The 115,343-nt window shown below is 72.0% G+C and carries 83 protein-coding genes, 1 tRNA gene and 3 pseudogenes (2 of these 87 cut by a window edge); 29 read left to right on the top strand and 58 right to left on the bottom strand.

Annotated elements, in window-relative coordinates:
- From pgi to CP984_RS31210, 14 genes are all read right to left on the bottom strand, one after another.
- Window positions 1-1,563 carry the 5' portion of a glucose-6-phosphate isomerase gene (gene pgi / locus CP984_RS31275; RefSeq protein ID WP_003986539.1) on the bottom strand. 87 nt of this gene lie to the left of the window's left edge, so the window shows 1,563 of its 1,650 coding nt (coding positions 1-1,563); it begins with the start codon at window positions 1,561-1,563; its stop codon lies off the left edge, out of view.
- Between the two features lie 234 nt (window positions 1,564-1,797).
- Window positions 1,798-2,133 (bottom strand): RNA polymerase-binding protein RbpA, encoded by a 336-nt coding sequence (locus CP984_RS31270; protein ID WP_003986538.1) that lies wholly within the window; start codon window positions 2,131-2,133, stop codon window positions 1,798-1,800.
- 158 nt (window positions 2,134-2,291) lie between these two features.
- Window positions 2,292-2,528 carry a preprotein translocase subunit SecG gene (secG, locus tag CP984_RS31265; RefSeq protein WP_003986537.1) on the bottom strand — a complete coding sequence of 79 codons (237 nt, stop codon included), beginning with the start codon at window positions 2,526-2,528 and terminating at the stop codon, window positions 2,292-2,294.
- Between the two features lie 133 nt (window positions 2,529-2,661).
- Window positions 2,662-3,438, bottom strand: a complete 777-nt coding sequence (tpiA, locus tag CP984_RS31260) for a triose-phosphate isomerase (protein ID WP_003986536.1) — start codon at window positions 3,436-3,438, stop codon at window positions 2,662-2,664.
- A gap of 6 nt (window positions 3,439-3,444) precedes the next feature.
- Complete coding sequence (locus CP984_RS31255; RefSeq protein ID WP_003986535.1) at window positions 3,445-4,656, bottom strand: phosphoglycerate kinase; 1,212 nt, start codon at window positions 4,654-4,656, stop codon at window positions 3,445-3,447.
- A gap of 114 nt (window positions 4,657-4,770) precedes the next feature.
- Window positions 4,771-5,775, bottom strand: a complete 1,005-nt coding sequence (gene gap / locus CP984_RS31250) for a type I glyceraldehyde-3-phosphate dehydrogenase (protein WP_003986534.1) — start codon at window positions 5,773-5,775, stop codon at window positions 4,771-4,773.
- Window positions 5,776-5,946: 171 nt separating this feature from the next.
- Window positions 5,947-8,904 carry a M14 family metallopeptidase gene (locus tag CP984_RS31245; RefSeq protein ID WP_003986533.1) on the bottom strand — a complete coding sequence of 986 codons (2,958 nt, stop codon included), beginning with the start codon at window positions 8,902-8,904 and terminating at the stop codon, window positions 5,947-5,949.
- Between the two features lie 119 nt (window positions 8,905-9,023).
- The gene (locus CP984_RS31240) at window positions 9,024-9,920 is read right to left on the bottom strand and encodes a GNAT family N-acetyltransferase (RefSeq protein WP_030180609.1); all 897 of its coding nucleotides are present in this window, start codon (window positions 9,918-9,920) and stop codon (window positions 9,024-9,026) included.
- A gap of 620 nt (window positions 9,921-10,540) precedes the next feature.
- Window positions 10,541-11,530: a DNA-binding protein WhiA gene (gene whiA, locus CP984_RS31235; protein WP_003987139.1), complete on the bottom strand. Its 990-nt coding sequence runs from the start codon at window positions 11,528-11,530 to the stop codon at window positions 10,541-10,543.
- Window positions 11,521-12,585: a gluconeogenesis factor YvcK family protein gene (locus tag CP984_RS31230; RefSeq protein WP_003987140.1), complete on the bottom strand. Its 1,065-nt coding sequence runs from the start codon at window positions 12,583-12,585 to the stop codon at window positions 11,521-11,523. The genes whiA and CP984_RS31230 overlap by 10 nt, the downstream gene beginning before the upstream one ends.
- Window positions 12,582-13,472: an RNase adapter RapZ gene (gene rapZ / locus CP984_RS31225; protein WP_050498867.1), complete on the bottom strand. Its 891-nt coding sequence runs from the start codon at window positions 13,470-13,472 to the stop codon at window positions 12,582-12,584. The genes CP984_RS31230 and rapZ overlap by 4 nt, the downstream gene beginning before the upstream one ends.
- Before the next feature lie 101 nt (window positions 13,473-13,573).
- Window positions 13,574-15,634, bottom strand: coding sequence for an excinuclease ABC subunit UvrC (gene uvrC / locus CP984_RS31220; RefSeq protein ID WP_030180616.1), 2,061 nt, complete (start codon window positions 15,632-15,634; stop codon window positions 13,574-13,576).
- Window positions 15,635-15,808: 174 nt separating this feature from the next.
- Window positions 15,809-16,690, bottom strand: coding sequence for a hypothetical protein (locus tag CP984_RS31215; protein WP_030180617.1), 882 nt, complete (start codon window positions 16,688-16,690; stop codon window positions 15,809-15,811).
- Window position 16,691: 1 nt separating this feature from the next.
- Window positions 16,692-17,324: a papain-like cysteine protease family protein gene (locus CP984_RS31210; RefSeq protein ID WP_003984952.1), complete on the bottom strand. Its 633-nt coding sequence runs from the start codon at window positions 17,322-17,324 to the stop codon at window positions 16,692-16,694.
- A gap of 358 nt (window positions 17,325-17,682) precedes the next feature.
- Between CP984_RS31210 and CP984_RS31205 the strand changes: the two genes are divergently transcribed.
- On the top strand, window positions 17,683-18,603 hold the full coding sequence (locus CP984_RS31205) for a hypothetical protein (protein ID WP_003984951.1): 921 nt from the start codon (window positions 17,683-17,685) through the stop codon (window positions 18,601-18,603).
- Between the two features lie 145 nt (window positions 18,604-18,748).
- Here the strand turns inward: CP984_RS31205 and CP984_RS31200 are convergent.
- From CP984_RS31200 to CP984_RS31170, 6 genes and pseudogenes are all read right to left on the bottom strand, one after another.
- Window positions 18,749-19,039, bottom strand: a pseudogene (locus CP984_RS31200) (MTH1187 family thiamine-binding protein); the annotation flags it as partial.
- A gap of 61 nt (window positions 19,040-19,100) precedes the next feature.
- On the bottom strand, window positions 19,101-20,258 hold the full coding sequence (locus CP984_RS31195) for an MAB_1171c family putative transporter (RefSeq protein ID WP_003984949.1): 1,158 nt from the start codon (window positions 20,256-20,258) through the stop codon (window positions 19,101-19,103).
- Window positions 20,243-20,776, bottom strand: a complete 534-nt coding sequence (locus tag CP984_RS41570; RefSeq protein WP_003984948.1) for a hypothetical protein — start codon at window positions 20,774-20,776, stop codon at window positions 20,243-20,245. Before CP984_RS41570 ends, CP984_RS31195 begins: the two co-directional genes overlap by 16 nt.
- A 250-nt stretch (window positions 20,777-21,026) precedes the next feature.
- Window positions 21,027-21,437, bottom strand: a complete 411-nt coding sequence (locus CP984_RS31180; RefSeq protein WP_030180622.1) for a Rieske (2Fe-2S) protein — start codon at window positions 21,435-21,437, stop codon at window positions 21,027-21,029.
- A 35-nt stretch (window positions 21,438-21,472) separates the two neighbouring features.
- A complete protein-coding gene (locus CP984_RS31175) occupies window positions 21,473-22,921 on the bottom strand; it encodes a sugar porter family MFS transporter (protein WP_003984945.1) in 1,449 nt (482 codons plus the stop codon).
- 6 nt (window positions 22,922-22,927) lie between these two features.
- Window positions 22,928-23,944 (bottom strand): L-threonine dehydrogenase, encoded by a 1,017-nt coding sequence (locus CP984_RS31170; protein WP_003984944.1) that lies wholly within the window; start codon window positions 23,942-23,944, stop codon window positions 22,928-22,930.
- A gap of 175 nt (window positions 23,945-24,119) precedes the next feature.
- On the opposite strand from CP984_RS31170, the gene CP984_RS31165 reads away from it, so the two are divergent.
- Both CP984_RS31165 and CP984_RS31160 read left to right on the top strand, forming a co-directional pair.
- Entirely contained in the window at window positions 24,120-25,127 is a 1,008-nt protein-coding gene (locus tag CP984_RS31165) for a LacI family DNA-binding transcriptional regulator (RefSeq protein WP_030180624.1), read from the top strand.
- Between the two features lie 36 nt (window positions 25,128-25,163).
- Entirely contained in the window at window positions 25,164-26,111 is a 948-nt protein-coding gene (locus tag CP984_RS31160; RefSeq protein ID WP_003984940.1) for a carbohydrate kinase family protein, read from the top strand.
- A gap of 587 nt (window positions 26,112-26,698) precedes the next feature.
- Here the strand turns inward: CP984_RS31160 and uvrA are convergent.
- Together uvrA and CP984_RS31150 are read right to left on the bottom strand one after the other, a co-directional pair.
- Window positions 26,699-29,767 carry an excinuclease ABC subunit UvrA gene (gene uvrA / locus CP984_RS31155; protein WP_003984939.1) on the bottom strand — a complete coding sequence of 1,023 codons (3,069 nt, stop codon included), beginning with the start codon at window positions 29,765-29,767 and terminating at the stop codon, window positions 26,699-26,701.
- Between the two features lie 473 nt (window positions 29,768-30,240).
- Window positions 30,241-30,912 (bottom strand): TetR/AcrR family transcriptional regulator, encoded by a 672-nt coding sequence (locus CP984_RS31150; RefSeq protein ID WP_003984938.1) that lies wholly within the window; start codon window positions 30,910-30,912, stop codon window positions 30,241-30,243.
- Window positions 30,913-30,960: 48 nt separating this feature from the next.
- Between CP984_RS31150 and CP984_RS31145 the strand changes: the two genes are divergently transcribed.
- The 3 genes from CP984_RS31145 to CP984_RS31135 all read left to right on the top strand — a co-directional run bounded on the left by CP984_RS31145 (window position 30,961) and on the right by CP984_RS31135 (window position 34,290).
- Window positions 30,961-32,721, top strand: a complete 1,761-nt coding sequence (locus tag CP984_RS31145) for an FAD-dependent oxidoreductase (RefSeq protein WP_003984937.1) — start codon at window positions 30,961-30,963, stop codon at window positions 32,719-32,721.
- Between the two features lie 132 nt (window positions 32,722-32,853).
- On the top strand, window positions 32,854-33,624 hold the full coding sequence (locus CP984_RS31140) for a maleylpyruvate isomerase family mycothiol-dependent enzyme (RefSeq protein ID WP_003984936.1): 771 nt from the start codon (window positions 32,854-32,856) through the stop codon (window positions 33,622-33,624).
- Between the two features lie 9 nt (window positions 33,625-33,633).
- Entirely contained in the window at window positions 33,634-34,290 is a 657-nt protein-coding gene (locus tag CP984_RS31135) for an MBL fold metallo-hydrolase (RefSeq protein WP_003984935.1), read from the top strand.
- Between the two features lie 47 nt (window positions 34,291-34,337).
- Here the strand turns inward: CP984_RS31135 and CP984_RS31130 are convergent, their stop codons facing one another.
- The 5 genes from CP984_RS31130 to uvrB form a co-directional block, all read right to left on the bottom strand.
- Entirely contained in the window at window positions 34,338-34,802 is a 465-nt protein-coding gene (locus CP984_RS31130; RefSeq protein ID WP_003984934.1) for a lamin tail domain-containing protein, read from the bottom strand.
- Window positions 34,803-35,074: 272 nt separating this feature from the next.
- Entirely contained in the window at window positions 35,075-36,079 is a 1,005-nt protein-coding gene (locus tag CP984_RS31125) for a TerC family protein (RefSeq protein ID WP_003984933.1), read from the bottom strand.
- Between the two features lie 348 nt (window positions 36,080-36,427).
- Window positions 36,428-38,467, bottom strand: coding sequence for a TerD family protein (locus CP984_RS31120; protein WP_031024663.1), 2,040 nt, complete (start codon window positions 38,465-38,467; stop codon window positions 36,428-36,430).
- Between the two features lie 56 nt (window positions 38,468-38,523).
- A complete protein-coding gene (locus CP984_RS31115) occupies window positions 38,524-39,102 on the bottom strand; it encodes a TerD family protein (RefSeq protein WP_003984931.1) in 579 nt (192 codons plus the stop codon).
- A 582-nt stretch (window positions 39,103-39,684) separates the two neighbouring features.
- Window positions 39,685-41,817, bottom strand: a complete 2,133-nt coding sequence (gene uvrB / locus CP984_RS31110) for an excinuclease ABC subunit UvrB (protein WP_003983903.1) — start codon at window positions 41,815-41,817, stop codon at window positions 39,685-39,687.
- Window positions 41,818-42,424: 607 nt separating this feature from the next.
- On the opposite strand from uvrB, the gene CP984_RS31105 reads away from it, so the two are divergent.
- The 3 genes from CP984_RS31105 to CP984_RS31095 all read left to right on the top strand — a co-directional run bounded on the left by CP984_RS31105 (window position 42,425) and on the right by CP984_RS31095 (window position 44,726).
- Window positions 42,425-43,306, top strand: coding sequence for a glycerophosphodiester phosphodiesterase family protein (locus tag CP984_RS31105; protein WP_003983904.1), 882 nt, complete (start codon window positions 42,425-42,427; stop codon window positions 43,304-43,306).
- Window positions 43,307-43,407: 101 nt separating this feature from the next.
- Complete coding sequence (locus CP984_RS31100) at window positions 43,408-44,088, top strand: methylated-DNA--[protein]-cysteine S-methyltransferase (protein ID WP_003983905.1); 681 nt, start codon at window positions 43,408-43,410, stop codon at window positions 44,086-44,088.
- A gap of 95 nt (window positions 44,089-44,183) precedes the next feature.
- Window positions 44,184-44,726, top strand: coding sequence for a DUF1697 domain-containing protein (locus tag CP984_RS31095; protein WP_003983906.1), 543 nt, complete (start codon window positions 44,184-44,186; stop codon window positions 44,724-44,726).
- Window positions 44,727-44,747: 21 nt separating this feature from the next.
- On the opposite strand, the gene CP984_RS31090 is transcribed toward CP984_RS31095, so the two are convergent.
- Window positions 44,748-45,344, bottom strand: a complete 597-nt coding sequence (locus CP984_RS31090; RefSeq protein WP_030184118.1) for a DUF1349 domain-containing protein — start codon at window positions 45,342-45,344, stop codon at window positions 44,748-44,750.
- Between the two features lie 290 nt (window positions 45,345-45,634).
- Window positions 45,635-46,273 (bottom strand): nucleoside/nucleotide kinase family protein, encoded by a 639-nt coding sequence (locus tag CP984_RS31085; RefSeq protein WP_003983908.1) that lies wholly within the window; start codon window positions 46,271-46,273, stop codon window positions 45,635-45,637.
- 82 nt (window positions 46,274-46,355) lie between these two features.
- On the opposite strand from CP984_RS31085, the gene CP984_RS31080 reads away from it, so the two are divergent.
- A complete protein-coding gene (locus CP984_RS31080; protein WP_226048719.1) occupies window positions 46,356-48,230 on the top strand; it encodes a hypothetical protein in 1,875 nt (624 codons plus the stop codon).
- Between the two features lie 91 nt (window positions 48,231-48,321).
- Here the strand turns inward: CP984_RS31080 and CP984_RS31075 are convergent, their stop codons facing one another.
- From CP984_RS31075 to CP984_RS31055, 5 genes are all read right to left on the bottom strand, one after another.
- Window positions 48,322-50,727 (bottom strand): tetratricopeptide repeat protein, encoded by a 2,406-nt coding sequence (locus CP984_RS31075; protein WP_003983910.1) that lies wholly within the window; start codon window positions 50,725-50,727, stop codon window positions 48,322-48,324.
- Complete coding sequence (locus CP984_RS31070; RefSeq protein WP_003983911.1) at window positions 50,720-51,178, bottom strand: hypothetical protein; 459 nt, start codon at window positions 51,176-51,178, stop codon at window positions 50,720-50,722. Before CP984_RS31070 ends, CP984_RS31075 begins: the two co-directional genes overlap by 8 nt.
- A gap of 279 nt (window positions 51,179-51,457) precedes the next feature.
- Complete coding sequence (locus tag CP984_RS31065; protein ID WP_043979655.1) at window positions 51,458-53,311, bottom strand: helicase-associated domain-containing protein; 1,854 nt, start codon at window positions 53,309-53,311, stop codon at window positions 51,458-51,460.
- Window positions 53,312-53,327: 16 nt separating this feature from the next.
- On the bottom strand, window positions 53,328-54,956 hold the full coding sequence (locus tag CP984_RS31060; protein ID WP_003983913.1) for an SWIM zinc finger family protein: 1,629 nt from the start codon (window positions 54,954-54,956) through the stop codon (window positions 53,328-53,330).
- Complete coding sequence (locus CP984_RS31055) at window positions 54,953-57,991, bottom strand: DEAD/DEAH box helicase (protein ID WP_078575422.1); 3,039 nt, start codon at window positions 57,989-57,991, stop codon at window positions 54,953-54,955. Before CP984_RS31055 ends, CP984_RS31060 begins: the two co-directional genes overlap by 4 nt.
- 405 nt (window positions 57,992-58,396) lie before the next feature.
- On the opposite strand from CP984_RS31055, the pseudogene CP984_RS31050 reads away from it, so the two are divergent.
- A pseudogene (locus CP984_RS31050) lies at window positions 58,397-59,712 on the top strand (UvrD-helicase domain-containing protein).
- Window positions 59,713-60,117: 405 nt separating this feature from the next.
- Window positions 60,118-60,504 carry a DUF6343 family protein gene (locus CP984_RS42285; protein ID WP_079027986.1) on the top strand — a complete coding sequence of 129 codons (387 nt, stop codon included), beginning with the start codon at window positions 60,118-60,120 and terminating at the stop codon, window positions 60,502-60,504.
- Window positions 60,505-60,892: 388 nt separating this feature from the next.
- Here CP984_RS42285 and CP984_RS31040 read toward each other — a convergent pair whose 3' ends face one another.
- The 5 genes from CP984_RS31040 to CP984_RS42280 form a co-directional block, all read right to left on the bottom strand.
- Window positions 60,893-61,276 (bottom strand): tetratricopeptide repeat protein, encoded by a 384-nt coding sequence (locus tag CP984_RS31040; protein WP_003983916.1) that lies wholly within the window; start codon window positions 61,274-61,276, stop codon window positions 60,893-60,895.
- A 250-nt stretch (window positions 61,277-61,526) separates the two neighbouring features.
- A complete protein-coding gene (locus CP984_RS31035; protein WP_043979668.1) occupies window positions 61,527-61,940 on the bottom strand; it encodes a cupin domain-containing protein in 414 nt (137 codons plus the stop codon).
- Window positions 61,941-62,069: 129 nt separating this feature from the next.
- A complete protein-coding gene (coaE, locus tag CP984_RS31030) occupies window positions 62,070-62,669 on the bottom strand; it encodes a dephospho-CoA kinase (protein WP_003983918.1) in 600 nt (199 codons plus the stop codon).
- Between the two features lie 112 nt (window positions 62,670-62,781).
- Entirely contained in the window at window positions 62,782-63,729 is a 948-nt protein-coding gene (locus tag CP984_RS31025; protein ID WP_003983919.1) for a proteasome assembly chaperone family protein, read from the bottom strand.
- A gap of 489 nt (window positions 63,730-64,218) precedes the next feature.
- Window positions 64,219-64,395, bottom strand: a complete 177-nt coding sequence (locus tag CP984_RS42280) for an NAD(P)-binding protein (protein ID WP_371280576.1) — start codon at window positions 64,393-64,395, stop codon at window positions 64,219-64,221.
- Between the two features lie 119 nt (window positions 64,396-64,514).
- On the opposite strand from CP984_RS42280, the gene CP984_RS31015 reads away from it, so the two are divergent.
- A complete protein-coding gene (locus CP984_RS31015; protein WP_003983921.1) occupies window positions 64,515-65,507 on the top strand; it encodes a right-handed parallel beta-helix repeat-containing protein in 993 nt (330 codons plus the stop codon).
- 148 nt (window positions 65,508-65,655) lie between these two features.
- Here CP984_RS31015 and rpsA read toward each other — a convergent pair whose 3' ends face one another.
- Entirely contained in the window at window positions 65,656-67,167 is a 1,512-nt protein-coding gene (gene rpsA / locus CP984_RS31010) for a 30S ribosomal protein S1 (RefSeq protein WP_003983922.1), read from the bottom strand.
- Between the two features lie 373 nt (window positions 67,168-67,540).
- On the opposite strand from rpsA, the gene CP984_RS31005 reads away from it, so the two are divergent.
- On the top strand, window positions 67,541-68,383 hold the full coding sequence (locus tag CP984_RS31005; protein WP_003983923.1) for a class I SAM-dependent methyltransferase: 843 nt from the start codon (window positions 67,541-67,543) through the stop codon (window positions 68,381-68,383).
- Window positions 68,384-68,565: 182 nt separating this feature from the next.
- Window positions 68,566-71,133 carry an ATP-dependent helicase HrpB gene (gene hrpB / locus CP984_RS31000; protein WP_030184126.1) on the top strand — a complete coding sequence of 856 codons (2,568 nt, stop codon included), beginning with the start codon at window positions 68,566-68,568 and terminating at the stop codon, window positions 71,131-71,133.
- On the opposite strand, the gene CP984_RS30995 is transcribed toward hrpB, so the two are convergent.
- The 3 genes from CP984_RS30995 to CP984_RS30985 form a co-directional block, all read right to left on the bottom strand.
- On the bottom strand, window positions 71,120-72,112 hold the full coding sequence (locus CP984_RS30995) for a DUF3068 domain-containing protein (RefSeq protein ID WP_003983884.1): 993 nt from the start codon (window positions 72,110-72,112) through the stop codon (window positions 71,120-71,122). The genes hrpB and CP984_RS30995 overlap by 14 nt on opposite strands.
- A gap of 18 nt (window positions 72,113-72,130) precedes the next feature.
- Window positions 72,131-72,265, bottom strand: a complete 135-nt coding sequence (locus CP984_RS30990; RefSeq protein ID WP_003983885.1) for an SPW_0924 family protein — start codon at window positions 72,263-72,265, stop codon at window positions 72,131-72,133.
- 250 nt (window positions 72,266-72,515) lie between these two features.
- Window positions 72,516-74,324 carry a lytic transglycosylase domain-containing protein gene (locus CP984_RS30985; protein ID WP_030184130.1) on the bottom strand — a complete coding sequence of 603 codons (1,809 nt, stop codon included), beginning with the start codon at window positions 74,322-74,324 and terminating at the stop codon, window positions 72,516-72,518.
- 155 nt (window positions 74,325-74,479) lie between these two features.
- On the opposite strand from CP984_RS30985, the gene CP984_RS30980 reads away from it, so the two are divergent.
- Window positions 74,480-75,340, top strand: coding sequence for a DUF4184 family protein (locus tag CP984_RS30980; protein ID WP_003983887.1), 861 nt, complete (start codon window positions 74,480-74,482; stop codon window positions 75,338-75,340).
- A gap of 96 nt (window positions 75,341-75,436) precedes the next feature.
- Here the strand turns inward: CP984_RS30980 and polA are convergent, their stop codons facing one another.
- A complete protein-coding gene (gene polA / locus CP984_RS30975) occupies window positions 75,437-78,097 on the bottom strand; it encodes a DNA polymerase I (protein ID WP_237526684.1) in 2,661 nt (886 codons plus the stop codon).
- Window positions 78,098-78,391: 294 nt separating this feature from the next.
- Between polA and CP984_RS30970 the strand changes: the two genes are divergently transcribed.
- From CP984_RS30970 to CP984_RS30940, 7 genes are all read left to right on the top strand, one after another.
- Entirely contained in the window at window positions 78,392-80,680 is a 2,289-nt protein-coding gene (locus tag CP984_RS30970; RefSeq protein WP_003983889.1) for an FdhF/YdeP family oxidoreductase, read from the top strand.
- A 156-nt stretch (window positions 80,681-80,836) separates the two neighbouring features.
- A complete protein-coding gene (locus CP984_RS30965) occupies window positions 80,837-81,310 on the top strand; it encodes a PaaI family thioesterase (protein WP_030184132.1) in 474 nt (157 codons plus the stop codon).
- A 519-nt stretch (window positions 81,311-81,829) separates the two neighbouring features.
- Window positions 81,830-83,062: a branched-chain amino acid ABC transporter substrate-binding protein gene (locus tag CP984_RS30960; RefSeq protein ID WP_030184134.1), complete on the top strand. Its 1,233-nt coding sequence runs from the start codon at window positions 81,830-81,832 to the stop codon at window positions 83,060-83,062.
- A 200-nt stretch (window positions 83,063-83,262) separates the two neighbouring features.
- Window positions 83,263-84,192, top strand: coding sequence for a branched-chain amino acid ABC transporter permease (locus tag CP984_RS30955; RefSeq protein WP_003983892.1), 930 nt, complete (start codon window positions 83,263-83,265; stop codon window positions 84,190-84,192).
- A 5-nt stretch (window positions 84,193-84,197) separates the two neighbouring features.
- A complete protein-coding gene (locus CP984_RS30950; RefSeq protein ID WP_003983893.1) occupies window positions 84,198-86,024 on the top strand; it encodes a branched-chain amino acid ABC transporter permease in 1,827 nt (608 codons plus the stop codon).
- A 7-nt stretch (window positions 86,025-86,031) separates the two neighbouring features.
- On the top strand, window positions 86,032-86,955 hold the full coding sequence (locus CP984_RS30945; protein WP_003983894.1) for an ABC transporter ATP-binding protein: 924 nt from the start codon (window positions 86,032-86,034) through the stop codon (window positions 86,953-86,955).
- Entirely contained in the window at window positions 86,952-87,674 is a 723-nt protein-coding gene (locus CP984_RS30940) for an ABC transporter ATP-binding protein (protein WP_003983895.1), read from the top strand. Before CP984_RS30945 ends, CP984_RS30940 begins: the two co-directional genes overlap by 4 nt.
- Window positions 87,675-87,748: 74 nt before the next feature.
- On the opposite strand, the gene CP984_RS30935 is transcribed toward CP984_RS30940, so the two are convergent.
- Window positions 87,749-88,414, bottom strand: a complete 666-nt coding sequence (locus CP984_RS30935) for an ANTAR domain-containing response regulator (RefSeq protein WP_003983896.1) — start codon at window positions 88,412-88,414, stop codon at window positions 87,749-87,751.
- Between the two features lie 89 nt (window positions 88,415-88,503).
- Between CP984_RS30935 and CP984_RS30930 the strand changes: the two genes are divergently transcribed.
- The 3 genes and pseudogenes from CP984_RS30930 to CP984_RS43115 all read left to right on the top strand — a co-directional run.
- Window positions 88,504-88,587: transfer RNA gene (locus CP984_RS30930), tRNA-Leu, on the top strand.
- Between the two features lie 87 nt (window positions 88,588-88,674).
- Window positions 88,675-89,463 carry a helix-turn-helix domain-containing protein gene (locus tag CP984_RS30925; RefSeq protein WP_030184136.1) on the top strand — a complete coding sequence of 263 codons (789 nt, stop codon included), beginning with the start codon at window positions 88,675-88,677 and terminating at the stop codon, window positions 89,461-89,463.
- A 74-nt stretch (window positions 89,464-89,537) separates the two neighbouring features.
- Window positions 89,538-89,746 (top strand): annotated as a pseudogene (locus tag CP984_RS43115) (hypothetical protein); the annotation flags it as partial.
- 22 nt (window positions 89,747-89,768) lie between these two features.
- Here CP984_RS43115 and pyk read toward each other — a convergent pair.
- Window positions 89,769-91,205: a pyruvate kinase gene (pyk, locus tag CP984_RS30915; protein WP_003983897.1), complete on the bottom strand. Its 1,437-nt coding sequence runs from the start codon at window positions 91,203-91,205 to the stop codon at window positions 89,769-89,771.
- A 177-nt stretch (window positions 91,206-91,382) separates the two neighbouring features.
- On the bottom strand, window positions 91,383-92,105 hold the full coding sequence (locus CP984_RS30910; RefSeq protein ID WP_003983898.1) for an SIMPL domain-containing protein: 723 nt from the start codon (window positions 92,103-92,105) through the stop codon (window positions 91,383-91,385).
- 193 nt (window positions 92,106-92,298) lie between these two features.
- On the opposite strand from CP984_RS30910, the gene CP984_RS30905 reads away from it, so the two are divergent.
- Window positions 92,299-94,101, top strand: a complete 1,803-nt coding sequence (locus CP984_RS30905; protein WP_003983899.1) for a bifunctional metallophosphatase/5'-nucleotidase — start codon at window positions 92,299-92,301, stop codon at window positions 94,099-94,101.
- An 81-nt stretch (window positions 94,102-94,182) separates the two neighbouring features.
- Here CP984_RS30905 and CP984_RS30900 read toward each other — a convergent pair whose 3' ends face one another.
- From CP984_RS30900 to CP984_RS30885, 4 genes are all read right to left on the bottom strand, one after another.
- On the bottom strand, window positions 94,183-95,691 hold the full coding sequence (locus CP984_RS30900) for a lysine N(6)-hydroxylase/L-ornithine N(5)-oxygenase family protein (RefSeq protein WP_003983900.1): 1,509 nt from the start codon (window positions 95,689-95,691) through the stop codon (window positions 94,183-94,185).
- Entirely contained in the window at window positions 95,688-97,229 is a 1,542-nt protein-coding gene (locus CP984_RS30895; RefSeq protein ID WP_003983901.1) for a pyridoxal phosphate-dependent decarboxylase family protein, read from the bottom strand. Before CP984_RS30895 ends, CP984_RS30900 begins: the two co-directional genes overlap by 4 nt.
- A 369-nt stretch (window positions 97,230-97,598) precedes the next feature.
- Window positions 97,599-100,160 (bottom strand): aminopeptidase N, encoded by a 2,562-nt coding sequence (gene pepN, locus CP984_RS30890; RefSeq protein WP_003983902.1) that lies wholly within the window; start codon window positions 100,158-100,160, stop codon window positions 97,599-97,601.
- 109 nt (window positions 100,161-100,269) lie between these two features.
- Window positions 100,270-101,145, bottom strand: coding sequence for a helix-turn-helix domain-containing protein (locus tag CP984_RS30885; protein ID WP_030184376.1), 876 nt, complete (start codon window positions 101,143-101,145; stop codon window positions 100,270-100,272).
- 205 nt (window positions 101,146-101,350) lie between these two features.
- On the opposite strand from CP984_RS30885, the gene CP984_RS30880 reads away from it, so the two are divergent.
- The gene (locus tag CP984_RS30880) at window positions 101,351-103,132 is read left to right on the top strand and encodes a glycoside hydrolase family 35 protein (RefSeq protein WP_003986570.1); all 1,782 of its coding nucleotides are present in this window, start codon (window positions 101,351-101,353) and stop codon (window positions 103,130-103,132) included.
- Window positions 103,133-103,135: 3 nt separating this feature from the next.
- On the opposite strand, the gene CP984_RS30875 is transcribed toward CP984_RS30880, so the two are convergent.
- The 4 genes from CP984_RS30875 to CP984_RS30860 form a co-directional block, all read right to left on the bottom strand.
- Window positions 103,136-106,264, bottom strand: coding sequence for an endo-alpha-N-acetylgalactosaminidase family protein (locus tag CP984_RS30875; RefSeq protein ID WP_371280643.1), 3,129 nt, complete (start codon window positions 106,262-106,264; stop codon window positions 103,136-103,138).
- A 252-nt stretch (window positions 106,265-106,516) separates the two neighbouring features.
- Window positions 106,517-107,659 carry a sensor histidine kinase gene (locus tag CP984_RS30870; RefSeq protein ID WP_003986572.1) on the bottom strand — a complete coding sequence of 381 codons (1,143 nt, stop codon included), beginning with the start codon at window positions 107,657-107,659 and terminating at the stop codon, window positions 106,517-106,519.
- 5 nt (window positions 107,660-107,664) lie between these two features.
- Window positions 107,665-108,339 carry a response regulator gene (locus CP984_RS30865; protein WP_003986573.1) on the bottom strand — a complete coding sequence of 225 codons (675 nt, stop codon included), beginning with the start codon at window positions 108,337-108,339 and terminating at the stop codon, window positions 107,665-107,667.
- A 547-nt stretch (window positions 108,340-108,886) separates the two neighbouring features.
- The gene (locus CP984_RS30860; protein ID WP_003986574.1) at window positions 108,887-109,696 is read right to left on the bottom strand and encodes a S1 family peptidase; all 810 of its coding nucleotides are present in this window, start codon (window positions 109,694-109,696) and stop codon (window positions 108,887-108,889) included.
- Between the two features lie 269 nt (window positions 109,697-109,965).
- Between CP984_RS30860 and CP984_RS30855 the strand changes: the two genes are divergently transcribed.
- On the top strand, window positions 109,966-110,889 hold the full coding sequence (locus CP984_RS30855) for a hypothetical protein (RefSeq protein ID WP_030184380.1): 924 nt from the start codon (window positions 109,966-109,968) through the stop codon (window positions 110,887-110,889).
- 30 nt (window positions 110,890-110,919) lie between these two features.
- Here the strand turns inward: CP984_RS30855 and CP984_RS30850 are convergent, their stop codons facing one another.
- The 3 genes in view from CP984_RS30850 to CP984_RS30840 are tightly spaced (at most 36 nt apart) and all read right to left on the bottom strand, a layout consistent with a single transcriptional unit that may run on beyond the window.
- Complete coding sequence (locus CP984_RS30850) at window positions 110,920-111,894, bottom strand: hypothetical protein (RefSeq protein ID WP_003985485.1); 975 nt, start codon at window positions 111,892-111,894, stop codon at window positions 110,920-110,922.
- 36 nt (window positions 111,895-111,930) lie between these two features.
- Window positions 111,931-114,717: a right-handed parallel beta-helix repeat-containing protein gene (locus CP984_RS30845; protein ID WP_003985484.1), complete on the bottom strand. Its 2,787-nt coding sequence runs from the start codon at window positions 114,715-114,717 to the stop codon at window positions 111,931-111,933.
- Window positions 114,714-115,343 carry the end of a putative T7SS-secreted protein gene (locus tag CP984_RS30840; protein WP_003985483.1) on the bottom strand. Its footprint extends 8,190 nt past the window's final position, so only the last 630 of its 8,820 coding nucleotides appear in the window; its start codon lies off the right edge, out of view — the gene reads right to left on this strand; it ends in the stop codon at window positions 114,714-114,716. The genes CP984_RS30845 and CP984_RS30840 overlap by 4 nt, the downstream gene beginning before the upstream one ends.

Raw genomic sequence — 115,343 nt, 5'->3', positions numbered from 1 at the left:
GGGCTCGACTCGCTTCGCCAGGACCTTGCCGAGTTCGACGCCCCACTGGTCGAAGGAGTCGATGTTCCAGACGGCGCCCTGGACGAAGACCTTGTGCTCGTAGAGGGCGATCAGCTGGCCCAGTACGGAGGGGGTGAGTTCCTTGGCCAGGATGGTGGTGGTGGGGCGGTTGCCCTGGAAGGTCTTGTGCGGGACCAGTTCCTCGGGGACGCCCTCGGCCCGTACCTCGTCGGGGGTCTTGCCGAAGGCCAGCGCCTGGCCCTGGGCGAAGAGGTTGGCCATCAGCAGGTCGTGCTGGGCGACCAGGCCGGGGTGGAGGTCCTCGACCGGGTTGGCGAAGCCGATGAGGTCGGCCGGGATGAGCTTGGTGCCCTGGTGGAGGAGCTGGTAGTACGCGTGCTGGCCGTTGGTGCCGGGCGTGCCCCAGACGACGGGGCCGGTCTGCCAGTGGACCGGGTTGCCGTCGCGGGTGACGGACTTGCCGTTGGACTCCATGTCCAGCTGCTGGAGGTACGCCGTGAACTTGGACAGGTAATGGCTGTACGGGAGCACCGCGTGCGACTGCGCGTCCCAGAAGTTGCCGTACCAGATGCCGAGCAGGCCGAGCAGGAGCGGGACGTTCTCCTCGGCGGGCGCGCAGCGGAAGTGCTCGTCGACGAGGTGGAAGCCGGCCAGCATCTCGCGGAACGCCTCGGGGCCGATCGCCAGCATGAGGGACAGGCCGATCGCGGAGTCGAAGGAGTAGCGGCCGCCGACCCAGTCCCAGAACTCGAACATGTTGTCGGTGTCGATGCCGAAGTCCGCGACCTTCTCGGCGTTGGTCGACAGGGCGACGAAGTGCTTGGCCACCGCTTCCTCGCCGGCCCGCAGGCCGGTCAGCAGCCAGTTGCGGGCGGAGGTGGCGTTGGTGATCGTCTCGATGGTGGTGAAGGTCTTCGAGGCGACGATGAAGAGCGTTTCCGCGGGGTCGAGGTCGCGGACGGCCTCGTGCAGGTCGGCGCCGTCCACGTTGGAGACGAAGCGGAACTGCATGTCGCGGTGGGTGTAGGCGCGCAGCGCCTCGTACGCCATCGCCGGGCCCAGGTCGGAGCCGCCGATGCCGATGTTGACGACCGTCTTGATCCGCTTGCCGGTGTGGCCCTTCCACTCACCCGAGCGCACCCGGTCGGTGAAGACCTGCATCTTGCGCAGGACGGCGTGTACGGCGGGGACGACGTTCTCGCCGTCGACCTCGATCGAGGCGGACTCGGGGACGCGCAGCGCGGTGTGCAGCACGGCCCGGTTCTCGGTGACGTTGATCTTCTCGCCGCGGAACATCGCGTCCCGCAGCTCGGCCACGCCACGGGCCGCGGCCAGCTCGCGCAGCAGGCGCAGCGTCTCGTCGGTGACCAGGTGCTTGGAGTAGTCCAGGTGCAGGTCGCCGACCTGGAGGGTGTAGCGTCCGGCGCGGTCCGGGTCCTGGTCGAACAGGTCGCGCAGCCGCACCTCCCCCAGCTGCTCCCGGTGCTTGCCCAGCGCGGTCCACTCGGCCGTCTGGTCGAGCCTGCGGCCTTCTGCGTTCATCTCGGACATCAGCCTTCTTCTTCTCGTACCGGCCCCGCCGTCTCCCAACCTAATTGATCAGGATGCGGGATGAGGTGTCCCCCCGCTGTCGGCTGCCCCGGATAACCGTTTCGGCACCTCGGAGCGGTACGCGACCGGCCCCTGCCCCACCCGGCCGCGGGCCGGAGACGCGAACGGCCCGGCCGGAGGGGTGGTGGTTCCCTCCGGCCGGGCCGGCCGTCGTGTGCTGGTCCGTCAGATCTCCCCGCGGAGCTTGGCGAGCGCCTCCGCGAGGATCGCCTCGCCGTCGGCGTCGCTGCGGCGCTCGCGGACGTACGCGAGGTGCGTCTTGTACGGTTCGGTGCGCGGCGGGTCCGGCGGGTTGTCCCGGTCCTTGCCTGCCGGGAAGCCGCAGCGCGGGCAGTCCCAGGTGTCCGGAATCTGCGCGTCACCGGCGAAGCTGGGCTGAGTCTCGTGCCCGTTCGAGCACCAGAAGGAGATGCGGATGCGCGGCGCGGACTCGCCCCGCTCCGCCTCCCCCATCGGCCCCGCCCCGACCCGACTCCCTCGGATCGCGTTGCCACTTGCCACGGTTGTAACTCCCTGCGTAATGGTGCTGCGAAGCATCGAACAGCAGTCGCGCTGCGGAGCGCCCCAGTCTACGTAAGGCCCAACGCGCGTCCAGTGACAGGAGTTACACCCCCACCGAGGACGCCGCCCTCATGATAGGCCGCGTCCCCGACACCGTGTCAGCTGTCCAGCTTCATCAGGACGCCCAGCACGACGATGCACGCGAACCAGAGCAGGGCGATGACGATGGTGATGCGGTCCAGGTTCCGCTCCGCGACGGAGGAGCCGCCGACCGAGGACTGCATGCCGCCGCCGAACATGTCGGACAGGCCGCCGCCCTTCCCCTTGTGCATGAGCACCAGCATCATCAGCAGCAGGCTGAAGACGATGAGGGCTACCGAGAACCCGATGACCACGGCTTGACCAACTCTCTAGGACTGGCGGACGGGACGTACCCAAGAAGATCGAATGGTACGGGGCCGGGGGGCGCACATGACGCCGGACCCGGCCCCGACAGGGTACGACGGGCCGGGCCCGTCGTCATAGCTGCTACTGGTCGCGGAAGCGGACGATCTTGACGAACTCGTCCACGTCGAGCGCGGCACCGCCGACCAGGGCGCCGTCCACGTCCGGCTGCGCCATGATCGCGGCGACATTGCCGGACTTGACCGAGCCGCCGTACTGGATGCGGACCTTGTCGGCCAGCTCCTGGCTGTACAGCTCCGCGAGGCGGCCGCGGATCGCCCCGCAGACCTCCTGCGCGTCCTCGGGCGTGGCGACCTCGCCGGTGCCGATGGCCCACACGGGCTCGTAGGCGATGACGATGGTCTCGGCCTGCTCGGCCGGGACGTCCTCGAGGCCGCCGTCGACCTGGGCGAGGGTGTGCGCGACCTGGTTGCCGGCCTTGCGGACGTCCAGGCCCTCGCCGACGCACAGGATCGGGGTGAGGCCGTTCGCGAAGGCCGCCTTGACCTTGGCGTTGCAGATCTCTTCGTTCTCGCCGTGGTACTGGCGGCGCTCGCTGTGGCCGACGGCCACGTAGCTGCACTTGAGCTTGGCGAGCATGCCGCCGGAGATCTCGCCGGTGTACGCGCCGGACTCGTGCGCCGAGATGTCCTGGGCGCCGTACTTGATCTTGAGCTTGTCGCCGTCGACCAGCGTCTGCACCGAGCGCAGGTCGGTGAAGGGGGCCAGGACCGCGACCTCGGTGGCCTCGTAGTCCTTGTCGGCGAGTGCGAAGGCGAGCTTCTGGACGTGCGCGATGGCCTCGAGGTGGTTGAGGTTCATCTTCCAGTTGCCCGCCATCAGCGGGGTACGGTCAGTCACGGTTCTTCAGTCCTCCAGAGCGGCGAGGCCGGGGAGCGTCTTGCCTTCGAGGTATTCGAGGCTGGCGCCGCCGCCGGTCGAAATGTGGCCGAAAGCATTCTCGTCGAAGCCGAGCGAGCGCACGGCGGCGGCCGAGTCGCCACCGCCGACGACGGTGAAGCCGTCGCAGTTCAGCAGGGCCCGCGCGATGGCGGTGGTGCCGCCCGCGTAGTCGGGGTGCTCGGCGACGCCCACGGGACCGTTCCAGAAGACGGTCTCCGCGTCGGCGATCTTCGAGGCGAACAGCTCGCGGGTCTTCGGGCCGATGTCCAGGCCCTCCTTGTCGGAGGGGATCTGGTCGGCGTCGACCGTGACGAAGTCGGCCGGGGCCTTCGTCTTCAGGTCGGGGAAGTCCGCCGAGGCCAGGATGTCGACCGGCAGGACCAGCTCGACGCCGTTCTTCTCGGCGCGCTCCATGTACTCGGTGACGGCCGGGATCTGGTCCTCCTGGAGGAGGGAGATGCCGACCTCGTAGCCCTTGGCCTTGAGGAAGGTGTACGCCATGCCGCCGCCGATCAGCAGCCGGTCGGCCTTGCCGAGCAGCTCGTCGATGACGGCGAGCTTGTCGGAGACCTTGGCGCCGCCGAGCACGACCACGTACGGGCGCTTGACGTCCTCGGTGAGCTTCTTCAGGACGGTGACCTCGGTGGCGATCAGATCGCCGGCGGCGTGCGGCAGGCGGGCCGGCAGGTCGTAGACGGAGGCGTGCTTGCGGTGCACGGCGCCGAAGCCGTCGCCGACGTACACGTCCGCCAGCTCCGCGAGCTGGTCCGCGAAGGCGCCGCGCTCGGCGTCGTCCTTGCTGGTCTCGCCCGGGTTGAAGCGCAGGTTCTCCAGAACTGCGACCTCGCCCTCGCCCAGCCCGGCGACCACCGAGCGGGCGGACTCGCCGACGGTGTCGGTGGCGAAGGCGACCTCGCGGCCGACCAGTTCACCGAGCCGCTCGGCGGCGGGGCGCAACGAGAAGGCCGGGTCCGGGGCGCCCTTGGGGCGGCCCAGGTGGGAGGCGACGATCACCTTGGCGCCGAGCTGGGCCAGCTTGGCGATCGTCGGCTGGACGGCGCGGATGCGGCCGTCGTCGGTGATGGTGGTGCCGTCCAGCGGCACGTTCAGGTCGGCGCGGACGAAGACCCGCTTGCCGGACAGCCCTTCCTGGGCGAGATCGTCGATCGTCTTCATGCGAAGTGACTCCGTTGCGTAGGTCGGTCATGGGACGGGGCCCGTACGGCGCTTCGGTGCGCCCTACGAGCCCCTTCCGCACAGCTACGTGCCCTGGCCTGGATCAGGCGGATGTCAGAGCTGGCCGCCGACGAAGACGGTCAGGTCCACCAGCCGGTTGGAGTAGCCCCACTCATTGTCGTACCAGCCGATGATCTTGACGCTCTTGCCCTGCGCCATCGTCAGGGAGGAGTCGAACGTGCAGGACGCCGGCCAGTTGACGATGTCCGAGGAGACGATCTGGTCCTCGGTGTACTCCAGGATGCCCTTGAGCTGGCCCTCGGCCGCCTTCTGGAAGGCGGCGTTGATCTCGTCCTTGGTGACCTCGCGCTCCAGCTCGACGACCAGGTCGGTCACGGAGCCGGTGGGGACCGGGACGCGCATGGCGATGCCGTCCAGCTTGCCCTCCAGCTGCGGGAGGACCAGCGCGGTGGCCTTGGCGGCACCGGTCGTGGTCGGGATGATGTTCTCCGCGGCGGCGCGGGCGCGGCGCAGGTCCTTGTGCGGGAAGTCCAGGATGCGCTGGTCGTTGGTGTACGCGTGGACGGTCGTCATCAGGCCCTTGACGATGCCGAAGTTCTCGTCGAGAACCTTGGCCATCGGCGCCACGCAGTTGGTGGTGCAGGAGGCGTTGGAGATGACGTGGTGGTTGGCCGCGTCGTACTTGTCCTGGTTGACGCCCATCACGACCGTGATGTCCTCGTCCTTGGCGGGCGCGGAGATCAGGACCTTCTTGGCGCCGGCCTGGATGTGCTTCTCGGCGTCGGCCTTCTTGGTGAAGATGCCGGTCGACTCGATGACGATGTCGGCGCCCAGCTCGCCCCAGGGCAGGTTGGCGGGGTCGCGCTCGGCCATCGTCTTGAAGGTCTGGTCGCCGACCGTGATGGTGTCGTCGGTGTGGCTGACGTCCTGCTTCAGACGACCCAGGATGGTGTCGTACTTCAGCAGGTGAACCAGGGTGGCGTTGTCGGTCAGGTCGTTGACACCGACGATCTCGATGTCCGCACCCTGCTCCAGGAGCGCGCGGAAGTAGTTGCGACCAATGCGGCCGAATCCGTTGATGCCTACGCGGATCGTCACGAACCGATCTCCTCGTTGGTGCGCCGGTTCACCACCGGCGAGCTGTATGGGATGTCCCCGACCGCCTCCGACCCTACCCCCAATACGAGACGTACGTGACATTGACAGGGGCGGTCCGGGCCCACTCTGGGGCCACGGACCGCCCTGTTCGCCGAGAGAGTACGAGAGCGATCAGTCGTCCAGCGCGTCGAGCGCCGCACCGGTCAGTTCGGCCCGTTGCGCGGCGGTCTGTACGTGTTCCAGGCCGAAGCCCAGCAGGACGGTGTTCCGCGTGGTGATCGCGCCGGCCGTACGGAACAGCTCCTTGGAGCGGGTCCAGTCGCCCGAGGAGGCCGGGCTGCCGGCGGGCGGCCCGGGCACGGTCCAGGGCGCGAGGGAGGTCTCGAAGCCCTCCAGGGGCTCGCCGCCGGCGCCGGTGGTGACCTTGGTGTTGTCCACGAAGACGCCGCGGCCGCCGGTGCCGGGGTCGGTGACGTAGGAGATCGCCAGCTCGACGAGCTGCCCGGCGTAGGCGGACAGGTCCACGGACACCGGCCGCCAGCCGTTCGAGCTGCCGGTGAAGCGGTTCCACGCACCGGTCGTGCCGGTGTTGCCGCACCGGGTGCCGGTCCGGGTCAGATAGTGCTGGAGGAAGGGGTGGGTGGTCAGGTAGTAGCCCTGGCCGCAGTCGGCGGGTACGTCGGTGCCGGTGCCGCCGTTCGCGTCACGCAGGGTGGTCCAGTCGTCCTTGCCGACGGTGTGCGCCTCGATGACGGCGTTGTCGTAGCCCTCCTCGGTGTCGTGGCTGAGCATGAACTGGAAGGCGGGCCGGGCACTCGCGGCCACACCTGTCAGGTCCACGGTCCGGGCCAGCCGCATCCAGGAGTTGTCGCGGTGCTGTGCGGCGGCGAACCAGTCGCCCTCGTACGGCTGGAACGGCGACCGTACGCCCGGGTAGGTACCGGCCGCGGCGCTCGCGAACTGCGGGAACGTCGCGGGCGGCAGCTCGTCGGAGATGACCGAGTGGGTGCCGGCGGCGTCCAGCGGGTTGCCGGGCGCGTCGCCCAGCTTGACCTCCGTGCCGGCCAGCTTGCCGTCGCCCTTGAAGGAGGGCGGCGACTTCAGGGAGATCCGGCTGCCGGCGCCCAGGTAGTACTGGGCGAAGTCGTCGCTGACCGCCCGGCCGACCACGGCGCTGCCGCCGGCCTGCTCACCGGCGGTGAGCAGCTTGCCGCCCTCGTTGAGGTAGTCGCGTACGGCCAGCTGGGTGGCGCCGCCGGGCCGTCCCGCGCCGGTGTACCAGACCACCTTCTCGAAGTGGCTCAGGACGCCGAGCGCGTCCGGGGTGCCCTGCCGGGCGACGTCCCAGACGGCCGCGCGGTGGCCGTTGGCGGCCAGGGCCTTGGTGTACGCGGCGATGTGCCGCGCAGGGGCGGTGCCGCCCTCCTCGGCGATGACCAGGGTGTCGGCGCGGGGCCGCTCGGCGACGGTGTAGGTGAAGGGTTCGCTTCGGGTGGCCTTGCCGTCGCGGGTACGGCCGGTGAACCACACCTCGACCTTGTCGCCGGGGTCGGCCCCTTCGACGGCGGCCCGGTACTGGTCGAAGTGCAGATTGTCCTCGCCGCCGTAGGTCTCGCCGCCCTTCCAGGCTTCGAGTTCCTCGGTGTGCCGGGACCCGCCGTTGACGCGGTAGTTGAGCTCCTTGTCACGTACGGACTTGCGCGCGGTGACCGCGACCTGCTGCTCCTCCCCACGCGCGTACGAGGTGGTGAAGGCGTGCGGCGTGAAGTCGGGCGCCTTCAGGCCCACCGACGAGACGGGCCGGTCCGGGCGCCGGGCGCTCTCGGCGACGGAGAGCGCGAAGGGGATGTTCTTCTCGAACTCCGCCTGGATCAGCTTCTCGGAGTCGGGGAAGGTGAAGACCGACTGGCAGTCGGCGGCGTTCCATTCGTCATTGGGGTCGGCGTTCGACGCGGTCTGGCAGGTGGACATCTCCGGGGTGAACATGGGGATGCCGTTGACGTTGGACGCGTGGCCGTCGGCTTCGCCGTTGGTGGTGTACAGCTCCGAGGAGACCTGCGGGCGGTAGCCGGGGATCGCGGACTTCTCCGGGGTGCCGGCCAGGGCCCGGTACAGGATGTCGTCGGGGGTGGGCGTGGCGACCTGCCAGCCGACGCCGTAGAGGATCAGCTCGGCGGCGGAATGGTAGTTGATGGCGTAACGGAAACCGATGCGCTTCTCGAAGGCGTCCAGCGCCTTGGTCTCCGGCTCGGAGGCGGCGGACGGGCCGCGGTAGGTCTCGCTGGACGGGTTGGGGGACGAACCCTCGTTGTCGTAGCCCCACTTGTAGGCGAAGTTGCGGTTGAGGTCGACGCCGTCGCCCGGCGTGATCTTGCCGTCGCCGTTATTGTCCCGCAGGTTCTTGCGCCACATGCGGTTCTGCGGGCTCTCGAAGGTGAAGTCGTAGCCGTCGGGGTTGGCGGAGAGCACGAACCACAGCTCGGTGGTGTCGAGGATCTTCGTCAGCCGCGGGTCCTTGCCGTACCCGGCCAGGTAGTACTGCATCAGCCGGCGGGTCATCTCGGGAGTGATCCACTCCCGGGCGTGCTGGTTGGACAGGTACAGCACCGCGGGCTTGGCGCCGTCCTCGGTGGTGTCGGCGTTCTTGGTGAGCTTCAGGGCCATGATGTCGTGGCCCCGGACGGTCTTGCCGATGCTGACGACCTTCGCCAGCTTCCGGTTGAACCGGGCGGTGTCGATCATCTCCTTCATCAGGCCGTTGACGCCCATGTAGGGCCGGAAGACCCGGTCTCCCTGGGCCTTGAGCTTGCGCTGCGTCTCCGGGGAAACGATTTTGCGGGTCAGCTGGACCCCTTGTTTGCGCAACCCCGCCGCCTGCGCGGCCGACAGCTGCACCTCGACCTGCCCCTTACCGGCCTTCGGCACCTGCGCGCCCAGCTCGTGGCCGTCCACACCGGCCTTCAGCAGCAGCGGCACCTGCGCCGCGCTGACCTGGCCGCTCCACGTCCCGATGGCGCCCCGGTCCCCTCCCCCGCCGTCCCGCGCCTGCGCCTGCGCGGCCGGCACCGCCGCCATCCCGCCCAGCAGCAGCGCCGCTGCCGCCAGTAAGGATCTCGTCTTGCGTCTCATGAGCCCCCCTCACCGTCGTCCATCTCGTGAATGAGCGCTCGCCAGACTGGTCACGCTGCATGATCATGTCAATACAGGCCGTGGCCAAAAGCGGTGGCCGTACGGGGTGCCCGTACGGCCTACAGGAAGTGCCCGGCCGCCAGGTACGGGGCCGGGACAGGCATCCCGCGAACGGCGATGTACCCCTCCTGGCTGATGGCGAGCCCGGCGGCGAGACCGACGTCGATCGCCCATTCGTTGGGGACGGTGATGCAGTTGACGAGGGTGTCCCCGTACGACGCGGCCAGCGCTTCCCACAGCAGCCGCTGCGCGGTGTCCACCCGCTCGGCGGCCAGCAGCACGGCGTTCCCCCGGTCATCGACGTACACGTACCCCGGCCGGGACCGGTCGCGGGTGACGACCAGCCGGTGGGCGGCGAGCAGACAGCCGTGGTCGGGGCCGTGCCCGGCGCCCCGCAGGTCGCGGTCCAGCCGGTCCATCCACGCGAAGTCGTCCGGGCCGCCGTCCCGGAGCCCGTCCACCGCGGGCAGGGCGGACCGGTCGACGGTCCCCACCATCTGCATCTGCGGGTGCAGCGAGAAGCCGGCGAGCCGGTAGCGGCGGGTGGCGCCGGGGTGGACGCTGGAGGAGAAGATGCCCGGGCGTCCGTCGGCGTGCGCGAGGACGGCGTCCAGCAGGCGCCTGCCGATGCCGCGGCCCTGGTGGCCGGGCAGAACGCCGTAGGTGGCGAGGTACCAGAGGGCGTCGCGGTTCTGGGAGACGGCGAAGCCCACCACCTGGTCCGCGCCCGTCCCCGTACCGGCGTCCACCGCGACCCAGCAGCCGCCCGGGTCGACGTCCAGGTAGTAGCGCATCCGGTCGATCCAGCGCCGGGCGGCAGCGGCGGGCCGCAGCTCGGGCTCCGGATCGCGGGCCCTGCGGGCAAGCCGATCCGCGTCGAGAAACGTCAGCGCCGAGGCGCGCTCCGCCGACGCGAGATCGTCCGCCCCCATCGGTCTGATCCGCAATGCGTCCATTTGCCGGAGGCTAGGGGGCGGCCGGGGTGGGCCGCACATGGTTTTCCGGCCCCGGGATGGTCCCCTCGGGGCGTCCGGTACTGGGCGCGGGCCCGGCCCCTCCAGACTCCGTCCTCCGGTCCCGAACCCTCCCGTACGCGTTCGGCTGCCACGTACGTGGGTGGGGGGGGACGTCTGCCCCCACCGGCCGTTCGTCGCCGTACGGCGGGAGGGGCTGGGCCGTAGGACGAAGTCTGGAGGACCGGCCCCGTACCCAAGCGCGGGACGGCGGCACCGGATACGGGCAGCGAGTCGGCCACGGCGGCTGACCCGCCACCTGCCGTCGAAACTCCCCGCTACGGCGGTGGCGCGGGCCCGGCCCCTCCAGACTCCGTCCTACGGTGCCGAACCCTCCCGTACGCGCCAGACTGCCACGTACGTGGGCGGGAGGACGCCTGCCCCCACCGGCCGATCGTCGCCGTACGGCGGGAGGGGCTGGGCCGTAGGACGGAGTCTGGAGGACCGGCCCCGTGCACCGGCAAAGGCCGGCGTAACCCGGTACGGGGAGCAAGTCGGCCACGGCGACCGGCTCACCACCGGGCGCCGAAACCCCGCCGGACACGCGCCGCTACCGCGGCACCTCAGCCGACCATCCCGTCCGCCATCTCCTCCGACAGATTCGACTCCGTGCCGGGGATGCCCAGGTCCTGGGCGCGCTTGTCGGCCATGGCCAGGAGGCGGCGGATGCGGCCGGCGACCGCGTCCTTCGTCAGGGGCGGGTCGGCGAGGGCGCCCAGTTCTTCGAGGGACGCCTGCTTGTGGTCCATGCGCAGGCGGCCGGCCGCGGCCAGGTGCTCGGGGACCTCCTCGCCGAGGATCTCCAGGGCGCGCTGGACCCGGGCACCCGCCGCGACAGCGGCTCGGGCCGAGCGGCGCAGGTTGGCGTCGTCGAAGTTGGCGAGGCGGTTGGCCGTGGCGCGGACCTCGCGGCGCATCCGCCGCTCCTCCCAGGCCAGTACGGACTCATGGGCCCCCAGGCGCGTCAACAGCGCGCCAATCGCATCACCGTCCCGGACGACGACGCGGTCCACGCCGCGCACCTCGCGGGCCTTGGCGCCGATGCCGAGCCGGCGGGCCGCGCCGACCAGCGCGAGGGCCGCCTCGGGCCCCGGGCAGGTGACCTCCAGGGAGGAGGAGCGGCCGGGCTCGGTGAGCGAGCCGTGCGCGAGGAAGGCTCCGCGCCACGCGGCCTCGGCGTCGCAGGTGGCCCCGGAGACGACCTGCGGGGGGAGGCCGCGAATGGGCCGGCCGCGGCCGTCGACCAGGCCGGTCTGGCGGGCGAGCTGGTCGCCGCCGGCGACGACCCGTACGACGTAGCGGCTGCCGCGCCGCAGGCCGCCGGGGGCCATGACCACCAAGTCGGAGGAGTGGCCGAAGATCTCCAGGATGTCCTTGCGCAGCCGCCGGGCGGCGATGCCCGTGTCCAGCTCCGCCTCGATCACGATGCGCCCGCTGACCAGGTGCAGACCGCCCGCGAACCGCAGGATCGACGAGACCTCCGACTTCCGGCAGCAGGTCCGGGTGACGGGGAGCCGGGAGATTTCATCCTTCACCGCTGCCGTCATCGCCATGGGCCGATCCTTCCATGCATCCGAAAAATACGGTCGTACGCGGCGGCCAGCAGCTCCGGGTCGTGCCGGGCGGCTCCCTTGTGGGTCTCCGCCGTGCCGCAGGGGCTGCCGGGCGCGGCGACCGCCGCCAGCTCGACCTCGCTGCCGACGAGCTGCTTGGCAGCGACGGTCAGGCTTTCGGTGTCGGGCACGGCGGCCCGGTCGGCCAGCACCACGTCGAAGGCGAGTTTAGGGGCGTGTCGGGCCAAAACCTCCAAATGACGCTGCGGGGAAAAGCCATCGGTTTCGCCGGGCTGGGGTGCCAGGTTCAGCGAGAGGACCTTGCGGGCCTTGGTCTCCTCCAGTGCCTCGCGCAGCTCGGGCACGAGCAGGTGCGGGATGACGGAGGAGAACCAGGAGCCGGGGCCGAGCACGACCCAGTCCGCGTCGCGGACCGCCTCGACGGCCTCGGGCACCGCGGGCGGGTCCTCGGGGACGACGTGCACGGACTGCACCTCGCCTCGGGTGAGCGCGACCGTGGCCTGGCCGCGGACGGTGGAGATGTCGTCCGGGCGGGCCTCGTCGTGGCCCTTGACCAGGGCCTGGAGCTCCAGGGGTACGGCGGACATGGGCAGCACCCGGCCGTGCGCGCCGAGCAGCTTGCCGACCAGGTCCAGGGCCTGGACGTGGTCGCCGAGCTGTTCCCACAGGGCGACGATGAGGAGGTTGCCGACGGCGTGGTCGTGCAGCTCGCCCTCGCTGGTGAAGCGGTGCTGGATCACCCGGGACCAGGTCTGGCCCCAGTCGTCGTCCCCGCACAGCGCGGCCAGCGCCTTGCGCAGGTCGCCGGGCGGCAGGACGCCCAGCTCGTCGCGCAGCCGCCCGCTGGAGCCGCCGTCGTCGGCGACCGTGACGACGGCGGTCAGGTCGCCGGTGATACGGCGCAGCGCGGCCAGCGAGGCGGACAGGCCCATGCCGCCGCCGAGCGCCACGACCTTGGGCGTGGCGCCCCTGCCGGAGCGGCTGCCCGGGACCAGCTTGCGGACCCGGCGCAGCCGCAGGGGACGGGCGGTCATTCGCGCCCCATGTCCCGGTGGACGACGACGGTCTCGACGCCTTCGGAGACCAGGCGGTGGGCGAGCTTCTCGGACATGGCGACGCTGCGGTGCTTGCCGCCCGTACAGCCGACGGCGATGGTGACGTACCGCTTGCCCTCGCGGCGGTAGCCCTCGGCGACGATGCGCAGCAGCTCCGCGTAGCCGTCGAGGAACTCCTTGGCGCCGGGCTGGCCGAAGACGTAGCCGGAGACCTCGTCGTTCAGGCCGGTGTAGGGGCGCAGCTCCGGGACCCAGTGCGGGTTGGGGATGAAGCGGCAGTCGATGACCATGTCGGCGTCGACGGGCAGGCCGTACTTGAAGCCGAAGGACATGACCGTGGCGCGCAGCTCGGGGACCTCTTCGCCGGCGAACTGGGCGTCCATCTTGGCGCGCAGTTCGTGGACGTTCAGGCTGGAGGTGTCGATGACCAGGTCGGCGTCGCCGCGCAGCTCGCGCAGCAGGTCGCGTTCGGCGGCGATGCCGTCCACGATGCGGCCGTCGCCCTGGAGGGGGTGCGGGCGGCGCACCGACTCGAAGCGGCGCACCAGGGCCTCGTCGGAGGACTCCAGGAAGACGATGCGGCGCTTGACGTTCTGTGCGTCGAGGGTGGCGAGGGATTCCTTGAGGTTGTCGAAGAAGCGCCGGCCGCGGACGTCCACGACGACGGCGATGCGGGCGACGTTGCCCTGCGAGCGGGCGCCCAGCTCGACCATCGGCGGGATCAGCTCGGGCGGGATGTTGTCCACGACGAACCAGCCGAGGTCCTCCAGACACTTGGCTGCCGTGCTGCGGCCGGCTCCCGACATGCCCGAGATGATCACCAGTTCGGGGATGGCGGCGCTCTCGCCCTGGCCGGCCTCGCGCATCGTGCCCGTACTCACCTGTGCACCGTCTTCCTCGGTCTCGCGGGGGCGCGGTGTGTCGCGCGCGTCCCGCTGGTCGTGCCTGTACTGCTCTGTGCTGCCGCTCATCGTTCCAGCCCCCGTTCCGATGACAACGCGGCCGGTGCGGCCCCGTCATCCTCAATGATCTCTCCTGTGGCGGTGTTCACGGCCGGGGCGGCCGGGGTCGCTCCGGCCAGTGCCGCCGCGATGGTCTCGGCCGTCTTGCGGCCGATGCCCGGCACCTCGCAGATGTCCTCGACCCGGGCGGCGCGCAGCCGCTTGACCGAGCCGAAGTGCTTAAGGAGGGCCTGGCGGCGACTCTCGCCGAGCCCGGGGACGCTGTCCAGGGGCCCGGACCTGAGGCGCTTGCCGCGCTTGTTGCGCTGGTAGGCAATGGCAAAGCGGTGGGCTTCGTCACGTACGCGCTGGAGCAGGTAGAGGCCCTCGCTGCTGCGGGGCAGTACGACGGGGTCGTCCTCGTCGGGCAGCCAGACCTCTTCGAGGCGCTTGGCCAGGCCGCATACGGCGACGTCGTCGATGCCCAGCTCGGACAGGGCCCGCCGGGCGGCGGCGACCTGCGGCCGGCCGCCGTCCACGACGACCAGCTGGGGCGGGTAGGCGAAGCGCTTGGGGCGGCCCTCCTCGTCGGTGGGGCCGGTGGCCACGGGCTCGCCGACGGGGCCGGACAGGCTCTCTCCGGCGTCCTCCCCCGCGGGCGTCTCCTCCTCCCACTCCCCCGTCTGCTGCTTCTCCTGGAGGTAGCGGCGGAAGCGGCGTCCGATGACCTCGTGCATGGCGCGGACGTCGTCCTGGCCTTCGAAGGTCTTGATCTGGAAGCGGCGGTACTCGCTCTTGCGGGCGAGGCCGTCCTCGAAGACGACCATGGAGGCCACCACGTCGTCGCCCTGGAGGTGGGAGATGTCGAAGCACTCGATGCGCAGCGGCACCGAGTCCAGGCCGAGGGCCTGGGCGATCTCCTCCAGGGCGCGGGAGCGGGTGGTCAGGTCGGAGGCGCGCTTGGTCTTGTGCAGGACCAGGGCCTGCTGGGCGTTGCGCTGGACCGTGGCCATCAGGTCCTTCTTGTCGCCGCGCTGCGGGACGCGCAGGGAAACGTTCGAGCCGCGGCGCTCCGTGAGCCACTGCTGGATCGGCTCGACCGGGTCGGGCAGCGCCGGGACCAGCACTTCCTTCGGCACGGCGTCGCCGCTCTCCTCGCCGTACAGCTGCTGGAGGGCGTGCTCGACGAGGGCCGCGGTGTCCACGTTCTCGACCTTGTCGGTGACCCAGCCGCGCTGGCCGCGCACCCGGCCGCCGCGGACGTGGAAGATCTGCACGGCCGCTTCCAGCTCGTCCTCGGCGAGTGCGATCAGGTCGGCGTCGGTGGCGTCGGCGAGCACCACGGCGCTCTTCTCCATGGCGCGCCGCAGCGCGTCTATGTCGTCGCGCAGCCGGGCGGCGCGCTCGTACTCCATCTCCTCGGCGGCCTCCTGCATGGACTTCTCCAGGCGGCGGATGTACGCGCCGGTACGGCCTGCCATGAAGTCGCAGAACTCCTCGGCCAGTTCGCGGTGCTCCTCGGCGGAGACCCGGCCGACGCAGGGGGCCGAGCACTTGCCGATGTAGCCGAGGAGGCAGGGGCGGCCGATCTGGGCGGAGCGCTTGAAGACCCCGGCGGAGCAGGTCCGCACGGGGAAGACGCGCAGCAGCAGGTCGACGGTCTCGCGGATGGCCCACGCCTGGCCGTACGGGCCGAAGTAGCGCACGCCCTTCTTCTTGGCGCCGCGCATGACCCGGACCCTCGGATACTCCTCGTTGAGGGTGACGGCCAGGTACGGATAGCTCTTGTCGTCGCGGTACTTGACGTTGAACCGCGGGTCGAACTCCTTGATCCAGGTGTATTCGAGCTGGAGGGCCTCGACCTCGGTGTTCACGACCGTCCACTCGACGGAGGCCGCGGTGGTGACCATGGTGCGCGTGCGGGGGTGGAGGTTGGCCAGGTCCTGGAAGTAGCTGGACAGGCGCTGGCGCAGGCTCTTGGCCTTGCCGACGTAGATCACGCGGCGGTACTCGTCACGGAATCTGTAGACCCCGGGCGAGTCGGGGATCTGTCCCGGCTTGGGTCGGTAACTGCTGGGGTCTGCCATGCCGCCCACCCTACTTGGGGGCGGTGACAGCGGGCGGCGGCGGGCGCGTGCGCCGGTGGTGCGGCGGGGGCGTCCGCGCCCCTGGCGCGGGGCGCGGACGCGGGCACCGGTCCGGGCGGGCGGGCCCGTCCGGACCGGTGCGGGCCCGGGGGCGGGCGGTCCCCGGGCCGGGCCTCAGCGGCTGTGGCGCCTGCGCAGCGCCGCCGCCCCGGAGAGGCCGAGGGCGAGCAGCGCGGCGGCGCCCGCCACGGCCGAGGCCGCGGTCACCGGGCCGCTGCTGTCGTCCGCGGCGGCGCCGGCCGCGACGGGCTGCGGACGGGCCGCGGCGGCCGCGCTTCCCGTGCCCTCCTGCGGGCCGTAGCCGCCCGCCTCGCCGCGCCGGTCGTACGCGGAGCCGGGCAGCTTGTCGCCGTACGCCTTGGCGACCCGCTTCTGGTACGCGGCGACGGTGGTGCCGCCCGCGCCGATGGCCTTGCGCGCCTCGGCGTCCAGTGGCCGGATGCGGTCGCCGCGCTGCTCGTACCAGGCGTTGATCTGCGGCTCCTGGAAGACGGTGCCGCCGTCCGCCGCCGCGCTGTAGCGGGCCTCGTCGTCGCCGGTCGCGATGTTGACGACCTTCCACGCGCCTCGGCTGCGGGCGGTCCACACGGACGCCTTCTGCCCGTCGGCGGAGACCGCGGTGCTGGCCAGGAACTCCAGCCGGGAGACCGGGGCCCCGGCCTTGCCGCGCACGAAGTCGGGCGAGAGCACGTACACCGGTACCGTCCGCCCCTCGATGCGCGGCTGCGCCTTCGCCGCGGCGACCGCGCCGTCGCGGGCGAAGAAGCGGGAGAGCGTCGTGAGGGTGCCCGGCGCGGTGGCCGCCGCGCGGGCCTCGGTGACGGCCGATATCGCGGGTGCGGGCGGCGGCGCGGGGGTGGCGGCCAGCGCGCTCTGCGGCGCGAGGCCGAGGAGGGCGGCGGCGAGCGTGCCGGTGGCGGCGGCCCGTACGGCGGTGCGGCGGGCCGGGGTGCCGGGACCGGTGGCGGATGCGGCCGGAGCGCTGCGCTCGGTCATGTCAGGCTCCGATCCGGTAGAGCGAATGGGTCCAGGAGAATTCGCTGCCGTTGACGTAGTAGTTGTAGTCGCCCCAGTTGTAGCGGTTGTTGGAGCCCCACGGGTCGCCCCAGTAGACCCAGTTGTTCGCGGTGTCGAAACCGTAGATCACGTGCATGTGCCCGCCGCCCGAGGACCACTGGATGCGGGTCTCGACGGGGCGGCCCGCGTTGATCTCGTTCTGTACGGTGCCGTAGTTCAGGTAGCCCGAGACGTAGGAGCCGCGGTTGATGCCGGCCCAGTCGAGCGCGTTCTGCACGTTGCCGAGTGTGGCCTGATTGTTGGGGCAGGTGGTGCCCTGCTGCCGTCGGAAGGCGGCGTTGCAGAACTGGTTCTGGCTGTAGCGCCTGCCGTAGAAGGTGGCGATGGTGTTGCCGGAGGCGGCCCAGCACCAGTTGGTCTTCTCCTGGGCCTGCATGGTGATGTTGAGCCGGTTGGCGGCCGCGACGGCGTGGGGGGCCGTGGCTGCCGTGCCGGTGGGGGCGGGCGCGGCGGTGGCCGGTGCGGCGGGTATGGCGGTCAGCGCGGCGGCCGACAGTGCCGCTGCCGACAGCCATCTGCGGCGTGTGCCGCGGCGGTGGGGTGCCGAGGTCATGGCGTTCCTCCCGAACGAGGGGGTTGTTACGGAGGAGCGCATCCGGATGCTGGTCAGGAGCATCGGGTGTTGTCCGGAGCAGGTCAACACGCTTCAATGCGGGGTGACATGGGGGTGTGGACGTCCGGTCCCGGGTGTGAACGGCCCGCGCCCGGCGTACTGCAGCGGACAGGCAGGGCCCGCGCACGGTGTGAAGTCCGGTTGTGAACGTTCACCGCGCGCGCCGAAGGGTTGGGCGATGACACAGCACACGACACAACAGGCATCACACACACCTCGTGAGCTTCACGAAGTACACCGGAAGGCCACACTTCAGACGCACCGGGCACATCCGGAACCCGTCCCGGTATCACCGCAATTGACCGAGCTGACGCAGATTCTCCAGACCGGCCCGTTCCACCTGGCGCTGCGGGCCGCCCTGGCCGCCCGCGGGCTGGCCCTGCACCGCGTCCAGCACAAGCTGGCGCAGCGCGGGATCAAGGTCGGAGTGACCAGCCTGAGTTACTGGCAGCAGGGGGCGCGGCGCCCCCAGCGCCCCGAGTCGCTGCGCGCCGTACGGGCCCTGGAAGAGGTCCTGGAGCTGCCCGCGCAGTCCCTGCACCGGCTGCTGGTCCCCGAGGGCGGCCAGCGGCCCGAGACCAAGGAGCGCCCCGCCGCACGCTCCTACCGCACGCTCTTCGACCCCTCGGACGTGCTGCACCAGCTCCTGGCCGAGCTGGAGGCTCCCACGGATGGGGGACTGCACACGGTCGGCCACCACGAATGGGTGCACATCGGGGCCGGACGCGAGATGAGCGGCCGCCGCTCCCTCCAGGTGGTGCGCGCCCACCGGGACGGCGTGGACCGCTACGTCGCCATACACCAGGGCGACGCGGGCTGCGACACGTCCCGGGTGGTCGTCACGGCCGGGGAGAACTGCCGCCTGGGGCGGGTCCGCCGGCACGCCGCGACCGCGATGGTGGTCGCCGAGCTGCTCTTCGACGTCCGGCTGCGCACCGGCGACACCCATGTCTTCGGCTACACCTTCGAGGACGGCAGCGGCGGCCAGAGCGCGGAGTACGTACGCGGCTTCCGCTTCGCCGGCGGCCAGTACGTCCTCCAGGTGTGCTTCGACGAGGCGGCCCTGCCGGTGCGCTGCCGCCGCTTCACCCGTACGAAGGCGGGCGCGCCGCGCTCGGGGCAGCAGGAGCTGACGCTGAGCGGGCAGCACCGGGCCGTGCACCTGGTGGAGCAGGGGGTACGGCCCGGGATCGTGGGGATCGGCTGGGACTGGGGGTGAGGCGGGCGACTGCCGTGCGGGGCCGCTACGGGGTGGGCTCCGCGCCGGCGGCCGGCCCGCCCGGAGCGCCGGTGGCCGGCACGCCCGAAGCGTCGGCGTCCGCGGCGGCCGCGCTGCCGTCCAGCGCGTCGGCGGCGGCCGCGTTCTGCGCCACGCGCTGCTCCAGCATGGCGATCTTCCCGTCGAGCGGGCGGTCCATCCCCGGCCACACATCGGCCCTGATGCTGACCTGGACGCGCGGTACCCGCGCCGCGACCGCCTCGGTCGCGCGCTTGACGACGTCCATGACCTCGTCCCAGTCCCCCTCGATCATCGTGTACATGGAGTCCGAGCGGTTCGGCAGCCCGGACTCCCGGATGATCTTGATGGCGTCGGCGACGTACGCCGCGCCGTTCTCCTCCACGCCCATGGGCGTCAGGGCGAAGGCAATGAGCACGGTCTTCCTCTCGTCGTACGAAGATGGCGGCCCGTCGGCGGCGGGCCGCGGCGCGGCTCCGTCACCCGGTGTCGACGTGTACCGCCCGGTAGGCGCGTACCACGGGAGACCGGTAGGCATCCGCGATCCGCAGCAGATGCCGGACCTCCGCGCCGAGATCGCCCGCGCCGGGGCCCGCGAGGTTGACCGTCTGGGCCCGCGGCTCCTCCCCGGTGCGCCGGGCGTGCAGCGCGGCCGCCAGCCAGCAGGCGGTGACATGCGCGTCGGCCAGGTGGCCGGGGACGGCCTGGCCGTCCACGTGCCGGCGGACCGCTTCGAGGGTGGCCGGGGAGACGTAGTCGCGCAGCACGATCATCGCGTCGCGGATCTCGATGACGCGGCGGTACAGGCGCAGCTGGAGCGGCAGCACCGCGTCGAGCAGCCGGCTGCCCGGCCCGAGGACCACGTCCGGCGTCACCGCCGTCAGCTCCCGCCACAGCACGGCCAGCCCCCGGTAGGCCGTACGGTCCCGCCACAGCCACCGGACGCCGGCCACCACGGGCAGCGCCACGCCCGCCGCGATGAACAGCGCCTCCACGCCGGTGACCGGCGAGAACAGCGGGCCGAAGACCGGCGAACGGGTGAACAGGTAGCAGAGCTTGAGCACCCACAGCAGGGACGCCAGCAGGATGCCGGTGCCGAACAGGCGCAGCCCGTACCGCAGCAGCCGGGGCGCGCCGGTGCGGCCCTGGGCCCAGCAGACGATGCCGCAGGTGGTGTCGGCGGTCAGGTGGAAGGCGAAGAAGACGTACCAGTAGGCGTCCGGCACGCTCGGGATGTCCGGCGAGGGGGTGATCTGGTTGCGCGGATGCGGCGGCCCGGTCACGTCCAGGACGACGAGCGCCGCCATCACCGCGAGGGCGGCGCCGAACACCAGGACCGTACGGCGCCGGCGTCCCGCCGCCTGGAAGATGAACCACAGCACGGCGGCGGCGTCGACGATGCTGAACAGGTGGGTGCTCAGATCGACCCAGTGCGCGCCGGGCACCAGCCGTGCCAGGACGGCGGTGACCGGCTCCAGGTGCATCGACATGGCCAGCGCGATCATCACGATGGCCAGCCACAGGGGCCGCTGCGCCCGGTCCGTCAGGCCGCGCGGGGCACGGGCGAGCACCACGGCCCACAGCGCGACGATCCCGGCGTTCTCCAGCCAGGCCAGGTCGGTCAGCCAGGTGAACACGGCGCTCCCGGGTGCCGGGCGTCGCGCAGGCCCATGCCGGAGGCCAGGCCGCCGAGCGTGCCGGACAGCAGCGTCGGCGCGGGCACCCGCCCCGCGCCCTCCAGGATCAGGCTGGCGATCATCTCCGCCTCCTGCTCCTGCCGGTCGGAGTAGCGGGTGCGGCCCAGCGCCTGCCGGATGGAGTGCGGATCCTCGATGTCGATGTATCTGAAGAGCCGCTGGTCCTCGACGGCCGTGCGGTGGTCGCACACCAGGTGGCCGATCTCGTGGAGGATGATGTGCTCCTGGTGGAGCGGGCTGGTCCGGCCGTCGTAGAAGACGTAGTCGCCTTCCTCGGTCGCCAGCCACATGCCGGTCGGCATGCCCAGCCCGGTCGGGGTGGGCAGGGTCATCAGCCGCAGCGGGCGGTCCCGGTCGGCGGCGAGCCGGGCGCACAGTTCCTGCGCGGAGAACGGCTCGGGCAGCGGTATCCCGTCGATCACGCGCCGGCAGCGGCGGCGCAGTCGCCTCCAGTGCATCGCGGGTGATACTCCATGACTTGTGGGGACAGGAGGGCACATGACCCGGTAACGGCGCTCGGTCATGCCGCCCCCACGGGGCCTCGGCCCGAAGATCCCGGCACGACGAGCCCCCCTCGCGCGTCATCGGCGCACCACGTCGTGCGATCGTAGATCTTCTTCCGGCCCCTTGTCAGGCCCCTGCCACCGAGCAGTCCGTTTCCGGCCAACTGCGCAGCGTCACCGGCCGGGGCCGCCCCACGGCCCCTTCTCAGCCGGCGATCAGCTTGCCGCCCTCCGCCTTGACCGGCACCTCCGGCAGCGGCTTGCCGGCGGGCCCCTGGATGACCTTGCCGGTCGTCACGTCGAAGCGGCTGCCGTGGCAGGGGCAGTTGCCCTGATTGCGCTCGATCTTGTCCAGCACGCACCCCGCGTGGGTGCACTTGGCGCTGAAGCACTTGAACTGGCCTTTTTCGGGCTGCGAGACCAGCAGCCGGCTCTCGCGGTAGAGCTTGGCGCCGCCGACCGGCACCTCGGTGGCGGCGCCCAGCGTGACGGGCTCGGCGGGCGTCGCGGACGCGCCGTCCGAGCCGCCGCCGGAGCAGGCGGCGACGCCGAAGCCCGCAGCGCCGACGAGCGCGGCCCCTCGCAGCACGGTCCGGCGGGCGGGGGGCTGGCTCATCTCGTACTCCCGGATGCTCGGCCGGCGACCCTGCGTCACCGTGCGGCGTCGGCTCCCGACGATACCGGTACCGATCCGTCCTCTTCGGACTGCCCCGGCCGGCCCTCCCCACTGTCCGGAAGATGCCCCTCCCGGCCCTTGAGCAGGTCCCGTTCGATCTCCTCCAGGCTGCGGCCCTTGGTCTCCGGCAGCAGCTTCCGTACGAAGACGAAGGCGGCGAACGTCGTCACGGCGAAGAACAGGAAGTTCACGCCCGCTCCCCAGGCGCGCAGCAGCGACGGGAAGACCAGCGAGACCACCATGTTGAACAGCCAGTTGAACATCACGCACAGGCTCACCGCGGCGGCCCGGATGCGCATCGGGAACAGCTCCGGCAGCATCACCCACTGCACCGGGCCCCAGGAGACCGCGAAGGACGCGATGTACAGGGCGATGCCGAAGAGGGTGAGGGCGGACAGGGCTGCCCCGTATCCGAGGCCGGACAGGTTGGTGACGGCCAGTACGAGCATCGCCGCACACATGCCGAGCGCGCCGTACAGGAGCAGCGGTTTGCGGCCCTTGCGGTCGATCAGGCGCATGGCGGGCAGCGTCATCAGCATGTTGAGCAGCCCTATGCCGACGTTGGCGAGGATCGCGCCGTCGGAGCCGAAGCCGATGTCGGTGAGCAGCGTCGGCGCGTAGTAGATGATCGTGTTGATGCCGACGAAGTTCTGGAAGAAGACCAGCAGCATCCCGACCAGCAGGACCGGCCGCAGCCGGGGCGAGGCGAGATCCTTGAGGGTCAGCGACCGGCTCTCGGCCCGCTCGATGCGCTCGGTCTCCTCGATCTCGGCCAGTTCCGTGTCGGCCGTGCCGCCCGCGCCGCGCAGCCGCGTCAGTACCTGCCGCGCCTCGTCGTTGCGGCCCTTGCCGACCAGCCAGCGGGGGCTTTCGGGCTGGGTGACGATGCCGAGCGCGAGGATCGCGGCGGGCACCACGCCCAGGCCGATCATCCAGCGCCACGCCTCGGCCCCGGCGAGCAGGTAGTCGGTGACGTACGCGAGGAAGATGCCGACCGTGACCAGCAGCTGCATCAGTGAGGTCAGGCCGCCGCGCAGGTGCTTGGGCGCCAGCTCCGTCAGATACAGCGGTACGACGACGGAGGCGATGCCCACGCCGATGCCGAGCACGAAGCGGAAGGCGATCAGCGTCCAGGGGGTGGCGGACAGCGCGGCGCCGAGGGTGCCGGCGATGAAGACGGCGGAGGCGGCGAGGATCAGCCGGCGCCGGCCCCAGGAGTCGGACAGCCGCCCGGACAGGCCCGCGCCGAGCATCGCGCCGACCAGCAGGCCGGAGACGACCATGCCTTCCAGGAGCGGGGTCAGCGCGATGTCGTTCTTGATGAAGAGCATGGCGCCGGAGATGACGCCGGTGTCATAGCCCCACAGGATGCCGCCGAGGGCACCGAAGACCCAGATCAGGGCGTTCTTGATGCGTGCGGGCACGGCGCGTCACCCCTTCCGCGCGTTCTGCGGGCCCTGCGGCGCGATGTGGATCTTGCGGCCGGTCCCGGCCCGGAAGCGGGCCACCGCCTCGTCGAAGTCCTCCAGCCCGTACACGTCGCTGACCAGCGGATCGAGGTCGAGCCCGGCCTCCAGTACGTCGATGGCGGGCTGGAAGCTGTTGTGCACGGCCATCGAGCCGATGATGTCGATCTCGTGGTGGTAGACGAGATACGGCGAGAACTTCGCGGAGCGGGCCGGGTCGGTGACGCCGAACTGGAGGAACGTGCCGCCCTTGCGGACCCGGCCGAGGCCGTCCTCGATGGCCGGGACCGCGCCGGTCGCGTCGATGACCACCTCGAAGCCGGGCTTGCGGCCCAGATGGTCGGCGTTGGTGACGGCCGCGTCGAGGCCGAAGCTCTCGGCGAAGGCCAGCCGCTCCTTGTTGAGGTCCACGACGGACACGGAGGCGGCGCCCGCGGTACGCACCAGGGCGGCCATCATCAGGCCCATCGTTCCGGCGCCGTAGATCAGGTAGTGCTCGCCGGGGCGCCGGGGCAGCCGGTTCAGGCCGTGCACCGCGCAGGACAGCGGCTCGATCAGGCCCGCCGCGGCCTCGGAGAACGACTCCGGTACGAGGTGGCAGCAGCGCGCGGGCACCGCGACCAGTTCGGCGAAACCACCCGCCTGGGTGACGCCGATCGCCTGGTAGTCCTCGCAGAGGTTGGCGCGGCCGATGCGGCAGTAGTGGCAGGCGCCGCACGGCATGTTCGGGTTGACGGCAACGCGGTCGCCGACGGCCGGGCTGGTGACGCCCTCGCCCACGGCCACCACTTCGCCGGTCAGCTCGTGGCCGGGGATCAGCGGGTAGGGCACGGCGGGCAGTTCGCCGCCGAGGATGTGCATGTCGGTCCCGCACAGCCCGCAGGAGGAGACGCGCACGACGACTTCCGCGGGTTCCGGCCGGGGATCGGGGACTTCGGTCAGGGCGGTACGGCCCGGCTCGGTGACCACGACAGCGCGCATGGCGCCTCCTCACGTCTTCGTGCGGTGTTGCGGGTGTTGCGGGATGGGGTGGCGTGAACGTAACCCGGTGGTAAACGTTTGCGCAAGCGTTTACGTCTAGGCTGTGATGGACTACGTACCGGCAGCGGACCGCCTGCCGGCGAAACAGGGCGACGGACTCGGGGAGACGGACCGGATGACGACGATGGTCGATGTGGCGCGGCGGGCGGGGGTCTCCGTGGCCACGGTCTCGCATGTGCTCAACGAGACCCGGCCGGTACGCCCCGACACCCGCGCCGCCGTCCTCGCGGCCATCGACGAGCTGGGCTACACCCACAACACGCTGGCCCGTTCGCTGGTCACCGCGCGCACCCGCTCCATAGGGCTCGCGGTCTCCGCGATCAGCAACCCGTACTTCACCGAGATCCTCCAGGGCGTCGAGGCCGGCGCCCTGGAAGCGGGCTACAGCCTGCTGATCGCCGATCCGCACGACGACCCCGCGCACGAGCAGAAGGTCGTGCGGCTGCTGCACGAGCGCCGGGTGGACGGCATGATCGTCGCGCCGTCCGCCGAGCCCGCCGGCATGGCCGGCTACCTCACCCGGCGCAAGGTTCCGGCCGTCTTCCTCGACCGGCTCGTCGGCGACGCCCACGACCAGGTCTGCGCGGAGAACACCGCCCCCGTACGGCAGCTCGTCGAGCACCTCGCCGACCTCGGCCACACCCGGATCGGGCTGGTCGCCGGGCTGCCCGGCCTGAGCACCACCACCGAGCGCGTCCAGGGCTACCGCGAGGGCCTGCGCGCCCGCGGTCTGCCCTTCGCCCCCGAACTGCTGGCGGGCGGCAACTCCGAGGCGGAGGGCGCCCAGGACGCCACCCGGCACCTGCTCGCCGCCCCCGAACCGCCCACCGCGATCATCACCGCCAACAACGCGATGACGATCGGCACCCTGCGCGCGCTGCGCGACCTCGGCCTCGACGTGCCCCGCGACATCGCCCTGGCCTGCTTCGACGACTTCTCGTGGGCGGACCTGTTCGCCCCGCGTCTGACGGCGATCTCCCAGCCCAGCAAGGAGATCGGGGCCGCAGCGGTCCGGCTGCTCCTGGAACGGCTGGAGGAACCGGACCGCCCACCGCGCACCCTCCGGCTCCCCTGCACCTACGTGCACCGCGAATCCTGCGGCTGCACCGGCGCCGGGCGCTGATCCGCCCCTCCCCACCCCAGAAAGGCCAGGACTGTCGTGATCGTCGTCGCCGGCGAGGCCCTGATCGACCTCGTGCCCAGCTCCCAACCGCCGTCCGGGGACGGGCCGTTGCCCGCGTTGCTGCCGCGCCGGGGCGGCGGCCCGTACAACACCGCGCTCGCCCTCGGACGGCTCGGCTCGCCCGCCGCGTTCTGCTCGCGGGTGTCGACCGACACCTTCGGGGAGGAGCTGCTGCGCGGGCTGCGCGCCGACGGCGTGGACATCTCGCTCGTCCAGCGCGGCACCGAGCCGACCACCCTGGCGGTCGCGGACATCAGTCCGGACGGCTCGGCGGGTTACGGCTTCTACGCCGACGGCACCGCCGACCGGCTGTTCACCCTGCCGGCCGAACTGCCCGCCGCGACGCGGGCGGTGTCGTTCGGCACCTGCTCGCTGGTGCTGGAGCCGGGCGCGAGCGCGTACGAGTCGCTGATGCGCCGCTCGGCGGAGCAGGGGATCTTCACCGCGCTGGACCCCAACATCCGCGCCGGGCTGATCGCGGACGCGGACGCCTACCGGGCCCGCTTCCGCTCCTGGCTGCCGCACGTCACGCTGCTGAAGCTCTCGGAGGAGGACGCGGAGTGGCTGGCCGGGCCCCAGGGCGTCGCGGCCGCGGTCAAGGACTGGCTGGCGGCCGGTCCGGCGGCGGTGGTGCTCACGCGCGGCGGCGACGGGCTGTCCGTGCTGACGCCGGGCGGTACGGAGATCACGGTGCCCGGCGAGCGGATCGAGGTCGCGGACACGATCGGCGCGGGCGACACGGTCAACGCGGCGCTGCTGCACCGCCTCGACGCGCACGGCGCCCTGTCCCCCGGCGCGCTCGCCGCCCTCTCCCCCGACGCCTGGCGCGACATCCTCGGCTTCGCGGCCCGCGCGGCCGCAGTGACCTGCTCCCGCCCCGGCGCACAGCCGCCGTACGCGACGGAGCTGGTGGGGCCGGAGTGACGGGGCGGCGGGTTCGGCGGCGGTGAGGGGGGTAGGGGCGGTTCCGGTCGCCGGGGGTAAGGGGTGGCGGGCTGCGCGGCCGTCACGGTGGTACGGGGCGGTTCCGGCCACCCGGGGCCTACGCGGCGGCGGGCTGCCCGGCCGTTGACGGTGATACGGGCGGTCCCGGGCGCCGGGCAGCGCAGCCGTAACGGTGGTACGGGCAGCCCCAGGTCGCCGGGGCCACGCGGCGGCGGGCAGCACAGCCGTAACAGTGGTACGGGGCGGTCCCGGCCGCCCGGGACCTACGCGGCTGCGGGATGCGCAGCCGTAACGGTGGTACGGGCAGCCCCAGGTCGCCGGGGCCACGCGGCGGCGGGCAGCTCAGCCGTAACGCTGGTACGAGCGGCCCCGGCCGCCCGGCCTACGCGGCGGCGGACTGCACAGCCGTTGACGGTGATACGGGCGGTCCCTCCCGCCGAGCCTACGGCGGCGGACGGACTGCCCACCCCATGGCGACCGGGCCTGACCGCCCGCCCCACGACGACGGGCCGCCGCCCCTCCCCTCACGGGTGGGACAGCGGCCCGTCGGCCGTCCGGCGGCGGTGTCAGACCCGGCGGGCCCGTGTCGCCTTCTTGGCGGCCGTTTTGGTGGCCGTCTTCTTGGCGGCCGGGGGCTTGGCGGTCGTCTTCTTCGCCGTCGTCTTCGAAGCGGCCGTCTTGGTGCCGGTCTTCGCCGAGACGGTCTTCTTCGCCGGCGCCTTCGTCGCGGCGACGGTCTTCTTCGCCGCGCGCTTCTTCGGCCCGCCGGCCAGGGTCGGCTCCGCGTCGCTGACCCGGTCGCCCAGGATGTCGCGCAGGAACTTGCCGGTGTGGCTGGCCGGGACGGCCGCGACCTGCTCCGGGGTGCCCTCGGCGACGACCAGGCCGCCGCCGTTGCCGCCCTCGGGGCCCATGTCCACGATCCAGTCCGCGGTCTTGATCACGTCGAGGTTGTGCTCGATGACGATGACCGAGTTGCCCTTGTCGACCAGTCCGGACAGCACCTTGATCAGCTTGCTGATGTCGTCGAAGTGCAGACCGGTGGTCGGCTCGTCCAGGACGTAGACCGTGCGGCCGGTGGAGCGCTTCTGCAGCTCGGAGGCGAGCTTGACGCGCTGCGCCTCACCGCCGGAGAGGGTCGGCGCGGACTGTCCGAGCCGGACGTACCCCAGCCCGACCTCGGTGAGCGTCTTCAGGTGCCGGGCGATGCTCGGGACGGCCTCGAAGAAGCTCAGCGCCTCCTCGATCGGCATGTCCAGGACCTCGGCGATGGACTTGCCCTTGTAGTGGACCTCCAGGGTCTCCCGGTTGTAGCGCGCGCCGTGGCAGACCTCGCACGGCACGTACACGTCCGGCAGGAAGTTCATCTCGATCTTGATCGTGCCGTCGCCCGCGCAGTTCTCGCAGCGGCCGCCCTTGACGTTGAAGGAGAAGCGCCCCGGCATGTAGCCGCGGACCTTGGCCTCCATCGTCTCCGCGAACAGCTTGCGGATGTTGTCGAAGACACCGGTGTACGTCGCGGGGTTGGAGCGCGGCGTACGGCCGATGGGCGACTGGTCGACGTGCACGACCTTGTCCACCTGGTCGTCGCCGGAGACCCGCACATGGCGGCCGGGCACCGACTTGGCGCCGTTCAGCTCGCGGGCCAGGTGGGTGTACAGGATGTCGTTGACCAGCGTGGACTTGCCGGAGCCGGAGACGCCGGTGACCGCGGTGAGCACGCCGAGCGGGAAGGAGACGGTGATGTCGCGGAGGTTGTTCTCCTTCGCGCCGTGCACCGTCAGCTGCCGCTTCGGGTCGGCGGGCCGCCGCACCTCGGGCGTCACGATGGCCTTGCGGCCGGACAGGTACTGCCCGGTGACCGAGTCCTTGTTGGCCAGCAGCTCCTTCATGGGGCCGCTGTGCACGACCTTGCCGCCGTGCTCGCCGGCGCCCGGGCCGATGTCCACGACCCAGTCGGCGACCTTGATCGTGTCCTCGTCGTGCTCCACGACGATCAGCGTGTTGCCCATGTCGCGCAGCCGCACCAGCGTCTCGATGAGGCGGTGGTTGTCGCGCTGGTGGAGGCCGATGGACGGCTCGTCCAGGACGTAGAGCACGCCGACCAGGCCGGAGCCGATCTGGGTGGCGAGCCGGATGCGCTGGGCCTCGCCGCCTGAGAGGGTGCCCGCGGCGCGGTTCAGCGAGAGGTAGTCCAGGCCGACGTCGACCAGGAACTTCAGCCGCTCGTTGACCTCCTTGAGGACCCGCTCGGCGATCTTCTTCTCACGGGCGTCGAGCTTCATCTCGCGCAGGAAGTCGGCGCAGTCGCTGATCGACATGGCCGAGACCTCGGCGATCGAGCGGCCCTTGACCGTGACCGCGAGGACGATCGGCTTGAGCCGGGTGCCCTCACAGGTCGGGCAGGGCACCTCGCGCATGTAGCCCTCGAAGCGCTCGCGGCTGCTGTCGCTCTCCGCCTCCTGGTGGCGCCGCTTGACGAACGGAACGGCACCCTCGAACGCGGTGGTGTACGAGCGCTCGCGGCCGTAGCGGTTGCGGTAGCGGACGTCGATCTGGGTGCGGTGGCCGTTGAGGATGGCCTTCTTGGCGCGCTGCGGCAGCCCGGCCCAGGGGATGTCCGTACGGAAGCCGAGGGCGTCGGCGAGGGCTCCGACCAGGCGGCCGAAGTACTCCTTGGTGTGGCCGTGCGACCAGGGGTGGACGGCGCCCTCGTCGAGGGACTTCTCCTCGTCCGGGATGATCAGCTCGGGGTCGACCTCCATGCGCGTGCCGATGCCGGTGCAGTCGGGGCAGGCGCCGAAGGGCGAGTTGAAGGAGAAGGAGCGGGGCTCCAGCTCCTCGAACGACAGGTCGTCGCGCGGGCAGTACAGGTGCTCCGAGTACATCCGCTCGCGCTGCGGATCGTCCTCGTCCAGGTCGACGAAGTCGAGGATGACCATGCCGCCGGACAGGCCGAGGGCGGTCTCGACGGAGTCGGTCAGCCGCCGCTTGGCGCTGTCCTTGACGGTCAGGCGGTCCACGACCACCTCGATCGTGTGCTTCTCCTGCTTCTTGAGCTTGGGCGGGTCGGAGAGCTGGATCGTGGCGCCGTCGACGCGGGCGCGGCTGTAGCCCTTGGTCTGGAGGTCGGAGAAGAGGTCCACGAACTCGCCCTTGCGCTCGCGCGCGAGCGGGGCCAGCACCTGGAAGCGGCTGCCCTCGGGCAGCTCCAGGACCTTGTCGACAATGGCCTGCGGCGACTGCCGGGCGATCGGGTCACCGCACTCGGGACAGTGCGGCTTGCCGATACGGGCGAACAGCAGGCGGAGGTAGTCGTAGACCTCGGTGATCGTGCCGACCGTCGAGCGCGGGTTGCGCGAGGTCGACTTCTGGTCGATCGAGACCGCGGGGGACAGGCCCTCGATGAAGTCCACATCGGGCTTGTCCATCTGCCCGAGGAACTGCCGGGCGTACGAGGAGAGCGACTCGACATAGCGGCGCTGCCCCTCGGCGAAGATCGTGTCGAAGGCGAGCGAGGACTTGCCCGACCCGGAGAGCCCCGTGAAGACGATGAGGGAGTCCCGGGGGAGGTCGAGCGAGACGTTGCGCAGGTTGTGCTCGCGAGCGCCACGGACGATGAGACGGTCGGCCACGCCGGTCGGCACCTTTCTGGAGAGGGGCGGGAGGCCGCGGCCCAGCTGCGTGCGGCCCTGACGGCGGCGGTCGGACGAGCCGGTCGCTGCCGGTCGCCGGGCCGGGTGGGCGCGGAAACTGGGCGAGCCCCCGCCCCAGGGTATGGGGACTGCCGCGGCGATGTCTTTTTGATGCCACACACGAGCCTATAGCACGCGCATTCGAATTACGGCGTCCGTTGCCGCGCTTCACCCGAACGTGTGGTCGCCTCTGGACAACACACGACGGCCCGCCTCTCTTCCTGCCGATCATCGACAGGCCGCTCCCCCCTTCACCCACGCCCCTCCGGCATCCCCGGTTCCCGCCGCCCCCGGGCCCGCAGGGGCGAAAACCGGCACCGTACGAAGGTGTCCGAAGTCACGGCCACGGCAGCCGCTGTTCGATTTCCGGACCGCCCGGCCCCGCCACGCCCCCGCCGCGAGCACTGCCCGCCCTACAGCACCCGCGACAGCACGTCGTACGTGTGCTGCAGCAGCCCCCACTGCTCCGCGGCGATCTTCTCGACGGGAACGCCGGCCATCTGCCGGCGGATGACCGTCGCGTACACGGAGCGGTACGCGGCCACGGTCAGCGCGGCGGCCAGCCTCGGCCCGTGCTCGTCGGGCCCGGCTCCCCCGGCCTCCGCGAACAACCCGGCGAGCGTGTTCTCGAACTCCTCCAGAGCCTCGCGCCCGCGGGCCTGCAACGCCGCGGAGTCCACCAGCACCTGCCACCAGTGGCGGTCCCAGAACCCCACGCCCGCGAGCGGGTGCCCCTGTTCCAGCAGGTCGAGCGCGAGGCGGTGCAGCGCCTCCAGCGGCGCGACGCCCTCACCCCGTTCCCGTACGGCGCGCGTGACCAGCTCGAACGCCTCGGGGATGCGGTCGAGGAAGAGATCTTCCTTGCGGGGGAAGTAGTTGAAGACCGTCATCGTCGAGACCTCCGCGGCGCGGGCCACCTCGGCGACGGTGACCTGCTCGAAGCCGCGCGCGACGAAGAGCCGGGTGGCCTCGCCGGAGATCCGTTCACGGGTCCGGATCTTCTTCAGCTCCCGCAGCGAGAGCCCGTCGCCGCCCGCACCCGCCCGGCCACCGCCACGCTCCGCCCTGTCCGCCTGATCAGCCATGACCAGGATTTTAGCCGAAACAAATTTTTAGTGACTACAATCAGCCGCATGAACAAGAACACCGGGGGAACCGCTCCCCGAACGGACGTGGTGATCGCGGGCGCCGGGCCCGTCGGACTGATGCTCGCCTGCGAACTCGCCCTGCGCGGGGTGCGGGTGGTCGCGCTGGAGCGCCTGACCGCAGTGGACGAGACGATCAAGGCGGGCGGCATCAACACGCCCACCGCGGAAGCCTTCTACCGCCGCGGCATGCTGCCCGCGCTCGCCGACTTGCAGAAGGAGGCGTTCGGCCGGTTCCACTCCTTCGTACGGCAGCGGCAGGCCGCCGGAGCGAGCTCCGTACGCCCGGCGCCGAGGTTCGCCGGACACTTCGCGGGCATCATGCTGCGCGCCGAACTGCTGGACACATCCGACTCCGACTTCCACCACGCCGGACCGGCCGACGAGATCGGCTTCGTGTCACAGCAGGCACTGGAACGGCTGCTCGCCGAGCGCGCCGCCGAACTCGGCGTCGAGGTGCGCCGCGGCGTGGAGCTGACCGGCTTCGACACGGATACGGACGGCGTGACGGTGCACGTCGGCGAGGCCGGAGAGGCCGGTGACGCAGGCGGGGAGGAACTGCGGGCCGGCTGGCTGGTGGGCTGCGACGGCGGACGCAGTACGGTCCGCAGGCTCGCCGGGTTCCCCTTCCCCGGCACCGATCCGGAGATCACCGGCCGCCAGGCGCTGGTGGAGATGACCGGCGCCGAGAAGCTCGGCATGGGCTGGAACGAGACGGAGACCGGCATCTACAGCCACGGCCCGGTGCCCGGCCGCATCCTCACCGTCGAGTTCGACGGCCCGCCCGCGGACCGCTCCGCCCCCGTCACCCTGGAGGAGGTCCAGGCGAGCCTGCGCAAGGTGTCGGGGACCGACGTCACGGTCACCAAGGTGAACACGGCCACCCGCTTCACCGACAACACCCGCCAGGTCACCGAGTACCGCCGCGGGCGCGTCCTGCTGGCCGGTGACGCGGCGCACGTACACCCGCCGTTCGGCGGCCAGGGGCTCAATCTGGGCATCGGGGACGCGATGAACCTGGGCTGGAAGCTGGCCGCGACGGTCCTGGGCCACGCCCCCGACGGGCTGCTGGACACCTACACCGCCGAGCGGCACCCGGTCGGCGCATGGGTGCTGGAGTGGACCCGCGCCCAGATAGCGGTGATGCGGCCGACGCCGCACTCCCGCGCGCTGCGCAAGGTGATCACCGACCTGACCGGCACGGTCACCGGCACCACGTACTTCGCCAAGAAGATCTCCGGGGTGTGGCACCGCTACGACCTGCCCGGCGACCACCCGCTGACCGGCCGCAGCGCCCCCGACCTGGTCTTCGCCAACGGCACCCGGCTCGGCGCGCACCTGGAGGACGGGCGGGCGCTGCTGTTCGTCCTCACCGACGACCCCGGACCGGCCGGCCGGGCCGCCGAGTACGCCGCCGGATACGAGGGCCGGCTGCGCGTGGTGACCACCCGCTGCCCGGACCGGCCGGAACTGGCCGGGCTGCTGGTGCGGCCGGACGGCGTGGTGGCGTGGGGCGCGGGTACGGACGAGGACGCGCTGCGGGGCGAGTCGCGTAGCGGAGCGGGCGCTGACAAGGCCGGATCGGGGGCTGACGGGGACGGAGCCCCGGCTCGTACGGCCGGTACGGCGACCGCCACCCGTACGGCTCCCGCCGCCACCTGCACGGCGGACGAACTGGCCGCTCTGGAGGACGCGTTGCGCCGGTGGTTCGGCGCTCCCGGCGGCACTCCCGGCGGAACGGCTGACTGACGGCCGCGGTTCCGGCCGGTCCGTTCGCGCGGGCCCGGCCGGGGCCGTGCCGCGCTGTCCGCGCCGCCCGCGTACCCCTGTATCCGTGCGGACCGACTCCCACGGAGGCCACCGCGGCGCTAGCTTCGGACCATGACCGACAACGCGCCCCCCGCCACACCGGATTTCGCGCAGGACGCCGCCGCCGTCCGTGAAGCGACCGACCGACTGCTCGACTCCGCCGGGAAGTTGGACGACGCGGCGATCGGAGAACCGTCACTGCTGCCCGACTGGACCCGCGGCCATGTCCTCGCCCATGTGGCCCGCAACGCCGATGCCCTGGTCAACCTGCTGACCTGGGCGCGTACCGGCGTCCGCACCCCGATGTACGCCGGCGCCGAGGCCCGCGACGCCGACATCGCCGCCGGCGCCGACCGGCCGCTCGCCGTGCACCTGGACGACCTGCGCTCCAGCGCCGAGCGTTTCGACGCGGCCGTGGCGGCGCTGCCGCCCGCCCGCCTCCCGTACGAGCTGGAAATGCGCAACGGCGTCATCGAACGCGCCGCCCGGCTGCCGTTCCGCCGTCTGGTCGAGGTCGAGCTGCACCGTATCGACCTCGGCGTCGGCTACGGCATCGAGCAGTTGCCGACCGCCTTCGTCGACGCGGAACTGGCGTTCATGACGGGTGTGAAGTTCGCCGGCCACATCGACGTACCGGCCATGGAACTGCGCGCCCCCGACGGACGGCGGTGGCGTACCGGCCGCACGGAGCACACCGGCGTGGTCACCGAGGACACCGGGGACGTCCCGTACGTGGTGGTGTCCGGGCCGCCCGCCGAACTGGTCGGCTGGCTCACCGGCCGCGCCAAAGGCACCGGACTCGACACCCGGGGCGGCCCGCTTCCGGCCCTTCCCCCGCTTTAGGGTGGGCGCATGAGCTACACGGGAGCAGTGAAGGTCGGCGGACCGGCCGACGTGCACGAGTTGGCCGACCTGATGATCTCCAAAGTCGCGGTGGGCCCGATGGACAACAACGCCTATCTGCTGCGCTGCCGCGCGACCGGCGAACAGCTGCTGATCGACGCCGCCGCCGAGCCGCGCACCCTCCTCAACCTGATCGGCGACAGCGGCATCGCCTCCGTGGTGACCACCCATCGGCACGGTGACCACTGGGGCGCGCTGCGCGAGGTGGTGGACGCGACGGGCGCCCGTACGTACGCGGGCCGGTACGACGCCGAGGGCATCCCCGTACCGACCGACGTGCCCGTCGAGGACGGTGACACCATCGCCGTCGGCGAGGTCCGGCTGACCGCCCGCCACCTGGTCGGCCACACGCCGGGCAGCATCGCGCTGATCTACGACGACCCGCACGGGCACCCGCACGTCTTCACCGGCGACTGCCTCTTCCCGGGCGGCGTCGGCAACACCTGGAACGACCCGGAGCAGTTCGCCAGCCTCCTTGACGACGTCTCGGCCAAGCTGTTCGACCGGCTGCCGGACGAGACCTGGGTCTACCCGGGCCACGGCTCGGACACCACGCTCGGCGCGGAGCGCCCGCACCTCGCCGAGTGGCGCGAACGCGGCTGGTGAGGTCCTGACGGGCGGCCGGTCGCCCCGGCCGCCCGGCGGACCGTCCGTCAGCAGGTAACGTAGGACCGGCGCGCGTTGTTGTAGCCGCAGCTGTCGACGCGCGCGCCGGACGCCTTCGTGAGGGTCGCGGTGTCCTTGGTGTTGTCCCACACGTAGGCGCGGCGGTTCTGGTAGCGGTGGGCCGCGGTGTCGCGCCCCTTGCCGGTGTGCACCGTCACGGTCCTGCCCGCGCCCAGGGTGTACGTACCGAAGGTGTACACGTGCCGGGAGGCGTCGGTCAGCTTCCAGCCCTTGAGGCTGACGGCGCGCGAGGTGGAGTTCTTGATCTGCACCCACTCGGCGTTGAGGCTGGCGTTGGAACGGTTGTCGCTGCCGGGGCTGTTGTAGTAGATCTTCGCCAGGTGCACGGACCCGGCGGCGGAGGCCGGGGCCGCCGTGACGAGCCCCCCGAGTCCTCCGGCCGTCGTGGCTATCGCGAGTGCGGCTGCGGTGGCTGCCTTGCGGTGACGCATGGGTCCCCCCTCGGGACGGTGCGCGCCGGAGGGCCTCAGGTGCCTCGGGGTCCGTTCGGGCGCGCGGTCGATGATGCGCGCACTGTACGGGTTGGCGGGGCGCGGGGGGATCCGTTCTGCATGCATGCCGTACGGATGCGGCACGGATGCCGACCGCATATGCCCCGCAACGGCGAGGGAGGCCCCGCGGTGTACTCGCGGGACCTCCCCGAATGTGTCGTGACCTCCCCGAACGCGCCGGGACGGGCGGCCGCCCGTCTCCGCACCACGGGTCAGACGTCTATGGCGTCTTTGGCATCTTCCTTCGCCGCGGCGGCCTCCGCCTCCGCCCTCGCCTGCTTCTTCGAGGCCCGCAGGCTCGTGAGCGTCGTGATGACGAGGACGGCGCAGATGACGCCGAGCGAGACCGGGATGCTGATCTCGGGGACGTTCACACCCGACTCGTGCAGGGCGTGCAGCACCAGCTTCACACCGATGAAGCCGAGGATGACCGACAGCCCGTAGGACAGATGCACCAGCTTCTTCAGCAGCCCGCCGATGAGGAAGTACAGCTGCCGCAGACCCATCAGGGCGAAGGCGTTGGCGGTGAAGACGATGTACGGGTCCTGGGTCAGGCCGAAGATCGCCGGGATCGAGTCCAGCGCGAACAGCACGTCGGTGGTGCCGATCGCCAGCATGACGATCAGCATCGGCGTCATCAGGCGCCTGCCGTTCTCGACGACGAACAGCTTGGTGCCGTGGTACTTGTCGGTCGACGGGAACCGCTTCTCGACCATCTTCAGGAAGCGGTTCTCCTCGAACTCCTCGTCCTGCTCCTCCGCACGCGCCTCCTGGATGAGCTTCCAGGCCGTCCAGATCAGGAACGCGCCGAAGATGTAGAAGACCCACGAGAAGTTGGCGATGATCGCGGCGCCCGCGCCGATGAACCCGGCGCGCAGCACGAGCGCTATCAGCACACCGACCATCAGCACCCGCTGCTGGTAGATCGTCGGCACCGCGAACTTCGCCATGATGAGGACGAAGACGAAGAGGTTGTCGACGCTCAGCGACTTCTCGGTGATGAAGCCCGCGAAGAACTCTCCCGTCGGCTGCCCGCCGCCGAAGACCAGCAGGCCGAGCCCGAAGAGCGCGGCAAGGGCGATCCAGACGGCCGTCCAGATCCCGGCCTCCTTGAGGGAGACCTCGTGCGGTTTGCGTCCGCCGATGAAGAAATCGGCGGTGATCAGGGCGCACAGACCGACGATGGTCAGCACCCATAGGGTCAGGGAAACGTCCACTGCTCCTCCGGCAGAGTCGTACGGCACTCACAGCGTCGTCGCTGCCGGAGGTCTCTTCCACCCGAGAACACCGTTGGCGCTCCCCGAGCCGGGCCGACGTCCCGGGATCGCGTCAGTGGTGTGATCCGTGATGACGGGAACGTCGCGCAGGAATACTCCCCTCCGCACTCAAAGGGTAAAGGAAAGGCAATGTGAAGTAAAGGGTTGAGTAAATGGGCTGGTCGGGGGCGTGCTGGGGATTTCTGTGAGGGCTCTCTGGGGGCAGGCTGCCTCGTGCGGCTGTGGTCGCGTGCCCGGCGGGGTCTCAGCTCTCCCCCGTACGGCTGTGGCCGCGCACTCCTGGGGGTCTCAGCTCTCGCTCGTACGGCTGTGGCCGCGTGCCCGGCGGGCCTCGGCCAGGTCGGTCAGGACCTGGCGCAGGATCTGGCTCCCCTCCGGTACGCGCGAGGGCTCGTACGTCCAGGCGTGCCCGACCCAGGGGTCGGCGAGGTGGGCGTCGGGGACCGGCGTGATCCGCAGCAGGGAGCGCCACAGCGGGTCCAGCACCGGCCCGTACTCCCGCGCCTCCGCCCGGTCCGCGACCATCAGCAGGTGCACGCCGACCGACGGGCCCTCGTCCGCCAGGTAGCGGAGCTGGTTGACGGCGCGGTCGTCGAAGCCGTGCGGGAAGTCGTGAACGATCAGCAGCTGCTCCGCCGTGTCCAGGTCCGGCGGCAGCGACTCGGCGGCCTGGTTGCGTACCGCCATCTGTACGAGGTCCACGCGCCGGGTCAGTTCGCCGAGTACCGCGGCCACGCCCTGCGCCCCGGCGGCCGGGGCCTCGCGGAGCGCGCCCGTCTCCAGCAGCGGCGCCAGCGCGGGAGCCGCCGCGCCGGCCGGGTCGATGACCTGGAGGGTGAGTTCGCCGGCCGGGTGGGCGGCCAGCAGGCGGGCGGCGAGGGTGACGGCGGTGTCCAGCGCCCGGCGCCGTACCTCGGCGGCGTCCAGCGGCTCGCCGCCGTCCGGGCCGTTGCCGAAACCGTCCGGCCCGAAGGCGTCCGATCCGAAAGCGTCCGGTCCGAAGCTGTCCGCGAACCCGTCGGGGGCGCCCTCGCCGCGGAACATGGCGGGCGTTCCGCTGTCGATCCACAGACCGCGGTTCATCGGCAGCCGCACGAGCATGGGCACGCGCAGGTCCGGGCACTCCGGCAGGCGCAGGTCACCGAGGCGTACGGCGATCGGATAGTCGCCCGGGACCCGGTAGCCGTGCCAGACGGGGCTGCTCCAGTCCGCGAGGGCGGGCGGCAGCGCGGGCTCGACCACCCCGGCCTCGGCGGTGAGCTGGGCGAGGTCCCGGTCGAGCACCTCACGGGCCTGGGCCGCGAGGCGGGCGTGCTTGTCGTGCGCGGCGGCCCGCGCGGCGTCGGCGGCGGGGCCGACACGGTTGCGGGAATCGGCGTTCACCGCGTCCAGTTCCTTGGCCAGGCGGGACTGGGCGAAGTCCATGGCACTGCGGTAGGCGGCCACGGTCCGGGACAGATCCTCGAAGATCCCCCAGACCTGGTTGTAGAGGCGCTCGTCCGCGGTACGGCCTGGGGCGTCGCCGGCTACTGGGGTGGGGGGTGCTTCGGGGTGGGGGGCTTGGGTATGGGGCGCTTCGGTGGGGGTGGGGGCTGGGGTGTTCTGGGGAGGCGGTGGGGCGGTGGGGCGGCGGTTCGGGTGGTGGTAGTTGATGGGGGTGGGGGTGCTGTTCGCTGGGGGCGTGGATGCCGGGGCTGCGGCTTCCGGGGGCGTGATTGCCGGGGCTGCGGCTGCCGGGGGCGTGGGCGCCGGGTCGGGGGCCGGTATCGAGCGTGCGAGGCCGTCGCGTACCGCTTCCTGGATCTCCGCGGCCAGTTCGGCGGCCTGCGGCAGGCCCTGGTCTTGGAGCATCGCCCCGAGCCCGCCCGCGTACCCCTGCCCCACGGCACGCACCTTCCAGGCGCCCTGCCTGCGGTACAACTCCACCGCCACGACGGCCGATTCGGCGCCGAGGTCGGTCAGGGTGTAGCTGGCGATGCCCGTACCGTCGAGGCCGGTGACGGTGACGAACGGGGCTGCCGCGGCCCCGAAGTCCGCCGGTCCGCCGATGCCGACGGGCAACGCCAGCAGCACGCTGACCCGGTGCACGTCGGCGGCCAGGGCGTCGAGGTCCACCGCGATCCGGTGCTCGGCGGCGGCCTGCCGGGGGACCTCGATGCCGGTACGGCGCGGCGCGCCCGGGTGGGCGACGGCCTCGACGCCCGTGAGGGCGCCCCGCTCGTCGGCGAGCGTCACCCCTGAGACGACGGGCCCGCCCGCCGCGATCCTGATCTCCAAACGGGTCCGGTCCAGTGGGTGGTTTTGCCCGCGGACAAGCTCGGCCGTCATCGTCGTTCCCCCGTGGTGTTCGTGCGCCCCGCCCGCCGACGGGGCCCGGTGCGTGCTTACAGGTACGGCAGTATCGCCGGGACCACGTCCTTGAACGTACGGCCGTGGGACGGTTCGCCGATAGCGGTCATCTGCCAGCCGTTGCCGGAACGGTGCACCTTGCTCATGATCTGCGCGGTGTAGTCACCGCCGCCGGTGAGGGTGTAGCGGGCCAGCTCCTGGCCGGTGGTCTCGTCGACGAGGCGGCAGAAAGCGTCCTGCACCTCGGCGAAGGTCTGCCCGGTGAAGGAGTTCACCGTGAACACGATCTGGTCGATGTGCACCGGTACCCGCGCCAGGTCCACCAGGATCGCCTCGTCGTCCCCGCCCTGCCCGGCGCCCCCGACCACGTTGTCGCCGGTGTGCCGCACCGACCCGTCGTCGCTGATCAGGTGCTGGAAGAAGACGACGTCCATCGGCTGCTTGTCGGCGAACAGCACCGCCGAGGCGTCGAGGTCGATCTCCCGGGTGCGCGACCCGAACAGGCCACGCCGGGGCGCCGACCGCCAGCCCAGCCCCATCCGTACGGCGGTCAGCGTTCCCCCGTCCGACTTCGTCAGGCTGATGCCCTGCCCCTTGGACAAGTTGACCGACACGTGCTGCCCCTCTCGCTCTGTTTCTCCCCGTTGCCGCCTCCCCGACGGCTTCCCCCGACCCTATGCAGGCCCGCCTTCCACCACGCACCCACCCCGGGCTTTGTGGCGTTCCTGCAACACGGACGGGCTTGGGGGCCATCCTTCCCGCCCCAGCCACGCCCCTCCCCGTGCCGGCCCCTGACCCCGCCCACGCCCCTGACTCCGCCGACGCTCCCTTCCCGTCCCGCCCCCAGCTCCCGGCAACGCGGCGCTACGACAACCCACTGCCCCGGACGGGGACACGCACCCCCGCACCCCCGCACCCCCGCACCCCCGCACCCCCGCACCCCCGCACCCCCGCACCAACAGCCTCGCCACACAGGCGGCGCGTCACCGCCTGCGAGCAGCACGTCACCCCGGCCACACCCCCGGGGCCGACGGCCGGGACGCCTCACCTCGCCCCGAGCCCCGAACCGGACGGCCCCCTAACCGAACCTCGCCCCCGAACCGAACCTGGCTCCTGGCTCCTGGCTCCTGGCTCCTGGCTCCTGGCTCCTGATCGAACCCCACCCCTCCCGGGCCCCTCCCGGGGCCCGGCTCAGCTCACCGCAGCCCCGCCTCCTTCATCTGCCGCAGTTCCTTCTTCAGTTCGCCGACCTCGTCGCGCAGCCGGGCGGCCACCTCGAATTGCAGCTCCGCCGCGGCGGCCCGCATCCGGTCGGTCATTTCCTCGATCAGCTCGGCCAGTTCGGAGGCGGGCCGGTCGGTGGGCGTGGCGGCGCCCTTCGCGGCCTTGCCCTTGGCCGCCTTTCCGCCCAGCGCGGGCACCGGTGCCTTGCCCTTGGCGTCCTTGCCGTCGGCCGCCTTGCGGTAGCCCGTGCCCAGCAGCTCCTGGGTGTCGATCTCCTCGCGCGCGAGGGTCGCGACGATGTCGCCGATCTTCTTGCGGAGCGGCTGCGGGTCGATGCCGTTCTCCTTGTTGTACGCGAGCTGCTTCTCCCGGCGGCGGTTGGTCTCGTCGATGGCCCTGCGCATCGCCGGGGTGATCTTGTCCGCGTACATATGGACCTGGCCGGAGACGTTACGCGCGGCCCGGCCGATGGTCTGGATCAGCGACGTGCCCGAGCGCAGGAAGCCCTCCTTGTCGGCGTCCAGGATCGCCACCAGCGACACCTCGGGCAGGTCGAGCCCCTCGCGCAGCAGGTTGATGCCGACCAGGACGTCGTACTCGCCGGCCCGCAGCTCCCGCAGCAGCTCGACGCGGCGCAGGGTGTCCACGTCGCTGTGCAGGTAGCGCACCTGGATGCCGAGCTCGACGAAGTAGTCCGTCAGGTCCTCGGCCATCTTCTTGGTGAGGGTCGTGACCAGGACCCGTTCGTCCTTCTCCGTGCGGGTGCGGATCTCATGGACCAGGTCGTCGATCTGGCCCTCGGTGGACTTGACGATCACCTCGGGGTCGACCAGGCCGGTCGGGCGGATGATCTGCTCCACGTACCCGTCGGACCGCGAGAGCTCGTACGAGCCGGGCGTCGCCGAGAGGTAGACGGTCTGGCCGACGCGCCCCAGGAACTCCTCCCACTTCAGCGGCCGGTTGTCGAGGGCGGACGGCAGCCGGAAGCCGTGCTCGACCAGGGTGCGTTTGCGGGAGGCGTCGCCTTCGTACATCGCGCCGATCTGCGGGACGGTGACGTGCGACTCGTCGATGACCAGGAGGAAGTCGTCCGGGAAGTAGTCCAGGAGGGTGTTGGGCGGGCTGCCGGGGGCGCGGTCGTCCATGTGCAGCGAGTAGTTCTCGATGCCGGAGCAGGAGCCGACCTGGCGCATCATCTCGATGTCGTACGTCGTGCGCATGCGCAGCCGCTGGGCCTCCAGGTGCTTGCCCTGCTTCTCCATCGTGGCCAGGGTCTCGGCCAGCTCCGCCTCGATCCCGGCGATGGCCTTTTCCATGCGCTCGGGGCCCGCGACGTAGTGGCTGGCCGGGAAGACGTACAGCTGCTGGTCCTCGCTGATCACCTCGCCGGTGAGCGGGTGGAGGGTGGACAGCGCCTCGATCTCGTCGCCGAACATCTCGATGCGGACGGCGAGCTCCTCGTAGACCGGGAAGATCTCGATGGTGTCGCCGCGGACGCGGAACGTGCCGCGGGTGAAGGCCAGGTCGTTGCGGGTGTACTGGATGTCGACGAAGCGGCGGAGCAGCTGGTCGCGGTCGATCTCGTCGCCGACCTTGAGCGACACCATGCGGTCCACGTACTCCTGGGGCGTGCCCAGGCCGTAGATGCAGGACACCGAGGCGACCACGATCACGTCCCGCCGGGTGAGCAGGGAGTTCGTCGCAGAGTGGCGCAGCCGCTCGACCTCCTCGTTGATCGAGGAGTCCTTCTCGATGTAGGTGTCCGACTGCGGGACGTACGCCTCGGGCTGGTAGTAGTCGTAGTACGAGACGAAGTACTCGACGGCGTTGTTGGGCAGCAGCTCGCGGAACTCGTTGGCGAGCTGGGCCGCGAGGGTCTTGTTGGGCGCCATGACGAGGGTGGGGCGCTGCAGCTTCTCGATCATCCACGCGGTGGTCGCGGACTTGCCGGTACCGGTCGCGCCGAGCAGGACGACGTCCTTCTCACCGCCGCTGATGCGCTGCGCGAGCTCGGCGATGGCCGCCGGCTGGTCGCCGCTGGGCTGATAGGGGCTGACGACCTCGAAGGGCGCCACCGTGCGTTCGATCTTGGAAACGGGCCGCATGTCATCAACCGTACGACCCCCCACTGACAATCGGCCGGAGAACGCTCCGACCAGCGGTTCTGTCGGCTCGGTCGGCGGGAACGGCATGGCTCGGCGGCCGGGGAGGAGCCCGCGCGGAGGCGGCCGGACCGGCTCGGCCTCCGCCACGCCAGGACCGAAGCCGGAACCGAATCCGGCCGGGCCGCGCGGAGGCGGCAAGGAGCCGGGACGCGGCGGGCGCAGGGCCAGAACCGGACAGTGGGGCCGGGCGGGCCGATATCCCGGCCGGCGGGCGCGGAGGCCGGGGCTCCGCGCCCCGGGGCGCGCGCGGCACGTGTGTATGTTGCGTGCTTTTTGAGGAGATCACGCGATCCGGGCGTTCAAACACGGACCACAGGTCGCTTCTCGTTCAGTTTCTGTCCATCCGGCGCCTGTCTCCCGGTACGTCCAGACTGCGACCCTCTGCGCGTCCCACCCCGAATCCACCTCGTTCACCGGGGGCGTTCCGGCGGTTCCCGGCTGCACTCCCGGCCCATCCGGCCGGTGCCGTGACCTCGGCCCGTTCCGGTGGGCCCGCGCCGGCCCACCCCCGTACGCGCTCGCCATCACGTCGTCACTAGGAGTCCGCATGCGTTTCCGCTCCGTCGCCACTGTCGCCGGTGTGCTCGTGGGCCTGACCGCGTCCCTGTTCCCCGTCTCGAGCGCCCAGGCCGCCGGCGCCCACCGCACGGTGGTGACCGTCGCCCACCGGGGCGCCTCCGCGTACGCGCCCGAGAACACGCTCGCCGCCGTCGACGCGGCCGCCGACCTCGGTTTCGCGTGGGTGGAGAACGACGTCCAGCGCACCAAGGACGGTGAACTGGTCGTCCTCCACGACACCTCGCTCGCCCGGACGACCAACGTGGAGCAGGTCTTCCCGGGCCGCGCCCCCTGGAACGTCGCCGACTTCACGCTCGCGGAGATCGAGAAGCTGGACGCGGGCAGCTGGTTCGGCCCGAAGTTCACCGGTGAGCGCGTCCCGACGCTGGAGGACTACATGGACACCGTCGAGGACAACGACCAGAACCTGCTGCTGGAGATCAAGTCGCCCGAGCTCTACCCCGGTATCGAGCGGCAGATCCTCAAGGAGCTGCGTGAGGACGGCTGGCTGGACCGCGACCACGTCAAGCGCCGGCTGGTCGTGCAGAGCTTCAGCGCCGACTCGGTGAAGAAGGTGCACAGCCTGCGGCCCGACATCAAGACGGGCTTCCTCGGTACGCCGGCCGCCGCCGAACTGCCCAAGTACGCGGCGTTCGCCGACCAGATCAACCCCCAGTACAAGTCGATCGACGCCGGGTACGTCGCGTCCGTGCACAAGGTGAAGGGCCCGCACGGCCGCCCGCTGGAGGTCTTCACCTGGACCATCGACGACGCCGCCAACGCGGTCAAGGCCGCCGGCCAGGGCGTGAACGGCATCATCAGCAACAAGCCGGACGTCGTCCGCAACGCCCTGGAGAAGACCGGCCGGTAGTCCGGCGGCCCCTGCCGCCCGCCCGTAGCCGACGACGCCCCGGAACCGCCGCCCGCCGCGGTTCCGGGGGCGTTGTCAGTGGCGGGTCATAGGCTGATGCCGTGACGAACACAGAGCGGGATCAGCGGGGCGACCGGGCCGGGCAGCAGGAGCGGCCCGGCCCCGAGGAGCCGCCCGAGCAGAAGTCACCGGACCGGCCCGGACAGGATGAGCCGAAGCCGGCCGAGCCGGATGAAGCGCTCCGGGCTCGGGAGCCACGCGACTGGGCCTGGCGCGTGCTGGACACCCCCATCGGCCCGCTGCTGCTCGCGGCGACCCGCGAGGGGCTGGCGCTGGTCGCCTTCCACTCCGACGAGCGGGTCGTCCGCAGGTCGCTGACCCGCCTGCGACTGGCGTTCGGCCGCGAACCGCTGCCGGAGATACCCCACTTGACCACGGCAGCTGACGAGCTGGCCCGCTATTTCGACAGTGGTCTGCGGGCCTTCACCGTCCCCCTGGACTGGTCGCTGTCCGCAGGCTTCAACGAACGGGTGCTGCGCGAGCTGGCCGCCCACGTCCCGTACGGCACGGTGGTCGGCTACCAGGACCTGGCCGACCGGGTCGGCGAGCCGGGCGCCGCCCGCGCGGTGGGCGCGGCCATGGGCTCCAACCCGCTCCCGGTCGTCGTCCCCTGCCACCGGGTGGTGGCGAGCGACGGCGGGATCGGCGGTTTCGGCGGCGGCCTGGACACCAAGCGGCACCTGCTGGCCTTGGAGGGTGTCCTCCCGCAGCCCCTCTTCTGAAGTCCCTACGGTCTGAGTCCGGCGCCCTCCGTACTCCCACTCAAGCCTGCCCTCTCCCTATCCCCCGCCCTCCGCGCGAAAGGCCCGCACCCGTCATGCCCCGCCAGATCGCCCTCCTCCGCGGCATCAACGTCGGAGGTCACAACAAGTTCCCCATGGCGCGACAGCGTGAACTGTTCGCGGCCCTGGGCCACCGGGACATGACGGTCCTCCTCCAGACCGGCAACATCGTCTTCGCCGACCCCGGCACACCGCCCGCGGAGACGGCGCGCCGGATCGAGGCCCGGATCGCCGATGAGCTGGGCTTCCCGGTCCCCGTGGTGGTCCGTACGCGCGACGAGCTGGCCGCCGCCGTCGCGGCCAACCCCTTCCCGCAGGCAGAGGCCGAGCCCAAGACCCTCCACGTGACGTTCCTGTCCGACGCCCCCGCCGACCCGTCCCCGCTGAAGCAGCTGGGCTCCGGTGCGTACGCCCCCGACCAGCTCCGGCTGATCGGCCGCGAGCTCTACATGTGGTGCCCGAACGGCGTCGGACGCTCCAAGCTCGCCGACGCCGTCTCCCGTGCCCGCCTCGGTGTGACGGCCACGGCCCGCAACTGGAACACGGTGACGAAGCTGCTCGCCCTCGCCGACGCCTGACAGGGCGCGGGTCCTCACCTCTTACGGGCAGTGCAGGGACGCGTCGGCCGGCCCCGCCACGAAGCGGGTGAACCGTACCTTCAGGCCCGCCCGCTGCGGCGAGCAGCAGAACGGCCCGGCGTACGCCACGGCGTCCGGGTCCAGCGGCGCCAGCCGCACCATGCGCCACGGCTCCTGCTCGCGCCGCGCCCGTACGGTCAGCGCGTCGCCGCTGCGGCTGACGCGCACCGTGACCTCGCGCCCCGCCCACGCCGGTACGGGCGCCAGCGACCAGTCCGACCACTCGCGGGTGACCACCGCGCCCACCTGCGGCGCGCCGTCGCTCATCTCCACCCCGGCCTTGATCCACGTGCGCGCGTCCACCCGCACCATCGCCCCGGCCTGGTCGTACAGCTCGTCGAAGGCGGCGACGAAGGACACCTCGACGGCCGAGTCCGCGGGAAACGGCGCCAGCAGCGCATGCCCGGTGTCCCGGACGAAGCCATAACCGGTCCGCCGCCAGAAGTCGCTCCCCTCAGCTGCCGTGACAACCATCGACCCACCACCGGCAGCCCCGCCCTCACACCACACCTCCGGCGGCGGATTCAGCCACCGAGCCCGACCGGCACCCCAATCCATCTCCTCCACGCACAGCCCCCTTCCGCCGTCCCACACTCCGCATCCCAACACCACTTCCAGCCCCAAGCCCAGGCCCAGGCCCAGACACAGCCTCAGGTCCCAACCGAGGCCCAGATCCCGCCCAAGGCCCAAAACCACCCCCAAACTCCGGCCCCAGCCCTGGCCAACAGCCCCAGCCCCCGCCCCAGTTGTCAGTGGCACGCCCTAGGCTGACGGCAAAGGGGGACCACCCGCAGCCGCCCTGAAGACGCCCCCTTCTTAGCGGCCTCCCTCAAGGGAGCACCACCCTCTCAGCCACCCCCACTCCACGCCGGACGGTTCGAGTCATCCGCCTTCACCACGATGTCGGCGACCTCCTCCGGCCGCACCTCGTCCTCGTACCGCGCGAATGCGGGCAGCGTCCACCGCTCCCCCTCCGGCGTACGGCGAGCCAGCGCGGCGGACGACAGCTTCAGGTGGACCGACAGGTCGAAGGGGAACCAGTGGCCGAACAGCAGCGGCCCGTGCAACAGCAGCACGCCGCCCGGCGGCAGTTCGGTGTACGGGCTGCGCGTCGCCCGGTCCGTACGGGGGTCCCACAGGTCCGGCAGCACCCGGCCCGTGCCACCCGGGTCGAGCGGGGTGAACACCTCCCGCCAGAGCGCCTGCCGGTCGAACCACTCGTCGTAGTACGCGTCGGCGTCCTCCTTGCCGTACTCCAGGCGCAGAGAGGCCGGGCGCAGGAAGCCGTCGGCCGCGACGACGTGTACGGGCCTGCCGCGCAGCCGCAGCGCTTCCGCGAGCCGCTCGGCGACCTCCCCGGTACGGGCGGCCGGCGACCCGTCGACCGCGACGCGCAGCCACGGACCGCCGTCCACCGGCGTCGCCGCGCTGATGCGCTCGGCCAGCGCGTCGGTCAGTCGTTCCCAGGTGATCGCTTCGAGCCGCACTCCTTCATTCTGCCGGGCGGGACGTCCGGACCGGCGCACCGGTTAGGGTGGCCGGTCGAGCCAGGGGTGAAGGGTGAGACGCGTGGGGGAAGCGATAGCAGACGGGCAGAGGTGGCTGCGGGTGCCGGTCGGTCCGGAAGGGCCGCAGTGGTCCACTCGGGCCGGAGCCGCGCGCGTCCTGTTCGTGGTCCACAACGTCACTTCCGCCACCCGCCTGCTGGACGTCCTCCCCCTGTTCGACGCCGACCCGCGCGTCCAGTGCCTGGCCACGTGTACGGGATCGTCGCCCTACCTGCACGGCGTTCCGGAGCTGCTGGCGAACGCCGGACTGCCCGTCCTGCCGTGGGAGCAGGCTGCCGAGACGCCGGTGGACCTGGCGATCAGCGCCAGCTACGGCGGCGAACTTCACCTGATTCAGGGGAAGTTGGCCATCTTGTCACACGGCATTGGCTACAATAAGAGGCTCCCTACACCGGACACCGGACACCGGACACCGGACACCGGGCGCTGGGGGCCCGGGTCGGGGGCGGAGCCTGGGCGGGCGCCGGTTTTCGGGCTCTCGCCGGAGTGGCTACTGCGCGACGGGAAGCCCATTGCCACGGCGACCGTCCTGTCCCACCCCGAGCAGCTCACCCGCCTCCGCCGCGTCTGCCCGCCCGCTGCCCGTACGGCCGTACTCGCCGGTGACCCGTGCTTCGATCGCCTGCTGGCCACGCTCCCTCACCGCGACGACTTCCGCCGCGCCCTCGGCGTCGCCGCCGGTCAGCGCCTCATCGTCGTCAACTCCACCTGGGGGCCGCGCTCCCTGTTCGGCGACACGCACGACGTCCTCCCCTGGCTCCTGGACAGCCTTGCCCGAGAACTGCCCGTCGACGGCTACCGCCGCTGCGCCGTCCTGCACCCCAACATCTGGCACGGGCACGGCCCCGGCCAGGTCCGTGCCTGGCTGCGGCACGCCGAGTACGCCGGGCTGACCGTCGTCCCTCCGCTGGGCCCCTGGCGGCAGGTCCTGGCCGCCGCCGACGCCGTCATCGGCGACCACGGCAGCGTGACGTACTACGCGGCCGCCATCGGTACGCCCGTACTCCTCGGCGCATTCCCGGCCCAGGACCTGGACCCGGCCTCACCCGTCGCCGAGCTGGGCCGCACGGCGCCCCGGCTCCACCCGTACGAGCCACTGCTCCCCCAGCTCGAGAAGCTGCTGACCGGCCACCACCCGGACCGGTACGCCCAGCTCACCGCCCTGGCCAGCTCCGCCCCCGGCGCCTCGGCCGGCCTGCTCCGGCGCACCTTCTACGGCCTCATCGGCCTGTCCGAACCAAGCCCTCCCGCCTATCTGCCACGTCTGCTCGCGCCTGCCCACGGTGGCGAGCCCACCACCGCCGTGCCGCCGGCCACGCCCCTTCGCACTCCCCTCCAAGTCCTGACCCACCTGCGCGATCGCCGCCCCACCGCACCACCCGAGATAACCGTCACCCGCTACGCGGACGTCGGCTCGGGCCCGTACGCGCCCTCGGATCCGTCTACGACTGCGTCCCCACCCGCTCCCACCGGCCAGACCACTCCCCAGGTCGTCGCGTCCCACACCGCCATCCACGAGGACGCGCCGGACAGCACCCGGCTGCCCCTGGCCGACCTGGTACTCCACGACTCCCAGCCCGAGCCCGCGGTCTGGACGCAGGAAGCGATGCGCCGCCACCGGCACTGCGCCATGGCCGCATGTGTCACCGCGCCGGACACCTGTCTCGTACGCGTCCCGGACGGCAGCCTCGTCACCCTCACCGCGGCGTCCGGTCCGGACGGCCGCCGCGACCGGTGCGATCCGGCCGTGTACGCCTCGGCCCTCTACGCCTGGTACGAGCGGGGCAAGCCCTTCGAAGACCTCCTCGACGGCTTGACCGTGGTGACGGGCGACGCCACCCACCACCTCCGGGTGACGATCACTCCTCCCGACTGAAGCCCTCCGTAACCACTCCCCCTCTCAAGGCCGGCCGTGCCAGCTGCCTCACGGCCGGTTCCGTCCCCGGCTGCTGTCTTCTTTTCCGCTCCTACTGCTCCAACCGCTCCAGTCGGGCCCGTACGGCTCCGGTTCTGGGCGCTCCCGTCCTCTCGTGGAGGGTCAACGCCGCCCTCAGGAAACGGATCTCCGCCTCCGTGTCCCCGGCCTGGTGGGCCCGCTCGGCGCGCAGCTCCGCCAGGTCCGCCTGCTGGACGACCGAGCCTTCGGCGGCCATGACCGTTGCGGCCCGGCCGAGTGGCTCGTCGGCCTCCTCCGCGCGCCCGGCGGCGATCAGCGTCTGCCCGAGGCTCATCAACACCCGCGCCTCGTTGTACGGATCGGGCAGCGCGCGTATCAGTTCCAGGGCGTGCCGCAGCTGTTCTATCGCTTCCTCGTGGCGGCCCATGCCTTGGAGCGACCGCCCGAGGTGGTGTTCCAGCAGGGCCAGTGCCCGCGGATCACCGACCTGCCGGGCAAGGTCGCGAGCCGACCGGAAGCACTCGGCGGCGTCGGTCCATCGCTCCTGCTTCAGATGCAGCAGCCCCAGCGATTCGACCGCGGTGGCCTCGCCACGTCTGTGCCCGGCGCGCCGGTCGGCGGCAGCAGCTTCCTCGAACTGAGCCTGCGCCTGCGCATACTCCGCAAGGCCCAGGTAGGCGAAGCCGAGCTGCGCGCGCATCCGCCCTTCGGCCTCAGGGGACTCCTCCGCGCAGCGCGCCGCGGCCTCCACACCGAGCCGGTGGGTGGCGACCCACTGCTGGTGGAAGCCGAGCCGCAGGTGCAGGCCCCACATGGCCTCGCACAGCTGCCATGTCAGTTCGTCGAGCCCGTGGTCCGCCGCGGCCCGTACCGCTTCCGCGAGGTTCTCCCGCTCGTCCCGCAGCCAGGCCAGCGCGCTAATGCCGTTTTCGTACGCAGCGGGCCGTCCCGCCAGCCGCGCGTACGCCGGTCCGAGATGCCAGCGGCCGGGCAGCACACAGGCGTCGGCTGCCGCCGCGGCGCGCACGTACCAGAGCAGTGTCCGGCGTACCGCTGATGCCGCCCCCGCTATCCCGTCCTCCACCAGTGCGCGCTGTTCCGCGTACTGGCGCCAGAGGTCATGGAAGCGGTATCGCGCCTGGTCGGACGCACCGGTCTCGCCCTCGGTCCCGGATTCCGTGCCGGTTCTCGTCCCGGAATCGGCCCCGTCCCCGGCCTGCGGTTCGCTTTCTCGCGCCTTCGCTGCCGCCTCTGCCTCGGGTGCCATGGATGCCTCGGACACAGCCTCCACCAGCCGCGCGTCAGCCAGCTCGGCGAGAAGAGCGCTCGCTTCCCCCTCGGACACGCCGGCCGCGGCTGCGGCGGCTCCCGGTGTCAGATGCCGCCACGGCCTCAGACCCGACAGCCGGAACACCTTGGCCGCAGCCTCCGACAGGTTCCCGTACGAGACGTCCATGGCGCCGCGCATCGGCTCGCCCGCCTCGCCGGGTGGCGTCTCCTGATCGCCGGTCCCGTCATGCGCGTACGGCCGCTCGTCCCCGTACGGCCCGTCGGTCCCTCCGCTCATGGCCATTTCGCGCTCCAGCAGCTCCCAGTCCGGCTGTTGTGTCGCGGCGGCGCGCGCCCCGATCGCGCACAGTGCGAGCGGCATCCCGCCGCACCGCTGCGCGACCGCTTCGACTCCAGGGCCCGTGCCGCCCAGGCGAGCGAGGAGCCCGACCGCGTCGGGGGTGCCGAGCGGGCCGATCCGTATGGTGTGCGCGCCGTACTCGACGACCAGGCGGCCCAGATCCGTACGGCTGGTCACGATGGTCAGCGAGGCCGGGGAGGCGGCCAGCAACGGCCGTACCTGCGCGACCGAGTGGGCGTCGTCCAGCACGGCGAGGAGACGCCGTTCCACCGTCACCGTGCGGAACAGGCTTTCCTGAGCGTCCGGCTCCGTCGGTACGTATGCCGGGTGCACGCCGAGGTCGCGCAGGAAGCGCAGCAGCACGTCGGACGGCGTGACCGCCGTGGCCGCGGCAGCACCACGCAGGTTCGCGTACAACTGGCCCTCTTCGAAGCGTCCCCGCAGCGCGGCGGCCAGGCGTAGTGCGGTGGCCGTCTTGCCCACACCGCCCGGGCCCCAGAGGATGACCACGAGGGGCGCTCCGCCGTTCCCCATGCTTTCGGCGCCGTCGGCGGGGAGCGCCTGGTCAAGTAACCGCACCACCTCGGCCAGCACGGCCTCGCGGTCGATGAAGTGGCGGGTGACCGGAGGAAGCGTGCAGGGCACCAAGGCGCCCGGCACGATGGCCGGCGCGGGCTCGTGGATGGTCAGCGTGCCGATGCTCTGGGCCTGTACGGCGGCTCCATAGACCGTTCCGCTGATGTGGTTGCGCGTAGTGGTGGCTGCCCGGTCGTCCGTCGTGGAGCCGAGCGCGGCCGGTTCGGGTGTGGCGGATGGCCGGGGCCCGCCGGGCCCCGTGTCAGCCACGAGCGGGCCCTCGCGTGCTTCCTCCGCCGCTCTGGTCGACCCTGGCGATCACGCCCGCCTGGATGACCGTCCCGTGGTGCGCCCCGCCGGTCATGGTGTTGTGCACGTCCCGAACCGTTATCCCGGGTTCCGTGTCGGGGCTCAGCTCCGCCAGCAGCCGGCGCAGTTCCTCGGCCGCGGCCGGGTCGTCCCGCAACGCGCGTCGCAGCCGTACCCGCCATTCGGCCTGTACATCGGCCTCGCCTGCCTCGTCACCGCCGCGCTGTGCCGCCAGCAGCTCCGTGCGCGACACCTCCAGCTCCCCTTCGAGCGCTTCTTCCTCGCCGCCGTCCCGGCGCCGCGAGAAGAACGCCGCCACCCGCTGCCGGGCCTGCGTCCACCCCTCCGTCACCATCTGCTGCACCAGCGCCGTCGCCCCCGCCGTCGCGAGCGCTGTCAACTCCGCGTCCATCGGCCCCCCTTGTTCAGCCGTACGAGTCGTACGGTCGTGCGTCCGTTGCCACGGTAAGACGGTAAGGAGAAGTTCCTCTTCTTGCCCAGGCCGGGCCGTGGTCGAGTGGTGGTGAAGGTCACCGCCCTGTCGGTCCTCCCGGGCTCCTCATCAGCCCCGCACCGGACGCGTCCGCACTGCGCCCGCCGCTCCCTCTTTCTCCGCTTCTTCCCCTCTTCGACTTCCTGCTCAACCACGCTACTTGACCCCACTGACAATCGGCGGCTCCCGCACCGCCGGTCAGGCGTTCAGGAGTCGCCGGGCCAGCGCGAGGGGCTTGTTGACCTGGTCGGACGGGGCGGATCCGGTGCGGGCCGCGCGGTGGCGGGGAACGCGTTCGACGGATGCCGTGCCGGATTCGAATTCGAGCGCGGGGGCGTAACCGGCGTCGCGCAGCGCTTCGAGGGTCGCCGCGGGCGGCTGGGCGCTGATGAGGACGGTGGGGGCGATGGCGCGCAGGCCGAGGGCCTGGAGGGCTCGGTGGGCGGCGAGTTCGCGGACCAGCGCTTCGTCGTCGGAGCGGATACAGCAGCCGGTGGGCAGCACACGCATCCGGCCATGGGCGCGGGCGGCGTCCTGGACGAGGTAGGTCAGGGGTTGCGGCAGGGGGCCGGTGGCCGACGCCTCGGTAAGGGCGTCGAGGAGGTCCGTGGCATCACGGCCGGAGTCGAGGGCTCTGCGTACGGAAGCGGGGGTGAACCGCCAGGTCACGGCGTGGCCTTCGGATTCCCGGTCGGCGGCCGAGGTCAGCAGGTCGGCGAGGGCCGCGGACGGAGGCCCCGGAACGACAGCGGTCAAGTCCGCCTGGAAGTGGGCCTGCTGGAGAGGCTGCGGCAGCAGGTCACGAAGGGCGTCGCTGAGAGGGGCGGGGTCTGTGGGGGACGCCGCGAGGAGGGCGTGGCCGAGTGGGGTCAGGGCTCCGTGTGCGGTGAGAGCGAGGAAAGCGGCCTCGTCGAGGATGTGGGTGGCGCGGTCCTCGGCCAGCGGTTCGCCGCTTACGGCCAGCGGGCGGTGCCAGGCCGCGGCGTCGAGGAGAACGGGCAGGTCGGGCAGGTGCCCCGCTGCGTCGGCCGGTGCGGTGGACAGCGCTTTGAGGAGGGCGTGGCGCAGTGCGGGCGCGTGCCGGTCTTCACCGCGCACCAGCGCCGTGGGCGTCTCCCCGAAGGGGGTGTACGTCGGAATGGACCAAAGAGTCGCCCAAGCGGTCAGAACCGGAACGAGCCGCTCACCGGGGGTCTGCGCCAGCCAGTCGTCGTACGCACCGGTAGGCGCGGCCGTGATGCCCGCAGGGGTACGAGTCAGGGCGATGAGGTCGGCGGCGAGTACGAGGTCGAGCAGGAGACGGGTGCGGGCCTCGGTCGTACCGGCTGCCTTGGCCAGGCGTTTGATCTCACGCAGGGCCAGCCCTCCTGTCTTGCGCAGGGCCGCGGGCTGACTGGCGAGCGAGGCGAGCAGACGGTCGAGGGTCGCGGCGAGGGTGGAGGCGGCGGCCTGGGATTCGCCCTGGACGGAGGCCATGGCGGCGCCGGTCTCTCGCGAGGCGGCCTCGGGGGCGGGCAGTCTCGGGGCGGTGGGGGCGAAGACGCCCAGGTCGTGGGCGGCCAGGAGCTGCGGGATGCGGGGCGGGACCACGATCGCGCCGTCTTCGGTGGGGGCGGCGAGCCCGTCCTCGTAGAGCAGTTCCAGTGCGGCGGTCACCGCTTCGCGGGCGGGACCAGGGCCGGCGGCGCCCAGGGCTCGGTACGCCTCTTCCGCCGGAACCGGCTCCGCGGCCAGGTCCGGGAACGACAGCCGGTGGGCCATCAGCGACTGGTAGTCGGCTCCGGCGGCGGGGACCGCGGGCACAGGGGCGGCACGTCGGGCCAGGTCCTGGCTTACGCGGGCGGTGGCGGCGAGGAGCTGGAGGCGGGGGTGGTCGAGGTGGAGGACGGTGTGGTGGAGGGTTTCGTACGACCACAGGGCGGTGGCCAGTTCGCGAAGCCGGGTGGGCGCGGGCCTGCGGGACAGCGCTTCCGCATGGCGGGCCAGCAGGGCGGCCAGCTCTTCGGGGGTGCGCTGTGCGAGGGAGCGGGTGAGTGTGTCGAGACCTTCCACGGCCAACGAGGTTAGGTCACCGGCCGAGCAGCGCGGTGAGGGCCCCTACGGGGTCGGGGTCCGCGCGGCCGGTGGGCCACCAGTCCTCGGCGCCGGGGTCGGATTCGTACGGATACCAGCGGTTGTCGTGGCCGAAGCGGAGCTGGATGCCACGGGCGGGGTCGGTGAGGTGGTTGTGGCGGGGGCGGAGGGCGGGCAGGTCGGCGGCTGTCAGGGCGCTGCGGGCGCGGTCGAAGTCGCCGGCGGGCGGGTTCCAGATGGTGTCGAGGAGGGTCAGTCCTTCGAGGCCGCCCTGGCGCCAGGCGGCGACGGCACGCGCCACGTCCGTCACGCTGCGGCCGGTGGCAGCGGCGAGGTCGCGGTAAAGGGCGCGGGTGGTAGCGGTCAGGCCGGCGGTGGGATGGGCCGTGGCGGCGAGCCGGATGCCGTCCTGCCAGGGCGTGAGGTCGGGGAAGGGCGATATGCCGGACGTCGGGGGCTTGTCCGGCCGGGCCGCGGGGGTCGGTCCGTAGGCCGGAGAGGCGGCGGACGGTGTAGTGATGTCGGTGTGGAGGGCGCTCAGGTAGGCGTGGGCGCGGGCCGTGGCGTCGGTGGCCAGGAATTCGAGGGCGTCCGCGTCCAGCGGGAGACCGTCGGCATCCGGGAAGGCATGGGCCTGTCCGGGGTGCGGCGGAAGGGGCATGGGTGGCGGGAGGGGCGGCAGCAGCCGGTCGGCCAGAGCGTCACGGGCGAGCACACCGCGCGGCGAGTGCGTCCCCGAAGCCGGTTCCACCGGCGCTGAGGCTGCGCGGTGCTCTGCGTCCGTACGCACTTCCGCTCGGGGCCTGACCTGCGATCTTTCCCTTGCGCCTCGGTTCGCCTTGATCGCTGCGGCGGCTGCCGCGCGGGCGTCGGCGCGCGCACCCGACAGCGGCCCGGGAGCTGCCTCCGGTGGCGCGAGCTGAGCGCTGCGGGATTCGCGCGCCGTGAGGGTCGCGTTCCGGCGTGACAGTTCGTCGAGGAGTTCGCGTTCACCGCGGCCCCGCATGAGGAGGAGCACGAACGGGTCGGCGTCCAGCAGCCGCGCCACCTGGAAGCAGACGGCGGCGGCGTGCTTGCAGGGGTGGCCGTGGTCGGGGCAGGAGCAGCGCGGTACGAGGTCGCCCGGGCCGGGCAGCAGGCGTACGCCCGATTCGGCGACGGTTCGCGGCAGTTCCTTGGCCAACAGCGCGGTGAGCTGGGCCGGGTCGGCGGCGATGGCGTCCAGCAGGTCGGTCCACTCACCGGAGGAGAGCTCCTGGAGACGGATCACCACGTTGTACGGGCGCGGCCGGCTGCCCCGGACGGTGGCGGCGATGCGCCCGGGGGTGATGTTGATCGTGTCGACGTTGCCGTCGCGGGCGTACGTACGGCCTCGGGCGAGGCGGGCGCTGTCCAGAGCCGTGGCCTCCAGGGCGTCCAGCCAGGCGCTGCCCCACCACGACTCGGCGAACAGCCCTCGGGCGCCGGAACGCTGCGGCAGCGGCGGGAACGTACGCGAGCGGTCGGAACGGTCCATGCGGCCCGGGGCGGCTCCGCGGCCCGGACGGGCCGCTGGGGGCGTGCCCGGGCCGCGGCCGAAGCGGTCGGCGTCGTCTCCTGGCAGGGGGCGGGGGCGGCGGCTCATGCGGCCCTCCTCAGGGAGACGAGATCGGCGAGCTGGGCATCGGTCAGTTCGGTGAGCGCGGTCTCGCCGCCGGTCAGGACAGCGTCCGCCAGGGCTCGCTTGGCGGTGAGCAGTTCGGCGATGTTGTCCTCGACCGTGCCCTCGGCGATGAGCCGGTGGACCTGGACGGGCTGGGTCTGGCCGATGCGGTACGCCCGGTCGGTGGCCTGTTCCTCGACGGCCGGGTTCCACCACCGGTCGTAGTGGATCACGTGAGCGGCCCGGGTGAGGTTGAGTCCGGTGCCGGCGGCCTTCAGGGAGAGCAGGAAGACCGGGGTGCGGCCGGACTGGAAGCGGTCGACCATCTCCTCGCGCTGCCTCACGGGCGTACCGCCGTGCAGGAGCTGGTTGCCGATGCCGCGTGCGGTGAGGTGTCTTTCGAGGAGCCGCGCCATTTCCACGTACTGCGTGAAGATCAGTGTCGCGCCGCCCTCGGCGAGGATCGTGTCGAGCAGTTCGTCGAGGAGTTCGAGCTTGCCGGAGCGGGCCGCCAGCCCGGGCGCGGCTTCTTTCAGGTACTGCGCGGGGTGGTTGCAGATCTGTTTGAGGGCCGTCAGCAGCTTCATGACCAGGCCGCGCCGGGCGATGCCCTCGGCCGCTTCGATCCGGGCCAGCGTTTCGCGGACGACGGCCTCGTAGAGCGCGGCCTGCTCGCGGCCCAGGGCCACCGGGTGGTCCGTTTCGGTCTTGGGCGGCAGCTCGGGGGCGATGCCGGGGTCGGACTTCTTGCGGCGCAGGATGAACGGGCGGACCAGTCGGGCGAGGCGCTCGGCCGCCTCCGGGTCCTCGCCGCCCTCGACCTCGCGCGCGTACAGGGCGCGGAAGGTCTTCAGGGAGCCGAGCAGGCCGGGAGTGGTCCAGTCGAGGAGGGCCCACAGCTCGGACAGGTTGTTCTCGACGGGCGTTCCGGTGAGGGCGATACGGGCCGGGGTCTTGATGCCGCGCAATGCCTTGCCGGTGGAGGACTTGGGGTTCTTCACGTGCTGCGCCTCGTCCGCGACGACCCACGCCCAGGTGCGGGCGGCGAGTGCGGCGGCGCTCGACCGCATCGTGCCGTACGTGGTCAGGACGAAACCGCCGTCGACGTCTTCGAGGCTGCGGCCGGTGCCGTGGAAGCGGCGTACGGGGACGCCGGGCGCGAAGCGTTCGATCTCGCGCTGCCAGTTGCCGAGGAGGGAGGCCGGGCAGACCACGAGGACGGGAGCGGTGGGGCGTTGGTGCAGGTGGAGGGCGATGACCGTGATCGTCTTGCCGAGGCCCATGTCGTCGGCGAGGCAGCCGCCGAGCCCGAGGGACGTCATCCGGTCCAGCCAGGCCAGTCCGCGGAGCTGGTAGTCGCGCAGGGTCGCACGCAGACCGGTGGGCTGCGGCGGAACCGGCGCGTCCTGGGTCAGGCGGGAGCGCAGTGCGGCGAGCGCACCCACGGGCACCACCTCGACCTCTTCACCGTCCACCTCGGTCGTGCCGTTCAGCGTCACGGCGAGGGCGTCGACCGGGTCCAGGTAGCCCAGTTCGCGCTTGCGGGCCTTGCGGACGAGCGCCGGATCGACCAGCACCCACTGGTCACGCAGCCGCACCACGGGCCGGTGGGCCTCCGCCAGGGCGTCCATTTCCGCCTCGGAGAGCGGCAGGCCGTCGAGGGCGACCTGCCAGCGGAACTGGAGCAGTTTCTCAGTGTCGAAGAAGCCGAACCCGTCGGCCGCGGTGCCGGGGGCCGGGCGGATGACGGCGGCCGCGGTCAGCCCGCGGGCCAGTTCCTTCGGCCAGTGCACGGCGACGCCGGCGGCGGCCAGGCGGGGCGCCGCGTCACCCAGCAGTTCGTACAGCTCCTCCTCTGCCAAGGGGAGGACGTCGGGAACCGTCCGCTCCAGGAAGCGGGCCAGCGGAGGCCAGACGCGGGCCGCCCGGCGCAGCGCGAGCAGGGTGTCGACCCGGGCGCGGGGTCCGAAGTGGTCGGGCCCCTCTCCCTCCCACAGCTGTCCGGCGTCGGTGACAAGCGTGGGGTCGGTGAGACTGTGTACCTGAAGGATGGCGGCCGCGGCACTGCGCTCTTCAGCTGCGGCATGGGCCGGTGTCGCACCGGTATCGGTGGGCGTATCAGCGGCATCGTCCCGACCAGGCCGGGGCTCGTCCCGCGTGTCGAAGAGCCCGTGGGCAGCCAGGTCGAGCCGCAGGGACAGACGCACACCGGCGTCCACCCCCGCCGCCACTTCGGCAGCCCAGTCGCGCGCGCCGGGCAGGTACTGCGGCGCCATCGACGCGAACGGCGCACCGACCATGTGAGCTGCCGCCGGTGTACGGGGCAGGGCGTCCGTCACCGCGTCCACGAGGGCGCGCACGAGCTGCACCGGATCGTGGACCTGCAACGGGCGACTGTCGGGAAGCGGGACGGCGTACGCCTCGGGCGGCATGGCGGCGGCAACGGCCCGGAGGTGCGCCATGTCCTCGGGATCCAGCGGTCCGGCGCGCCAGGCGTCGGTGTCCTGGGCGGTCAGCCCGGGCAGGAGCCGACCGCGCGCGGCCAGGTTCAGGGCGTGCAGGACCGCCGCGCCCCAGCAGGCCGCGGCGGGGTGAGCGGCCGGATCGTGCCGGGCGCGGGCCAGCAGTGGTACGGCCGCGGCGATGGGCAGTGCCATGGCAGGGACCGTTCGACGGCGGGCGCCGTTGCCGTGCCGACGCGCAACCGCCAGCTCGATGGTCTCTGCCGCCGTACTGGCGGGCCCTGGCTCTGCCGCCCCTGGGCCGCTCGGAGCCCCGCTGTTGTCACGTACAGCTACGGAAAGGTCCGGGAGAGGGCCGCCGTCCGGGCGCCAGAAGGCGAACCGGCCGGCTCGGGGCGGCTCGGCGGGCAGGAAGACCACAGCGCAGCTGACGGATACAGGGCTCCGCTCCCCCCTCGTCCCCCGCCCATCGCGGGCCCGGGCCGAAGCACTCGTAGCAGCGGGCAGGCCGAGCTCGGGCGTCGACCGCCTCACCGTCTCCCCGCTCTCCGCCATGCCGCTGTCCTTTCCCGGCGCCCCTTGCGCCTCCCGCGCCCTGCGGTCCCTTCTCGCCTGTCCGGCCCCGGCCGCTGCCGTCCAGCGCCCATGCCCCGCTTGCCCGCCACCCCGACCTGCGAGTTTACGGTCGTCCACGCCGCTCCCCTCCCTTCCGCTGCACACCGGTGACGGTGACGCACCGGAGCCGGACCCGCGCCTTCGGCACGGAACACCAGGCCACGATCGCTTCGGCCGCGTGAGATCGATGGAAGCAGACGGCACTGACAACGCCGTCGTCGGCGACGGTCCGGCCGAAGTTATCCACAGGCCGCGAAAGAAATCCCACGGCGAGCTCGCGATGGGCTACCGTCGAACCAGTCGTCACGCACGGTGACGAAAGCGCCACGATGCGAGGAGTGAATCATGACCCAGCCGACAGCCGAGCAGACCGCCGCCGCGGACGCCTTCCGAACCGGCGATCACCTCGCGATCCAGGCCGGAGCGGGCACGGGCAAGACCACGACGCTCGCCATGCTCGCCCGCTGCACGCCACCGCGTGGACGGCCACCGTGCCGGCAAGGCCGCTATATCGCGTTCAACAAGGCCCTGTCCTACTCGGCGCTGCGTACGGTGACCCAGTTCTGCCAGTCCGCCGATGCCGAGCTCACGGCTCAGCATGTGCCCAGGCTGCGTGGCGTCGAGGCCGACGCGACGCACGCGCAGTTGTCGGAGATCGTCCTCCCCTTCGCCCGCAAGGCGTGGGGGGACCTCCAGCACCCCGAGCGGGGCACCGTCCGATTCGAGCACGACCACTACCTGAAGATGTGGGCACTGAGCGAGCCGAAGATCGCGGCGGACTTCCTTCTGCTGGACGAGGCGCAGGACACCAACCCCGTGGTCGAGCAGGTCTTCACCGCCCAGCGCGGCCACGCCCAGCTGGTCCTGGTCGGGGATTCCGCGCAGGCCATCTACGGCTGGCGCGGAGCGCGCGACGTGATGAGCACCTTCGACGGCAGACAGCTGACCCTGTCGCGGTCGTTCCGCTTCGGCCCCGCGCTGGCCGAGGAGGCCAACCGCTGGCTGGCCATCGTCGACGCGCCGATCCGGCTCATCGGTTCGCCGTCGCTGCCCACGGAGCTGGCGAAGACCGCGAGACCGGACGCGGTCCTGTGCCGGACCAACGTCGGCGCGATGGTGGAAGTGATACGGCAGCTCGAACAGGGCCGCCGGGTCGCCTTGGCAGGTGGCGGCGGCACCCTGGCCGCGCTGGCGCAGTCCGCGCACGACCTGAGATCGGGACGCCGGCCGTCACATCCCGAGCTCATGCTCTTCGAGTCCTGGGAGGAGCTGCGGGAGTACGCGGAGTACGACCCGTCCGGCCGAATCTCCAGCCGCTGGTCGAGCTGGTCGACGAACACGGCACGCAGGCCGTGCTGCAAGCCCTGGACAGACTGGTTCCGGAGGACTCGGCCGAGGTCACGGTCTCGACGACCCACCGCGCGAAGGGGCGGGAGTGGCCGGCGGTCCGGATCGCGGACGACTTCACCGCTCCGGACGACCTCGACGAACAGGACGCGGACGGAGAACCCGTCCCCGGGCCCATCGATCTCGCGGAGGCGCGCCTGGCGTACGTGGCTGTCACACGGGCCCGAACTCTGCTCGACATCGGCGGCCTGAACTGGATCAACAGCCACCCTGCCGGTGATCCACGACCGGGGCTGCCTCGGGGATCACCGTAGGTGGCGTCGTTCCCGGGCGAAGCCAGGCGGCGGAATCCGTGGCGTTTCGCGTGGCACGGCGCTTACCGGAACAGGTGGCGCGCATCTGCTGGATCGGGAGGACCCTGGGAAGGAGGAACGCGAATCGGACGAGGTGGGAGGTCAGCGGGCTGGGCGAGTGGTCTTCGCTCAAGGCCGGGCCGGGCATGCCGTGCCCTGCGGTGCGATGTGTGCGGCCGGGACAGAGCAGCGAATGCGACGAGGTAAGGGGTGAGTGGACGGTCCTGGAAGTCCAGGCAGGAGCTGGGGAGTGCGCGGCGGATGGTCTGTCTACAGCCATGGTCGGCGCGCGAGTCAGGAGAAACACGGCAATGAGCCTCGGCGTCACGCAAGCGCGTGGCGGTGAGCGAGGTGTGGTGAGTGGTGATGCGTACCGGTAGTGAGCCTCTTCAGGCGCGCAGCCCGCTGAAGATGCGCCGTGGGCTGGCGTTGTGGGGGATGGTCTGGGCCGCGGCGGGCACGGTCGCCTTCTCGGTGGCCGGTCGGCCTGGGTGGGCGGCGGCCTGCGCTGTGGTGGCGGTGCTCGCCGCCATAGACCTGACGATCGTCGTACGACATATCCACCAAGGCGCGCACTACCAGCCGGGCAAGGACGTGCCACCGTACGAACCCGTCCATGACCCGCGGCGAGGGGCGCCGCGCCACCGGTCGGCCGACCTGGGGTGGGGTGGCGGGGGTCCGAGTGGTGGGGAGCCGGGCGACGGAGGGCCGGATGGCCGTGGCGGGGGCGGTGAGCGCCGGGGGCCGGGGTGAGGGACAGCTGGGGCAGGTGGAGGAGGGAGTACGGGGAAGGAAGGTGACCTGATTACGGAGGGGGCGACCGCTGGTGAAGCTGGTGGGGCTGGGCCGAGCGGGGTTGCTGGTACCTACGGCGAGCGGGGGCGCCCACCCCTTCGGACGGTAGGCGGCTGGGGCGAGGCCAGCCGGGGAGGTGGGAGCGGGCTGAGCCTGACGGGCCGGGTTGAGTTGTTCGGCGACTGGGCTGGGCGGGGCTGAGCTGCGCTACCCCGGGTGGGTGTGCCCTACGCAAGCCGCCTGCACCACTGCCTGCCCGGCCTACCCGTCGCCTGCTTCTCCCCTCCCCCACCCGCCCCAAGCCACCAACCGCACGCAAGATGCGGTCGATGGCTTGGCTGCCGGCCTACGGCTCTTCGGGGGCCGAAGGGGGCTCGAAGCGGGCGGCCTCTACGAAATCCGGGCGGGGGTCCAGAGCCGCGGCGAGGCGGAAGTGGCGTTGGGCCTCGTCGGGGCGGTTGGCGCGTTGGAGGGTGCGGGCCAGGGCGAAGTGGGCGAAGGCGTTGTCCGGTTCGCGTTCCAGGACGATCTGGAATTCCAGTTCGGCCGGGCGGAGTTGGGCGGCGAGGAAGAAGGCGCGGGCGCGCAGCAGGCGGGCCGCGGTGTTCTCCGGGTGGGCCGCGATGACCGGGTCCAGGAGTTGTACGGCGCCACGTGGGTCGCGGGCCTCCAGCAACTGCTCGGCGGCCCGGAAGTTGATGACGTTCGTCTCGGGGCTGCGTTCGGCCACGGCCGTCTCCTCTTCCGTATTACGGACCACCAGTAGTCTCACGGCGCTCTCCGGCTCGATGCGGGTAAGCGCATGCGCCGCCCGTTGTGCGGGCGTTACGTGCGGCACAACAAGTGCGTCCTTCGTCGCATTCCCCACTCGGGTCAGCCCGCAATCATGGCGTGGGGACCCGATTGGGTTTGTCGAGGGTGGGGCTCACCGGTCAGGCAGTAGTGGGACGCGGTTTGGGCTGCTGCGTCGCTAAGTGCACTTACAGGCTGATGTGGTAAGTCTTTCGCAACGTTTCGTGCACAGTCCAGCGCGTACGGTCGCCTTCGCGCAGTATGCAGGCGTCGCCCGGGCCCACTTCCAGGACCGGACCGTCCTCGACCTCGATCGTTGCCCGGCCGCTGACGACCACGAACAGTTCGTTCGCCTCGGTGTCGGTGACGACGCCCGGGGTGATCTGCCAGATTCCCCGTATCTGCTTGCCGTCCGGGAACTCCCACAGGACCTTGCCGGTCACCACCGTGTCGCCGGAGATGATCTGGGCGGGGTCCAGCGGCTCGGGCTCCAGTTCCGCGTCAGGCACGCCGGGGATGTGGACGGCGAAGGAGCCGGCGGAGGGCGAAAGATCCGACGGAGCAGGAGAGGGCGGGACGGAGGCAAGATCAGGTCGGTTCATGGCGGCGAGGATAGCTGCGCTGTCCATGCGCGATGCTCCGCTTCCCGCCGCGGCGGAAGCTGTAGCCGCAGCAGGTACGGCATCCGCCCAGCCCCGAACCCCTGCCGCAACCAGCCCCCTACACCCCGCTCAGGCCCCCTCCCACCCCCGCACCCTCTCCCACACCTCGCGCACCCGGGGCTCCAGAGCCTCCAGCGGGCCGTCGTTGTCGATGATCAGATCTGCGATCGCCAGGCGCTGTTCGCGGGTTGCCTGGGCTTCCATGCGGGCCTTCGCCTCGTCCTCGGTCATGCCACGCAGACGTACCAGCCGGTCGAGCTGGGTGCGGGGCTGGGCGTCGACGACGATGACCAGGTCGTACAGAGGGGCGAGGCCGTTCTCCGTGAGCAGGGGTACGTCGTGGACGACCACCGCGCCCGGGCCCGCCGCAGCTTCCAGTTCGGCCGACCGCGCGCCCACCAGCGGGTGCACGATCGCGTTCAGGGCCCGCAGTTTCTCCGGATCGTTGAAGACGATCGCGCCCAGTTTGGGCCGGTCGAGCGTGCCGTCCGCGGACAGCACCTCCGGGCCGAACTCCTCGATCACCGCGGCGAGTCCGGGCGTACCCGGCTCGACCACCTCGCGTGCGATCTTGTCGGCGTCCACGATCACCGCGCCGTACGAGGCGAGCAGCCGCGACACCTCGCTCTTGCCCGCGCCGATACCACCCGTAAGCCCCACCTTCACCATGCGGCACACGCTACATCGGAGGAGGTGGCGGAAGGGAAGCCGGACGCCCCGTTCTCCGACTCGGGGCCCCACCCCTCAGGGCCATCGGGGCCCTCAGACCCCTTCGAACCCCTCAGGCCCCTCCCCCTTCGCCCTCCCTCTCCGCCAAGAACCGCTCCAGTTCCCGTCCGATCTCCTCGGCCGACGGCAGCTCCATCGGCTCGGCCACCAGATTCCCGCGGCTCTCCGCGCCCGCCACGGCGTCGTACTGGTGCTCAAGGCCGCTGACCAGCGCGACCAGTTCCTCGTCGCCCTCGGAGATCTGCCGTTCGATCTCCTCCTGGGTCCGCAGCGCTTCCGTGCGCAGCGCGTGCGCCGCAGTCGGGAGCACCAGGCCGGTGGCAGCGGTGACCGCCTCCAGGGCGGTCAGCGCGGCGTCCGGGTACGGGGACCGGGCCACGTAGTGCGGTACGTGCGCGGCGACGCCCAGTACGTCGTGGCCGGCCTCCGCGAGCCGGAACTCGATCAGCGCCTCAGCGCTGCCGGGTACCTGGGCCTCGTCGAAGACGCTGGCGTGACCGGGCATGAGGTCGGTGCGGTTGCCGTGCGGCGTGATGCCCACGGGGCGGGTGTGGGGGACGCCCATCGGGATGCCGTGGAAGTTCACCGCGAGCCGTACGCCGAGCCGCTCGACCATCTGCCGTACCGCGGCCGCGAAGCGCTCCCACTCCACGTCCGGCTCCGGGCCGGAGAGCAGCAGGAACGGCGCGCCGGTGGCGTCCTCGACGAGCCGCAGCTCGATGCTCGGGGTCTCGTACGCGGTCCAGCGGTGGCGCTGGAAGGTGAGCAGCGGCCTGCGGGCACGGTAGTCGACGAGCCGGTCGTGGTCGAAGCGGGCGACGACCCGGTGCGAGAGGCCGCCCAGCAGCCGGTCCACGATCTGGTCACCGGTCTCACCTGCATCGATGTAGCCGTCGAAGTGGTACAGCAGCACCAGCCCGGCGGAGTCCCGCGCGGTGATCGCCTCCACTGCCGCGAGCCCGCTCGGCTCCCATTCGTACAAACCCTGGGGATCCAACACAGTGTCCGCTCCTCCTCGATGTTCGTCCCCCAGAACGTCCTACGTGCCGTCGGCATTCCCACCGCCGATCATGCCCCCACGGCAGCGCCCTCTTCTGCACGCGAAGTGGACGTGGCCGACGGGTCTGTTGAGTGCGGCGGCGTAGCGGGCGGTGTGCGGCCGCGCTCCACGCTGTGCCGGGCGGCGGCTTCGACGCGCGGCATCCGGCCCCAGCGCGGCAGAGCAACAGCTTCCCGTACGCGACGGTGCTCTGCCCGAGTTGCAGCAGCCGAGGACGACGCCGCGCTCCGCGTGGAAGGCATACGACGGGTACCACATGACGCCCGGGTTGTGCGGGACGCGGGCGAGGCAGTAGGGCGGCGATGCAGTAGTCCGCGCCGAGCGGACCAAGCCGCCGCCGGAAGCCGCACCCAGGTGTGGCCATACGCGCTCGCGTTCACGTTGCTGAACGCGCCAGCGGTACGCCGAGTTCGCAGCAGCCGAGTGTGATCATCCACTGCGGGATGCGGGCGGGCCGGTGTCCATGTAGTGGCCGTCACCACCCCGGACGGTCAGGTCGCATCCGCCGGCCCGGTCCGCCGCCTCCAGCACGGCGCACTCGTATCCGGCCTTGCCCAGCCCATACGCCGCGGCGAACACAGCCCCGGCGGCACCCCACTCCGTCACCACAAATCCCCAACCCCCCACCCCACCCAGGAGGTTGACCAATCATCGATAAGTGCTACCTTCACCCCCGTTCCCTGTTCACGATGACGACCTCCGTTCACGTACAGGAAGGCACACAGATGCGAAAGCGACCCCCTAAGCCACTGATCACCGCAGCCCTACTGGCCGTCGGCGCCCTGCTGGCCACCTCCCCCACGGCTCACGGAAGCGCCCCCGTCAGCACCCCAGCCCCCACCCGCACCATCGACGTCTCCACCCCGGCCCAGCTCAAGACCGCGCTGTCAGAGGCCAAGGCGGGCGACACCATCCGGCTCGCGGACGGTACGTACAAGGGCAACTTCCGGGCCGCCACCGCGGCCGGCGCCTCCTCGCGGATCACCCTCACCGGCTCCGCCAAGGCTGTCCTGAGTGCGGACGGCGGCTACGGGCTGCACCTGGACGGCGCCTCGTACTGGACGGTCCGGGGCATCACCGTCACCGGCGGCCAGAAGGGCATCGTGGCGGACGCGGCGCGGGGCGTCGTTCTCGACTCGGTCACCGTGCACGGGCTGGACATGGAGGGCGTGCACTTCCGTAAGTCCAGCAGGGACGGCGTCCTCAAGGACTCGAAGATCTACGACACGGGGCGGGACGGCCGGGGCATGGGCGAGGGGGTGTACGTGGGCAGCGCGGGCGGCACCGGGGACAAGAGCGACAACGTACAGATCCTGCACAACACGATCGGGCCCGGCGTCGGCGGCGAGAACATCGACATCAAGGAGGGCACGACCGGCGCGAAGATCATCGGCAACACGTTCGACGGCAGTGGGCTGACCGGGGCGCACTACGACGACTCATGGGCCGACATCAAGGGCAACAAGGTCCTGGTGGAGGACAACACCGGCAAGCACACGCGCAACAACGGGTACGAGACGCACAGCCAGCAGCCGGGCTGGGGCTGCGGCACGGTCTTCCGCAACAACCGGTCCGACCTCAGCGGCGCGACCGGCCCCGACCGCTACGGCTTCCACATCACCAACTACCAGGCGGCCGACTGCCCGGTAACGATCACCGCCGACAACAAGGTCACCGGCGGACGCGGAATCGCCACTCCGGGCGTCCCGATCGGATAAACCGCCCCCCAAACTGCGAACATCACCCCCGACCACCCCGTACCCCCATCCTCCGAACACGAAGAAGGCCCGCCCCCAAAGGGAGCGGGCCTTCCATGTCCTACCGGCCGCTGCCGGAAACCCGGTCAGCGCCTACCGGCTGACGCGTTCAGCTCTGGCCGCCGGCCAGCTTCTCGCGCAGCGCGGCCAGGGCCTCGTCCGACGCCAGGGCGCCGGAGTTGTCCGTCGACTCCGAGGAGTACGAGCCACCGGAGACGTTGCCGCCACCGGCGTTGCCGCCGGCCGCCGGGGCCGCCGCGCCCTCGGCCGCAGCCTGCTCGTCGGCCTCGCGGGACTTGATGACCTGGGCCTGGTGCTGCTCGAAGCGCTGCTGCGCCTCGGCGTACTGGGTCTCCCACGCCTCGCGCTGGGCCTCGTAGCCCGGCAGCCAGTCGTTGGTCTCGGGGTCGAAGCCCTCGGGGTAGATGTAGTTGCCCTGGTCGTCGTACGACGCGGCCATGCCGTACAGGGTCGGGTCGAACTCGACCGCCGTCGGGTCGGCGCCGAAGGACTCGTTGGCCTGCTTCAGCGACAGCGAGATCCGGCGACGCTCCAGGTCGATGTCGATGACCTTGACGAAGATCTCGTCGTTGACCTGGACGACCTGCTCCGGGATCTCCACGTGGCGCTCGGCCAGCTCGGAGATGTGGACCAGGCCCTCGATGCCCTCGTCCACGCGGACGAACGCACCGAACGGCACGAGCTTGGTGACCTTACCCGGGACGACCTGACCGATCTGGTGGGTCCGGGCGAACTGCTGCCACGGGTCTTCCTGGGTCGCCTTGAGCGACAGGGACACGCGCTCGCGGTCCATGTCGACGTCCAGGACCTCGACCGTGACCTCCTGGCCGACCTCGACGACCTCGGACGGGTGGTCGATGTGCTTCCAGGACAGCTCGGAGACGTGGACCAGACCGTCGACGCCACCCAGGTCCACGAAGGCACCGAAGTTGACGATGGAGGAGACGACGCCGGAGCGCACCTGGCCCTTCTGGAGGGTGGTGAGGAAGGTCTGGCGGACCTCGCTCTGGGTCTGCTCCAGCCAGGCACGGCGGGACAGGACCACGTTGTTGCGGTTCTTGTCCAGCTCGATGATCTTGGCCTCGAGCTCCTTGCCCACGTAGGGCTGCAGGTCGCGCACGCGGCGCATCTCGACCAGGGAGGCCGGCAGGAAGCCACGGAGGCCGATGTCGAGGATGAGACCACCCTTGACGACCTCGATGACGGTACCGGTGACGATCCCGTCCTCTTCCTTGATCTTCTCGATGGTGCCCCAGGCACGCTCGTACTGGGCGCGCTTCTTCGAGAGGATCAGGCGGCCTTCCTTGTCCTCCTTCTGGAGAACAAGGGCCTCGATCTCGTCACCGACGGCGACGACCTCGTTGGGGTCGACGTCGTGCTTGATCGAGAGCTCGCGGCTCGGGATAACGCCTTCGGTCTTGTAACCGATGTCGAGCAGGACCTCGTCCCGGTCGACCTTCACGATGACGCCGTCGACGATGTCGCCGTCGTTGAAGTACTTGATCGTCTCGTCGATCGCGGCGAGGAAGGCTTCCTCGTTACCGATGTCGTTGACCGCAACCTGCGGGGTGGTGGCGGTGGTCTCGGTGCTGCTCGTCATGTGGGAAAGGGCTCCGGTACGGACATTGAAGTCGTAGGTACTGCTACGCCGGGAGCCTGTATCGCTTCTGCATAAGACCGGACAGCGTCAAGGATGTTTGAGCAAGGAACTCCGAACCAACCGAAGCCCCGGCAGCATCCCGAAAACCGAGGGGACATACATACAGATGCGAGCGCGACCTGCTCCGTCTGAGGTGCGCAGGCCCGCAGCGCAACTTGTAGCATACGGGGGCAGCCGGACACGGTCAATGCGCGAAGGCGCACACCCGGGGCGGAACGCCCCATAACCGGCACACGCCATGTTCCGCGAGGCCAACGAGGCCCCGCCGAGACCGGCAGCCACAAGCTCAGCGAAGAGTACGACGACGGGCGCGATGATCCAAGAGCACGAGCCGGAGGCGACACGACGTGCCGCCTCGGACACGGAGAGCAGCCGGGCCAGCCGCGGCTGGTGGGACCGCAATGCGGACGAGTACCAGAACGAGCACGGAGCGTTCCTGGGGGACGACCGTTTCGTATGGGGTCCCGAGGGGCTGGACGAGGCGGAGGCCGGGCTGCTGGGGCCCGCGGCGGAGCTGAAGGGACGGCGCGTCCTGGAGATCGGGGCGGGCGCGGCCCAGTGCTCGCGCTGGCTGGCGGCGCAGGGCGCCCGTCCGGTGGCGCTCGACCTCTCGCACCGCCAGCTCCAGCACGCGCTGCGCATCGGTACGGGAGCGGAGGCCGACGGCCCGGCGCCCGGCGTGTCGGGGCCGGTCGAGCTGGTCGAGGCGGACGCCGGCGCGCTGCCCTTCCGCGACGCCTCCTTCGACCTGGCCTGTTCCGCGTACGGGGCGATTCCTTTCGTCGCCGATCCGGTGCGGGTGCTGCGCGAGGTGCGGCGGGTGCTGCGGCCGGGCGGGCGCTGGGTCTTCTCGGTGACCCACCCCATTCGCTGGGCCTTCCCCGACGAGCCGGGCCCGGAGGGGCTGAGCGTCGGCGCGTCGTACTTCGACCGCACGCCCTATGTCGAGCAGGACGCGACGGGCCGCGCGGTGTACGTGGAGCATCACCGGACGCTGGGCGACCGGGTGCGGGACGTGGCCGCGGCGGGCTTCCGGCTGGTGGACCTGGTCGAGCCGGAGTGGCCGGAGTGGAACTCCCAGGAGTGGGGTGGCTGGTCGCCGCTGCGCGGGAACCTGATCCCCGGTACGGCGATCTTCGTCTGCGTGGCGGACTGACCGGAGGAACGGTTCGGCACCGGCCGGTACGGAACGGCCGGTGCCGGTCGGGACGGGACCGGCCGGTACGGAATGGCCGGCCCCAACCAGCACTGCCCCAACCACCACGGACCGATCCACCACCGACCGTCACAGCCCGGTCCGGGAAAAACCGTCACAGCCCGGTCCGGGAAACTGGTGACGTGATCCGCCACGACGCCCTCGCCCAGCTCCCCGTACGCACTGCCCTCCCCGCGCTCCAACAAGCGCTGGACGGGCACGGCGCGGCGGTGCTGTGTGCGCCACCGGGCACCGGCAAGACGACGCTGGTGCCGCTGACCCTTGCCGGTCTGGCCGGGGCGGAGGCCCCCACCGGTCACTGCCGGGTGATCGTCGCCGAGCCACGCCGGATCGCGGCCCGTGCCGCCGCCCGGCGGATGGCGTGGCTGCTGGGTGAGCAAGTGGGTGAACGGGTCGGCTTCACCGTGCGCGGCGAGCGCCGGGTGGGCCCCCGTACGGTCGTCGAGGTCGTGACCACCGGTGTGCTGCTGCAACGGTTGCAGCGGGACCCCGAACTGTCGGGTGTCGACGCGGTCATGCTGGACGAGTGCCACGAACGGCACCTGGACGCCGACACCGCCGCCGCCTTCCTCCTGGACGTACGGGCCACGCTCCGTCCGGAGCTGCGGCTGATCGCGGCCTCGGCGACGACGGACGCGGCGGGCTGGGCCGGGCTGCTGGGCGGGGACGGCGCGGACGGCGGCCCGGCCCCGGTGGTGGAGGCCGCGGGGGTCGCGCACCCCGTGGAGGTCGTCTGGGCACCGCCGGAGCGGCCGGTGCGGCCCGCGCACGGCATGCGGGTCGATCCGGCGCTGCTCGGGCACGTCGCGGCGACGGTGCGGCGGGCGCTGCGCGAGCGCTCGGGCGATGTGCTCTGTTTCCTGCCGGGCGTGGGGGAGATCGCGCGGGTGGCGGGGCAGTTGGGCGATGTCGCGGGTGACGGCACCGAGGTTTTGCAAGTGCACGGGCGGGCGTCGGCCGCCGTACAGGACGCGGTGCTGTCCGGCGGCCCCGGGCGGCGGGTGGTGCTGGCGACGTCGGTGGCCGAGTCGAGCCTGACGGTGCCGGGCGTACGGGTGGTCGTGGACTGCGGGCTGGCGCGGGAGCCCCGTACGGATCACGCGCGCGGGCTGAGCGCACTGACGACCGTACGGGCTTCCCAGGCGTCGGCCCGGCAGCGCGCGGGGCGGGCCGGGCGCGAGGCGCCGGGGGCGGTCTACCGCTGCTGGTCCGAGGGCGAGGACGCGCGGCTGCCGCGTTTCCCGGCGCCGGAGATCAAGGTCGCGGACCTCACCGCGTTCGCGCTGCAGGCCGCCTGCTGGGGTGATCCGGACGCGGCCGGTCTGGCTCTGCTCGACGCGCCGCCCGCGGGCGCGCTGGCCGCCGCGCGCGAGGTGCTGACCGCGATCGGCGCGGTGGGCGCGGACGGCCGGGTCACGGACCGTGGCGTACGGATGTCCCGGCTCGGCCTGCACCCGCGCCTCGCGCGCGCCCTGCTGGACGGCGCGCGCCGGATCGGCGACCGGCGCGCGGCGGAGGTGGTCGCGCTCCTGAGCGAGGAGCCGCCGCGGGAGTACGGGGACGATCTGGCCGCCGCGTGGCGTACGGCCCGGCGCGGGCAGGACGCGTACGGCGCCCGCTGGCGCCAGGAGGCCCGCAGGCTGGCCTCGGCGGTGGCGGGCGCGGGCGGCACACGTACGGAAGCCCCTCCCGAGGCGGCGCAGGGCTCCGACGACGCGGCCGTCGGTCTGGTGGCCGCGCTGGCGTTCCCCGAGCGGGTGGCGCGGGCCCGGGGCGCGGGCGCGTTCCTGATGGCGTCCGGTACCGGCGCCGGGCTGGGGGACGGATCGCGGCTGCGGAGCGCGCCGTGGCTGGCGGTGGCGGTCGCCGACCGGCCCGTGGCGGCGGCGTCCGCGCGGGTGCGGCTGGCGGCGGAGATCGACGAGGACACGGCGCGCGCGGCGGCCGGGGCGCTGTACGCGGCGGGCGAGGAGGTCCACTGGGCCGACGGGGACGTGGTGGCCCGCTCCGTCGAGCGGCTCGGCGCCATCGAACTGGTCGCCCGCCCGCTGCGCTCCCCCGCCCCCGGCCTTGTACGGGAAGCGCTGGCGGACGGGCTGCGCCGGGAGGGCCCGGGGCTGCTGCGCTGGACCGATGGCGCGCGGGCGCTGCGGGACCGGATGGCGTTCCTGCACCGTGAGTTGGGCGGCGAGTGGCCGGACGTGTCGGACGCGGCACTGCTGGCCGGGCTCGACACGTGGCTGGACGTGGAGCTGAGCCGCGCGAAGCGGCGCGCCGATCTGGAACGGATCGACGCGGGCCAGGCGCTGTCCCGGCTGCTGCCGTGGGCGAGCGGTGCGGCGGTGCGCTTCGACGAGCTGGCGCCGGAGCGGATCGAGGTGCCGAGCGGGTCGCGGATACGGGTGGACTACGGCGGCGAGCAGCCGGTGCTGGCCGTCAAGCTCCAGGAGTTGTTCGGCTGGCAGGAGTCCCCGCGGGTGGCGGACGGGCGCGTGCCCGTACTCGTCCATCTGCTGTCGCCCGCCGGGCGCCCGGCCGCCGTGACGGCCGACCTGGCGTCCTTCTGGCGGGACGGTTACCGGTCCGTACGGGCCGAGCTGCGCGGCCGCTACCCGAAGCACCCCTGGCCGGAGGACCCCTCCGCCGCGCAGCCGACCCGGCACACGACGGCGCGTCTCAGGCGGGGCTGACCCGTTCGGAGCGGTCCGGTTCCGTACCGTGCTGCTCCGGGCGCCGCCCCCGGGCCTCTAAAACCAGGCCGAGCGTGAGGAGCGCGGCGCCGAGGGCGAGGAAGCCCCACGGGAGGTAGCTGGTGAGGAGCAGGACGAGCCGGCGCTGGGAGGTGACGAGGTCGACCGTGGCGGTCACGTAGTCCGGCCGCATCTTCACGTGCCCGGAGAAGGCGGTGACCTTGCCGCCGCCGGGCACGAGGGCGCCGCCGCGCAGCTCCTCCCGGTGGATCTCCTCCCCGTTGACGGGCGCGCCGGTGACCGGCTCCACCCAGAACATCCGCTTGGTGCTGTACCACCGGATGGTGCCGGATTTCGCGACGGCCTCCGAGGTGATGCCCTGCACCGGCAGCTTCTTCGGGAAGGGCACTTTGGTCCAGGGGATGGTCTGCTCGAAGTAGTAGACGTCCAGGCCGCGGAAGGTGCGGACGCCCTTGTAGTGGATGGGGGCGCTGGTGCGGGTCTGCGCGTCGAAGTAGTCGTAGTCCCGCTGTTCCGTGAGGAACGGCCATTTGTACTCGATGCCGGTACGCCGTACGGGATCGCCGTCGACCATCTCGCCGGTGGCGTGCACGGGTTCCTGGGTGTGGGCGTCGAAGATGTAGCGCTCGGGGATCTGGGAGACCATCTTGCCGTCGGGTCCGGCGACGTGCGAGAGCGCGTCCCAGACCACCACGTCCCGGCCGGCGGTCTTCTCGATGCGTTCGGACTCCTCGACGTTGCCCTTGAGCGTCTGCACGATGGAGACCTTGGGGACCTGCCGGGCCCGCATCGTGCCGTAGTCGAGGAGGGTGGCGGGCTTCGCCTCCAGCACCGTGGCCTGGTACTGGTTCGGCGGGATCTTGGCGAGGCGCGGGAAGGCGTACCAGCGCAGCAGCGGGGACAGTGCGGCGAAGAAGACGGCGAACGCGAGCAGGACCAGGCTGGCTTTGCGTCGCATGGCGGCGGCGTCCCTCCCTCAGGGGTGTGCGGGGACGGTGGTGCGCAGGGGTTCCGGGGAGGTCTCGCCACTGGGCGCGCCGGCCGCGGTGAGGGCGAGGACGAGGGCGAAGGCCGCGGCCAGTCCGATCGCGGCGGCTGTCAGTGCGCGCATGCTCGGCCTCCCGGGGAGCCGCGGTGCGGGGCGGCGTACCGCGCGCCCGGGGCCGGGCGCGTGCCGTGTCGCGGGCTCCGGTGAGCTGATAGGGCGTCAGGGGCGGGGGCACCGTAGCAACGGGCGGCGCAGATGAGAACACGTTGCACCGACAGCTCCCGGCCGTCCGGCAGCAAAACCGCCACCGCCGTCCGGCTCGGGCGGGAGCGGGACGGTGGTGGCTGTCTGGTGCGGTGTGGTGGCGCGGTGGTTACGGCGTGACGGTCAGCTCGACGGTCAGGACCGCGCCGTCGGCGGTGGTCAGACGCAGCAGGAACGTACCCGCGTGCTGGTCGGTGCGGATCTCCGGCAGCTTGAGCAGGCCGTCGGCACCCGTCTTGAGCGTCAGGCTGCGGATCCGCTTCTCCTTGTCCGCGTCCTTGCCCGCGCCCTTGTCCTCGGTGCCCGCGAAGTAGGGGCCCTTGTCGTTCTCGACGGGGTGCTTCGGGTCGTCGGTGACCATGGTCGCGGTCACCGCGGCACCCGCCGCGATCTTGCCCTTATAGGTGGCCTTGACCTCGACGGCGCCCTCGGCGAACGCGGTGCCGGCCTTCGCCGTCAGCTTGGCGTCGGACGTACGGGCCAGCGCGTCGGCCTTGGGGGCGGGCGCCGGCTTGGCCTTGACGGTGGCGCCGACCTCGGACGCGGGCACCTTGCGGCCCACCGCGGTCGCCCGGACGGTGAAGCTGCCCGCCTTGTCGCCCGCGTTGATACGGGGCGCGGTGGCGGTGCCGTCGGCACCGGTCCGTACGGTGACGTGGTCGGCCTTGTCCGGGAAGCGGGCGCCGGTCTCGCCGACGATACGGAACTCGACGGGCACACCCGCGACCGGCTTGCCCGCGGTGTCCTTCGCCCGTACGCGCACGATCTGCCCGAAGTCCTCGCCCGCGGTGGCCGTGAGGTCCTTGGCGCCGACCTGCTCCAGCGCGGCGACGGGCGCGGGGGTGGGCTTCGTCGGCGGCTTGGTCGGGGGCGTGGTGGGCGGCTTCGTCGGGTCGCTGGGCTTGGGCCCGGGCGTGCTGGGCGGGGTCGTCGGCTTGCTGCCGCCCGGCTTCCCGCTGCCGTTGCCGCCCGGCTTGGGCGTCGTGCTGCCGCTCTGGCCCGCGCCCGGTCCGGTCGTACGGCCGGGGGTGTGCCCGGCGCCGGGGGTCGGGCCGACGCCCTTGCCGCTGCCCACGGGGCTGCGGTGGACCGGCAGCAGGCCCTTGCCGTCGGGCACCTCGTGGGTGCCGTTGCGGTAGAACGCGAGCCAGGTCAGCACCGTGTTCAGGTACTCCCGCGACGGGTTGTAGCCGAGGACGGCCTTGTCCAGATCGCCCTGGGTGCCCAGGTCGCGGCCGTTGGCGCACAGGTAGCGGCCGGCGCCGAGGGCCGCGTCGTAGATGTTGTTGGGGTCCTTGAGGCCGTCGCCGTTGCCGTCGGCGCCCCAGCCCTTGCCGTCCGGGCCGCCCTTGGACCAGGTCGAGGGGATGAACTGCATCGGGCCGACCGCGCGGTCGTGCGTGGTGTCGCCGTCGAAGACACCGTGGTCGGTGTCGGCGATCATCGCGAAGCCCTTGCCGTTCAGCTGCGGGCCGGTGATCCGCTGGAGGGTGGTGCCCTCGGCGTCCACGGCGCCGCCGCGGGCGTGGCCGGATTCGACCTTGCCGATGGCGGCGAGCAGCTGCCAGGGCAGCCGGCAGCCGGGCTGCGTCCGCGCGACCCCGGCCTCGGCCTTCTTGTACGCGTCCAGGACGGTGGCGGGTATGCCCGCCTCGGCCGGGCCGGTGACGACCGGGCCGCCGGATCCGTGCGAACCGCCGGGCGGCACGGGGCTGTTGAGGGGCGGCAGGTCGGTGTAGTACGGCGATCCGCCGTCGATGGGGGTGTCGCCGGCCGACGCCGGGTCCTTGGTTTCGCTGCCGGCCCTGGTCTCGGCCGCTCCCGGGGCCTGGGATGCGGTCAGGGCGGCCAGCGCGAGCGCCGCCACCGCAGTCGAGGCCGCTCCCTTGCGGAGCCGCCGCCCGAATGTGGCTGCCATCTGTGCCCGTCCCCTCAGCGTTGATCCACCGCGCGCACGGCGCCGTAGCGCGCTCCCCGGCGCTCCCAACTCACGTGACACTACGACAACTTCCGGCGGTCTTCTACTGCTCTCAACGCCAGACATACTGATCCTAAACGATCAGGGAGAGAGCAATGCCGTTCACACTCAGCCACGCTGCCGCCGTGCTGCCGGTGGTGCGTCGCACCGGGGAGGCGCGCGGGCCGCTGGTCGCCTCGGCTCTCGTCGCCGGATCGTTCGCGCCGGACCTCACGTACTTCGCGGACAGCGTGCTGCCCGGCGCCATGCTCTTCGGCGACTTCACGCACGGGATACCGGGCGTGCTGACCGTGGACGTGCTGATCACCGCCGTTCTCGTGGGCGGCTGGCTGCTGTTGCGCGAGCCGCTGGTGGCGCTGCTGCCGACGGCCTGGCGCGGCAAGGTGTACGCGGTGGTGCGCGGCCGTCCGGGCACGGGCGGCCGCCCGCTCGCGGCGTACCTGGCCCTGTTCTACGTCTCGGCGGTGCTGGGCGCCCTGACCCACATCGTCTGGGACGCCTTCACGCACCCGGGCCGCTGGGGCACTCGGCTGGTCCCCGTACTGAACGAGGTCGTCGGGGGCTTCCCCCTGTGCACGTACGTCCAGTACGGCACGTCCGCGCTGGCCCTGGGCGTGATCGGCTGGTTCCTGTGGACGGCGCTGCGGCAGGTGCCGGACCCGGCGGCGCCTGCCGGGCTGCCGGAGCCGGTCGGCGGGCGGCTGCCGGCCGTGGCGCTGCTCTCGGTGTGCCTGCTGGCCGGGGCCGTGCACCGGACGCTGCGGGCCCGCGCCGAGTTCGGGGAGATGGCGGTGACGTGGTTCGACTACGTACCGACCGTGCTCTTCGGCGCGGGCGCGGGCCTCGCCCTCGGGCTGCCGCTGTACGCGGCGATGGCACGGGTGCTGCACCGCCGCTACCGGACGGCCCCGGCCGACGGCAGCGCCGCGTACGACCGCTCCGGCGCCCGGCCGTAAGCGGTCGTACGGGGCGGAAGGCGATCGTACGCGGCGGGGAGGCGGTCGTACGCGGCGTCTCCGGGCGCGCCCGGCCGGAGACGCCGTACGCCCGGGTCAGTGGGCCGCGGACTCCCAGTCGCCGCCGTAGCCGACCGACACGTCCAGCGGGGCGCGCAGCTCCACGGCGCCCGCCATCTCGCGGCGGACCAGCTCGTCGACCTGGGCCCGCTCGCCCGGGGCCACCTCGACCACGATTTCGTCGTGCACCTGGAGCAGCATCCGGGAGGACAGCTCGGCGGCCCGCAGCGCCTCGTCCACCCGCAGCATGGCGACCTTGACGATGTCGGCGGCGGTGCCCTGGATCGGGGCGTTCAGCGCCATCCGCTCGGCCATCTCGCGGCGCTGGCGGTTGTCGCTGTTCAGGTCGGGGAGGTAGCGGCGGCGGCCCATGATCGTCTCGGTGTAGCCGGTGGCGCGGGCCTTGTCGACGACGTCCTGGAGGTAGTCGCGCACCCCGCCGAACCGCTCGAAGAAGTTGTCCATCAGGCGGCGGGCCTCGTCGGGCTGGATGCCGAGCTGCTGGGAGAGGCCGAACGCGGACAGGCCGTACGCCAGGCCGTAGGACATCGCCTTGATCTTGCGGCGCATCTCCGGGTCGACCTCGGACTTGTCGACCGAGAAGACCTGGGAGGCGACGGTGGTGTGCAGGTCCTCGCCGGAGGTGAACGCCTCGATCAGTCCTTCGTCCTCGGAGAGGTGGGCCATCACGCGCAGCTCGATCTGGCTGTAGTCGGCGGTCAGCAGGGATTCGTACCCCTCGCCGACCACGAAGCCACGGCGGATGGCGCGGCCCTCGTCCGTACGCACCGGGATGTTCTGCAGGTTGGGCTCGGTGGAAGAGAGGCGGCCGGTGGCGGCGACGGTCTGGTTGAAGGTGGTGTGGATACGGCCGTCGGCCGCGATCGTCTTGATCAGGCCCTCGACCGTGGTGCGCAGCTTGGACTGCTCACGGTGGCGCAGCATGATCACCGGGAGTTCGTTCTCGGTCTGCGCGGCGAGCCAGGCCAGGGCGTCGGCGTCGGTGGTGTAACCGGTCTTGGTCTTCTTGGTCTTGGGCAGGCCCAGCTCGCCGAAGAGGACCTCCTGGAGCTGCTTGGGCGAGCCGAGGTTGAACTCGTGGCCCGCCGCGGCGTGCGCCTCCTGCACGGCCTGCTGGACAGCGGCGGCGAACTGCTGCTCGATCCGCTCCAGCCAGCCCCGGTCGGCCGCGATGCCCGCGCGCTCCATCCGGGCCAGCAGCACACTCGTGGGCAGCTCCAGGTCGCGCAGCAGCTCGGCCGCGCCGACCTCGTCGAGCTTGGTGGTCATGGCGGCGCCGAGGTCCAGGACCGTACGCGCCTGGTTCATCAGGGCGTCGGCCTGGGCGCGGTCGTCGGCGCCGAAGGCCAGCTGCCCGTCGCCCTCGGCGGCCGGGGCCAGGTCGCGACCCAGGTACTCGACGGACAGGGCGTCCAGGGCGAAGGAGCGGCGGCCCGGCTTGACCAGGTAGGCGGCGAGGGCGGTGTCCATCGTGACGCCGTCGATGCTCCAGCCGTGCTCGCCGAAGACCCGCATGAGGCCCTTGACGTTGTGCATGACCTTGTGGCTGGCGGGGTCGGCGCTCCAGGCGGCGAAGGCGCGCTCGTCGGCCTCGTCCAGCTCGGTGGGGTCGAACCAGACGGCCGGGCCCTCGGCGGTGGCCAGGGCGACCTCGGCGACGCTGCCGCTGCCCACCGTCCAGGTGTCGACCGTGGAGACGCCGAGCAGCTTCCCGCCGTGCTCGGCGAGCCACGGGGCCAGCTCGCCGGCACCGGCGACCGTGCCGTCGATCTCGACCTCGGCGGGCGCGGGACCGGCGTCCCCTGCCTCCTCCGCCCCCGGGTCGGCCGCCAGCAGGCGCTCCCGCAGGCCCTGGTTGCGGATCTCCAGCGCCTCCAGGAAGACGGTCAGCGCCTTGCGGTCGTAGGCTTCGCGCACCAGCTCGGCGGGGCCGCAGGGCAGCTCCACGTCCCGCACCATCTCGGTCAGGACGCGGTTGAGCTTGACCGCCTCCAGGTGGTCGCGGAAATTCTGCCCGGCCTTGCCCTTGACCTCCTCGGCGCGCTCCACCAGCTCCGCGAACGAACCGAACTGGTTGATCCACTTCGCGGCGGTCTTCTCGCCGACGCCGGGGATGCCGGGCAGGTTGTCGGACGGGTCGCCGCGCAGCGCGGCGAAGTCCGGGTACTGGGCGGGGGTCAGGCCGTACTTCTCCTGGACCTTCTCGGGGGTGAACCGGGTCAGCTCGGAGACGCCCTTGGTGGGGTAGAGCACCGTGACGTCGTCGGTGACCAGCTGGAAGGAGTCGCGGTCGCCGGTGACGATGGAGACCTCGAAGCCCTGGGCGGTGGCCTGGGTGGCGAGGGTGGCGATGACGTCGTCGGCCTCGAAGCCCTCCACGGCGAAGCGCTTGACGTGCATCGCGTCCAGCATCTCGCCGATCAGCTCGACCTGGCCCCGGAACTCGTCGGGGGTCTTGGAGCGGTTCGCCTTGTAGTCGGGGAACTCCTCCGAGCGCCAGGTCTTGCGCGAGACGTCGAAGGCCACCGCGAAGTGCGTGGGGGCCTCGTCACGCAGGGTGTTCGCGAGCATCGACGCGAAGCCGTAGATCGCATTGGTCGGTTGCCCGGTGGCGGTGGTGAAGTTCTCCACGGGCAGGGCGAAGAACGCCCGGTACGCCATGGAATGCCCGTCCATCAGGAGCAGCCGGGGACGGCCGCCCTCCACCGCTTCGGTGCCGGTCGCTTCGCTCTTCTTCGCTGCCTTTGCTGCCACACCCCGATCCTGCCACGCCCCACTGACAATCCCCGCCGCGACGACCGCGGCGGCGCCGCTGTCAGTCGTCCGTGACAGGATCTGAGGCGTACGGGCATCCGGCCGCCGCCACCCGCGGGACCGCACCGCACGCACCCCAACTGCATCGACCACGCTCAGCAGCCGCCCGGACACACCACCGGGCCCGGCGGCTGGGCCCGGCTCAAGGGAGAGGCCATGGCAGGCAAGCCGCCCGCGTCGGACCCGATCCAGGACGCGCCCGAGGTCACGGCACCGGAGCATTCCGCCGTCGGCCTGCCGGCCATCAAACACGCGCTGCGCGTGTCCCGGCAGCAGATGGGCGTGCGCCGTACGGCGCTCACGCTGCTCCGGGTCAATCAGAAGGACGGCTTCGACTGCCCCGGCTGCGCCTGGCCCGAGCCCGAGCACCGGCACGCGGCCGAGTTCTGCGAGAACGGCGCCAAGGCGGTGGCCGAGGAGGCCACGCTGCGCCGCGTCACCCCGGAGTTCTTCGCCGCCCACCCCGTCTCCGACCTCGCGGACCGCAGCGGCTACTGGCTCGGCCAGCAGGGCCGGCTGACCCACCCCGTATATCTGCCCGAGGGCGCCGACCGGTACGAGCCGGTGTCCTGGGAGCGGGCCTTCGACATCATCGCCGAGGAGCTGACCGCCCTCGACTCCCCCGACGAGGCCGTCTTCTACACCTCGGGGCGTACGAGCAACGAGGCCGCCTTCCTCTACCAGCTCTTCGCCCGCGAGTTCGGCACGAACAACCTGCCCGACTGCTCCAACATGTGCCACGAGTCCTCCGGCTCCGCGCTCACGGAGACCATCGGCATCGGCAAGGGCAGCGTCCTGCTGGAGGACCTGTACAAGGCCGATCTGATCATCGTCGCCGGGCAGAACCCGGGCACCAACCACCCCCGGATGCTGTCCGCGCTGGAGCAGGCCAAGAACGGCGGCGCGAAGATCATCTCGATCAATCCGCTGCCCGAGGCGGGCCTGGAGCGCTTCAAGAACCCGCAGACCCCGCGCGGCCTCGCCGGCCGCGGCACCGCCCTGACCGACCTCTTCCTCCAGGTGCGCATCGGCGGCGACCAGGCCCTCTTCCGTACGCTGAACCGGCTCATCCTGGAGACCGAGGGCGCGGTCGACACCGCGTTCATCGAGGAGCACACCCACGGCTTCGAGGAGTTCGCGGCGGCGGCCCGCGCGGACACCGACTGGGAGGCGACGCTCGCCGCCACCGGCCTGACCCGCGCGGAGATAGAGCGCGCCCTGAAGATGGTCCTGGAGTCGCGGCGCACGATCGTGTGCTGGGCCATGGGCCTGACCCAGCACAAGCACTCCGTCCCCACCATCCAGGAAGTCGTCAACTTCCTGCTGCTGCGCGGCAACATCGGCCGCCCCGGCGCCGGCGTCTGCCCCGTGCGCGGCCACAGCAACGTGCAGGGCGACCGCACGATGGGCATCTTCGAGCGCCCCGCGCCCGCCTTCCTGGACGCCCTGGAGAAGGAGTTCGGGTTCGCGCCGCCCCGTGAGCACGGCTTCGACGTCGTACGGGCCATCCGCGCCCTGCGCGACGGCGACGCCAAGGTCTTCTTCGCGATGGGCGGCAACTTCGTCTCCGCCACCCCGGACACGGAGGTCACCGAGGCCGCCGTGCGCCGCGCCCGCCTCACCGTCCACGTCTCCACCAAGCTCAACCGCTCCCACGTGGTCACCGGCGCCCGCGCCCTGATCCTGCCCACTCTGGGCCGTACGGAGCGCGACGTGCAGGCGGGCGGCGAGCAGTTCGTGACCGTCGAGGACTCCATGGGCATGGTGCACGCCTCCCGCGGCCGGCTGGCGCCCGCGAGCGCGCACCTGCTCTCCGAGCCGGCCATCGTCGCCCGCCTCGCCCGCCGCGTCCTCGGCGAGGACAGCGCCACGCCCTGGGAGGAGTTCGAGAAGGACTACGCCACGATCCGCGACCGGATCGCCCGCGTCATCCCCGGCTTCGAGGACTTCAACACCAAGGTCGCCAGGCCCGGTGGCTTCGCCCTCCCGCACGCCCCGCGCGACCAGCGCACGTTCCCCACCGCCACCGGCAAGGCCAATTTCACGGCCGCGCCCGTGGAGTACCCGCACCTGCCCGAGGGCCGGCTGCTTTTGCAGACGCTGCGCTCGCACGACCAGTACAACACCACGATCTACGGCCTCGACGACCGCTACCGCGGCATCAAGAACGGCCGCCGCGTCGTCCTGGTCAACCCCGAGGACGCCCGCGCGCTGGGCGTCGCCGACGGCTCGTACACCGACCTGGTCAGCGAATGGAAGGACGGCACGGAGCGGCGCGCCCCCGGCTTCCGCGTCGTCCACTACCCGACCGCGCGCGGCTGCGCGGCGGCGTACTACCCGGAGACCAACGTCCTGGTGCCGCTCGACCACACCGCCGACACCAGCAACACCCCCGCCTCCAAGTCCCTGGTGATCCGACTGGAGCCCGCGGCGCCCGAAGCCTGAGACGCGGCATGCACGACCTCCGGCCCGGGGCCCGCCCCGGGCCGGACGACCGCTCAGTAGCCTGATAAGAACATGCACGACTCAACGACCGGCATCGGACCGGCCGTACCGGTACGCCGCACGGACACCACGGGCACACGAACGGAGCCGCAGGACATGGGCGAGCAGAGCGCGACCAAGTTTCCGCAGGAGATCATCGACCAGTGGGCCGAGCCGGGCCTGGACCTCGCCGCGCTGTTCTCCGCCGGACACCTCGGTACGCGCATGAGCGTGCAGGTCCTGGAGGCCGCGCCGGAGCGGGTCGTCGGCACCATGCCCGTCGAGGGCAACACCCAGCCGTACGGCCTGCTGCACGGCGGCGCGTCCGCGGTGCTCGCCGAGACCCTCGGCTCGGTCGGCGCGATGCTGCACGGCGGCCCCGCCAAGATGGCGGTCGGCGTCGACCTGAACTGCACCCACCACCGCGGCGCCCGCTCCGGCCTGGTCACCGGCGTCGCCACCCCCGTGCACCGCGGCCGCTCCTCCGCCACGTACGAGATCGTCATCACCGACGAGAGCGACAAGCGGGTGTGCAGCGCCCGGCTGACCTGCATGCTGCGCGACGTGGACGCGTCGGCGTACCGCAACTGAGACCGGCCCGCCGGAGCATCCGGCACCGCACGGCGGCCCCGTTCCCGTACCAGGGAGCGGGGCCGCCGTACGTCCGCGGGCGTGCGATCCCTCCCCGAGCGCCGCCGCCCGCCATCACGCTCCGTAGTCCACGCCGTCGGCACGCCCGCCGCCGGACTCCCTCTTTCCCCTCGTCCATGCACCCGCCCCGCACGCCCCATCCGATATGCGGACGCCCACGCCAAGATCAACCCCAAATCCCCTGCGCAAAGTGCGAGTTCACGCTCCGCCCGGCGTCCGTACGCAATGTAAGGAGCATGAGGGCAAAACGCTCAGCGACGGTCATAACAAGAGCGTCACATCCTGGTCAGCGGCTCTGTCAGGGCACGCGGCACCGCTCTAGAGTCACCGCCAGTCACCGCGCCGCCGGGCGCGCCCGGCACGGATCCGGTACCACCCCCGTACGGCCCGGCGCGCGCACCGGTCGTGCGACGCGCGCCGACCGCGCCAGGGAAAGGACTGATCGTGCATCACCGTTCCTTGCTCATACTCACCACCGCGGTCACCGCAGGCGCCCTCACCCTGACCGCTTGCGGCTCCCGCGACGAGGGCTCGAAGGGCGGCGAGGGCTCGAAGACGTCCGTCACCATCGGGCTCGACGCCCCGATCACCGGCGAGCTCTCCGCCCTGGGCCTGGGCATCCGCAACTCCGCACAGCTCGCCGTCGACAACGCCAACAAGGCAGGCGAGGTCAAGGGCGTCACCTTCAAGCTCGAACCCCTCGACGACAAGGCGCAGGCCAACGTCGGCCAGCAGAACGCCACCAAACTCGCCGGCGACAAGGACGTCCTGGGCATCGTCGGCCCGCTGAACTCCAGCGTCGCCCAGTCCATGCAGCAGGTCGCCCAGCAGAACGGCGTGGCCCTGATCTCCCCCGCCAACACCACCCCGGACCTCACCCAGGGCAAGGACTGGAAGCAGAACAAGCGCACACGGCAGTTCTCCACCTACTTCCGCACGGCCACCACCGACGAGGTGCAGGGCGCCTTCGACGGCCAGTTCGCCTGGGAGAAGGGCAAGTTCAAGAACGCCTACGTCATCGACGACCAGAAGACCTACGGCGCGGGCCTCGCCGCCTCCTTCAAGGCCCAGTTCACCAAGCTGGGCGGCAAGGTCGTCGGCTCCGAGCACGTCAACCCCGAGGACCGCGACTTCAAGGCCGTGGTCGCCAAGGTCAAGGCCGCAAAGCCCGACGTGGTCTTCTACGGAGGCGAGTACCCCGCGGCCGGCCCGCTGAGCCAGCAGCTCAAGGACGGCGGCGTCACCGCCCCCCTGATGGGCGGCGACGGCATGTACAGCGCCGACTACATCCAGCTCAACAAGAAGGCCCAGGGAGACTACGCCTCCTCCGTGGGCAAGCCCGTCGAACAGCTCGAATCCGCCAAGAAGTTCATCGCCGACTACAAGGCCGCCGGCTACAAGGACCGCTACGAGGCGTACGGCGGCTCCACGTATGACGCCACCTGGGCCGTCATCCAGGCCGTCAAGAAGGTCGTCGCGGACAACGGCGGCAAGCTGCCCTCCGACGCCCGCAAGAAGGTCGTCGACGCCCTGAACAAGGTTTCCTTCGACGGCGTCACCGGGCATGTCGCCTTCGACCAGTACGGCGACACCACCAACACGATGATCACCGCGTACCAGGTCGACCAGGGCAAGTGGGTCGCCCGCTTCAGCGCCGAGTTCAAGAAGTTCGACAAGGCCGGCAAGAGCTGAGCTTCCCGAGCTGACCGCCCCGCCGAGGCCGGCGGGCCCCGGGCCGTACGACGGCCGCCGGGCCCGCCGGCCCCCGCCGCACACCCCACCGGCCAGTGCCCCGGCCCGCGCCAGGACGCCACGAACGACCCGGCGCCGCCCGCGGTACACGGGCTGCCGCCACCGCCCGTACCCTCTTCCCACCCCACGGAGGCCCTGCGGTGAACGAACTGCCGCAACAGCTGGCCAACGGACTCATCCTCGGCGCGATGTACGGACTCATCGCGATCGGCTACACGATGGTCTACGGCATCGTCCAGCTCATCAACTTCGCCCACGGCGAGATCTTCATGGTCGGCGGCTTCGGCGCGCTGACCGTCTTCCTCCTCCTGCCCTCCGGCGTCAACCTCCTCTACGCGCTGCCGCTGATGCTGGCCGGGGCCGTGCTGGTCTCGGTCCTCGTCGGCGTGGCAGCGGAACGATTCGCCTACCGTCCGCTGCGCGGCGCGCCCCGCCTCGCCCCCCTCATCACCGCCATCGGCCTGTCCATCGCCCTCCAGCAGGCCGTCTGGAAGTGGTACCCCGAAGGCAACAAGGCCCGCGTCTTCCCCCAGTTCAAGGGCGACTCCTTCACCATCCTCGGCGCCACCGTCCAGCGCGGCGACATCTTCGTCCTCATCGCCGCCCCCGTCTGCATGATCGCCCTCGGCTTCTTCGTCTCCCGCACCCGCAGCGGCCGCGCCATGCAGGCCACCGCCCAGGACCCGGACACCGCCAAACTCATGGGTGTCAACACCGACCGGATCATCGTGCTGGCCTTCGCCATCGGCGCCGCCTTTGCGGGCGTCGCCGCCGTCGCCTACGGGCTGCGCACCGGTGAGGTGCAGTTCCGCATGGGCTTCATCCTCGGCCTCAAGGCGTTCACCGCCGCCGTGCTCGGCGGCATCGGCAACATCTACGGCGCCATGCTCGGCGGCGTCGTCCTCGGCGTCGCCGAAGCGCTCGCCACCGGCTACGTCGAGGAGATACCCGGCATGCAGCAGTTCGGCGGTGGCGCCTGGAAGGACGTCTGGGCCTTCGTCCTCCTCATCCTCGTACTCCTCCTGAGGCCACAGGGCCTGCTCGGCGAACGCGTCGCGGATCGGGCGTGATACCGATGACCACCCCACCCACCACCGGCGCCGCACCCGTGCACCGCCCCGGCGTCCTGCCCCTGCCCGAACGCGGCGCCCTGCTCACCACCGCGGCCGCCGCCCTCGCCACCGCCGCCTCCACCGCTCTCGTCTGGACCTGGAGCAGCGAGTTCCCCGGCGACCTCACCTACTACGGCTCCCCCGCCGGCCTGCAACTGATCACCCTCGCCGGCGGCATCCTCACCCTCCTCTTCGCCCTCTCCGGCCTCGGCGTCCGCGGCCTCGGCTGGCTCACCCCCGCCGGGCGCACCGCCCCCACCCTGCTCTCCGCCCTCGCCACCTTCGCCGCCACCTGGTTCACCCTCGCCGCCATCGCCGTACAGCTCGGCGGGCTGGTCAACCTCGAACCCGGCGGCTTCATCGCGGGCGCCGCCGCGCTCGCCGCGCTCCTCGGCGCCCTCGGCCTGCCCGCCGACCGCACCGTCCCCGCGGACCGGCCGACCGGCCCGGCACCCGGCGCCTGGCAGCGCTTCACCGGCGCCCTCGCGCCCGTACCGTTGCGCAAACCCGTCCGCGCGCTGCCCGCCTGGGGCGAGATCCTCGTCATCGCCGCCGCGATCGGCGCCGGACTGTACGTCTTCACATACGGCATCGACGCGGACGACGGTCCGCCCTTCGTCGGCTACCTGATCTTCGTCGCGCTCGCCGCACCCGCCCTCCAGCGCGCCGGACTCACCGGCCGCCTCAGCGAGATCACCGCCCGGCACCGCGGCTTCGCGCTGACCGCCGCCTTCGTCGCCGCCGCCTGCTTCCCCCTCACCCAGGAAACCGACCAGTACACGATCATCGGCGCCAACATCCTCGTCTTCGCCACCGTCGCCCTCGGACTGAACGTCGTCGTCGGCCTCGCCGGACTCCTCGACCTCGGGTACGTGGCGTTCCTCGGCGTCGGTGCCTACGCCGCCGCCCTGGTCTCCGGCAGCCCCGAATCCGCCCTCGGCCTGCACTTCCCGTTCTGGGCCGCGCTGCTCACCGGCGCCGCCGCCTCCCTCGTCTTCGGCGTCCTGATCGGCGCCCCCACCCTGCGGCTGCGCGGCGACTACCTCGCCATCGTCACCCTCGGCTTCGGCGAGATCTTCCGTATCGCCATGCTCAACCTCAACGGCACCACAGGACCCGACGTCACCAACGGCGCCATGGGCATCCCCAACATCCCCAACCTGGAGATCTTCGGCTTCAACTTCGGCGAGCCCCACACCATCCTCGGCTTCACCATCGCCACCTACGGCAACTACTACCTCCTGATGATCCTCGTCACCGCCTTCGTCGTCCTGGTCTTCCGTCGCGCCGCCGCCTCCCGCATCGGCCGCGCCTGGATCGCCATCCGCGAGGACGAGACCGCCGCCGTCGCCATGGGCATCAACAGCTTCCGGCTGCGCCTGCTCGCCTTCGCCCTCGGCGCCGCCCTCGCCGGACTCGCCGGCACCGTCCACGTCCACATCGTCACCACCGCCACCCCCGAGCAGTTCCAGTTCGCCGGCCCCACCCCGCCGAACTCCGCCTTCCTCCTCGCCGCCGTCATCCTCGGCGGCATGGGCACCCTCAGCGGCCCCCTGGTCGGCGCGGCCCTGCTCTTCCTCATCCCCGCCAAACTCGACTTCCTCCAGGACTACCAGCTGCTCCTGTTCGGCCTCGCGCTCGTCCTGCTCATGCGCTTCCGGCCGGAGGGCCTGATCCCGGACCGCAGGAAGCAGCTCGAATTCCACGAGACCGGCCAGCTCGACGTACCGCCCGACACCGGCCTGCCCGAACGGGACCAGGCCATCGGCGGCACCCAGGCGAAGGCGTGACGCGACCATGACCACACCCACCACCATCGGCACGGCCGGTACCGTCCTGGAAGCCGCCGGCGTCACCATGCGCTTCGGCGGCCTGACCGCCGTACGCGGCGTGGACCTCACCGTACGGAGCGGCGAGATCGTCGGCCTCATCGGCCCCAACGGCGCCGGCAAGACCACCTTCTTCAACTGCCTCACCGGCCTCTACGTCCCCACCGAGGGCACCGTCAGCTACCGGGGCACCCGCCTCTCCCGCAAACCCCACCTCGTCACCAAGGCCGGCATCGCCCGCACCTTCCAGAACATCCGCCTCTTCGCCAACATGACCGTCCTGGAAAACACCCTCGTCGGACACCACACCCGCACCAAGGAAGGACTCTGGTCCGCCCTCCTGCGCGGCCCCGGCTTCCGCAAAGCGGAACGCTCCTCCGAGGAACGCGCCCTCGAACTCCTGGAGTTCACCGGCCTCGCCGCCAAACGCGACCACCTCGCCCGCAACCTCCCGTACGGCGAACAGCGCAAACTGGAGATCGCCCGCGCCCTCGCCAGCGACCCCGGCCTCCTCCTGCTCGACGAACCCACCGCCGGCATGAACCCCCAGGAGACCCGCGCCACCCAGGACCTCGTCCTCGCCATCCGCGACCAGGGCACCGCCGTCCTCGTGATCGAGCACGACATGCGCTTCATCTTCAACCTCTGCGACCGCGTCGCCGTCCTCGTCCAGGGCGAAAAGCTCGTCGAAGGCACCTCCGAGGTCGTCCAGGCCGACGAACGCGTCATCGCCGCCTACCTGGGCACGCCGTTCGAGGACGCCCCCGGGGCCGCGGAGGCCGCGGAGGTACGGGCGGCGGAGGAGGCGCGGGGCGGAGCTGCGCCTGGGCCCGAGGACTCGCCCCCGGACGCCGCGTCCGGGCCCGCCGCCCCGGAAGGAGGCGCCCGATGACCACGCCCCCGCTCCTCCAGGTCGAGGACCTGCGCGTCGCCTACGGCAAGATCGAAGCCGTCAAGGGCATCTCGTTCTCCGTCGAGGCCGGCCAGGTCGTCACCCTCATCGGCACCAACGGCGCCGGCAAGACCACCACCCTGCGCACCCTCTCCGGCCTGCTCAAACCCCTCGCCGGAAAGATCACCTTCGACGGCGCGCCGCTCACCGGCGTCCCCGCCCACAAGATCGTCGAACGCGGCCTCGCCCACTCCCCCGAAGGCCGCCGCCTCTTCCCCCGCCTGACCATCGCCGAGAACCTCAAGCTCGGAGCGTTCCTGCGCAAGGACACGGCCGGCATCGAGGCCGACATCCGGCGCGTCTACGAACTCTTCCCCATCCTCGGCGAACGCAGCCGCCAGGCGTCCGGCACCCTCTCCGGCGGCGAACAGCAGATGCTCGCCATGGGCCGCGCCCTGATGTCCCGGCCCAAGCTGCTCATGCTGGACGAGCCCTCCATGGGCCTGTCCCCCATCATGATGCAGAAGATCATGGACACCATCCGCGAGCTGCGGAACCAGGGCACCACCATCCTGCTGGTCGAACAGAACGCCCAGGCCGCCCTCTCCCTCGCCGACCACGGCCACGTCATGGAAACCGGCACCGTCGTCCTGTCCGGCACCGGCCAGGAACTGCTCCACGACGAATCGGTACGGAAGGCGTATCTGGGAGAGGACTGAGCGGGCACCGTGACACGAAGAAGGGCTGTGCCGGTCACCGACCGGCACAGCCCTTCCCACAGGCGAGGAAGGCTCTACTCCTTCCCCTCCTTCTCCTTCTTCTGCTTCTTCTCCTCGGCGTCCTCGATGACGGCCTCGGCGACCTGCTGCATGGACAGCCGGCGGTCCATCGACGTCTTCTGGATCCAGCGGAACGCGGCCGGCTCGGTCAGCCCGTACTGGGTCTGCAGAACGCTCTTCGCACGGTCCACCAGCTTGCGGGTCTCCAGCCGCTGGGTGAGGTCGGCGACCTCCTTCTCCAGCGTCTTCAGCTCCGTGAAGCGGCTCACGGCCATCTCGATCGCCGGCACCACATCACTCTTGCTGAACGGCTTGACGAGGTACGCCATGGCCCCCGCGTCCCGCGCCCGCTCCACGAGTTCGCGCTGCGAGAACGCGGTGAGCATCAGCACCGGGGCGATGCTCTCTTCGGCGATCCGCTCCGCGGCGGAGATCCCGTCCAGGATCGGCATCTTCACGTCCAGGATCACCAGATCGGGCCGGTGCTCCCGCGCCAGCTCCACGGCTTTCTCCCCGTCCCCGGCCTCACCGACGACGGTGTAGCCCTCCTCCTCCAGCATCTCTTTGAGATCGAGACGGATGAGGGCCTCGTCCTCGGCAATGACCACACGGGTCGTCTGCGGCGGGACATGCGACTGGTCGTCGTCGGCGACGGGCTGCTCGGGCTCGGCGGCGCTCACGGGTCTCCTCGTTCCAGGCAGGTGGTGCCTCTGCAGCCTACCTAGCGGCGACCGCTTAGCGGCACACGGTATGGTGTCCTAAGCAACCGGCCCGGTTGGTGGAACTGGCGAGACACGCGGCTCTCAAACAGCCGTGCCCTTTGGGCGTGTGGGTTCGAATCCCACACCGGGCACCTCTCCCGCGCAAAGCGGACGATCACGTTCTCGTGAAGTATGGGCGTTACATCACGCACTCCGCCCTCATCACACAGAGTTATGACATGACATCGCATAGCTCTGAAGTGCGCCTCAAAGCTCTGTCCCTGCTGCGTTCGGGGTCGAGGAACGCGGACGTCGCCCGGGCGCTCAACGTGCCGCTCGGTACGGTCAGCTACTGGCTGCACGTGGACCGCTCGAAACGCGGAGCGTGCCCAGGCCCGCACAATCCCCGGTGCCCTCGGTGCGACGGGCGCCCTCTCGATGAGGCCGCCTACTCCTACCTGCTGGCCCTCTACCTGGGCGACGGCCACATCATCCAGTACTCCCAGCATCGCGTCCCGAGCCTCATGATCGCCTGCGGCGACGTCTGGCCAGGTCTGATGAACGAGTGTGAAGCCGCTGTGCGCGCGGTCTTCCCGGACAATTCCGTATGCCGCGTGCGCCGGACCGGCTGCCACAACGTGAAGGTGTACTCCAAGCACCTCTGGTGTCTGTTCCCGCAGCACGGTGCCGGTAAGAAGCACGACCGGCCGATCGTCCTGGAGCCATGGCAGCAGCGCATCGTGGACACCCACCCGTGGAAGTTCATCCGCGGACTGGTCCATTCCGACGGCTGCCGCATCACGAACTGGACCACACGTATGGTCGGCGGCCAGAAGAAGCGCTACGAATATCCGCGCTACTTCTTCACCAACAAGTCCGACGACATCCGAAAGCTCTGCTCGGACACCCTCACCAAGGTGGGCGTCGAGTGGACGACACTCGCACGCGGCAGCGATCCGTTCAACATCTCCGTGGCCAAACGCCCCTCCGTAGCCCTCATGGACATCCACATCGGGCCGAAGTACTGAGCTTCCGCCGGAAGGCAGCCCAGCCGTGTAGGAGATCGCCGCGTGTCAGCACGCGGACGAAGGCCGCCAACAGCGAACATGAGCGCGCCGTCGCTCTCGAAGCGTGGCAGCGGGCGATCGTCGACGCGCACCCGTAGGAATTCCTCCGCGGGCTGTTCCATTCCGACGGCCGTCGGATCACCAATTGGGCAACCCGAGTGGTGGGGGGCGTACCCAGAATGTCTCCGTGGCCCGGCGTACCTCCGTAGCGTTGATGGACGCGCACGTCGGGCCCAAATACTGACGCAACCGCCACACCCCCCGCACTACTTCGGCGAGTCGTCCTCCCCGATCCGATGCACTCGAACGAGGTTGGTCGTTCCGGCGACACCAGGGGGTGAGCCGGCGGTGATGATGACGATGTCGCCGGGTTCGCAGCGGCCGATGCGGAGGAGTTGTTCGTCTACCTGGGCGACCATTTCGTCGGTGGAGTCGACCTTGGGGCCGAGGAAGGTTTCCACGCCCCAGGTGAGGTTGAGCTGGGAGCGGGTGGCCGGTTCGGGGGTGAAGGCGAGGAGGGGGATGGGGGAACGGTAGCGGGAGAGGCGGCGGACGGTGTCGCCGGACTGGGTGAAGGCGACGAGGAATTTGGCGCCGAGGAAGTCGCCCATTTCGGCGGCGGCGCGGGCGACGGCGCCGCCCTGGGTGCGGGGTTTGTTGCGGTCGGTGAGTGCGGGCAGGCCCTTGGCGAGGATGTCCTCCTCGGCCGCGGTGACGATGCGGGCCATGGTGCGTACGGTCTCGGTGGCGTATTTGCCGACGCTGGTCTCGCCGGAGAGCATCACGGCGTCGGTGCCGTCGATGACGGCGTTGGCGACGTCGGACGCCTCGGCGCGGGTGGGCCGGGAGTTCTCGATCATCGAGTCGAGCATCTGGGTGGCGACGATGACCGGCTTCGCGTTGCGCCGGGCCAGTTTGATGGCGCGCTTCTGTACGACCGGGACCGTTTCCAGCGGCATTTCGACGCCGAGGTCGCCGCGGGCGACCATGATGCCGTCGAAGGCGGCCACGATGTCGTCGATCGCGTCCACGGCCTGCGGCTTCTCGACCTTGGCGATGACGGGCCGGAAGCGGTTCTCCTCGCGCATGATGCGGTGTACGTCGTCGATGTCGGCGCCGCTGCGGACGAAGGACAGGGCGATGATGTCGGCGCCGATGCGCAGCGCCCAGCGCAGGTCCTCGCAGTCCTTCTCGGAGAGGGCGGGCACGGAGACGGCCACGCCGGGGAGGTTGAGGCCCTTGTGGTCGGAGACCATGCCGCCTTCGACGACTTTGGTGTGCACCTCGGTGCCGCGGACGCCGGTGACCTGGAGGGTGACCTTGCCGTCGTCGACGAGGACGCGTTCGCCGGGGGTGACGTCGTCGGCGAGCCCTTCGTAGGTGGTGCCGCAGCAGTGGCGGTCGCCTTCGACGCCGGGGCGGACGGTGATGGTGAAGGCGTCGTCGCGTTCGAGAAGTACAGGGCCTTCGCGGAAGCGGCCGAGGCGGATCTTCGGACCTTGAAGGTCGGCGAGGACGCCGACGCTGCGGCCGGTCTCCTCGGACGCTTTGCGTACCCGCTCGTAGCGTGCCTCGTGGTCGGCGTAGGTGCCGTGGCTGAGGTTGAAGCGGGCGATGTCCATACCGGCTTCGACGAGTGCCTTGATCTGCTCGTACGAGTCGGTGGCGGGCCCCAGTGTGCAGACGATCTTTGCTCGGCGCATGGTCCGACCCTACGACCTACTCATAGGTAGGGAACTGTGGGAAAGCGACTGCCCAACGGCCTTTGCGTGAAAGGCGCTTGACAAGTAATTGAATGGGCAGATCGGCGCTCCGATGAGCGGATGAACGGGGCGTCGAAGGGGGCGGCCGAGGGGCATCGGGTGCCCTGCCGCGTGGTGTCACAGTTGGGGGCGCGTCATCGTGAAGCGGGCGTTGACCTGTGCGTACACCTCCTGCCGTGCGGGTTCGAGGTCGAGGGCGGGGGCGCTTTCGGCCGCTCCCCCGTAGGCGGCGGAGCGGAACGCGGCACCGGGTACGGGCATCGGCGTGGCGTTCTCGGCTCCGGTGTCGGCGATTTCGAGGAGGGCGTCGAGGCGTGCGCCGAGTGCTTCGGCGTATTCGCGGGCGCGCTGGACGGCTTCCTGTACGGCCTGCCGGCGGGCTTCGCGGTGGGCGGGCGAGTCGGGGCGCAGGGCCCACCAGGGGCCGTCGACGCGGGTGAGGTCGAGGTCGGCGAGGCGGGTGGTGAGTTCGCCGAGGGCGGTGAAGTCGGTGAGGGTGGCGGTGATGCGGACGCGGCCGTGGTAGGCGCGGACCCGTTCGTGGCGGCCCTTGGCGGTGATCTCGGGGGTGACGGAGAAGGCGCCGGTGTCGACTTTTTCGACGGCGTCGCCATAGCTCTTGACGAGGGCGAGGGCCTGGTCGTTGCGGTGGGTGAGGTCCTTGAGGGTGGCGGTGCGGTCGGTGCCGCGGGCCTGGACGGTGATGTCGATCCGGGCGATCTCGGGGTCGGCCTCGATGTGGGCCTCGCCGCGGACGGCGAGGCGGGGCGCGTCGGGGGTGCCGTACGGGAGTGGGGTGCCATGCGGGAGGGCGGCGGGCCGGGTGTCGGGGTCGGTCATGGGGGCAGCCTGGCACGGGGCGCGGCGTTTGTCAGGGAGCGGTCCGGCGGCGCGGTCATCTGATCGCAACCTGTAAGGGGTGTTGCGGATGGGGTTGCTGAGCCAGAATCTACGCGCGTTGTCCATGGGCGTCGTGGCTTTCGGCGTTGCCGTGGCCGTCGTCCGCCGCCGTGTTTCGTCAAGGGAGATGTACATGCCGCTCGGCCGTAGGAAGTTCCTGGGGAGTTCGGTCGCCACGGGCGCGGGGGCCGCGCTCATCGGTACGGCGGGGCCGGCTGTGGCCGCGCCGGTGTCCGGCGGCCGTGCACGGCCCGCGCGGCGTTACGCGTTCACGGTGATGGGCACGACGGATCTGCACGGGAACGTCTTCAACTGGGATTACGCGACCGACGCGGAATTCGACGACAAGGACCACAACGATGTGGGCCTGGCGAAGATATCGACGCTGGTGCGGCGGGTCAGGGCGGAAAAGGGCGCGCGCCATACGCTGCTGATCGACGCGGGTGACACGATCCAGGGCACACAGCTGGCGTATTACTACGCGAAGGTGGAGCCGATCACCGGGCCGAACGGTCCGGTGCATCCGATGGCGAAGGCGATGAACGCCATCGGTTATGACGCGGCGGCGCTCGGTAACCACGAGTTCAATTACGGTATCGAGGTGCTGCGCAAGTTCCAGGACAGCTGTGATTTCCCGCTGCTGGGGGCGAACGCGGTGGACGCGAAGTCGCTGCGTCCGGCTTTTCCGCCGTACTGGATGAAGCGGCTGCGTACGCCGTGCGGCCGGGATGTGAAGGTGGCCGTGCTGGGGCTGACGAATCCCGGCATCGCGATCTGGGACAAGGCGCATGTGCAGGGGAAGCTGGCGTTTCCGGGGCTGGAGGAGCAGGCCGCGAAGTGGGTGCCGAAGCTGCGCTCGATGGGCGCCGACGTGGTGATCGTCTCCGCGCATTCGGGGGCGAGCGGCACCTCGTCGTACGGGGATCAGCTGCCGTACGTGGAGAACGCGGCGGCGCTGGTGGCGGAGCAGGTGCCGGGGATCGACGCGATCCTGGTGGGGCACGCGCATGTGGAGGTGCCCGAGCGGCGGGTGGTGAACCGTGCGACGGGGCGCGAGGTGGTGCTGTCGGAGCCGCTGAAGTGGGGCCAGCGGCTGACGCTCTTCGATTTTGACCTGGTGCTTTCGCGCGGGCGCTGGTCGGTGGAGTCGGTGTCGGCGAAGGTGCTGAACTCCAATACGGTGCCGGAGGATCCGCGGATCACGCGGCTGCTGCGTACGGAGCAGAAGAAGGTGGTGGCCTATGTCAATCAGGTCATCGGGCGGTCGAAGGCGGAGATGACGGCGGCCGAGGCGCCGTACAAGGACACGCCGGTGCTGGATTTCATCGCGTACGTACAGGCGGAGGCGGTACGGAAGGCGCTGGCTGGCGGGGAGCACGCGAAGCTGCCGGTGCTGTCGCAGGCGTCGTGTTTCTCGCGGACGGCGGCGGTGCCGGCGGGTGAGGTGACGATCCGGTCGATGGCCGCCCTGTATCCCTTTGACAACACGCTGGAGGCGCGGATTCTGACCGGGAAGCAACTGCGGGATTATCTGGAGTTCTCCGCGCGGTATTACGTGCGGACGCCTGCGGGCGGTCCGGTCGATCCGGCAAAGCTGACCAACGCGGACGGCATTCCGGATTACAACTACGACGCGGTGAGCGGCGTTTCGTACGAGATCGATATCGCGCGGGAGCCGGGGCGGCGGATCGGGAAGCTGCTGTTCGAGGGGAAGCCGGTCGCGGACGACGCGCGGTTCGTGCTGGCGGTGAACAACTACCGGGCGAGCGGTGGCGGGAACTTCCCGCATGTGGCGAAGGCGCCGCAGGTGTGGTCCACGTCGGAGGAGATCCGTAACGTGATCATCAACTGGGTGAAGGAGACCGGGGAGATCGACGGCGCGCGGTTCGCTTCGGTGGACTGGCGACTGACCCGGGACGGCGTGCCGGTGTTCTGAGGTCCGGCGTACGTACGGCCAGGGGTTCCGGCCGTTCGGAAGGCCCAGGTGTCCGTGTGTGCGGCGCCTGGGCCGGGCGGGTCAGGGGTTTTCGATGAGGGTGGAGTTGGGGCGGGGGGCGGCGGTGCGGGGTGGTGAGGGGCGCAGGCCGAAGGTGGTGAAGGCGGTGCGGGCCGGCAGGGGGTAGACGGGGCGGCCGGTGAGGGTGTTGAGGATGGTGGCGCCGCGCCAGGCGGCGAGGCCGAGGTCGGGGGTGCCGACGCCGTGGGTGTGGTGTTCGGCGTTCTGGACGAAGACGGAGCCGGTGACGCAGGGGTCCAGTACGAGGCGCTGTTCGGTGTCGATGCGGGGGCGCACGGCGGCGTCGCGGCGCATGTAGGGGTCGAGCGCGGCGAGCAGGGTGTCGCTGCGGGACGCCCGGTAGCCGGTGGCGAGGACGACGGCGTCGGTGGTCAGGCGGCTGCGGGCGGCCTGGTGCGGGTGTTCCAGGTGGAGTTCGACCTTGGTGGTGCCGACGCGGCCGGCCGTGCGGACGGTGACGCCGGGGGTGAGGGTGGCGTCGGGCCAGCCGCCGTGGAGGGTGCGCCGGTACAGCTCGTCGTGGATGGCGGCGAGGGTGCCGTGGTCGATGCCCTTGTGGAGCTGCCACTGGCCGGGCAGCAGTTCGTCGCGTACGGGCTCGGGGAGGGCGTGGAAGTAGCGGGTGTAGTCGGGGGTGAAGTGTTCGAGGCCGAGCTTGCTGTACTCCATGGGCGCGAAGGCGCCGGTGCGGGCGAGCCAGTGCAGCCCTTCGCGGCCGGCGGGGCGGGCGCGCAGCAGGTCGAGGAAGACCTCGGCGCCGGACTGGCCGCCGCCGATGACGGTGATGTGCTCGGCGGCCAGCAGGCGTTCGCGGTGGGCGAGGTAGTCGGCGGAGTGGAGGACGGGGACGGCGGGGGCGTCGGCGAGCGGTTTGAGGGCTTCGGGTACGTGCGGGACGCTGCCGATGCCGAGGGCGAGGTTGCGGGCGTAGGCGCGGCCCAGGGCCTCGGCTTCGCCGCCCGCGCCGAGCTGGGTGTAGTCCACCTCGAAGGCGGCGCGGTCCGCGTTCCAGCGGACGGCGTCCACCTGGTGGCGGAAGTGCAGGGCGGGGAGGCTGGTGCTGACCCAGCGGCAGTAGGCGTCGTATTCGGCGCGGTGGATGTGGAAGCGCTCGGCGAAGTAGAAGGGGAACAGCCGTTCCCGGTGCTTGAGGTAGTTCAGGAAACTCCAGGGGCTGGTGGGATCGGCGAGGGTGACGAGGTCGGCGAGGAAGGGGACTTGGAGGGTGGCGTCCTCGATGAGCAGGCCGGGGTGCCACTGGAAGGCGGGGCGCTGGTCGTAGAAGGCGGTGCGCAGCTCGGTCAGGGGGTGGGCGAGGGCGGCGAGGGAGAGGTTGAAGGGGCCGATGCCGATGCCGATGAGGTCCAGTGGCTCGTCCGGGGTGCTGACGGGCCGGTGGCCGGCGGGATCGGGTTCGGTGCCGGCGGTGCGGGTCCTGGCCGGGGTGTCGGGTCCGGGGCTCGGGGAGGGCAGTGGGAGGGCGGCGGCGTCGGGGCGGGGGGTGCTCATCGCGGGGTGTGGCCTTCCACGAGTTTCAGGAGGGAGGTGAGGTCGTCGGTGGTGGTGTACGGGTTGAGGAGGGTGGCCTTGAGCCAGAGCCCGGTGGGGGTGGCAGCGCGCCCGAGGACGGCGCGGCCGCGGTGCAGGAGGCGGCGGCGGATGGTGGCGACGGTGGTGTCGTCGGCACCGGCGGGGCGGAAGAGGACGGTGCTGAGGGTGGGGCGGGAGTGGAGTTCGTGGGCGGGGTGGGCGTCGATGAGGTCGGCGAAGGTGCGGGCGGCGGCGAGGGTGCGGTCGACGAGGTCGGCGAGACCGGTGCGGCCGAGGGCCTTGAGGGTGACGGCCATCTTGAGGACGTCGGGGCGGCGGGTGGTCCGCAGGGAGCGGCCGAGCAGGTCGGGGAGGCCGGCTTCGGTGTCGTCGTCGGCGTTGAGGTAGGCGGCGCGGTGGGCCAGCGGTGCGAGGTGGGCCGTGGCCGGGACGGCGAGGAGGCCGGCGGCGACCGGCTGCCAGCCGAGTTTGTGCAGGTCGAGGGTGACGGTGTGGGCGCGGTGCAGGCCGGTGAGGAGCGGGCGGTGGGTGTCGCTGAACAGGAGGGGCCCGCCGTAGGCGGCGTCGACGTGGAGGCGGGCGCCGTGGGTGTCCGCGAGGTCGGCGAGGGCGGGGAGCGGGTCGATGGCGCCGGTGTCGGTGGTGCCGGCGGTGGCGCAGACGAGGACCGGGGGGCCGGGGGTGCCGGGGTGGCGGAGGTCGGTGAGGGCGGTGTGGAGGGTGTGGGGGGCGAGGGTGCCGTTGGGGGTGGGGAGGACGAGGGGTTCGGGGAGGCCGAGGAGCCAGGCGGCGCGGTGGATGCTGTGGTGCGCATTGGCGCCGCAGACGACGCGGAGCGGCTCGGTGTGCCGGGTGTGGGCGTGTTCGCGGGCGAGGAGCAGGCCGAGCTGGTTGGACTCGGTGCCGCCGGTGGTGACGAGGGCGTCCGGGCGGTCGTTGCCCTGGGGGCGGGCGGGGGCCTCGGGCGGAGCGGTTTCGAGCGGGCGGGCGGGGCCGGTGGGGGTGTCGGTCCGGGGCGACCGGGCGGGACCGTTCGGGGACACGTCGGAGTCGTACGTACAGCTGGGCGCACCGTACGGGTAGACGAGGGCGGCCAGTTCGCGGGCCGTACGGGCTTCGAGGGCGGAGGCGGCGGGGGCCTGGTCCCAGGAGTCCATGGACGGGTTCAGGACGGCGGCGGCCAGGTCGGCCGCGGCGGCAAGGGCCAGCGGCGGGCAGTGCAGGTGGGCGGCGCAGTGCGGGTCGGCGGGGTCGGCGGCGCCTTCGGCCATGCCGTACACCAGGGTGCGCAGTGCTTCGTGGGCCCCGCTGCCGGTCTCGGGGAGGACCGGGCCTGCGGCCTCCCGCAGCCGCGTGGCGACGCGGCCGGGGCCGCCGGCGGGCAGCGGCCCGCCCCGGGCTTCCGCACCGTCGCGCAGTGCGTCGAGGACGGTGCCGAGGAGCGGGCGCAGGGCGTCGGGGCCTGCGGCTCCGCCGGCGAGGGGCGGGGTGTTCATGGGGCGGGTCCTTCGGGTGCACGACTACGGGCACATCACAGCCTGGCCGGGGCCGGGTGGTGTGCCTGCCGAGGTGGACGAGCTCAACCCGAAAGGGGGACCGGGGCGAAGGGCGACGCGGTGATGATCGCCTCGCCTGGTATGCGGGGCGCACGGTGGCGCGGTGCGCAGGGGGTGGTGCGCGGGGTGTCGTACGGAGGGGGTTGCGCGCCGGGGGGCGATGGAACGGGAGGGGCGGCGCGCGTCTCGGCCCGGTCCATGGCACACCCCCGCCCCGCGGCTCCCCCGTCGTTCGGAAGGGTGACGCGCCACAGGGACGGGCCGGGCCCGGACGGCGCGCGTCCCGGCCCGGTCCATGGGACGCCCCCGCTACTCCCCCCGCACCCGCAGCGCCCTGCGCAGATCATCGAGCTGATCGATGAGTTTGCGGCGCAGGGCCGGGGACGGGTCGGCGGTGCGCAGGCACTCCTCGCCCAGTTCGAGGGTGGTGGTCTCGACGAGGGGCGTGGGGAAGGCGTAGCGGCCGACGGAGTCGGCCAGGGCCTGGCCGCGGCGGGCGGCCAGGGCCACCGCGGCGGGGAAGTAGCGCCCGGCGTAGGGGCGTACCAGGTCGAGCTGTTCGGGGGCCCAGAAGCCGGCGGCGGTGGCGTTGAAGAGGTAGTTGGACAGGTCCGTGCGCTCGTCGGTGGTGAACAGGGCGTCCCAGGCGGCCTGCTTCGCGGCCGGGTCGGGCAGCGCGGCGTGGCAGGTCGCGGCGCCCTGGCGGCCGGTGGCGCTGGGGTCGCGGGCGAGTTCGTCCTCGATGGCGGCGGGGGTGGTGGCGCCGAGGACGGCGAGGCGGCCGAGGATGCGCCAGCGCAGTTCGGGGTCGAGGAGGGGGCCGCCGGGGACGCTGCCGCCGGAGAGCCAGTCCTGTATGCCGTCGGGGGTGGTGGCGCTGTCGATGAAGAGGCGTACGGCGACCAGGCGCAGGCCCTGGCCGTCGCCGTTCTCGGAGCCTTCGGTGCGGCGCAGGATGTCGCGGGCGATGGTGCTGAGGGTGTTCAGGGCGGCGGGCCGGTCGGCGGCGGGGAGGTAGCGGTCGGCGATCTGGGTGCGGGCGAAGGTGAGGGCGCCGGAGAGGATGGCGATGTCGGTTTCGTACGGGAGGTGGGCGCGGGCGGCGTCCAGGTAGGCGGCGGGGGGCAGTTCGCCGTCGCGGACCATGTCGCGGGCGGCGTTCCAGACGACGGTGCGGCTGAGGGGGTCGGGCAGGCCGGAGAGCGCTTCGCGGACGGTTTCCCAGGAGGCGGGGTCGAGGCGGACCTTGGCGTAAGTGAGGTCGCCGTCGTTCAGGAGGATCAGGGCGGGGCGGGGGCCCGGCGCGGTGTGCAGGTGCGGCGGGGCGGCGCCGTCCGGAAGGCCGACCCCGGGCTCGGCGGCGGGTGCCGGGATGTCCCATGCCAGGTGGTCCCTGGCGACGAGGCGGGCCGGGTCGTTGGGGTCGCGGTCGTACAGCCCGACGGTGAGGTGGTGGGGGCGGGTGCCGTCCCGGTCGACGCGCAGGGTCCAGCCGCCGTCGGGGGCCGTGCCGAGGACGGGGGTGAGGGTGTCGACGCCGGTGGTGCGCAGCCAGCTCTCGGCCCAGGCGTGCACGTCGCGGTCGGTGGCGCGGGCGAGGGAGTCGATGAAGTCGGCGAGGGTGGCGTTGCCGAAGCGGTGGCGGCGGATGTGGGCGTTGACGCCGTTGAGGAAGTCCTTCTCGCCCATCCAGGCGACGAGCTGGCGCAGTGCGGAGGCGCCCTTGGCGTAGGAGATGCCGTCGAAGTTGAGCTGGGCGGAGTCGGTGTCGGGGACGTCTTCGGGGAGGGGGGCGACGGGGTGGGTGGAGGGGCGCTGGTCGGCGTCGTAGCCCCAGCCCTTGCGGGCGATGCCGAAGTCGGTCCAGGTGTGGGTGAAGCGGGTGGCCTCCGACAGGACCTGGAAGCCCATGTATTCGGCGAAGGACTCGTTGAGCCAGATGTCGTCCCACCACGCGAGGGTGACGAGGTCGCCGAACCACATGTGGGCCATCTCGTGGGCGATGACCATGCCGCGGGTCTGGCGCTCGGTGTCGGTGACGGCGGAGCGGTGCACGAAGTCGTCGCGGAAGGTGACCAGGCCGGGGTTCTCCATGGCGCCGAGGTTGAACTCGGGGACGAACGCCTGGTCGTAGGAGTCGAAGGGGTAGGGCTCGTCGAAGAGGGTGTGGTAGCGGTCGTAGCAGCGTCGGGTGATGTCGAGGATCTCTTCGGCGTCCGCGTTCAGGTACGGGGCCAGGGAGCGGCGGCAGTGGATGCCGAAGGGCAGGCCGGCGTGTTCGGTGTGCACGGAGTGCCAGGGGCCGGCGGCGACGGCGACGAGGTAGGTGCTGATGGGCGGGGTGGGGGCGAGCGTCCAGCGGTTGGCGGCGCCGTCCTGGCGGGTGGCGATGCCGTTGCCGAGGATGGTCCAGCCGGTGGGCGCGGTGACGGTCAGCTCGAAGACGGCCTTCAGGTCGGGCTGGTCGAAGGCGGCGAAGACGCGCTGGACGTCGCCCATGAACAGCTGGCTGTAGACGTAGGTCTCGCCGTCGGCGGGGTCGGTGAAGCGGTGCATGCCCTCGCCGGTGTGGGAGTACGGCATGGTGGTTTCGACGAGCAGTTCGTGTTCGCCGGCGGTGAGGTCGGGGAGCGGCAGGCGGTTGCCGTCGAGGGTGTCCGGGGCGAGCGGGCGGCCGTCCAGGGTGGCGGAGCGCAGCTCGGTGGGTTTGACGTCGATGAACGTGTCGCCCGGTATGCGCGCACTGAAGCGGACGGCCGCGCGGGAGCGGAAGTGGTCGGCGCCGTGGGTGAGGTCGATGTCGACCGTGTAGTGGTGGACGTCGAGGAGTCGGGCTCGGGTCTGCGCCTCGTCGCGCGTCAGTGCGGGCATGTCCTCATGCTGCCGTACACCACTGACACCGCGCACTCGACCGGCGATTTTCCCGGCGGGGCCGCGCCCCGTGCGGGCGCCGCGCGCCCCGCCACCGCCCCGCGCCCCGTCAGCCGATCCGCGGCGGGTCGTCCGGGTCCGGTACGCGGGTGGACCAGCCGCCGGGGACGCTGTGGCCCTGGCGGGCGCGGAAGCGGACGGGCGCGGTGCCGACGCGGCGGGTGAACAGGCGGCTGAAGTAGGCCGGGTCGGTGTAGCCGACGCGGCGGGCGACGGCGGCGACGGGGAGTTCGGTGGCGGCGAGGAGTTCCTTGGCGCGGCCGAGGCGGATGGCGAGCAGGTAGTCCTTGGGGCTGCAGCCGGCGCCGCGGCGTACGGCGGTGCGCAGGGCGGCCGGGGTCATGCCGTGGCGGGCGGCGTGTTCGGCGACGGACAGCGGGAGGAACGCGTCGCGGGCGAGCGCCTGGAGTACGGGGTCGCCGTCCGCGTCGGTGTCGGCGCGGGCGCGGCGCAGTGCGACGAGGAGTTCGTGGACGGCGGCGGCGGTCTCCACCTCCAGGAAGGGGTTGCCGCGGCGGGCGGCGCGGGTGATGCGGCCGATGGCGGCGCGGGCGGCGGCGGTGTCGGCGAGCGGCACGAGGGGGTTCTCGGGTTCGATGTAGCCCAGTTCGGTGTAGGTGGCGGTGGCGGGGCCGGTGAAGTCGACGAAGCTCTCGTCCCAGCCGGTGTGCGGGTCGGCGCCGTAGTGGTGGGTGACGCCGGGGACGAGCCACAGCAGGGCGGGGGCGGTGACCTGCCGCCGGGTGCCGTCGGGTGTGGTGTACCAGCCGCGTCCGGCGCCGATGACGACGGCGACGTGGTGGTTGAGGACGCGGGGGCCGACGGGCGGCAGGGTGCCGTGCTGGAGTCCGACGCCCAGGCATACGAGGCCGAGCCGGTGGTGGGCCGGGCTGGGTGTGAAGTACCGCATCCAGGTGTGGTACATGCGGGCGTCCTCCCGTCTGTGCCTGACCGGGCGCGTTCCGGTCCGTTCCCGTCCGGCCCAGTCCCGTCCGGTCCGGTTTCCGTCCGTACGCGTTCCGTCCCGGCCCCCGTTCCGTCCAACCAGCGTCGATCTTTGTCCATGGACCCGTGTGCCGCCAGAGGCCAGGGTGGGCCGGGGATCGGGCGGAGCGGACGGGACGGGCGCCGTGGGCGGGTTCGTGGTGGGTGAGCGGGATTTCGAGCGGGACGGGCGGCCGGTGCGGCTGCTGTCGGGGGCGCTGCACTACTTCCGGGTGCACGAGGCGCAGTGGGGCCACCGGCTGGCGATGCTGCGCGCCATGGGCCTGAACTGCGTGGAGACGTATGTGCCCTGGAATCTTCACGAGCCGCGGCCGGGCGGCTACCGCGATCCGGACGCGCTGGGCCGCTTCCTGGACGCGGTGTCGGCGGCGGGCCTGATGGCGCTGGTCCGGCCCGGTCCGTACATCTGCGCCGAGTGGGAGAACGGCGGGCTGCCGCACTGGCTGACCGGCCCGCTGGGGCGGCGGGTGCGGACCCGCGACCGGGCGTATCTGCGGGCGGTGGACGCGTGGTTCGGGCGGCTGCTGCCGCAGGTGGTGGCGCGGCAGTACGACCGCGGCGGGCCGGTGGTGATGGTGCAGGCGGAGAACGAGTACGGGTCGTACGGCAGCGACGCGGCGTACCTGGCGCACATGGTGGACCTGCTGCGCGGCCTCGGTGTGACGGTGCCGCTGTTCACTTCGGACGGCCCGGAGGATCACATGCTCACCGGTGGTTCCGTGCCGGGTGTCCTGGCCACGGCCAACTTCGGTTCGGGGGCGCGCGAGGCGTTCGCGGTGCTCCGTCGCCACCAGCCGCGCGGGCCGCTGATGTGTATGGAGTTCTGGTGCGGGTGGTTCTCCCACTGGGGTGAGGCGCCGGTGGCGCGTCCTCCTGAGGAGGCGGCGGAGGCGCTGCGGGAGATCTTGGAGTGCGGTGCGTCGGTCAATGTCTACATGGCGCACGGCGGGACGAACTTCGGCGGCTGGGCGGGGGCGAACCGGGCGGGCGAGCTGCACGACGGGGCCTTGCAGCCGACCGTGACGTCGTACGACTACGACGCGCCCCTCGATGAACGCGGGCGCCCCACGGAGAAGTTCCGGCTTTTCCGCGAGGTGCTGGCGGCGCACTCCCCCGGCCCGCTGCCCGCGCTCCCCGAACCGCCGCCGGTGCTCGCCGCGCCCGTACGGGCCGATCCGGCCGGGTGGGCGCCGCTCGCGGACGTACTGGAAGCGCTCGGCGGTCCCGAGGTGGCCTCGGGTGTGCCGCCGACCTTCGAAGAACTGGACGTGGACCGGGGCCTGGTGCGCTACCGCTTCGAGGTGCCCGGACCGCGCGGGCCGTTCCCGCTGCGGGTGACGGGGCTGCGCGACCTGGCGGTGACGTACGTGGACGGGGTACGGGGACCGACCCTGAGCGAGGAGGAGGCGGAGATCGGCGCGGCGGTGGCCGGGCCCGCCACCGTGGAGCTGTGGGTCGAGTCGCTGGGGCGCGTGAACTACGGGCCGAGGCTCGGGGAGGCGAAGGGCATCACGGGCGGGGTGCTGCACGAGCGGCAGTACCTGCACGGCGTACGGGCGCGCGGGCTGCGGCTGGACGCGCTGGAGGACGCGGCGGCGGTACGGCGGGTGCCGTTCCGGGACGCCGCCGAAGGCGCACCCGGCGAGGGGAAACCGGGCCTCCATCGGTTCACCCTCACCGTCCCCGCCCCCGGTGACGCCACCCTCGAACTCCCCGGCTGGGCACGCGGCTTCGCCTGGATCAACGGTTTCTGCCTGGGGCGCTACTGGGCGGCGGGCCCGCAGCGCTCCTTGTATGTCCCCGGTCCGGTCCTGCGCGCGGGCTCCAACGAACTGCTCCTGCTGGAGCTGGAGGGCGCCCCCGCCGGCGAGGGGGAGCGGGCAGGGGCGCCCCGTCTGATGCCCTGACGGTCAGCCTTCCCGCGCCCCTGGTACCTCCCGTACCTCCCGCACCTCGAACGCGTCCAGCACGAACTCCGCCTTCCCGTCCTTGCCCGTCTTGCGCAGCCCCACCCACGCCTCGCCGCTCTCCGGGGCGGTGAACTCGTAGGTGTGGGTGGCGGGGGCGGTGGCGACGGGCAGCGGGGTGCGGCTCAGTTCGCGGGTGTCCGGGGTGTCGGTGGCCGTGATCCAGGCGTATTGGCCGGCCTTCTCGTTCTCGTACCGAAAGCTGACCCGGTAGCGGCGCCCGGGGACGAAGCGCACGGTGTGCGGAACCGTGCGGTACACCAGGCCCTCGTTCTCGCCGCGGGACTTCAGGGACTGGCCGCCGTCGATCACGTCGTCCACGGCCTTGCCGTTCCAGCCGCGCTGGGTGAAGGGCGCGTGCCGCTGCGCGATGTGCGTACGCGGGTCGGTGACCCGGCCCGCGTCGCCCTTGACGAAGGGGCCCCAGCCCTGCGGTACGTGCTCGAAGTCCTCGTACGCGACGGTGCCCGGCCGATGGGCGGGAACCGCGGGGACCACCCGCACGTTGTCGAACCGAACACGGGGCGTGCCCGCCTCGACACCCAAGGTGAGGGTGACGGGGCCGCCGCCTTCGGGGACGGTGAAGGGGGTGAACATCCGTTGGAAGCGGGTGCCGTGCTTGCGGTCGGCGGCGACGAAGTTCCCGGCGGTGGAGGTCTCGGTCCAGTTGGCGGCCGTGACGCCGTCGCCGGTGCGTACCTCCAGCGTGGCGCGGCGCCGCTCCCCCGGCCGCGCGCCCACCTCCACCTGCGCGGAGGCCGCGTAGCTGCCGGGAGCGAGGCGGGCAAGGCGCTGGCTGACGGCGGCCGCGCCGCCCGCGCCGACGACCAGCTCGTGGTCGCCGAGCGGGCTCGCCTCGACCGTGGCGGGCCCGCTGACCTGCCAGGCGTCGAGGGTGCCGGAGTGGAAGCCGGGGTCGGTGAGCGGGGTGCCCTCGCCCCAGCCAGGGCTCCCCTGGGGCGGAGCGGGGCGGCGGTGGACGACGTACGGCTGTCCGGCCTCGGCGGTGATGGTGATCTTCCCGCCGCGTACGGCCAGCCGCCGCATTCCGCTCCGGCCCTGGTCGGTGAGCCGGTACAGGTACACGCTCCGGGTGCCCGACCAGCCGCGCGGCAGCGTCCAGGTGCTCGTGCCGCCCGCCGGGTTGTAGTGGTAGAGCTTCTCGGGGTCGGTGGCCCGGCGGGGTTCCCAGGGCAGCAGGTAGCGGCCGTCCTCGTAGACGAGCCGTCCGTCGGTGGTGATGCGGCGGGTGCCGCCGGTGTCGGTGACGGTGGTGGCGGTCGGCCCTTCGAAGGTGATCTCGTGGTCGCGCCAGGTACGGATCGGGTACGCCTGGAGGTACTTGGCGGGCAGCGCGTCCACCCAGATGATCTTGTAGAAGGCGTGCCAGTCGGTCTTGCCGACCCAGCCCTCGAAGTTGCCCATCCGCGCGCCGCCCAGCAGCGTCGGCCACTTGTCGGCGAACACGTCCTTCTGGTGGTTGCGCACGAAGCGGATGAGCCGGGAGTTGACGCCGCGCGAGGAGTCACCGCCGTAGTCGGTCTCGTTGGCCCAGTGCGACCACAGGGCGGAGCGTTCCAGGCCGTGGCCCCATTCGGTGGCCACCTGCCAGCCCTGCTCGCGCAGGTGGCGCTGGAGCCGGTCGGAGTTCCAGCCGGACTCGCGGAAGACGTCGATGTAGAGGGTGTTCAGCGCCGGGTCGGTCTCCGCGCGCAGCTGCCGCAAGCGGCGCACGATGTCGCCGGAGACCAGGTCGCGGCGGGCGTCGATGCGGTAGGACTGGTCGAGCCAGTCCCACTGTGCGTCGTTCTTGTCGACCAGCGTCTCGGAGAAGGCGTGCGCCACGGGGTAGGACTCGGTGGCGTTGACGTGGACGGCGAAGTCGCTGTGCCACTTCTTTCCGGCGCGCAGCAGGGTGTTGAGGTCGGCGAGGCCGCCCGCCCGTTGGTTGTGGTTGCCGCCGTAGTCGGGGTGCGCGGAGTCGTGCCCTTCGGACTGATAGCCCTTCAGGAGCGTGAACTGCCGCAGTCCGTCGGTGGCCAGCGCGATCCGCTTGACGTTGTCGAGGGTGGCCAGGAAGGGGTTGGTGGCCTGGCTCGCGAAGTTGAACGGGATGTGCGCGACGACGCGCAGGTGCTGTTGGTCCGCCCCGAGCGGGCTGACCATGATGTCGCGCAGCGCGATGGCGGCGTCCTGCCAGTCGGCGGTGCCGTCGCCGTTGCGGTCGCGGGTGAGGATGACGGTGGCGTACGGCAGGGGCTCGGTGTCGGCCACGGGTGCGGTGGCCGCGCGGTGGGTCCACTGGCCGCAGCCGAGGCGGGCCCAGCGGTGGCCGCCGCTCTGCACGGTCTGCCGCCACAGCCGTCCGTTCTCCCAGGTGGTGGCCCCGGCGGGCTTGTCGTACACGGTGTTGGTCTCGACGGCGGCGGCCAGCCGGCCGGTGGCGGTGACCGCGTACGCGCAGCCGACGGGCGCGGCGTCCACGGGAGTGGCGGGCGCGATCCGTACGAGCGTGTCGCCGCTTCCGGCCTTGTCCAGGTCGATGCGGGCGGCGAGCAGTTCGGCACCGGGCTGGTCGTCGCGGACGCTCAGCAGGGCGAGCCCGGGGATCTGGAGGGTGCCCACGCGCAGGGCCGGGGTGTCGGCGATCCTGGTGACGTGCCAGTCGACGCGCCATCCGCTGACGGTGATCTCGGCGTCGATCTCGGTGCCGCCGTCGAAGGCGAGCGTGTAGCGGATACGGTCGGCGCCCTGACGGGAGGTGACCCGCGGGGTGCGGGCGGTGCCGTCGATGACGACCTGGGTGACGGCGTCGGACTGGCCGTACAGGACGGCGCCGGTGCCGCGGTCGGTGTACGAGACGACGCGCGGGAAGGCGGTGTCGGCGCGGACCTCCAGCACGTCGGAGCGCAGCACCGCCTCGGCAGCCGCGCGGGGCCGCGGGCCGGTCCCGTCGGCGTACGCGCTGCCGCCGCCCAGCGGGAGCGCACCCGCGATCCCGGCGAGCGCGGTGCCGACGACGACCTTCCTGCGGCTGGGACGACTCCGGTCCACGCCCGCCGGCTCCCCCACGTCCCCCGGCTCCCCCGCGCCGGTCAGGCCCTCCGCACCCGTACGTCCGTTCACGTGCGCTCTCCGTCCTCCGCGCCGGCACTGTCCGTTCGCGGGACAGGGTGCTGGGTGCGCGGCGCGCGGGACCATGGACAAAGACGCGGTGGGTGTTGGACTAACGGACGGGCGAAGGCAGGCACGGCGGGTGGCAGGCTGCTGAGGGGCGGCCCGGCTGGACAAGAGCGCGCCCGGGAACCGTACGGCGCCTACCACTCACCCGCCCTCCCCCACCGGCAACACCGCCCGCACCTCCCACCCGCCCTCCGGCGCGGGGCCCGCGGTCAGCCGGCCGCCCATCGCCTCGGCCCGTTCCGTCAGGCCGGCCAGGCCGAAGCCGCCGCCGTGGGCCTGTTCGGTCAGGCGGGCGGGGTGTTTGCCGTCGTCGGTGATGCGCAGTTCGAGGGCGTCGGGTATGGCGCGGACGCCCACGCGTACGGCGGTGGCGTCCGCGGCGTGTTTGCGGACGTTGGTGAGGGCTTCGCGGACGATGCGGAAGACGGCTGCCGCGACCTCGGCGGGGACCGTCTCGTCGAGGCCCTTGTCGATGTGCAGGGCGACCGGCGGGCCGGTGCGCGTGTAGGTCTCGGCGAGGGTGCGTACCTCGGCGAGTCCGGCGAGCGGCCGGTTGCGCGCGGCGCCCTCGCGCAGCACCCGCACCAGGCGGCGCATCGCGCTCAGCGCCTCGCCGCCGGAGGTCTCGATCCGTTCGAAGGCGGCGTCGGCCTGCGGCCCGCTGAGCGCGGTGAAGCGGGCGGCGCGGGCCTGGACGACGATGCCGGTGACATGGTGGGCCACCAAGTCGTGGAGTTCACGGGCGAGTTCCAGGCGTTCGGCGGAGCGTACGGCGGCGAGGTCCCGCGTCCGCTGGGCGTCCTGCCAGCGCAGGATCATCGAATACGCGCTGACGACGACGGTGAGTACGCCGTAGACGACGGTCCACGGGCCCAGCCGGATGTCGCGCATGGGGGCGAGGACGCAGGCCAGGCCGAGCATGGGGCCGAGGACGGCGGCGATGCGGCCGGGGGCGCGGTGCACCACGCCGGTGAGCAGGACCAGCAGGGCGATGCCTTCGCCCAGGCCCCACACCTCCAGGGCGTGCTGTCCGGCGATCAGGATGACCGAGCCGGCCAGGGAGACGGAGGCGGCGGTCCAGGCGCGGATTTTCAGGGGGACGCGCGCGTACGGTACGGCGCACAGGCAGACGACGACGGCGGTGGCGACGACCGTCGCGTGCGGGCGGGTGGGCTGGCGGGCGAGCGCGACGGTCTCGAAGCCGACGAGGAAGAGCAGCACCGCGGCCAGGGCGACCTTGGCGGCGGTGGCCTTGCGCGGATGGGCGCGTGCCCACCCGGACATCGGGCTCACGGCCCGCCCGTGCCGCTCGCGGCGAGCCCGCTCTCCCAGGCCCAGGCGGCGATCTCGACCCGGTTGCGGGCGTCGAGTTTGGCCTGGACGTTGGCGAGGTGGGTCTTGACGGTGGACAGCGAGACGTGGAGTTCGGCGGCGATCTCGGCGTTGGTCCGGCCGCGGGCGAGGGCCCGTACGACGTCCTGTTCGCGGTCGGTCAGCGGCTCGGTGGGGTGGCGGGCGCCGCCGCCGGGCGCCGTGGGGGCCAGTTCGCGCAGCAGCCGTACGGTGATGGCGGGCGAGATCAGGGCGTCGCCGACGGCGGCGGCGCGTACGGCCTCGACGAGCATGGCGGGGCTGGCGTCCTTCAGCAGGAAGCCGGAGGCGCCGCCGTGCAGCGCGGCGTGCACATATGCGTCGAGGTCGAAGGTGGTGACGATGACGATGCGCGGGGTGTGCTCGTCCTCGGGGCGCTCGGCGAGCCGGCGGGTGACCTCCAGGCCGTCGACCTTGGGCATGCGGATGTCGAGGAGCAGCACGTCGGGGCGGAGCCGGTCCACCGCGGACAGGGCCGCCGCGCCGTCCACCACGTCGGCGAGGACCTCGATGTCCGGCTGACTCTCCAGGATCATCCGGAATCCCGTCCGGACCATCTCCTGGTCGTCAGCGATGACCACACTGATCGTCATGTGTCCCTCGCCCTGTCCGTGCGCCGTGCGCCGCGTACCCGGCGGCACACCGGGCCGCGTCCGCCGCTTTCCATCTGACTTGCGGTGATCGCGCCCCGCAACCGCTGGGCGGCGCCGGTGTGGGGTGGGCGGCGTACGCGGCGGCGGGCACGGCCCGGAGGTGGGGGCCGTGGCCGTCGGCGAGCAGCCAGGTGACGGCCCCGGCGGAGGCGGCGAGCAGCAGGACGGCGAGGACGGTCGCGCGGCGGTCGCCGGGGCGTCCGGAACCGGGTTCCGGGGGCCGGGGCATGTGGCGGGGCCGGGGTTCGGTGGTCACGTGGCCCACGCTAGGGAGGGTGCGTACGGGCGGGTATCGGCTGTCCGGTCATCCGTGGCGCCCGCGCACCCGGCCGAAAGGACGAGCCGGGGTCCCGGCGGTCCGGGGCGAAGGTCCCGGGCGGGCGGCAGTCCGAGCAGGCGCCGGCCCCCCCGAGCGGGCGAAGACGCGACCGCGCCCCGGAAACCGTACGGTCTCCGGGGCGCGGTGCGCGCGCTGCCGCCGGCCGGGTCAGCCGGCCAGCCCGTCGGCCGCCTTCTTGATGTCCGCTGCGAAGGTGCTCACCTCGGTGTAGACGCCGGGCTTGCCGGGCCGGGCGCAGCCCTCGCCCCAGCTGACGATGCCGACCTGGAGCCACTGGCCGGCCTCGTCCTTGCGGAACATCGGGCCGCCGGAGTCGCCCTGGCAGGTGTCGATGCCGCCGGTGTCGAGCTTGCCGGCGCAGATCTCCTCGCCGGGGGTGAGCTGGTCGCCGTACGCCTTCTTGCAGGTGGCGTCGTCGACGAAGGGCACCTTGGCCTTGAGGAGGTAGCGCTGCTGGTCGCCGCCTTCCTTGTCGGCGCCCCAGCCGGCTATGTCGAACTCACCGTTGGTGAGCTTGTCGTCCGTGGCGATCTTCAGGGTCGGCAGGTCGATGGGCTTGGCGAGCTTGATCAGCGCCCAGTCCTTGCCCTTGCCGTTGTAGCCGGGGGCCTGGAGGACCTCTGTGGACTTGACGCTGACGGCCTGGGAGTCCTGGAGGTCGACCACGCCGGCGGTGGCGGTGATGTCGGTGTTGGGGCCGCTGCCGTTCACGCAGTGGGCGGCGGTCAGCACGATGTCCTTCGCGTACAGGGCGCCGCCGCAGCCCATCGACAGGCGGACCATGAAGGGGAATTCGCCCTGGCTCGCCTTGGTGCCACCGACGATCTTCGTGTGCACGGAGCCGGGCTCCGGGGTGGGGGCGGCGGCGGTGGCGGCCGCGGGCTGGAGGCTGGCGGCAGCCAGGGCGACGGCGCCGACGGCGGTGACTCTGCGCAGGTGCTTCAGGTAGCTCTGCAACGGGCTTCCTTTCGTGGGGGGTTTGCACGCGATGTCAGGCCCATGCCAAACGCGAGAACCGGAAAGGACCGCCGAAAATCATGCGCGGAGAACGGCAGCACGCCACAAGGCGTCCGGACCCAGTGGGGGGGGGTGAGCCCGCAAAGCGCCCTTGGATTATGTGGAGTCGGCGATCACAGTGGCAAGGGTGTACATCCGGCCAACTCCTGTTCTACCCACGACGCGTACACCCCATACCGGGCGTTCCCGGCGAGCCGTACAGTGGACGGGTGGCGGCGACGGGGAGTCCGGGCGGTTCCGACGGCGAGATCGTGCACGGCTATCCGCACCTGGACACGGTGCGCGCGGCCGTCACCGCGCTCTACAAACGCCTCTCGTACGACACCGTGCGCACCTTCGGCGCCAGCGTGCTGCCCGCCGAAGTCGCCTTCGACGACGAGGAGGAGCTGTACGCGGGCGCGCAGCGGGTGGCCCGCGCCATGGTGCGGCACCTGCGGCTCCCCGACGCGCGGGTGATCGTCGCGTTCCGCGACATGCGCCTGGCGGCCAGCGTCGAACTCGCCGCGGGCCCCGAGTACTTCGTCGAGCTGAACGCGCGCTTCAAGACCCACCGCCGCGACATCGGCGCCGCTCTGGCCCACGAGGTGATGCACGTCTACCTGCACCGCCTGGACCTGTCCTTCCCCGGCACCCGCGCCAACGAGATCCTCACCGACACCGCCACCGCCTATCTGGGCGCGGGCTGGCTGCTGCTGGACGCCTACCGCGAGCACGGCCCGTTCTCGCAGAAGCTGGGCTATCTGACGCCGGAGGAGTTCGGTTACGTCCTGGCCAAGCGGGCACTGCTGTTCGGCGAGGACCCGGCGCCGTGGTTCACCAGCCCGCAGGCGTACGACGCCTACACCAAGGGCCTGGCGCTGGCCCGCCGGGACGGGCGGCAGCCGCCGCTGGCCGCGGCCGGCTGGTCGGGCCGCCGCCGCTACGCCAGGGACCGGCGCGCGGCCCAGGACCCGCGGCGCGCCGGCCGGCCCGGTGGCCCCGCGCCGGCTGGCGGCTACACCTTCGAGGGGCGCGCCCCGCTGCGGGTGTCGTTCCCCTGCCCGACCTGCCACCAGCGCATCCGCGTCCCGGTGCGCGGCCGGCTGCGGGCCCGCTGCGCGCTGTGCCGTACGGAACTGGACTGCGACACCTAGCGGGCCCGCGCCGGTCCGGTCGCGAACGCCTCAGCCGTGGCAGGTGACCTTGACGGGCCCCACGCCGTGGTGGGCGCGGTCCCGGCCGGGACCGTGGTCGATGCCGCGGTCCAGCAGCTTCACGGCGATCTTGCCCTGGCGGACCTCGAAGGTGCCGCCCGGCTGCCAGCTGCCGCGGTGTCCGGCCTGGTCGACGGTGAAGCTACCGTACTTGGAGTCCCGGTTGAAGGCGTCGGTGAGCACGTGGTACGTGGTCGGGTGACCGTTCACATCGGGCTCGCTGGGGCCTTCCGGCACATAGACCGAGATCTGGCAGGAGCGGGACTCCGGGCCCGGCGCGAACCACCACATCACCCGGCCCTTGGCGTCCTTGTTGGCGTCGCCGGACATCGGTACGGAGGTGAACTGGCCGCTGCAGCCGCCCTCGCGGGTGCTGCCGCCGGTGAGGCCGTACCAGCCCTTGCCGCCGTCGTTGTAGGCGCCCTGCTCCTGGTAGCCGCCGCCGGGCGGGGTCGGGCAGCCGGGGCCCGCGAGGCCCGTGTAGGTCACCTTGGCGTTGGCGCCGGCGACCCGCGGAGGGTCGGAAGGCTTCTTGGCGTCGGGGCTCGGGGTGTCCTTCTTCTCCGGCTCCTTGGGGGAGCTGGCGGGCGGGCCCGCCTTGCCGCCCGGTGCCGGGGCGCCGGGTGTGGGCGATGCCGGACCGGCGGACTTGCCGGGCTTGACGGCGGGTGCCGGAGCCCCCGTCTTCGTAGGCTGCGGCTGCTTGGCGGCCGCGACGGCCTGTTCCTGGCCGTCGCCGAAGCGCACCTGGGAGGCGCCGAGGGTGGCCAGCGCCACCGCGCCGACGCCGACACCGGCCAGCACGGGCAGGCCCAGCGCCGTCTTCCACACCCGCCGGCCGGGCGCCAGGCCGCGCTTGGGCGTGCGCGCCCCCTTGGCGAAGGTCTCGGCGAAACCGGACCGGGACGGGCCGTCCGGTCCGGTGTTCTTGTTCGGCTGTGACAACGGAAGTTCCTCCTGGGAGTGGTCGGGGGCGGCGGGTCAGGCCGGGCGGACGGGCCCGCCCGGTCCTGCCGGGTCGGTCTCCGGTACGTCCAGTTCGGGCACGTCCAGCTGGGACAGCGTCCGCAGGTCCGCCTCGGACGGCGCGTCGTTCTCCGCGACGCGGTACGCCTGGCGTTCGGTCATCGCCTGGAACGTCTGCCGGGCGGAGCGCCCGTTGCCGAACCGGCCGTCCCGGGGGACGTGGTCGAAGTAGCCGGCGAGCGTGGCGCGCGCCGCGTCGGTCAGTTCGTACTGGTGGGCCGCCGCGTGCTGTTCCACGATGCGCACCAGGTCCTCGGTGTCGTAGTCCTCGAACAGCAGCGTGCGGTTGAAGCGGGAGGCGAGGCCGGGGTTGGAGTCGATGAAGTGCTCCATCTCCGTCGGGTAGCCGGCGACGATGACCACGACCGCGTCGCGGTGGTCCTCCATCAGCTTCACGAGGGTGGCGATGGCCTCCTGCGCGAAGTCGTTGCCGCCCGAGGAGTGCGCGGGCGCCAGGGAATACGCCTCGTCGATGAACAGCACGCCGCCCATGGCCTCCATGAAGACCCGCTGGGTCTTCGGGCCGGTGTGGCCGACGTACTCGCCGACCAGCGCGGAGCGGTCGGCCTCGACGAGGTGGCCGCGCTCCAGCAGGCCGACGGCGGCCAGGATGCGCCCGTAGAGCCGGGCGACGGTGGTCTTGCCGGTGCCGGGGTTGCCCGCGAAGACCAGGTGGCGGCTGAGCGGCGGCGCCGCGAGCCCGGCGGCCTCGCGGCGCTGGACCATGCGCATCAGCTTCACGAGCGAGGCCACGTCCTGCTTGACCCGGTCCAGGCCGATCAACTGGTGGAGTTCGCCGAGGAGTTCGTCGAGGTCTTCCTCGGTGGGCGGGGCCGTCGTGGTGGTGTCCCCGCCCGCGCTGCCGGTGGCCGGGGTGCCGCCGGGCGCCGCCGTGGCGGTGGCGGCGGCCGGTACGGGCGCCATCGGTGCGGGCCAGTGCGCGTCCTTGACCTGCCAGGAGACGCAGTCGCGCACCTCCGGCTCGGCGCCGTCCCCGGTGCTCAGGTCGGCGTCGGCGTCCTGGACGCGGATGCGGGTCAGTACGGGGGTGGCCGCCTCGCCCAGGTGGACGGCGGGGTAGCCGGGTCCGGTGATCTCGCAGTCCTCGAAGACTCCGGCGCCCTTGGCGTCCACGATCAGGCCGTTCTTGCCGGGGCGGACGACGCGTACCCCGCTGGCGTGCGGGGCGGCGCCGGCCGCCACCACCATCCCGGACCCGGCCGCCTCGGTGATCTCCACGTCCCGGGCCCGTACGGTGGCGCCGTCCTGGACCACCAGCCCGGCGGTCCCGGCGCGCAGCACCCGGCCGCCGTCGAGTTCCGCCTCGCCGCCGGGGCCGAAGCTGAACCCGGCGCGCTCGGCGTCGGTGACCGTGCAGCCGGCCAGCCGGACCGGGCCGCCGGAACCGGCGACGACGCCGTTGCGGCAGCGCGTGACGGACAGTTCGGCAGCATCGGCGCCCGCGGCGCCGGACAGGTCGAGGCCGGACATGCCGCAGTCGGTGAGGTGCACCTCGGACAGCGTGAGGCGGCTGTCGGCGACGGCGTGCAGGCCGTGTTCGGGGGTCCGGCCCGCGCGCAGCCGGGTCAGCGTCACCTCGGCGGTGCCCCCGGCGTGCACGGCGCTGAACCGGCAGTCGGTCACCTCGCCGTCGGTGATCCGCACGGCCGCGGAGCCGGTGGCCAGCAGGCCGTTGGCGGCCGAGTCGCGTACGGTCGTGCCGCGCGCCTCCAGGCGGGCCGTGCCGTGGGCGGTCAGGGCGGCCGAAGCGGTCCGTACGATCCGGGTGTCGGCCAGCCGCACCCGGGCCCGCTCCCCCGCCGTGGCGCCGGAGCCGCCGCCGTCGCGCAGCACGCAGCCCGCCAGTACGGCATCGCCCGACCCGGCGACGTGCAGTGCGTCGGCGCCCGCGCCGGTCAGCTCGCAGCCGTACAGCAGCAGTCCGCCCCGGGCCTCCGCCGGTGCCGCGATGTCCGCCGCCTCGTACGGGTCGTCGTCCCGCGGTACGGGCGAGGAGTCCAGCACCCGAACCGCCTCGCCGCCGCAGTCCCGTACCCGGCAGTCCACGAGCAGGGCCGCCGACCCGTCCTCGAACAGCAGGCCACTGCGGCCCGCGCCGTCGATCAGGCAGTCCCGCAGCACGACGCGCGCGTTCTCGCGGACCCGTACGCCCGACCCGGTGGCGCCCCTGATCCGGCTGCCGGTCATCTCCAGCCGGGAGTCGCCGCCCACCACGACACCGGTGCCCTGGGCGCCTTCCAGCACGCAGTCCGTCAGCCGGACCGCACCGGTGGTACGGATCAGCGCGCCGGCCAGCGCGGCGCCCGTCAGGCGGGCGCCGGTCATGGTGAGCGCGGCGTCGCGCAGCACTTCGAGGCGACCGCATGCGGTACCGCCGCCGTGCCAGTGCGTGGCGCCGCCGGACAGCAGCACGGCGGGCCGGTCCGCCGCGCCGCCCCGTACGGTCACCCCGTCCAGCGTCAGCCGGGCACCGGGCAGGACTTCGAGGGCGGGTGCGGTGTCGGGGGCGGTCAGGGTGACCTGGCCGCCGTCCGCGGCGCGCAGGGTCACGTCCCGGTCGACGCGCAGCGCTTCCCGGTACGTCCCGGCCGCGACCCGCACTTCGCCGCCCGGCGCGGCGGCCGCCAGGGCCGCGGCCAGTGCGCCGGGGCTGCCCGGGGTCACATGGACGGTGGCGCCCTGGTGGCCGGTGGCGTCCGCAGCCGCCTGGTGGGTGGTCATCGGACGCCTCCCATGGGCGTGTCGGTGTCGGCGGCCCGGCCCTTGCCCTTGCGCGGGCGCTTGGTGTGGGCGTCGCCGCCCGGTCCGTCCGCGGCGTCGTGGCCACGCTTGCCGCCCGCGGCCGGGGCCGGGTCGTCGGCCACGGACCAGTGGCCGCCGTCCGGGTAGCGCACGGTGTCCGGGTCGGGCGTCCAGACGATCTCCACCGGGGGCGGCAGCCGCTTCTTCCCCGGCTTCGCGGGGGCGACGGTGGTCATGCTGCCGTCGGCGAAGGTGATGTGCAGCTCGCGGCCCAGGGCGTTGGCGTAGTACTGGAGCGCGAGATCCTCGGCCGTGTTCCTGGCGGGCCGGTCCGCGGAGCCGCCCAGGCCGTCGGGGAGGAAGTTCTCGCGGCGCAGCCGTCCGGTGGTCAGGGCGATGGACAGTTCCCGGCCGTTGGTCCCGTGCGCGACCGCGTCGTCGACCACGGCCTCGACACGGGTCTTGCTGACGGTGCCCCGGTATTCCAGCTGGGCCCGCACACCGCGCAGGAGGTCTTCCGCCGCGGGCAGGCCCAGCCTGCCGGGTGCGTTCTCGAAGGCGTGGAAGAGCGAGGTCGGCGGCGACGGGTGCGAGAGGTACACGAT

It is taken from the genome of Streptomyces rimosus (assembly GCF_008704655.1).
GTDB lineage: Bacteria > Actinomycetota > Actinomycetes > Streptomycetales > Streptomycetaceae > Streptomyces > Streptomyces rimosus.
Note: the sequence above shows the minus strand (reverse complement) of the source record. Positions and strands in the feature narration are given on the sequence as shown.

Excerpts from the sequence above, each read along its gene's own strand:
- CP984_RS30965 (WP_030184132.1), top strand. The coding sequence starts at position 80,837 with ATGGGCGAGCAGAGCGCGACCAAGTTTCCGCAGGAGATCATCGACCAG.
- CP984_RS31090 (WP_030184118.1), bottom strand. The coding sequence starts at position 45,344 with ATGGATTGGGGTGCCGGTCGGGCTCGGTGGCTGAATCCGCCGCCGGAG.
- CP984_RS31005 (WP_003983923.1), top strand. The coding sequence starts at position 67,541 with ATGATCCAAGAGCACGAGCCGGAGGCGACACGACGTGCCGCCTCGGAC.
- CP984_RS31035 (WP_043979668.1), bottom strand. The coding sequence starts at position 61,940 with ATGAACCGACCTGATCTTGCCTCCGTCCCGCCCTCTCCTGCTCCGTCG.
- CP984_RS31215 (WP_030180617.1), bottom strand. The coding sequence starts at position 16,690 with ATGACCGAGCGCAGCGCTCCGGCCGCATCCGCCACCGGTCCCGGCACC.
- uvrB (WP_003983903.1), bottom strand. The coding sequence starts at position 41,817 with ATGCGGCCCGTTTCCAAGATCGAACGCACGGTGGCGCCCTTCGAGGTC.
- CP984_RS31165 (WP_030180624.1), top strand. The coding sequence starts at position 24,120 with ATGACGACGATGGTCGATGTGGCGCGGCGGGCGGGGGTCTCCGTGGCC.
- CP984_RS31070 (WP_003983911.1), bottom strand. The coding sequence starts at position 51,178 with ATGGACGCGGAGTTGACAGCGCTCGCGACGGCGGGGGCGACGGCGCTG.
- CP984_RS31135 (WP_003984935.1), top strand. The coding sequence starts at position 33,634 with ATGAGCTACACGGGAGCAGTGAAGGTCGGCGGACCGGCCGACGTGCAC.
- CP984_RS31255 (WP_003986535.1), bottom strand. The coding sequence starts at position 4,656 with ATGAAGACGATCGACGATCTCGCCCAGGAAGGGCTGTCCGGCAAGCGG.
- CP984_RS30940 (WP_003983895.1), top strand. The coding sequence starts at position 86,952 with ATGACCACGCCCCCGCTCCTCCAGGTCGAGGACCTGCGCGTCGCCTAC.
- CP984_RS30870 (WP_003986572.1), bottom strand. The coding sequence starts at position 107,659 with ATGTCCGGGTGGGCACGCGCCCATCCGCGCAAGGCCACCGCCGCCAAG.
- polA (WP_237526684.1), bottom strand. The coding sequence starts at position 78,097 with ATGGACGGGCATTCCATGGCGTACCGGGCGTTCTTCGCCCTGCCCGTG.
- CP984_RS31240 (WP_030180609.1), bottom strand. The coding sequence starts at position 9,920 with ATGGACGCATTGCGGATCAGACCGATGGGGGCGGACGATCTCGCGTCG.
- CP984_RS31120 (WP_031024663.1), bottom strand. The coding sequence starts at position 38,467 with ATGACGGCCGAGCTTGTCCGCGGGCAAAACCACCCACTGGACCGGACC.
- CP984_RS31060 (WP_003983913.1), bottom strand. The coding sequence starts at position 54,956 with ATGAGCCGCCGCCCCCGCCCCCTGCCAGGAGACGACGCCGACCGCTTC.
- CP984_RS30945 (WP_003983894.1), top strand. The coding sequence starts at position 86,032 with ATGACCACACCCACCACCATCGGCACGGCCGGTACCGTCCTGGAAGCC.
- CP984_RS30925 (WP_030184136.1), top strand. The coding sequence starts at position 88,675 with ATGACATCGCATAGCTCTGAAGTGCGCCTCAAAGCTCTGTCCCTGCTG.
- CP984_RS30905 (WP_003983899.1), top strand. The coding sequence starts at position 92,299 with ATGCCGCTCGGCCGTAGGAAGTTCCTGGGGAGTTCGGTCGCCACGGGC.
- CP984_RS30900 (WP_003983900.1), bottom strand. The coding sequence starts at position 95,691 with ATGAGCACCCCCCGCCCCGACGCCGCCGCCCTCCCACTGCCCTCCCCG.
- CP984_RS30950 (WP_003983893.1), top strand. The coding sequence starts at position 84,198 with ATGACCACCCCACCCACCACCGGCGCCGCACCCGTGCACCGCCCCGGC.
- rpsA (WP_003983922.1), bottom strand. The coding sequence starts at position 67,167 with ATGACGAGCAGCACCGAGACCACCGCCACCACCCCGCAGGTTGCGGTC.
- CP984_RS31105 (WP_003983904.1), top strand. The coding sequence starts at position 42,425 with ATGCGTTTCCGCTCCGTCGCCACTGTCGCCGGTGTGCTCGTGGGCCTG.
- CP984_RS31245 (WP_003986533.1), bottom strand. The coding sequence starts at position 8,904 with ATGAGACGCAAGACGAGATCCTTACTGGCGGCAGCGGCGCTGCTGCTG.
- coaE (WP_003983918.1), bottom strand. The coding sequence starts at position 62,669 with ATGGTGAAGGTGGGGCTTACGGGTGGTATCGGCGCGGGCAAGAGCGAG.
- CP984_RS31130 (WP_003984934.1), bottom strand. The coding sequence starts at position 34,802 with ATGCGTCACCGCAAGGCAGCCACCGCAGCCGCACTCGCGATAGCCACG.
- CP984_RS31150 (WP_003984938.1), bottom strand. The coding sequence starts at position 30,912 with ATGGCTGATCAGGCGGACAGGGCGGAGCGTGGCGGTGGCCGGGCGGGT.
- CP984_RS31055 (WP_078575422.1), bottom strand. The coding sequence starts at position 57,991 with ATGGCGGAGAGCGGGGAGACGGTGAGGCGGTCGACGCCCGAGCTCGGC.
- CP984_RS31210 (WP_003984952.1), bottom strand. The coding sequence starts at position 17,324 with ATGACCTCGGCACCCCACCGCCGCGGCACACGCCGCAGATGGCTGTCG.
- CP984_RS31230 (WP_003987140.1), bottom strand. The coding sequence starts at position 12,585 with ATGACCGCCCGTCCCCTGCGGCTGCGCCGGGTCCGCAAGCTGGTCCCG.
- whiA (WP_003987139.1), bottom strand. The coding sequence starts at position 11,530 with ATGGCGATGACGGCAGCGGTGAAGGATGAAATCTCCCGGCTCCCCGTC.
- CP984_RS30970 (WP_003983889.1), top strand. The coding sequence starts at position 78,392 with ATGGCAGGCAAGCCGCCCGCGTCGGACCCGATCCAGGACGCGCCCGAG.
- CP984_RS30910 (WP_003983898.1), bottom strand. The coding sequence starts at position 92,105 with ATGACCGACCCCGACACCCGGCCCGCCGCCCTCCCGCATGGCACCCCA.
- pepN (WP_003983902.1), bottom strand. The coding sequence starts at position 100,160 with ATGCCCGCACTGACGCGCGACGAGGCGCAGACCCGAGCCCGACTCCTC.
- CP984_RS42285 (WP_079027986.1), top strand. The coding sequence starts at position 60,118 with ATGCGTACCGGTAGTGAGCCTCTTCAGGCGCGCAGCCCGCTGAAGATG.
- CP984_RS31170 (WP_003984944.1), bottom strand. The coding sequence starts at position 23,944 with ATGCGCGCTGTCGTGGTCACCGAGCCGGGCCGTACCGCCCTGACCGAA.
- uvrC (WP_030180616.1), bottom strand. The coding sequence starts at position 15,634 with ATGGCAGACCCCAGCAGTTACCGACCCAAGCCGGGACAGATCCCCGAC.
- CP984_RS30990 (WP_003983885.1), bottom strand. The coding sequence starts at position 72,265 with ATGCGCGCACTGACAGCCGCCGCGATCGGACTGGCCGCGGCCTTCGCC.
- pyk (WP_003983897.1), bottom strand. The coding sequence starts at position 91,205 with ATGCGCCGAGCAAAGATCGTCTGCACACTGGGGCCCGCCACCGACTCG.
- CP984_RS30885 (WP_030184376.1), bottom strand. The coding sequence starts at position 101,145 with ATGTACCACACCTGGATGCGGTACTTCACACCCAGCCCGGCCCACCAC.
- CP984_RS31095 (WP_003983906.1), top strand. The coding sequence starts at position 44,184 with ATGCCCCGCCAGATCGCCCTCCTCCGCGGCATCAACGTCGGAGGTCAC.
- CP984_RS41570 (WP_003984948.1), bottom strand. The coding sequence starts at position 20,776 with ATGCACTGGAGGCGACTGCGCCGCCGCTGCCGGCGCGTGATCGACGGG.
- CP984_RS30845 (WP_003985484.1), bottom strand. The coding sequence starts at position 114,717 with ATGACCACCCACCAGGCGGCTGCGGACGCCACCGGCCACCAGGGCGCC.
- CP984_RS30980 (WP_003983887.1), top strand. The coding sequence starts at position 74,480 with ATGCCGTTCACACTCAGCCACGCTGCCGCCGTGCTGCCGGTGGTGCGT.
- rapZ (WP_050498867.1), bottom strand. The coding sequence starts at position 13,472 with ATGCGCGAGGCCGGCCAGGGCGAGAGCGCCGCCATCCCCGAACTGGTG.
- CP984_RS30865 (WP_003986573.1), bottom strand. The coding sequence starts at position 108,339 with ATGACGATCAGTGTGGTCATCGCTGACGACCAGGAGATGGTCCGGACG.
- CP984_RS30995 (WP_003983884.1), bottom strand. The coding sequence starts at position 72,112 with ATGCGACGCAAAGCCAGCCTGGTCCTGCTCGCGTTCGCCGTCTTCTTC.
- CP984_RS31140 (WP_003984936.1), top strand. The coding sequence starts at position 32,854 with ATGACCGACAACGCGCCCCCCGCCACACCGGATTTCGCGCAGGACGCC.
- CP984_RS31145 (WP_003984937.1), top strand. The coding sequence starts at position 30,961 with ATGAACAAGAACACCGGGGGAACCGCTCCCCGAACGGACGTGGTGATC.
- CP984_RS30985 (WP_030184130.1), bottom strand. The coding sequence starts at position 74,324 with ATGGCAGCCACATTCGGGCGGCGGCTCCGCAAGGGAGCGGCCTCGACT.
- CP984_RS30895 (WP_003983901.1), bottom strand. The coding sequence starts at position 97,229 with ATGAACACCCCGCCCCTCGCCGGCGGAGCCGCAGGCCCCGACGCCCTG.
- CP984_RS31180 (WP_030180622.1), bottom strand. The coding sequence starts at position 21,437 with ATGAGCCAGCCCCCCGCCCGCCGGACCGTGCTGCGAGGGGCCGCGCTC.
- CP984_RS31015 (WP_003983921.1), top strand. The coding sequence starts at position 64,515 with ATGCGAAAGCGACCCCCTAAGCCACTGATCACCGCAGCCCTACTGGCC.